General features: G+C 67.5%; 114 protein-coding genes (1 of these 114 cut by a window edge). 58 read left to right on the forward strand and 56 right to left on the reverse strand.

Annotated elements, in window-relative coordinates; genetic code table 11:
• Positions 1–59 precede the first annotated feature (59 nt).
• On the reverse strand, positions 60–623 hold the full coding sequence (locus ACODTB_RS12280) for an energy transducer TonB (RefSeq protein ID WP_291121981.1): 564 nt from the start codon (positions 621–623) through the stop codon (positions 60–62).
• A 174-nt stretch (positions 624–797) separates the two neighbouring features.
• On the opposite strand from ACODTB_RS12280, the gene xdhC reads away from it, so the two are divergent.
• The 7 genes from xdhC (at position 798) to ACODTB_RS12315 (ending at position 7,060) form a co-directional block, all read left to right on the forward strand.
• Complete coding sequence (gene xdhC, locus ACODTB_RS12285; protein WP_291121979.1) at positions 798–1,649, forward strand: xanthine dehydrogenase accessory protein XdhC; 852 nt, start codon at positions 798–800, stop codon at positions 1,647–1,649.
• 139 nt (positions 1,650–1,788) lie between these two features.
• Positions 1,789–2,985, forward strand: a complete 1,197-nt coding sequence (locus ACODTB_RS12290; protein WP_291121978.1) for a urate hydroxylase PuuD — start codon at positions 1,789–1,791, stop codon at positions 2,983–2,985.
• An 81-nt stretch (positions 2,986–3,066) separates the two neighbouring features.
• Entirely contained in the window at positions 3,067–4,173 is a 1,107-nt protein-coding gene (locus ACODTB_RS12295) for an S-(hydroxymethyl)glutathione dehydrogenase/class III alcohol dehydrogenase (protein WP_382321241.1), read from the forward strand.
• Entirely contained in the window at positions 4,173–5,015 is an 843-nt protein-coding gene (gene fghA / locus ACODTB_RS12300; protein ID WP_488929367.1) for an S-formylglutathione hydrolase, read from the forward strand. The genes ACODTB_RS12295 and fghA overlap by 1 nt, the downstream gene beginning before the upstream one ends.
• A gap of 4 nt (positions 5,016–5,019) precedes the next feature.
• Complete coding sequence (locus tag ACODTB_RS12305; RefSeq protein ID WP_291114382.1) at positions 5,020–5,679, forward strand: HAD family hydrolase; 660 nt, start codon at positions 5,020–5,022, stop codon at positions 5,677–5,679.
• A gap of 7 nt (positions 5,680–5,686) precedes the next feature.
• Entirely contained in the window at positions 5,687–6,067 is a 381-nt protein-coding gene (locus tag ACODTB_RS12310; RefSeq protein ID WP_291114379.1) for a Rieske (2Fe-2S) protein, read from the forward strand.
• Positions 6,068–6,079: 12 nt separating this feature from the next.
• Entirely contained in the window at positions 6,080–7,060 is a 981-nt protein-coding gene (locus tag ACODTB_RS12315; RefSeq protein WP_291114376.1) for a S49 family peptidase, read from the forward strand.
• A 16-nt stretch (positions 7,061–7,076) separates the two neighbouring features.
• Here the strand turns inward: ACODTB_RS12315 and galE are convergent, their stop codons facing one another.
• Both galE and ACODTB_RS12325 read right to left on the reverse strand, forming a co-directional pair.
• Positions 7,077–8,108, reverse strand: a complete 1,032-nt coding sequence (galE, locus tag ACODTB_RS12320) for a UDP-glucose 4-epimerase GalE (protein WP_291114373.1) — start codon at positions 8,106–8,108, stop codon at positions 7,077–7,079.
• A 4-nt stretch (positions 8,109–8,112) separates the two neighbouring features.
• A complete protein-coding gene (locus ACODTB_RS12325; RefSeq protein WP_291114370.1) occupies positions 8,113–9,552 on the reverse strand; it encodes a mannose-1-phosphate guanylyltransferase/mannose-6-phosphate isomerase in 1,440 nt (479 codons plus the stop codon).
• A gap of 135 nt (positions 9,553–9,687) precedes the next feature.
• Here ACODTB_RS12325 and galU point away from each other — a divergent pair, with 135 nt between their 5' ends.
• Positions 9,688–10,572, forward strand: coding sequence for a UTP--glucose-1-phosphate uridylyltransferase GalU (galU, locus tag ACODTB_RS12330; RefSeq protein ID WP_291114367.1), 885 nt, complete (start codon positions 9,688–9,690; stop codon positions 10,570–10,572).
• Positions 10,573–10,581: 9 nt separating this feature from the next.
• Here the strand turns inward: galU and ACODTB_RS12335 are convergent, their stop codons facing one another.
• Together ACODTB_RS12335 and ACODTB_RS12340 are read right to left on the reverse strand one after the other, a co-directional pair.
• Positions 10,582–11,385 carry an SAM-dependent methyltransferase gene (locus ACODTB_RS12335; protein WP_291114365.1) on the reverse strand — a complete coding sequence of 268 codons (804 nt, stop codon included), beginning with the start codon at positions 11,383–11,385 and terminating at the stop codon, positions 10,582–10,584.
• On the reverse strand, positions 11,382–11,996 hold the full coding sequence (locus ACODTB_RS12340) for a Maf family protein (protein ID WP_291114362.1): 615 nt from the start codon (positions 11,994–11,996) through the stop codon (positions 11,382–11,384). Before ACODTB_RS12340 ends, ACODTB_RS12335 begins: the two co-directional genes overlap by 4 nt.
• A gap of 36 nt (positions 11,997–12,032) precedes the next feature.
• Here ACODTB_RS12340 and ACODTB_RS12345 point away from each other — a divergent pair, with 36 nt between their 5' ends.
• The 22 genes from ACODTB_RS12345 to nagZ all read left to right on the forward strand — a co-directional run bounded on the left by ACODTB_RS12345 (position 12,033) and on the right by nagZ (position 31,805).
• The gene (locus ACODTB_RS12345) at positions 12,033–12,593 is read left to right on the forward strand and encodes a YceD family protein (protein ID WP_291114359.1); all 561 of its coding nucleotides are present in this window, start codon (positions 12,033–12,035) and stop codon (positions 12,591–12,593) included.
• 186 nt (positions 12,594–12,779) lie between these two features.
• A complete protein-coding gene (gene rpmF / locus ACODTB_RS12350; protein WP_005794249.1) occupies positions 12,780–12,962 on the forward strand; it encodes a 50S ribosomal protein L32 in 183 nt (60 codons plus the stop codon).
• 133 nt (positions 12,963–13,095) lie between these two features.
• Positions 13,096–14,157 carry a phosphate acyltransferase PlsX gene (gene plsX, locus ACODTB_RS12355; protein WP_291114260.1) on the forward strand — a complete coding sequence of 354 codons (1,062 nt, stop codon included), beginning with the start codon at positions 13,096–13,098 and terminating at the stop codon, positions 14,155–14,157.
• A gap of 19 nt (positions 14,158–14,176) precedes the next feature.
• Positions 14,177–15,154: a beta-ketoacyl-ACP synthase III gene (locus ACODTB_RS12360; RefSeq protein ID WP_291114257.1), complete on the forward strand. Its 978-nt coding sequence runs from the start codon at positions 14,177–14,179 to the stop codon at positions 15,152–15,154.
• A gap of 39 nt (positions 15,155–15,193) precedes the next feature.
• Positions 15,194–16,144 carry an ACP S-malonyltransferase gene (gene fabD / locus ACODTB_RS12365; protein WP_291114254.1) on the forward strand — a complete coding sequence of 317 codons (951 nt, stop codon included), beginning with the start codon at positions 15,194–15,196 and terminating at the stop codon, positions 16,142–16,144.
• A gap of 16 nt (positions 16,145–16,160) precedes the next feature.
• A complete protein-coding gene (fabG, locus tag ACODTB_RS12370) occupies positions 16,161–16,922 on the forward strand; it encodes a 3-oxoacyl-ACP reductase FabG (RefSeq protein ID WP_291114251.1) in 762 nt (253 codons plus the stop codon).
• Between the two features lie 116 nt (positions 16,923–17,038).
• Positions 17,039–17,278, forward strand: a complete 240-nt coding sequence (gene acpP / locus ACODTB_RS12375) for an acyl carrier protein (RefSeq protein WP_066269448.1) — start codon at positions 17,039–17,041, stop codon at positions 17,276–17,278.
• Between the two features lie 7 nt (positions 17,279–17,285).
• Positions 17,286–18,530, forward strand: coding sequence for a beta-ketoacyl-ACP synthase II (gene fabF / locus ACODTB_RS12380; RefSeq protein WP_291114245.1), 1,245 nt, complete (start codon positions 17,286–17,288; stop codon positions 18,528–18,530).
• 36 nt (positions 18,531–18,566) lie between these two features.
• Positions 18,567–19,031, forward strand: a complete 465-nt coding sequence (locus tag ACODTB_RS12385) for a hypothetical protein (protein ID WP_291114241.1) — start codon at positions 18,567–18,569, stop codon at positions 19,029–19,031.
• A 34-nt stretch (positions 19,032–19,065) separates the two neighbouring features.
• Positions 19,066–19,707, forward strand: a complete 642-nt coding sequence (gene rpoE, locus ACODTB_RS12390) for an RNA polymerase sigma factor RpoE (RefSeq protein WP_291114238.1) — start codon at positions 19,066–19,068, stop codon at positions 19,705–19,707.
• A 68-nt stretch (positions 19,708–19,775) separates the two neighbouring features.
• Positions 19,776–20,483 (forward strand): sigma-E factor negative regulatory protein, encoded by a 708-nt coding sequence (locus tag ACODTB_RS12395; protein WP_291114235.1) that lies wholly within the window; start codon positions 19,776–19,778, stop codon positions 20,481–20,483.
• 6 nt (positions 20,484–20,489) lie between these two features.
• Entirely contained in the window at positions 20,490–21,563 is a 1,074-nt protein-coding gene (locus tag ACODTB_RS12400) for a MucB/RseB C-terminal domain-containing protein (RefSeq protein ID WP_291114233.1), read from the forward strand.
• Positions 21,564–21,697: 134 nt separating this feature from the next.
• A complete protein-coding gene (locus tag ACODTB_RS12405; RefSeq protein ID WP_291114230.1) occupies positions 21,698–23,182 on the forward strand; it encodes a DegQ family serine endoprotease in 1,485 nt (494 codons plus the stop codon).
• Positions 23,183–23,690: 508 nt separating this feature from the next.
• A complete protein-coding gene (gene lepA / locus ACODTB_RS12410) occupies positions 23,691–25,499 on the forward strand; it encodes a translation elongation factor 4 (protein WP_291114227.1) in 1,809 nt (602 codons plus the stop codon).
• An 11-nt stretch (positions 25,500–25,510) separates the two neighbouring features.
• Positions 25,511–26,476: a signal peptidase I gene (gene lepB, locus ACODTB_RS12415; protein ID WP_291114224.1), complete on the forward strand. Its 966-nt coding sequence runs from the start codon at positions 25,511–25,513 to the stop codon at positions 26,474–26,476.
• A gap of 31 nt (positions 26,477–26,507) precedes the next feature.
• Positions 26,508–26,855 carry a DUF4845 domain-containing protein gene (locus ACODTB_RS12420; RefSeq protein ID WP_291114221.1) on the forward strand — a complete coding sequence of 116 codons (348 nt, stop codon included), beginning with the start codon at positions 26,508–26,510 and terminating at the stop codon, positions 26,853–26,855.
• A gap of 43 nt (positions 26,856–26,898) precedes the next feature.
• Entirely contained in the window at positions 26,899–27,636 is a 738-nt protein-coding gene (gene rnc, locus ACODTB_RS12425; RefSeq protein ID WP_291114218.1) for a ribonuclease III, read from the forward strand.
• A gap of 3 nt (positions 27,637–27,639) precedes the next feature.
• Positions 27,640–28,668, forward strand: a complete 1,029-nt coding sequence (gene era, locus ACODTB_RS12430; RefSeq protein ID WP_291114215.1) for a GTPase Era — start codon at positions 27,640–27,642, stop codon at positions 28,666–28,668.
• Between the two features lie 45 nt (positions 28,669–28,713).
• Positions 28,714–29,526 carry a DNA repair protein RecO gene (gene recO / locus ACODTB_RS12435; RefSeq protein ID WP_291114212.1) on the forward strand — a complete coding sequence of 271 codons (813 nt, stop codon included), beginning with the start codon at positions 28,714–28,716 and terminating at the stop codon, positions 29,524–29,526.
• Positions 29,523–30,296: a pyridoxine 5'-phosphate synthase gene (locus ACODTB_RS12440; protein ID WP_488929368.1), complete on the forward strand. Its 774-nt coding sequence runs from the start codon at positions 29,523–29,525 to the stop codon at positions 30,294–30,296. The genes recO and ACODTB_RS12440 overlap by 4 nt, the downstream gene beginning before the upstream one ends.
• The gene (gene acpS, locus ACODTB_RS12445; RefSeq protein WP_291114206.1) at positions 30,293–30,685 is read left to right on the forward strand and encodes a holo-ACP synthase; all 393 of its coding nucleotides are present in this window, start codon (positions 30,293–30,295) and stop codon (positions 30,683–30,685) included. Before ACODTB_RS12440 ends, acpS begins: the two co-directional genes overlap by 4 nt.
• A gap of 19 nt (positions 30,686–30,704) precedes the next feature.
• The gene (gene nagZ / locus ACODTB_RS12450; protein ID WP_291114203.1) at positions 30,705–31,805 is read left to right on the forward strand and encodes a beta-N-acetylhexosaminidase; all 1,101 of its coding nucleotides are present in this window, start codon (positions 30,705–30,707) and stop codon (positions 31,803–31,805) included.
• Here the strand turns inward: nagZ and ACODTB_RS12455 are convergent, their stop codons facing one another.
• The 20 genes from ACODTB_RS12455 to ACODTB_RS12550 form a co-directional block, all read right to left on the reverse strand.
• Complete coding sequence (locus tag ACODTB_RS12455; protein ID WP_291114200.1) at positions 31,806–32,489, reverse strand: LON peptidase substrate-binding domain-containing protein; 684 nt, start codon at positions 32,487–32,489, stop codon at positions 31,806–31,808.
• Positions 32,486–33,364 (reverse strand): acetyl-CoA carboxylase, carboxyltransferase subunit beta, encoded by an 879-nt coding sequence (gene accD / locus ACODTB_RS12460; RefSeq protein ID WP_291114198.1) that lies wholly within the window; start codon positions 33,362–33,364, stop codon positions 32,486–32,488. Before accD ends, ACODTB_RS12455 begins: the two co-directional genes overlap by 4 nt.
• A 41-nt stretch (positions 33,365–33,405) precedes the next feature.
• Complete coding sequence (gene trpA, locus ACODTB_RS12465; RefSeq protein ID WP_291114195.1) at positions 33,406–34,215, reverse strand: tryptophan synthase subunit alpha; 810 nt, start codon at positions 34,213–34,215, stop codon at positions 33,406–33,408.
• On the reverse strand, positions 34,212–35,483 hold the full coding sequence (trpB, locus tag ACODTB_RS12470) for a tryptophan synthase subunit beta (RefSeq protein ID WP_291114193.1): 1,272 nt from the start codon (positions 35,481–35,483) through the stop codon (positions 34,212–34,214). The genes trpA and trpB overlap by 4 nt, the downstream gene beginning before the upstream one ends.
• Positions 35,484–35,526: 43 nt before the next feature.
• Positions 35,527–36,207: a phosphoribosylanthranilate isomerase gene (locus tag ACODTB_RS12475; RefSeq protein WP_291114190.1), complete on the reverse strand. Its 681-nt coding sequence runs from the start codon at positions 36,205–36,207 to the stop codon at positions 35,527–35,529.
• Positions 36,204–37,022 carry a tRNA pseudouridine(38-40) synthase TruA gene (gene truA, locus ACODTB_RS12480; protein ID WP_291114188.1) on the reverse strand — a complete coding sequence of 273 codons (819 nt, stop codon included), beginning with the start codon at positions 37,020–37,022 and terminating at the stop codon, positions 36,204–36,206. The genes ACODTB_RS12475 and truA overlap by 4 nt, the downstream gene beginning before the upstream one ends.
• Before the next feature lie 20 nt (positions 37,023–37,042).
• Entirely contained in the window at positions 37,043–39,706 is a 2,664-nt protein-coding gene (locus ACODTB_RS12485; protein WP_291114184.1) for a FimV/HubP family polar landmark protein, read from the reverse strand.
• Positions 39,707–39,965: 259 nt separating this feature from the next.
• Positions 39,966–41,093, reverse strand: a complete 1,128-nt coding sequence (gene asd, locus ACODTB_RS12490) for an aspartate-semialdehyde dehydrogenase (RefSeq protein WP_291114181.1) — start codon at positions 41,091–41,093, stop codon at positions 39,966–39,968.
• A gap of 77 nt (positions 41,094–41,170) precedes the next feature.
• Entirely contained in the window at positions 41,171–42,259 is a 1,089-nt protein-coding gene (leuB, locus tag ACODTB_RS12495) for a 3-isopropylmalate dehydrogenase (RefSeq protein ID WP_291114178.1), read from the reverse strand.
• Positions 42,260–42,289: 30 nt separating this feature from the next.
• Positions 42,290–42,940, reverse strand: a complete 651-nt coding sequence (gene leuD / locus ACODTB_RS12500; RefSeq protein ID WP_291114175.1) for a 3-isopropylmalate dehydratase small subunit — start codon at positions 42,938–42,940, stop codon at positions 42,290–42,292.
• Between the two features lie 15 nt (positions 42,941–42,955).
• The gene (locus ACODTB_RS12505; RefSeq protein ID WP_291114172.1) at positions 42,956–43,117 is read right to left on the reverse strand and encodes an entericidin EcnAB; all 162 of its coding nucleotides are present in this window, start codon (positions 43,115–43,117) and stop codon (positions 42,956–42,958) included.
• Between the two features lie 38 nt (positions 43,118–43,155).
• Entirely contained in the window at positions 43,156–44,577 is a 1,422-nt protein-coding gene (leuC, locus tag ACODTB_RS12510; RefSeq protein WP_291114169.1) for a 3-isopropylmalate dehydratase large subunit, read from the reverse strand.
• 29 nt (positions 44,578–44,606) lie between these two features.
• Positions 44,607–45,533 (reverse strand): LysR family transcriptional regulator, encoded by a 927-nt coding sequence (locus tag ACODTB_RS12515; RefSeq protein ID WP_291114166.1) that lies wholly within the window; start codon positions 45,531–45,533, stop codon positions 44,607–44,609.
• A gap of 159 nt (positions 45,534–45,692) precedes the next feature.
• On the reverse strand, positions 45,693–47,003 hold the full coding sequence (locus ACODTB_RS12520; RefSeq protein ID WP_382328418.1) for a citrate synthase: 1,311 nt from the start codon (positions 47,001–47,003) through the stop codon (positions 45,693–45,695).
• Positions 47,000–47,311 carry an FAD assembly factor SdhE gene (locus ACODTB_RS12525; protein WP_291119968.1) on the reverse strand — a complete coding sequence of 104 codons (312 nt, stop codon included), beginning with the start codon at positions 47,309–47,311 and terminating at the stop codon, positions 47,000–47,002. The genes ACODTB_RS12520 and ACODTB_RS12525 overlap by 4 nt, the downstream gene beginning before the upstream one ends.
• A 19-nt stretch (positions 47,312–47,330) precedes the next feature.
• Positions 47,331–48,035, reverse strand: coding sequence for a succinate dehydrogenase iron-sulfur subunit (locus ACODTB_RS12530; protein ID WP_291119971.1), 705 nt, complete (start codon positions 48,033–48,035; stop codon positions 47,331–47,333).
• Positions 48,036–48,075: 40 nt separating this feature from the next.
• Complete coding sequence (sdhA, locus tag ACODTB_RS12535; protein ID WP_291119974.1) at positions 48,076–49,881, reverse strand: succinate dehydrogenase flavoprotein subunit; 1,806 nt, start codon at positions 49,879–49,881, stop codon at positions 48,076–48,078.
• 4 nt (positions 49,882–49,885) lie between these two features.
• Positions 49,886–50,251 carry a succinate dehydrogenase, hydrophobic membrane anchor protein gene (sdhD, locus tag ACODTB_RS12540; protein ID WP_291119976.1) on the reverse strand — a complete coding sequence of 122 codons (366 nt, stop codon included), beginning with the start codon at positions 50,249–50,251 and terminating at the stop codon, positions 49,886–49,888.
• Between the two features lie 50 nt (positions 50,252–50,301).
• Positions 50,302–50,733, reverse strand: coding sequence for a succinate dehydrogenase, cytochrome b556 subunit (sdhC, locus tag ACODTB_RS12545; RefSeq protein ID WP_291119979.1), 432 nt, complete (start codon positions 50,731–50,733; stop codon positions 50,302–50,304).
• A gap of 154 nt (positions 50,734–50,887) precedes the next feature.
• Complete coding sequence (locus tag ACODTB_RS12550) at positions 50,888–51,685, reverse strand: GntR family transcriptional regulator (RefSeq protein WP_291119981.1); 798 nt, start codon at positions 51,683–51,685, stop codon at positions 50,888–50,890.
• Between the two features lie 170 nt (positions 51,686–51,855).
• Here ACODTB_RS12550 and ACODTB_RS12555 point away from each other — a divergent pair, with 170 nt between their 5' ends.
• The 3 genes from ACODTB_RS12555 to acnB all read left to right on the forward strand — a co-directional run bounded on the left by ACODTB_RS12555 (position 51,856) and on the right by acnB (position 56,531).
• Positions 51,856–52,842 carry a malate dehydrogenase gene (locus ACODTB_RS12555; protein WP_291119984.1) on the forward strand — a complete coding sequence of 329 codons (987 nt, stop codon included), beginning with the start codon at positions 51,856–51,858 and terminating at the stop codon, positions 52,840–52,842.
• Between the two features lie 18 nt (positions 52,843–52,860).
• On the forward strand, positions 52,861–53,865 hold the full coding sequence (locus ACODTB_RS12560; protein WP_291119986.1) for an HpcH/HpaI aldolase/citrate lyase family protein: 1,005 nt from the start codon (positions 52,861–52,863) through the stop codon (positions 53,863–53,865).
• Between the two features lie 65 nt (positions 53,866–53,930).
• Positions 53,931–56,531 carry a bifunctional aconitate hydratase 2/2-methylisocitrate dehydratase gene (acnB, locus tag ACODTB_RS12565; RefSeq protein ID WP_291119988.1) on the forward strand — a complete coding sequence of 867 codons (2,601 nt, stop codon included), beginning with the start codon at positions 53,931–53,933 and terminating at the stop codon, positions 56,529–56,531.
• A 116-nt stretch (positions 56,532–56,647) separates the two neighbouring features.
• On the opposite strand, the gene ACODTB_RS12570 is transcribed toward acnB, so the two are convergent.
• Positions 56,648–57,454: an MmyB family transcriptional regulator gene (locus tag ACODTB_RS12570; protein WP_291119990.1), complete on the reverse strand. Its 807-nt coding sequence runs from the start codon at positions 57,452–57,454 to the stop codon at positions 56,648–56,650.
• 134 nt (positions 57,455–57,588) lie between these two features.
• Here ACODTB_RS12570 and ACODTB_RS12575 point away from each other — a divergent pair, with 134 nt between their 5' ends.
• The 16 genes from ACODTB_RS12575 to ACODTB_RS12650 all read left to right on the forward strand — a co-directional run bounded on the left by ACODTB_RS12575 (position 57,589) and on the right by ACODTB_RS12650 (position 74,090).
• Positions 57,589–58,002 (forward strand): hypothetical protein, encoded by a 414-nt coding sequence (locus tag ACODTB_RS12575; protein WP_291119992.1) that lies wholly within the window; start codon positions 57,589–57,591, stop codon positions 58,000–58,002.
• Positions 58,003–58,112: 110 nt separating this feature from the next.
• Positions 58,113–58,271 (forward strand): DUF3309 family protein, encoded by a 159-nt coding sequence (locus ACODTB_RS12580; RefSeq protein WP_291119994.1) that lies wholly within the window; start codon positions 58,113–58,115, stop codon positions 58,269–58,271.
• Positions 58,272–58,431: 160 nt separating this feature from the next.
• Complete coding sequence (locus ACODTB_RS12585) at positions 58,432–61,296, forward strand: aconitate hydratase (protein WP_488929369.1); 2,865 nt, start codon at positions 58,432–58,434, stop codon at positions 61,294–61,296.
• Between the two features lie 55 nt (positions 61,297–61,351).
• Positions 61,352–62,281 carry a S1C family serine protease gene (locus ACODTB_RS12590; RefSeq protein ID WP_291120000.1) on the forward strand — a complete coding sequence of 310 codons (930 nt, stop codon included), beginning with the start codon at positions 61,352–61,354 and terminating at the stop codon, positions 62,279–62,281.
• A gap of 141 nt (positions 62,282–62,422) precedes the next feature.
• The gene (locus ACODTB_RS12595; protein WP_291120003.1) at positions 62,423–63,424 is read left to right on the forward strand and encodes an AAA family ATPase; all 1,002 of its coding nucleotides are present in this window, start codon (positions 62,423–62,425) and stop codon (positions 63,422–63,424) included.
• 125 nt (positions 63,425–63,549) lie between these two features.
• Positions 63,550–64,617 (forward strand): DUF58 domain-containing protein, encoded by a 1,068-nt coding sequence (locus tag ACODTB_RS12600; protein ID WP_291120006.1) that lies wholly within the window; start codon positions 63,550–63,552, stop codon positions 64,615–64,617.
• Positions 64,614–65,681 carry a VWA domain-containing protein gene (locus tag ACODTB_RS12605; RefSeq protein WP_291120010.1) on the forward strand — a complete coding sequence of 356 codons (1,068 nt, stop codon included), beginning with the start codon at positions 64,614–64,616 and terminating at the stop codon, positions 65,679–65,681. Before ACODTB_RS12600 ends, ACODTB_RS12605 begins: the two co-directional genes overlap by 4 nt.
• A 346-nt stretch (positions 65,682–66,027) precedes the next feature.
• On the forward strand, positions 66,028–67,239 hold the full coding sequence (locus ACODTB_RS12610; RefSeq protein ID WP_291120013.1) for an MFS transporter: 1,212 nt from the start codon (positions 66,028–66,030) through the stop codon (positions 67,237–67,239).
• On the forward strand, positions 67,236–68,135 hold the full coding sequence (locus ACODTB_RS12615) for a dihydroorotate dehydrogenase electron transfer subunit (RefSeq protein ID WP_291120016.1): 900 nt from the start codon (positions 67,236–67,238) through the stop codon (positions 68,133–68,135). Before ACODTB_RS12610 ends, ACODTB_RS12615 begins: the two co-directional genes overlap by 4 nt.
• Positions 68,128–69,078 (forward strand): dihydroorotate dehydrogenase, encoded by a 951-nt coding sequence (locus ACODTB_RS12620; protein ID WP_291120019.1) that lies wholly within the window; start codon positions 68,128–68,130, stop codon positions 69,076–69,078. The genes ACODTB_RS12615 and ACODTB_RS12620 overlap by 8 nt, the downstream gene beginning before the upstream one ends.
• Positions 69,079–69,099: 21 nt before the next feature.
• Positions 69,100–70,356 (forward strand): hydantoinase/carbamoylase family amidase, encoded by a 1,257-nt coding sequence (locus ACODTB_RS12625; protein ID WP_291120022.1) that lies wholly within the window; start codon positions 69,100–69,102, stop codon positions 70,354–70,356.
• Between the two features lie 11 nt (positions 70,357–70,367).
• Entirely contained in the window at positions 70,368–71,417 is a 1,050-nt protein-coding gene (gene pyrC, locus ACODTB_RS12630) for a dihydroorotase (protein ID WP_488929370.1), read from the forward strand.
• Between the two features lie 190 nt (positions 71,418–71,607).
• On the forward strand, positions 71,608–72,528 hold the full coding sequence (locus tag ACODTB_RS12635; RefSeq protein ID WP_291120024.1) for a helix-turn-helix domain-containing protein: 921 nt from the start codon (positions 71,608–71,610) through the stop codon (positions 72,526–72,528).
• Positions 72,525–73,208 carry an orotate phosphoribosyltransferase gene (locus tag ACODTB_RS12640; RefSeq protein ID WP_488929371.1) on the forward strand — a complete coding sequence of 228 codons (684 nt, stop codon included), beginning with the start codon at positions 72,525–72,527 and terminating at the stop codon, positions 73,206–73,208. Before ACODTB_RS12635 ends, ACODTB_RS12640 begins: the two co-directional genes overlap by 4 nt.
• A gap of 15 nt (positions 73,209–73,223) precedes the next feature.
• Positions 73,224–73,550: a hypothetical protein gene (locus ACODTB_RS12645; RefSeq protein ID WP_291120029.1), complete on the forward strand. Its 327-nt coding sequence runs from the start codon at positions 73,224–73,226 to the stop codon at positions 73,548–73,550.
• 15 nt (positions 73,551–73,565) lie between these two features.
• Complete coding sequence (locus ACODTB_RS12650) at positions 73,566–74,090, forward strand: SLOG cluster 4 domain-containing protein (protein ID WP_291120031.1); 525 nt, start codon at positions 73,566–73,568, stop codon at positions 74,088–74,090.
• A gap of 27 nt (positions 74,091–74,117) precedes the next feature.
• Here the strand turns inward: ACODTB_RS12650 and ACODTB_RS12655 are convergent, their stop codons facing one another.
• Both ACODTB_RS12655 and ACODTB_RS12660 read right to left on the reverse strand, forming a co-directional pair.
• Positions 74,118–74,825: a DUF899 family protein gene (locus ACODTB_RS12655; RefSeq protein WP_291120034.1), complete on the reverse strand. Its 708-nt coding sequence runs from the start codon at positions 74,823–74,825 to the stop codon at positions 74,118–74,120.
• A gap of 88 nt (positions 74,826–74,913) precedes the next feature.
• The gene (locus ACODTB_RS12660) at positions 74,914–75,312 is read right to left on the reverse strand and encodes a GFA family protein (protein WP_291120038.1); all 399 of its coding nucleotides are present in this window, start codon (positions 75,310–75,312) and stop codon (positions 74,914–74,916) included.
• Positions 75,313–75,390: 78 nt separating this feature from the next.
• Between ACODTB_RS12660 and ACODTB_RS12665 the strand changes: the two genes are divergently transcribed.
• The 4 genes from ACODTB_RS12665 to ACODTB_RS12680 all read left to right on the forward strand — a co-directional run bounded on the left by ACODTB_RS12665 (position 75,391) and on the right by ACODTB_RS12680 (position 79,675).
• Positions 75,391–76,593 carry an FAD-dependent monooxygenase gene (locus ACODTB_RS12665; RefSeq protein WP_291120041.1) on the forward strand — a complete coding sequence of 401 codons (1,203 nt, stop codon included), beginning with the start codon at positions 75,391–75,393 and terminating at the stop codon, positions 76,591–76,593.
• Positions 76,594–76,784: 191 nt separating this feature from the next.
• Positions 76,785–77,777, forward strand: coding sequence for a Bug family tripartite tricarboxylate transporter substrate binding protein (locus ACODTB_RS12670; RefSeq protein WP_291120043.1), 993 nt, complete (start codon positions 76,785–76,787; stop codon positions 77,775–77,777).
• 76 nt (positions 77,778–77,853) lie between these two features.
• Complete coding sequence (locus tag ACODTB_RS12675) at positions 77,854–79,029, forward strand: acyltransferase family protein (RefSeq protein ID WP_291120046.1); 1,176 nt, start codon at positions 77,854–77,856, stop codon at positions 79,027–79,029.
• A 79-nt stretch (positions 79,030–79,108) separates the two neighbouring features.
• On the forward strand, positions 79,109–79,675 hold the full coding sequence (locus ACODTB_RS12680; protein ID WP_291120048.1) for a hypothetical protein: 567 nt from the start codon (positions 79,109–79,111) through the stop codon (positions 79,673–79,675).
• Between the two features lie 10 nt (positions 79,676–79,685).
• On the opposite strand, the gene ACODTB_RS12685 is transcribed toward ACODTB_RS12680, so the two are convergent.
• From ACODTB_RS12685 to ACODTB_RS12760, 16 genes are all read right to left on the reverse strand, one after another.
• Positions 79,686–81,152: an AMP-binding protein gene (locus tag ACODTB_RS12685; RefSeq protein WP_291120051.1), complete on the reverse strand. Its 1,467-nt coding sequence runs from the start codon at positions 81,150–81,152 to the stop codon at positions 79,686–79,688.
• Between the two features lie 4 nt (positions 81,153–81,156).
• Positions 81,157–82,140, reverse strand: coding sequence for an NAD(P)H-dependent flavin oxidoreductase (locus ACODTB_RS12690; RefSeq protein ID WP_291120054.1), 984 nt, complete (start codon positions 82,138–82,140; stop codon positions 81,157–81,159).
• A gap of 6 nt (positions 82,141–82,146) precedes the next feature.
• Positions 82,147–82,938: an enoyl-CoA hydratase-related protein gene (locus tag ACODTB_RS12695; protein ID WP_291120057.1), complete on the reverse strand. Its 792-nt coding sequence runs from the start codon at positions 82,936–82,938 to the stop codon at positions 82,147–82,149.
• A gap of 112 nt (positions 82,939–83,050) precedes the next feature.
• Positions 83,051–83,854 (reverse strand): ABC transporter ATP-binding protein, encoded by an 804-nt coding sequence (locus ACODTB_RS12700; protein WP_488929372.1) that lies wholly within the window; start codon positions 83,852–83,854, stop codon positions 83,051–83,053.
• 14 nt (positions 83,855–83,868) lie between these two features.
• Positions 83,869–85,101, reverse strand: coding sequence for an ABC transporter substrate-binding protein (locus ACODTB_RS12705; protein ID WP_291120061.1), 1,233 nt, complete (start codon positions 85,099–85,101; stop codon positions 83,869–83,871).
• Positions 85,102–85,138: 37 nt separating this feature from the next.
• Positions 85,139–86,368 carry an ABC transporter substrate-binding protein gene (locus ACODTB_RS12710; protein ID WP_291120063.1) on the reverse strand — a complete coding sequence of 410 codons (1,230 nt, stop codon included), beginning with the start codon at positions 86,366–86,368 and terminating at the stop codon, positions 85,139–85,141.
• Positions 86,369–86,391: 23 nt separating this feature from the next.
• The gene (locus tag ACODTB_RS12715; RefSeq protein WP_291120065.1) at positions 86,392–87,441 is read right to left on the reverse strand and encodes a branched-chain amino acid ABC transporter permease; all 1,050 of its coding nucleotides are present in this window, start codon (positions 87,439–87,441) and stop codon (positions 86,392–86,394) included.
• A complete protein-coding gene (locus ACODTB_RS12720) occupies positions 87,441–88,325 on the reverse strand; it encodes a branched-chain amino acid ABC transporter permease (protein ID WP_291120068.1) in 885 nt (294 codons plus the stop codon). Before ACODTB_RS12720 ends, ACODTB_RS12715 begins: the two co-directional genes overlap by 1 nt.
• A gap of 3 nt (positions 88,326–88,328) precedes the next feature.
• A complete protein-coding gene (locus ACODTB_RS12725; protein WP_291120071.1) occupies positions 88,329–90,353 on the reverse strand; it encodes an AMP-dependent synthetase/ligase in 2,025 nt (674 codons plus the stop codon).
• Complete coding sequence (locus ACODTB_RS12730; RefSeq protein WP_291120074.1) at positions 90,350–91,138, reverse strand: ABC transporter ATP-binding protein; 789 nt, start codon at positions 91,136–91,138, stop codon at positions 90,350–90,352. The genes ACODTB_RS12725 and ACODTB_RS12730 overlap by 4 nt, the downstream gene beginning before the upstream one ends.
• Complete coding sequence (locus ACODTB_RS12735; protein WP_291120076.1) at positions 91,131–92,183, reverse strand: CaiB/BaiF CoA transferase family protein; 1,053 nt, start codon at positions 92,181–92,183, stop codon at positions 91,131–91,133. Before ACODTB_RS12735 ends, ACODTB_RS12730 begins: the two co-directional genes overlap by 8 nt.
• Positions 92,183–93,334 carry an acyl-CoA dehydrogenase family protein gene (locus ACODTB_RS12740; protein WP_488929373.1) on the reverse strand — a complete coding sequence of 384 codons (1,152 nt, stop codon included), beginning with the start codon at positions 93,332–93,334 and terminating at the stop codon, positions 92,183–92,185. The genes ACODTB_RS12735 and ACODTB_RS12740 overlap by 1 nt, the downstream gene beginning before the upstream one ends.
• Positions 93,335–93,338: 4 nt before the next feature.
• On the reverse strand, positions 93,339–94,169 hold the full coding sequence (locus tag ACODTB_RS12745) for an SDR family NAD(P)-dependent oxidoreductase (protein ID WP_488929374.1): 831 nt from the start codon (positions 94,167–94,169) through the stop codon (positions 93,339–93,341).
• A gap of 31 nt (positions 94,170–94,200) precedes the next feature.
• Complete coding sequence (locus ACODTB_RS12750; protein WP_291120917.1) at positions 94,201–94,608, reverse strand: MaoC family dehydratase; 408 nt, start codon at positions 94,606–94,608, stop codon at positions 94,201–94,203.
• 15 nt (positions 94,609–94,623) lie between these two features.
• Positions 94,624–95,064: a MaoC family dehydratase N-terminal domain-containing protein gene (locus tag ACODTB_RS12755; protein ID WP_291120919.1), complete on the reverse strand. Its 441-nt coding sequence runs from the start codon at positions 95,062–95,064 to the stop codon at positions 94,624–94,626.
• A gap of 3 nt (positions 95,065–95,067) precedes the next feature.
• Positions 95,068–96,252 carry a lipid-transfer protein gene (locus tag ACODTB_RS12760; protein ID WP_291120921.1) on the reverse strand — a complete coding sequence of 395 codons (1,185 nt, stop codon included), beginning with the start codon at positions 96,250–96,252 and terminating at the stop codon, positions 95,068–95,070.
• A 108-nt stretch (positions 96,253–96,360) separates the two neighbouring features.
• Between ACODTB_RS12760 and ACODTB_RS12765 the strand changes: the two genes are divergently transcribed.
• Positions 96,361–97,395 (forward strand): AraC family transcriptional regulator, encoded by a 1,035-nt coding sequence (locus ACODTB_RS12765; RefSeq protein WP_488929375.1) that lies wholly within the window; start codon positions 96,361–96,363, stop codon positions 97,393–97,395.
• Between the two features lie 42 nt (positions 97,396–97,437).
• On the opposite strand, the gene ACODTB_RS12770 is transcribed toward ACODTB_RS12765, so the two are convergent.
• The 4 genes from ACODTB_RS12770 to ACODTB_RS12785 all read right to left on the reverse strand — a co-directional run bounded on the left by ACODTB_RS12770 (position 97,438) and on the right by ACODTB_RS12785 (position 100,478).
• On the reverse strand, positions 97,438–98,085 hold the full coding sequence (locus ACODTB_RS12770) for a helix-turn-helix domain-containing protein (RefSeq protein ID WP_291120925.1): 648 nt from the start codon (positions 98,083–98,085) through the stop codon (positions 97,438–97,440).
• A 138-nt stretch (positions 98,086–98,223) separates the two neighbouring features.
• Positions 98,224–98,559, reverse strand: a complete 336-nt coding sequence (locus ACODTB_RS12775) for a 4Fe-4S binding protein (RefSeq protein WP_291120927.1) — start codon at positions 98,557–98,559, stop codon at positions 98,224–98,226.
• 6 nt (positions 98,560–98,565) lie between these two features.
• Positions 98,566–98,967 carry a cupin domain-containing protein gene (locus tag ACODTB_RS12780; protein WP_291120929.1) on the reverse strand — a complete coding sequence of 134 codons (402 nt, stop codon included), beginning with the start codon at positions 98,965–98,967 and terminating at the stop codon, positions 98,566–98,568.
• Positions 98,968–99,155: 188 nt separating this feature from the next.
• Entirely contained in the window at positions 99,156–100,478 is a 1,323-nt protein-coding gene (locus ACODTB_RS12785; protein WP_291120930.1) for an MFS transporter, read from the reverse strand.
• A 392-nt stretch (positions 100,479–100,870) separates the two neighbouring features.
• On the opposite strand from ACODTB_RS12785, the gene ACODTB_RS12790 reads away from it, so the two are divergent.
• Positions 100,871–101,482, forward strand: a complete 612-nt coding sequence (locus ACODTB_RS12790; protein ID WP_291120931.1) for a DJ-1/PfpI family protein — start codon at positions 100,871–100,873, stop codon at positions 101,480–101,482.
• A 4-nt stretch (positions 101,483–101,486) separates the two neighbouring features.
• On the opposite strand, the gene kynA is transcribed toward ACODTB_RS12790, so the two are convergent.
• From kynA to ACODTB_RS12825, 7 genes are all read right to left on the reverse strand, one after another.
• Complete coding sequence (gene kynA / locus ACODTB_RS12795) at positions 101,487–102,356, reverse strand: tryptophan 2,3-dioxygenase (protein ID WP_291120933.1); 870 nt, start codon at positions 102,354–102,356, stop codon at positions 101,487–101,489.
• 2 nt (positions 102,357–102,358) lie between these two features.
• Positions 102,359–103,642 (reverse strand): kynureninase, encoded by a 1,284-nt coding sequence (kynU, locus tag ACODTB_RS12800; RefSeq protein ID WP_291120935.1) that lies wholly within the window; start codon positions 103,640–103,642, stop codon positions 102,359–102,361.
• Positions 103,639–104,268, reverse strand: a complete 630-nt coding sequence (gene kynB, locus ACODTB_RS12805; protein ID WP_291120938.1) for an arylformamidase — start codon at positions 104,266–104,268, stop codon at positions 103,639–103,641. The genes kynU and kynB overlap by 4 nt, the downstream gene beginning before the upstream one ends.
• A gap of 80 nt (positions 104,269–104,348) precedes the next feature.
• Positions 104,349–104,654 (reverse strand): YkgJ family cysteine cluster protein, encoded by a 306-nt coding sequence (locus tag ACODTB_RS12810; RefSeq protein WP_291120939.1) that lies wholly within the window; start codon positions 104,652–104,654, stop codon positions 104,349–104,351.
• Positions 104,651–105,580, reverse strand: coding sequence for a class I SAM-dependent methyltransferase (locus ACODTB_RS12815; protein WP_291120941.1), 930 nt, complete (start codon positions 105,578–105,580; stop codon positions 104,651–104,653). Before ACODTB_RS12815 ends, ACODTB_RS12810 begins: the two co-directional genes overlap by 4 nt.
• Positions 105,580–106,521 carry an ornithine carbamoyltransferase gene (gene argF / locus ACODTB_RS12820; RefSeq protein ID WP_291120943.1) on the reverse strand — a complete coding sequence of 314 codons (942 nt, stop codon included), beginning with the start codon at positions 106,519–106,521 and terminating at the stop codon, positions 105,580–105,582. Before argF ends, ACODTB_RS12815 begins: the two co-directional genes overlap by 1 nt.
• Entirely contained in the window at positions 106,518–107,717 is a 1,200-nt protein-coding gene (locus tag ACODTB_RS12825; RefSeq protein WP_291120945.1) for an aspartate aminotransferase family protein, read from the reverse strand. The genes argF and ACODTB_RS12825 overlap by 4 nt, the downstream gene beginning before the upstream one ends.
• Positions 107,718–107,985: 268 nt before the next feature.
• Between ACODTB_RS12825 and ACODTB_RS12830 the strand changes: the two genes are divergently transcribed.
• Complete coding sequence (locus ACODTB_RS12830; RefSeq protein ID WP_291120946.1) at positions 107,986–108,306, forward strand: DUF3579 domain-containing protein; 321 nt, start codon at positions 107,986–107,988, stop codon at positions 108,304–108,306.
• A gap of 137 nt (positions 108,307–108,443) precedes the next feature.
• On the opposite strand, the gene rpsT is transcribed toward ACODTB_RS12830, so the two are convergent.
• A complete protein-coding gene (rpsT, locus tag ACODTB_RS12835) occupies positions 108,444–108,743 on the reverse strand; it encodes a 30S ribosomal protein S20 (protein WP_291120948.1) in 300 nt (99 codons plus the stop codon).
• A gap of 127 nt (positions 108,744–108,870) precedes the next feature.
• Here rpsT and murJ point away from each other — a divergent pair, with 127 nt between their 5' ends.
• Both murJ and ACODTB_RS12845 read left to right on the forward strand, forming a co-directional pair.
• Positions 108,871–110,430, forward strand: coding sequence for a murein biosynthesis integral membrane protein MurJ (gene murJ, locus ACODTB_RS12840; protein ID WP_291120950.1), 1,560 nt, complete (start codon positions 108,871–108,873; stop codon positions 110,428–110,430).
• A 31-nt stretch (positions 110,431–110,461) separates the two neighbouring features.
• Positions 110,462–110,758: the beginning of a SirB1 family protein gene (locus tag ACODTB_RS12845; protein ID WP_291120952.1), read on the forward strand. It continues 561 nt past the right edge of the window; only the first 297 of its 858 coding nucleotides appear in the window; it begins with the start codon at positions 110,462–110,464; the stop codon falls past the right edge of the window.

Below are 110,758 nucleotides of genomic sequence, written 5' to 3' on the forward strand. Positions count from 1 at the left end.
GCCGGATCAGCCCCCTTGGGGGGCAGCGACCCGCGCAGCGGCGGAGCGTGGGGGCGTCGTCACTTGTCGCGCTGGCCTTCGGTCAGCGTGTCGAGCTGGAATTTGCCGCTCTTGTCCCACAGCCAGACCTCGGTGTAGGTCACGCTGCCCATGCGCACGGGGGCGGGGAAGGGGGCGGCGGCGCGCACGGTGCGCTCGATCTCGCGCATCACGTCGGGCACATGGCTGGGCGCGCGCATCCAGTTGATGTTCTGCACATTGCCGCGGCCGTCGACCTGCACCTGCAACACGCCCACGGCGTGCATCAGCGGCGGCAGCTGGCCCTTGTAAATTCGGTGGGCATTGCGTTCGTAGATGTGGCGCGCGCCGTCCTTGCGGTAGTCGTGCGGCGAGGCGGCCTGTGAAATGAAGGCGGGTGCGGGCAGGGTGCTCACGGGCGGCGGTGGTGCGGGCACGGGCGCCGGCGGTGGGGGCGGAGGCGGCGGCGGCGGTGGGGGCAGCGGCGCGGCACACGCGGCCAGCAAGGCGGCGGTGCACAGGCCGAGCCAGCCCCAGGACGAGCGGGGCTGGTCGGCGGCGTCCGCGCGCGTGGCCGGACGGGGAGCGGGGGTGATGTCTCTCATGGTGGCTGACCTGCAAAGGGATCGGGGGTCGGGCGGGGTCTTCGGCTGGACCATATGGCGGGGCGGATGAAGTGTATGGGCGTTTCGACAGGACGTGGGTACAGTAGAGGCGGATACTGGGTGACCTCGATCGCGATCGCGTGTCCATCCTCTTTTCTGACGTCGGCGCCACAGATGCTCTCAGACCTCGATGCCTTTTTATTGCGCCTGGCGACGGAGCGCGCCGTGCTGGTGACGGTCGGCGCGACGCGCGGATCCGTGCCGCGCGAAACCGGTGCGTGGATGGCGGTGTTCGCGGGCGCGGCGGGTGGCGCGGTCGGCACCATCGGTGGCGGGCACCTGGAGTGGGATGCGATGCGGTATGCGCGCGAGGCGCTGGGGCGCGGGGCCAGCGAGCGGCCTGCCGCCTGGTCGCAGGCGGTCACCCTGGGCCCCAGCCTGGGCCAGTGCTGCGGCGGGGCCCTGGTGCTGCAATTCGAACTGGTGGAGGCCTCCAGCCGCGAGGCGCTGCGCCAGCGCCTGACCCTTGGCCATGCGCCGCTGGCGCTGTTTGGCGGAGGTCACGTGGGCCGCGCCCTGGTGCAGGCGCTGGCGCCGCTGCCGTTCGATGTGACGTGGATCGACAGCCGGGACGAGGTGTTTCCGCACGACCTGCCGATCGGGGTGCGCACCGAGTACTCCGAACCGGTGCAGCTCGCGGTGCGCGACCTGGCGCCGCGCTCCAGCGTGCTGATCATGAGCTTCTCGCACGCCGAAGACCTCGACATCGTGGCGGCTTGTCTGCAACGGCAACGGCAGCACGAGGATCTGGGCTTCGTGGGGCTGATCGGCAGCAAGACCAAGTGGGCGACCTTCCAGCGCCGCCTGCGCCAGCGCGGTTTCAGCGAGGCGGAGCTGGCGAGCATCACCTGCCCCATCGGCCTGCCGGGCATCCAGGGCAAGGCGCCGGCCGTGATCGCCGCCTCTGTGGTGGCGCAGTTGTTGCTTGTCTGCGAAACCACGGCCGATGCGCGCATGACCTCTTGAATGTTCTCAAAAAGTGTATACACTTTGGCCGACCGGTCGCAGCGGAGCGGGTGTTCCCACAACACTCAAACGCGGCCCTCAGACGACTCAGAGCGCCCGCGGTGGTGAGTCGCAAGCCCTGACCTTGCCTTGAGGTGCCATGGAAACTTACCTGCTCGACTGGGCCAATCTGCTGCTTCGCTGGCTGCACGTCATCGTGGCCATTGCCTGGATTGGCTCATCTTTCTATTTCGTCTTTCTTGACAGCAGCCTCACCCCGCCAGAGGACGAGCAGCTCAAGAAGGACGGTGTCAGTGGCGAACTCTGGGCCCTGCACGGCGGCGGCTTCTACCACCCGGTGAAGTTCGCGGTCTCCCCGCCCAAGCTGCCCGACCACCTGCACTGGTTCTACTGGGAGAGCTATTCCACCTGGCTCTCGGGCTTCGCGCTGTTCCTCATCTCGTATCTCTGGAGCCCGAGCGTCTACCTGATCGACCCGAAGGTGTTCGAGTGGTCGCCGGCCGCGGCGATCGCCACCGCACTGGGTTTCCTGGTGGTGTTCTGGCTGCTGTACGACGCGATCTGCCGCACGCTGGGCCAGAAGGAGAACGGCGACGCCAAGGTGGGCGCGCTGGTGCTGGTGCTGGTGTGCGTGGCGGCCTGGCTGGCCACGCAGCTGTTCGCCGGGCGCGCGGCCTTCCTGCTGGTGGGCGCGATGATTGCCACCGCCATGAGCGCCAACGTGTTCTTCTGGATCATCCCGGGCCAGCGCACGGTGGTGGCCGATCTCAAGGCCGGCCGGCCGGTCGATCCCATCCACGGCAAGCGCGGCAAGCAGCGCAGCGTGCACAACACCTACTTCACGCTGCCGGTGGTGTTCGCGATGCTGAGCAACCACTACAGCTTCACCTACACGCACCCGCAGAACTGGCTGATCCTCATCGGCATGATGTTCGCCGGCGCGGCGATCCGCCAGTTCTTCGTCATGCGCCACGGTTACAAGCTGGGCCGCAACAAGCACCCCTGGCCCTATGCGGTGGCTGGCGTGGTGGCGCTGATTGCGCTGATCGTCTGGCTCAAGCCGGCGCCCGTGCAGGCGGTGGCGGTGCCCGCCACCGTGAGCTATGCACAGGTCAAGCCGGTGATCGACCAGCGTTGCGTGATGTGCCATGGCGAGGCGCTGCAGTCCAAGAACGTGCGGCTGGACACGCCCGATGCGCTCAAGCAGCACGCGCAGGCGGTGTATCAGCAGGCGGTGGTCACGCGGCTGATGCCAATGAACAACGCCACCGGCCTGACCGAAGAGGAGCGTGCCCTCATCGGCCAATGGTTCAAGGGCGGGGCCAAGACGGAGTGAAGGATGGGCGCTGTGCGCCGGAGGGCATGTGATCTGCGGTAACCTCGTGACCGATTTCACAACCTCCGAGCAGAGCACACCATGAAGACGCAAGCCGCCGTGGCCTGGAAAGCAGGCCAGCCCCTGACCATTGAAACCGTGGACCTGGAAGGTCCGAAATTCGGCGAAGTGCTGGTCGAGATCAAGGCCACGGGCATCTGCCACACCGACTATTACACGCTCTCGGGCGCGGACCCCGAAGGCATCTTTCCGGCCATCCTCGGCCACGAAGGGGCGGGCATCGTGGTCGACGTGGGCCCTGGCGTGACCACGCTGAAGAAGGGCGACCACGTTATCCCGCTGTACACGCCCGAGTGCCGCCAGTGCAAGTTCTGCCTGAGCCGCAAGACCAACCTGTGCCAGCTGATCCGCGGCACGCAGGGCAAGGGCCTGATGCCCGATGCCACCAGCCGCTTCAGCCTGGACGGCAAGCCCATCTTCCACTACATGGGCACCAGCACCTTCAGCAACTACACCGTGGCGCCCGAGATCTCGCTGGCCAAGATCCGTGAGGACGCCCCCTTCGACAAGGTCTGCTACATCGGCTGCGGCGTGACCACCGGCATCGGCGCGGTGATCTTCACCGCCAAGGTGGAGGCGGGCGCCAACGTGGTGGTGTTCGGCCTGGGTGGCATTGGCCTGAACGTGATCCAGGGCGCGAAGATGGTGGGCGCGGACAAGATCATCGGCGTGGACCTCAACCCCGCCCGCCAGGAGATGGCGCGCAAGTTCGGCATGACGCACTTCATCAATCCGAAGGAGGTGGAGAACGTGGTCGATGCCATCGTGCAGCTCACCGACGGCGGGGCCGACTACAGCTTCGAGTGCATCGGCAACACGCAGGTGATGCGGCAGGCGCTGGAGTGCACGCACAAGGGCTGGGGCCGCAGCATCATCATCGGCGTGGCCGAGGCCGGTGCCGAGATCAGCACGCGCCCGTTCCAGCTGGTCACCGGCCGCAAATGGGAAGGCTCGGCCTTTGGTGGCGCAAGGGGCCGCACCGATGTGCCCAAGATTGTGGACTGGTACATGGACGGCAAGATCAACATCGACGACCTGATCACCCACAAGCTCAAGCTGGCCGACATCAACGAGGGCTTCGCGCTGATGAAGCGCGGCGAGTCCATCCGCGCCGTCGTGGAGTTCTGATGGCGCTGGAGACCTTGAGCGAGCACCGCTGCTTCGGTGGCGTGCAGGGCTTTTACCGCCATGCCTCGGCCGGGATCGGCCTGCCCATGAAGTTCGGCGTGTTCGTGCCGCCGCAGGCGGCACAGGGCCCGGTGCCGGTGCTGTTCTACCTGGCGGGGCTGACCTGCACCGAGGAGACTTTCGCCATCAAGGCCGGCGCGCAGCGCGTGGCGGCCGAGCTGGGCCTGATGCTGGTCTCGCCCGACACCAGCCCGCGCGACACCGGCATCGAAGGCGCGAGCGCGGCCTGGGACTTCGGCCACGGCGCAGGCTTCTACCTCGATGCCACGCAAGCGCCCTGGGCGACGCACTTCCGGATGGAAAGCTGGGTCACGAAGGAGCTGCGCGAGCTCGTGCTGTCGCAATTTCCCGCGCGGGACGACCGCGTCGGCCTCTTTGGTCACTCCATGGGTGGCCACGGAGCGCTCACGCTGGCCCTGCGCCACCCCGGGCTGTACCAGAGCGTGTCGGCGTTTGCGCCGATCGCCGCGCCCACGCAATGCCCGTGGGGCGAGAAGGCGTTCGGTGGCTACCTGGGTCACGACCGCGCCACCTGGGCCCCGCACGACGCCACCGAACTCGTGAAGGCCGGGCGCAAGGCGCCGCCCTTGCTGATCGACCAGGGGCTGGCGGACAATTTCCTGGCCGCCCAGCTGCACCCCCACCTGTTCGAGGCGGCCTGCGCGCAGGCCGGCCAGCCGCTCACGCTGCGCCGGCACGAGGGGTATGACCACGGTTATTACTTCATCGCCAGCTTCATCGAAGACCACTTGCGCCACCATGCGCAAACCCTCTGTGCCTGACCCCATGCGCCCGCGCCAATTCGATCTCATCGCCTTCGACTGGGACGGCACCCTGTTCGATTCCACCGCGCTCATCACCCGCTGCATCCAGTCGGCGGTGGTGGATGTCGGAGGCGCGCCGCCCACCCGCGAGGCGGCCAGCTACGTGATCGGCATGGGCCTCATGCAGGCCCTGGCCCACGCCGCGCCCGATGTGCCGCCCGACCGCTACCCCCAGCTCGGCCAGCGCTACCGCCATCACTACATGGCCGCGCAACACGAGCTCAGCCTGTTCGAAGGGGTGTTGCCGCTGCTGGCTGAACTCAAAGGCCGCCACCACTGGTTGACGGTGGCTACCGGCAAGAGCCGCGCAGGTCTCAACGAGGTGCTGCACACGGTGGAGCTGCAGGGCGTGTTCGATGGCTCGCGCACCGCCGACGAGACCGCGGGCAAGCCCAACCCCCGCATGTTGCACGAACTGATGCGCGAGTTCGGCGTGGCGCCCGAGCGCACCCTGATGATCGGCGACACCACGCACGACCTGCAGATGGCGGTCAACGCCGGCTGCGCGAGCGTGGGCGTGAGCTACGGCGCGCACGAGCCGACCAGCTTCGCGGTGCTCAACCCCTTGCACGTGGCGCACTCGGTGCGCGAACTGCACGACTGGCTGAACGCCCACGCTTGAGCCGGTCATGAGCATCCCCTCCGACGATCCGGTCTACGCGCTGTGCAACAGCCGGGATCTGGTCGATGGGGGGCGTGCCGTGTCGTTCGACGTGGTGTACGCAGGCCAGACCTGCCGCGCGTTCGCGATCCGCTACCGCGGCCAGCCGCACGCCTACCTGAACCGCTGCACCCACGTGGCGATGGAAATGGACTGGCAGCCCGATCGGTTTTTCGACGACAGCGGCCGCTGGTTGCTGTGCGCCACACACGGCGCGGTGTACGAGCCCGACACCGGCGCCTGCCAGGGTGGGCCATGCCGGGGCGGGCTGGTCAAGATCGAGCTGGTGGAGCACGACGGGGTGGTCCACTGGCGGTCACAATACCACCTCAAACCCCTTGAATTCTGAGAACCTTCGACCATGAACGACGATTTCCCCGGCCCGTCCGCCAACGCCTCCAGCGACCGCACGCCGGGCGTGGCCTGGGAGCGCGCCACCCTGGAAAAACTGGTTTTCGCGACCATCCGCGAGCAGCAGTCCGCGCGCCGCTGGAAGATGTTCGGCCGGCTGCTCTGGCTGGCGGTGTTCGGCGCCATTGCCTGGTTCGCCTACACCAGCAACACCACCACCACGGTGAGCACCCCGCACACGGCGGTGGTGGACATCAAGGGTGAGATCGCCAGCGGGGCCGAAGCCAGCGCCGAATACGTGGTGGCCTCGCTGCGCTCCGCGTTCGAGGACGAGGGCGCGCAGGCAGTGGTGCTGCTGATCAACTCACCCGGCGGCAGCCCGGTGCAGGCTGGCATCATCAACGACGAGATCACCCGCCTCAAAGGCCTGCACGGCAAGAAGGTCTACGCGGTGGTGGAAGAGACCTGTGCCTCGGCCGCCTACTACATCGCCGCGGCAGCGGACGACATCTACGTGGACAAGGCCAGCCTGGTCGGCAGCATCGGCGTGCTGATGGACGGCTTCGGTTTCACCGGCCTGATGGACAAGCTCGGCATCGAGCGCCGCCTCATGACCGCTGGGGCCAACAAGGCCATGCTGGACCCGTTCAGCCCGCAGGACGAGGCGCAGAAGGCCTATATCCAGACCATGCTGGGCCAGATCCACGCCCAGTTCATCGAGGTGGTGAAAAAGGGCCGCGGCGATCGCCTGAAGGAGAACGGCGACACCTTCAGCGGCCTGGTGTGGAATGGCCAGCAGGCGGTGGCCCTCGGCCTGGCCGATGGCCTGGGCAACCTCGACTACGTGGCGCGCGAGATCGTCAAGGCCGAAGAGATCGTGGACTACACGCGCCGTGAGAACGTGGGCCTGCGCCTGGCCAAGCGCTTTGGCGCCAGCATGGGCGAAGGGATGTTCCTGGCGGCCCGTGCGGCCGGCGTGCAGCTGAAGTGAGGGCCCCGGGGCGGGTTCAGCCCTTGTAACCGTTGGGGTTGCCGCTCTGCCAGCGCCAGGCATCGGCGCACATCTGATCCAGCGTGTGCTTCGCCTGCCAGCCCAGCAGGCGCAGGGCCAGTGCCGGGTCGGCCCAGCACTGGGCCACGTCGCCCGCGCGGCGTGGGGCAATCTGGTAGGGCACCGGGCGACCGCTGGCCTGTTCGAAGGCGCGCACCACGTCCAGCACGCTGTGGCCGCTGCCCGTGCCCAGGTTCACTGTGAAGCTCTCGCCCCGGCTCAGCAGGGCCTTGATGGCAGCGACGTGGCCGGCGGCCAGGTCCTGCACGTGGATGTAGTCGCGCACACCCGTGCCATCCGGCGTGGGGTAGTCGTTGCCATACACGTTGAGGTGTTCGCGCTGGCCCACGGCCACCTGCGCCACGTAGGGCATCAGGTTGTTGGGAATGCCCGCCGGGTCTTCGCCGATCAGGCCACTGGGGTGGGCACCGACCGGGTTGAAATAGCGCAGCGTGCCCACGCGCCAGGCCGGACGGGCCGCGCACAGGGCGGTGAGCATGTCTTCGATGACCAGTTTGCTGTGGCCATAGGGGTTGGTGTGGCTGCGCGGGAAGTCTTCGGTGATGGGCACGGTGGCCGGATCGCCGTACACCGTCGCGCTGCTGGAAAACACCAGCGTGGGCGCGATCGAAGGGTCTTCCGCGTGCACGGTCTCCATGGCGCGCAGCAGGCTGACCGCGCCGCCGATGTTGTTGTGGAAATACTTCAGGGGCAGCGCCACGCTTTCGCCCACCGCCTTGTCGCCGGCGAAATGGATCACACCCACAGGGCGGTGGCGGCGCAACACGTCTTCCACCCAGGGCGTGTCCAGCACATCGCCTTCTTCGAACGGCATCGTCTGGCCTGTGATGCGCGCGAGGCGGTCCAGCACCACGGGGTGGCTGTTGGCGAAGTTGTCCAGCAACACCGGTTCAAAGCCGGCCTCGATGAGGGCCACGGCGGTGTGGCTTCCGATGTAGCCGGCGCCGCCGGTGAGCAGAACTTTCATTTTTTTACTTCTTGTTTGCGGGGTCGGGCTGGCGGCCGTAGATGTCCTCCAGCCGCACGATGTCGTCTTCACCGAGGTAGCTGCCCGACTGGACCTCGATCATTTCCAGCACCATCTTGCCGGGGTTGTGCAGCCGGTGCACTTCGCCAATGGGGATGTAGGTCGACTGGTTCTCCGACAGCAGGTACACCTCCTGCCCACGCGTGACTTCGGCCGTGCCCTTGACGATGATCCAGTGTTCGGCGCGATGGTGGTGTTTCTGCAGGCTGAGCGAGGCCCCCGGCTTCACACCGATGCGCTTGACCTGGAAGCGCTCGCCCATGTCGACGCTGTCGTACCAGCCCCAGGGGCGCGCCACGCGGCGGTGCATCGCGGCCTGCGGCACCTTGCGCTGCGAGAGGTGGGCCACCACGTCCTTCACTTGCTCGGCGTGGTCCCGCTGGGCCACCAGCAAGGCGTCGGGGGTATCGACGATCAGCAGGTCCTGTGTGCCCAGCGCCACCACGGTGCGGCCCGGCGCGTGGATGAAGGTGTTGCGCGCGTTCAATGCGTGGCCCTGCCCGGTGATGCGGTTGCCTTCGCCGTCGGCGTCGCTCAGTTCGGCCACCGCGTTCCAGCTGCCGACATCGCTCCACTGGCCCTGGAAGGGCACGACAGCCACATCGTCGTGCGGCTCCATCACCGCGTAGTCGATGCTCTGCGAGCGGCAGGCGAGGAAGGATTCGGCGTCGGGGCGAACGAACTGGATCTGGCCCACCCGGTCCTGCCGCGTCTGGCCCATGGCCTTTTCGCAGGCCTGCAGGATGTCGGCGGCGTGCTGGGCGAGCGCGGCCAGCAGCGTGCTGGCGCGCGCGAGAAAGATGCCCGCGTTCCACAGCACGTTGCCCTGCAGCAGCAAGGCCTGGGCGGCAGCCGGGGCGGGTTTTTCGATGAAACGGGCCACCCTGCGGCTGCCATCGGCGCGCTCATCGCCCTGCTGGATGTAGCCATAGGCGCTGCTCGGGAAGCTGGGCATCACGCCGAAGGTGACGATGGCACCTGCCTCGGCGGCCGGGACACCCTGGCGGATGGTCTGGGCGAAGGCCGAAGCATCGGGAATGTGGTGGTCGGAGGGGCAGAACAACAGCAGGGGATCGGCGTTGTCCTTCGAGCGGGCGAGCAGGGCGGCCAGCGCCATGGCCGCGGCGGTGTTGCGCGCCGCCGGTTCGAGCAGCACCTGCCCGGGCACGCTTTCCGCTTCGATCGCGTCGGCCACCAGGAAACGGTGGTCTTCGGCGGCCACGCAGATCACCGGGTTGTCGCACCAGGCCAGACGGTCCAGGGTCAGCTGCAGCAGGCTCTTGTCGCCCACCAGAGGCACGAACTGCTTGGGAAAACTCTGGCGGCTCAGAGGCCACAGACGGGTGCCGGAGCCTCCGCAAAGGATGACGGGGGTGATGCTCATGCCGGATGGGAGTGGGTTGAACCAGTGGGGGGGACCCCGCTTTCAATCCGCTGCAGTGTAGCCTTTCGATGGACGTCGGCGTGTGCGCCGTTAACATGGTGAGCCTTTCTTCACGAACATGCGAGCCAAACCAAGATGACGATCCGCAAAGCCGTATTTCCCGTGGGTGGCCTGGGCACCCGTTTCCTTCCGGCCACCAAGGCGATCCCCAAGGAGATGCTGCCGGTGGTGGACAAGCCGCTGATGCAGTACGCCGTGGAGGAGGCCTACGCCGCCGGCATCCGCGAAATGATCTTCGTGACCGGGCGCCACAAGCGCGCCATCGAGGATCACTTCGACACCGCCTACGAACTGGAGATGGAGCTGGAGGCCGCGGGCAAGTCCGCCCTGCTGGAATTGGTGCACTCCATCAAACCCGACGACATGGACTGCGTCTATGTGCGCCAGCCCCGGGCGCTGGGCCTGGGCCATGCGGTGCTCTGCGCCGAGCGCCTGGTGGGCAACGAGCCGTTCGCGGTGCTGCTGGCCGATGACCTGATGATGGGCCAGGACCAGGCGCAAGGCGGTGCCACCGTGCTGCAGCAGATGGTGCAGGCCTACGAGTCCAGCCCGGGCACGGTGCTCGCGGTGCAGGACGTGCCGCGCGCCGAGACGCGCCGCTACGGCGTCGTCGACGTGCACGGCGCCAACCAGGCGCTCGCCGAGGTGTTCGCGATGGTGGAGAAGCCGGCGCCGGACGTCGCCCCCTCGACCCTGGCCGTGGCCGGTCGCTACATCCTCACGCCGGCGGTGTTCGAGAGCATCCGCCAGCAACCTCGTGGCGCGGGGGGCGAAATCCAGCTCACCGACGGCATCGCGGCCCTGATCGGCAAGGAAAAGGTGCAGGCCTTCCGCTACGCCGGCAAGCGCTACGACTGTGGCAGCAAGGAAGGCTTTCTGGAGGCCACGATCGATCTGGCCTTGGCCAACACCGAACTCAGCGCTTCGGTGCGCGCGCACCTGAAGCGTCTGGGCGTCTGAGCCCGGACTTCAGCGGCCCAGCAGGAAGACGCAGGGCGCGTCCAGCGGCAACTCGCCGGACAGGGGCTGGGGGTTGCGCTTCCACTCCTGCACCAGCGCGCTGCGGCAGACCTGCTGCGGCAAGGTGAGTGCCCCGCACACGGCCAGGCGTGTGTGCGGATGCAGCGTTTGCAGCAGCGACTGCAAGAGGGCGGTGTTGCGGTAGGGCGTTTCGATGAGGATCTGCGTCTGCCCGGTCTTCAGGGCCAGGGCTTCCAGTTCCCGCAACCGTTTGGCGCGCTCGGTGGCGTCCTGGGGCACGTAGCCGACGAACGCGAAGCTCTGTCCATTCAGCCCGCTGGCGGCCAGCGCCAGCATGAGCGAGATGGGGCCGGTGAGCGGCACCACGCGCAGGCCCATCGCGTGCGCGGCGCGCACGATGGAGCTTCCGGGATCCGCGATGGCGGGCATGCCGGCTTCGCTGACGAGACCGATGTCGTGCCCGAGCAGGGCGGGGGCCAGCAGTTCACGGGCCTGTGCGTCGCCTTCGGCCTGCGGGGCATGGTCCCCCTTCTTGTGGGCCGCTCTGGGCAGCTCGGTGATCTGCTGCGCCTGCAGGGGTGCGGCCAGGCTGGCGAGGGCGTCCACCCGCTTGAGGAAGGCGCGCGTGCTCTTGGCGTTTTCGGTGATCCAGTGCGTCAGGCGCCGGGCGGTGCCCAGCGTTTCGGCGGGGAGCCACTCGGAGGGCGCCACGGGCGTGGCCTGCGCCACGCCGAAATCCAGGGGAGTGGGCACGAGATAGAGCGTGCCGCGTGATTCAGAGTGGGCGCTCACAACAACTTCACCCCCGCCGCGCGAATCAGCCGGCAGGTGCGGATCAGCGGAAGACCCACCAGGGCCGTCGGGTCGTCGTTGTCGATGCGCTCCAGCAGCGCGATGCCCAGGCCCTCGCTCTTGGCGCTGCCGGCGCAGTCGTAGGGTTGCTCCGCGCGCAGGTAGCGCTCGATTTCGCCGTCGCTCAGGTCGCGGAACACCACCCGCACCGCAGCGATGTCGCTGTGCTCGAAGCCCGAGGCCTGGCATACCACCGCCAGCGCGGTCTGGAACACCACGGTCTGGCCGCGCATGCGCCTCAGCTGGGCCACGGCCCGCTCGTGGGTGCCAGGCTTGCCAAGCGGTTCGCCAGCCAGGTCGGCGACCTGGTCGCTGCCGATCACCACGGCTTGGGGGTGTCGTTGCGCGACATTCCGGGCTTTTTCAATGGCCAGGCGAAGCGCCAGATCCGCCGGCTTTTCCCCGGCCCGGGGTGTTTCGTCCACGTTGGGGGCGATCGCTTCGAAGGGCACGCCCAGCCGGGACAGCAGTTCATGGCGGTACCGCGATGTGGAACCCAGAATGAGGGTGCGGGACGGGGTGTCGGATGACGGATCGGAAGCGGTGGTCATCCCGGTATTCTCCCCGCATTCTTTTACACTGCCCGGATGAAAGACACCCCCAAGACGGCCTGGAACCCTCGGCGCCTGGACGTGCGTGCCTTCGCCCAGGCGGCCGCCAGCCTGCAGGACGACGAGCCGCTTTCGGCATTCCCCCGCGTCCAGGCCGAAGCGGCCCTGGACGATGGCGCCACGCTCACGCCCGTGCGGTGGCGGGCACAGGGCGAAATGCGGCCGGCGGCCAGCGGCGGCACGCCCGATGTCTGGCTGCATTTGCAGGCCGATGCCCGGGTGCCGCTGACCTGCCAGCGCTGCCTCGCGCCCGTGGACACGCCCTTGACCGTGGACCGCTGGTTCCGTTTCGTGGCCGATGAGGCCACGGCCGAAGCCCAGGATGACGACTGCGAAGAGGACTTGCTGGCCCTGGAGCCCAGGCCCGATCTGCACGACGTGCTGGAGGATGAGCTGTTGATGGAACTGCCCCTGGTGCCCATGCACGACACCTGCCCTGAGCCGGTGTCCATGCGCACGGCGGGGGGCGGTGACGCTCCCGAGGCGGCGGCGCCCCGCAAGAACCCCTTTGCCGCACTGGCCAAGCTCAAAAAGTGAGCCTCTGGAGCGCCATGGCCTCAGGGCTGGCGGCATTGCCGCCTTCGGGCTATAATGCTTGGCTTTGCGCTGGTATCCATTCGCACGTTGACGTGCTCGGGTCAGGCGCGCAACCGGTTGAACGGAGCGATTTCAGGTCTCCGTTTGTGCCACTCCGTTTGACCCTACCGATTTCAGGAGCCCACCATGGCTGTTCAGCAAAACAAAAAGTCCCCCTCCAAGCGCGGCATGCACCGTTCGCACAATGCACTGAACGTTCCCGGCATCGCCGTGGAACCCACCACCGGCGAAACCCACCTGCGCCACCACATCAGCCCCAACGGCTTCTACCGTGGTCGCCAAGTGCTGAAAAACAAGTCCGAAGCCTGATGGCGGGCCGACACGGGCCTCGCCGCGGTGTCGCGAACGGGGTCCGGTTGGCCAGTGAGGCACAGGCCCGCATGCTGCATGCGGGCTTTTTTTGTTCTTGGGGTGCACAAAGCGCTCGATCCGGGGTGTTGTCATGATCACCATCGCTGTGGATTGCATGGGCGGGGATGTCGGGCCGGCCGTCACCATGCCTGCCTGCACGGCCTTTCTGGCTGCTCATCCCCAGGCGCAGCTTCTGCTCGTGGGCAAGCCCGAGGTGTTTCGTGCCTGGCCCCAACTGCTCAACAACGTGCGCTGCAAGGTGGTGCCGGCCAGTGAGGTCGTGACCATGGAGGATCCGGTGGAGGTGGCGCTTCGCCGCAAGAAGGACTCTTCGATGCGGGTGGCCATCAATCAGGTCAAGGACGGGGCTGCACAGGCTGCCGTCTCGGCCGGCAACACCGGGGCGCTCATGGCCATCGCCCGCTATGTGTTGAAGACCATGGATGGCATCGATCGCCCGGCCATCGCCACCCAGATGCCCAACGCCCGGGGTGGTGCGACCACGGTGCTCGACTTGGGCGCCAATGTCGATTGTTCGGCCGAGCACTTGCTGCAATTCGCCGTGATGGGCTCCGCTCTGGTGGCGGCGGTCACGGGTCGGCAGGAGCCGACGGTAGGCCTGCTCAACGTCGGTGAAGAAGTCATCAAAGGCAGCGAAGTCATCAAGCAAGCGGGCGTCCTGCTGCGAAATGCATCCAACACCGGCGATCTGAATTTCTTCGGAAACATCGAGGGCGACGACGTTTTCAAAGGCACGACGGACATCGTGGTCTGTGATGGTTTCGTCGGCAACGTGGCGCTCAAGGCCAGCGAGGGCCTGGCTTCGATGATCAGTGGCTTCATCCGGGAAGAGTTCTCGAAGAACATCTTTCGGAAAATGGCGGCCATCGTTGCCTATCCGGTTCTAAAGTCATTTAAAAATCGCGTTGATCACCGTAGGTACAACGGTGCGGCACTGCTTGGCCTGAAAGGGCTGGTGTTCAAGAGCCACGGATCGGCGGATGCCTTTGCCTTCGAACATGCGCTGAGCCGGGCTTATGATGCGGCCCACAACAAATTGCTGGACAACGTGCGGGAGCGCATCGCCCACGCCAAGCCGCTGATTGCTCCGGAGTCCGTGCCCAGCGAGCTCAAGAGCATTCCGACCCTTTGAAATTTCGCCTCTCACCCGCATGACACGCTACGCCCGCATCACCGGCACTGGCAGCAGCCTGCCGCCCCAGCGCCTGACCAATGCCGACATGGTCGAGTTGCTGGCACCGCGCGGCGTGGAAACGAGCGACGACTGGATCGTCGAACGCACCGGCATCCGGGCGCGTCACTTCGTGGCCGACGGGGTCTATGCCAGTGATCTGGCCGTCGAGGCCTGCCAACAAGCCTTGTCCGCGGCCCAGGTGGCGCCGGACGACATCGACCTGATCATCGTGGCGACGTCCACGCCGGACATGGTCTTTCCTTCGACCGCGACCATCGTGCAGCGCAAGCTGGGCATCGCCGGGTGCCCGGCCTTCGACGTGCAGGCCGTGTGCACGGGTTTCATCTACGCCCTGACCGTCGCGGATTCGTTGATCCGCTCGGGCACCTCGCGCAAGGCCCTGGTGGTCGGTACCGAGATATTCAGCCGCCTGCTCGATTTCAACGACCGCACCACCTGCGTGCTGTTTGGCGATGGTGCCGGTGCCGTGGTGCTGGAAGCCTCGGATACGCCGGGCATTCTCGCCACCGACATCCATGCAGACGGCAAGCACACGGGCATTCTGTGCGTGCCGGGCCACGTCTCCGGCGGGCAGATCCTCGGCGACCCGCTGCTCAAGATGGATGGCCAGGCGGTCTTCAAGCTGGCGGTGGGGGTGCTGGAAGACACCGCGCGGGCCACGTTGACCAAGGCCGGCAAGACCACGGAAGACATCGATTGGCTCATCCCGCACCAGGCGAACATCCGCATCATGCACAGCACGGCGCGCAAGCTCAAACTGCCGCTGGACAAGGTGGTTGTCACCGTTGACCAGCACGGAAACACCTCGGCGGCTTCCATTCCGTTGGCGCTGGACCACGCGGTGCGACAGGGACAAGTCAAAAAAGGCGACACGCTGATGCTCGAAGGCGTTGGTGGCGGATTCACCTGGGGCTCGGTGCTGCTCGATTTCTGAGCACCGCCTTCTCTGCTTTCGTCTGAACTGAATATCTCCATGAAGAATTTTGCGTTTGTGTTTCCGGGCCAGGGCTCTCAGGCCGTAGGCATGCTCGATGCGTGGGGTGATCACCCCGCCGTTCAGGAGACGCTGAAGGAAGCTTCGGATGCCATGGGTGAAGACCTGGGCAAGCTGATCCACGAAGGCCCGGCCGATGTGCTGGCCATGACCGTGAACACCCAGCCGGTGATGCTGGTGGCGGGCGTGGCGGCCTGGCGCGTCTGGCGCGCCGAAGGTGGCGCTTTGCCCATGGCGGTCGCCGGGCATTCGCTGGGCGAGTACTCCGCGTTGGTGGCTGCGGGGTCCTTGACCCTCGCACAGGCCGCTCCGCTGGTGCGCTTTCGTGCGCAGGCCATGCAGGATGCCGTGCCACCGGGCACGGGGGCGATGGCGGCCGTGCTGGGCCTGAGTGCCGCGGTTGTGGTCGCTGGCTGCCTGGAGGCACAGGCCAGTTTTGGCGCCGGCAGCGCCGAAGTGGTGGAAGCCGTGAACTACAACGATCCGGTGCAGACCGTCATCGCAGGCAGCAAGGCCGCCGTCGACAAGGCCTGCGAGGTGCTCAAGGCACAGGGTGCCAAGCGCACGCTGCCCTTGCCGGTGTCCGCGCCTTTCCACTCGAGCCTGATGAAGCCGGCCGCCGAGAAACTGAAGGAAAAGCTCGCCTCGACGCCGTTTGCAGTGCCGCAGATTCCCGTGGTCAACAACATCGATGTCGCGGTGGAGTCCGACCCCGATCGCATCCGCGAAGCCCTGTACCGGCAAGCTTTCGGGCCGGTGCGCTGGGTCGAGTGCGTGGGTGCGATCAAGGCCCGCGGCATCGACACCCTGGTCGAATGCGGGCCGCGCAAGGTGCTGGCCGCGATGGTCAAGCGCGTGGATCCGTCCTTGACCGGTGCGGCCCTGTTCGACCCCGCCACGCTGGCCGAGGTCAAGGCCTTGCTGGCCTGAAGTCTGGAGAACCCCCATGTCTGAAATCAAATTTGCGGGCCAGGTGGCCCTGGTCACGGGCGCTTCGCGGGGCATTGGCGCGGCCATCGCGCTGGAGCTGGCGGCGCGCGGCCTGATCGTGATCGGTACCGCGACCAGCGATGAAGGCGCGGCGCGCATCGGTGCGGCACTGTCGGCCGCGCCTGGCGCAGCCACCGGTTGCCGGGGCGCGAAGCTGGATGTGAATGACGCGGCTGCGGCCGAGGCTTTGATCGACGAGATCGTCAAGGCCCATGGCGGTCTGCAGGTGCTGGTGAACAACGCCGGCATCACGCGCGACATGTTGGCCATGCGCCTCAAGGACGATGACTGGGACGCGGTGCTGGACACCAACCTCAAGGCCGTCTTCCGTATGAGCCGGGCCGTCATCCGCCCGATGATGAAGCAGCGCTATGGCCGCATCGTCAGCATCACCAGCGTGGTGGGTGCGTCGGGCAACGCTGGCCAAGCCAACTACGCCGCTGCCAAGGCCGGCGTGGCGGGCATGACGCGCGCCCTCGCGCGCGAACTGGGCAGCCGCAACATCACGGTCAACTGTGTGGCACCGGGTTTCATCGAGACCGACATGACCGCGGCCTTGCCCGAAGAACAGCAAAAGGCCTTGTTGGGCCAGATCCCTCTGGGGCATCTGGGCAAGCCCTCCGACATCGCGCACGCCGTGGCTTACCTGAGCAGCCCTCAGGCGGCCTATGTCACGGGACAGGAACTGCACGTCAACGGCGGCATGTTCATGTCCTGATCCGGGGCATTCACTCTTTTTCCTCGCCGCGTCAGCCGCCCGGCGGGCCACCCGGGGTCACTTTCCCGGCACGGCTAAAATGGCGGACTGTATTTCAACCACCCTCAGAGGGACCTATGAGCGATATCGAAGCACGTGTTAAGAAAATCATTGCCGAACAACTCGGTGTGGAAGAGGGGCAGGTCACCAACGAAAAGGCCTTCGTGGCCGACCTGGGCGCCGATTCTCTGGACACGGTTGAACTGGTGATGGCGCTGGAAGACGAGTTCGGTATCGAAATTCCCGACGAAGAAGCCGAAAAGATCACCACGGTTCAGAAAGCCATCGACTACGCGTTGGCCAACCAGAAGGCCTGAAGCACAGATGAGCCGTCGCCGCGTCGTCGTGACCGGTCTGGGTTGCATCAGCCCCGTGGGCAACACGGTGGCCGATTCCTGGGCCAACCTCCTGGCCGGACAATCCGGCATTGATTTCATCACGAAGTTCGACGCGTCGAACTTCGCCTGCAAATTTGCAGGAGAGGTCAAGGGGTTCAACCTGGATGAGTACATCACCGCCAAGGAAGCGCGGACGATGGACACCTTCATCCATTACGGCGTGGCTGCGTCCATGCAGGCGGTGGCGGATTCGGGCCTCCTGACGGGCGACCAGCTTGGTGAGGAGCAGGCCACGCGCATCGGTTGCGTGATTGGCTCGGGCATCGGCGGTTTGCCGCTGATCGAGGACACGCACACCGAGCTGACCAACCGTGGTCCACGGCGCATCACGCCTTTTTTCGTGCCGGCCTCGATCATCAACATGATCTCGGGACACGTGTCGATGAAGTTCGGCTTCAAGGGGCCGAACATCGCCATCGTCACGGCCTGCACCACGGGCCTGCATTGCATCGGTGAGGCCGGCCGCATGATCGAGTACGGCGACGCCGACGTGATGATCGCCGGTGGTTCCGAAGCCACCGTGTCGCCGCTGGGCATTGGCGGTTTTGCCGCCATGCGCGCGCTGTCGACCCGCAACGACGATCCCAAGACCGCATCCCGTCCCTGGGACAAGGACCGCGATGGCTTTGTGCTGGGCGAGGGCGCGGGCGTGATGGTGCTCGAAGAGTACGAGCACGCCAAGGCACGCGGCGCGAAGATCTACGCCGAGTTGGCCGGTTTCGGCATGAGCGCCGATGCGGGTCACATGACGGCGCCCAACATGGACGGCCCACGCCGTGCGATGCTGGGGGCCTTGCGCAACGCGGGGGTCAACCCCGATCAGGTGGACTACCTGAATGCCCACGGCACCTCCACGCCGCTGGGTGACATCAACGAGACGAACGCCATCAAGGCGGCCCTGGGTGACCATGCCAGGAACATGGTGGTCAGCTCGACCAAGTCCATGACCGGCCACCTGCTGGGGGGCGCCGGTGGCATCGAGTCGGTGTTCACCGTGCTGTCGCTGCACCACCAGAAGGTGCCACCGACCATCAACATCTTCAACCAGGACCCGGAATGTGACCTGGACTACTGCGCCAACACGGCGCGGGACGTGAAGATCGACGTGGCCGTGAAAAACAACTTCGGTTTCGGCGGCACCAACGGAACGCTGGTTTTCCGGCGCGCCTGAACGCTCTGATCGCGCCTATCTTCACGAAGAAGCCGCATGCACAACGCCCCATCGGTGATGTTTCCGGTGGGGCGTTGTGGTTTGTATGGCGTCCTGCTCGCGCTTCTGGCCGTGCTGGGTGCCGCTGTCCTGGGCCTGTGGTATGGGCTCGATGCGACCCGCGGTGCAGCCTGGTCGGGGGTGTTGGGAGGCACGCTGTGGTCCATATGGGTGATGGGTGCCCTGTGGGTCTGGCGACGGTCTCCTGTGGGGCATCTGAAATGGAATGCGCTGGAAAGGCGCGATCCCGAAGCGCCTGCAGGTGTCTGGCACTGGTACAGCGAATCGTGCGCCGAGAGCGTGCCGTTGCAACGCGTGGAGCGGGTGATGGACTGGCAGGGCATTGTGCTGTTGCGCCTGCATTCCGCAGACGCGCCCGCGCGCTGGATCTGGGCGGAGCGTGGCCGCAATCCAGCGCTCTGGAACGACCTGCGCCGAGCGCTCATATCGGCCCGCGCATGAGCCGGCGAATGGCCTGGGTTATATTTCCGCGCGCATGACTCTCGAAGACCACACCGCTCCACCACCACCCGACAGCGACGTCATGCTGGTGCAGCGCACGCTCGCGGGGGAGCAGCGTGCCTTCGAGATGCTGGTCATCAAGTACCAGCGCCGTGTGGAGCGACTGATCGGGCGCATGGTCCGCGACACCGACCTGGTCCAGGACATTGCCCAGGAGACCTTCATCCGGGCGTACCGCGCGCTCGCTCAGTTCCGGGGTGATGCGCAGTTCTACACCTGGCTGTACCGCATTGCGGTCAATACGGCCAAAAAGCAGCTCATGGAACTCAAGCGCGATCCGCTGGTCTTCCAGTCTCAGATGAAATCCGGGGAAGACGATGAAACTTCCGCTCCGGAACGCGAACTAAATTCGGGAGTGGCCGACACCGAAACGCCCGAAGCGGTGCTGGCCAGCAAGGAAATCGCCGAGGCGGTCAACGCCGCCATGGAAGCGCTGCCCGAAGAGTTGCGCATGGCGATCACCCTGCGGGAAATCGAGGGCATGAGCTATGAAGAGATTGCCGCGGCGCTGGAATGCCCCATCGGCACAGTGCGATCCCGGATTTTCCGGGCGCGCGAGGCCATTTCAGGGCGCATCAAGCCGATGCTGGAGCGCCAGACGGGCAAACGCTGGTAGAAGAGGCGGGGCAGGCCGTTGAATGCTTGCCCATCGCCCCGCGAGTAGGGAAATTCAGGAAATTCATCATGAATGCCGCACAAGTCAATTTGAACCTTCGGCCTCAGAAAGAGATCGATCCCGTTGCCCCGGAGCAGGTTTTGTCCGCGCTGGTGGATGGTGAGCTCGATGCCGCGTTGCTCGACGGGCTGCTCGCAGCCGATGAAGGCCGCGCGGAGGTGTTCGCGAGTTGGCACAGCTACCAGGTGATCGGCGATGTCTTGCGTGGCAACCGTGTGGTGGCCACCGCCCAGGCGCCCAGCGACTTTCTGGCCGGTGTGCGTGAACGGCTGCGATCCGAGGCGGCGCCCGTGGCCCAGCCCGTGGGCGAGGGGCGGTTGCTCGTGCAAAACCCGCCCGCGGCGCTGGTGCAGGTGCCTGCGGCCAATGACGCGGTTTTCCGCTGGAAGATGGTGGCCGGGCTGGCCTCGCTGGCGGCCGTCATGGCCGTGAGCTGGACGGTGTTGAGCGGTGCGCCCTCGGGCTCGGGCGGTGCAGCGGGCCCTCAGCTGGCCTCGGCCCCGGTGCCAACGCAACAAGCTGCGGCACCCGTGGAGGTCAGCGCAGCGGTGGCTCCGTCCAACGCGGTGGTGGTGAACACCGGGCAAGGCCCCTTGATCCGCGACGCGCGTCTGGAAGAGTTGTTGGCCGAGCACCGCCAGAATGGTGGCATGTCGGCGCTTCAGATGCCCACCGGCTTCATCCGCAATGCCACCTACGACGCCGCAGGACGCTGAGGCACCATGGCGCTAGTCCTGACCCTGCCTTTTCGTGGTGATGTGAGCGTGCTGCGGTTTCAACATGGAAGGCCCGTCATCCGGCGCTGGGGTGCGGCCGCGCTTGTCGCCCTGGTTTCGGGTTTCATGGCGCCGGTGAACGCGCAGACTGCGCCTACCTCGGGCCATGTGCGAAGCGTCAACGAATGGCTGACGCGCATGCACGAAGCCTCGAACCAGCGCTCCTACATCGGTACCCTGGTGGTGTCCGCAGGGAGCTCCATGTCGGCCTCGAAGATCTGGCATGTATGCGATGGCTCGCAGCAGATGGAGCGGGTCGATACCCTGACTGGCGCGCCGCGAACGACCATTCGCCGCAACAAGGAGGTCATCACTTTCGTGCCGGAGGCGAAAACCGCGTTCGTCGAGAAACGCGATTCGCTGGGCATGTTCCCAGAGCTGCTGCGCACGCCGAGCAACCTGATCCCGCAGTTCTACAGCGCGCGGGAAGTGGGTGTGCAGCGGGTGGCCGGGCATCTGGCCGACATGGTGGAAATCCTGCCGCGCGACGACCTTCGCTTCGGCTACCGCATCTGGTCCGAGCGCCAGACGGGGCTGGTGGTGAAGTTGCAGACCCTGGGCGAGCAGGGTGCGGTGCTGGAGCAGGTGGCCTTCTCCGAGTTGCAGCTTGATGCCCCGGTGAGCATGGACAAGCTCTCGAAGCTCATGAAAGACACCCGAGGCTATGAAGTCCACAAGCCCACATTGAAAAAAACCACCGCCGAGGCGGAGGGCTGGCGTCTGAAAGAGCCGGTGCCTGGTTTCACCGCCATGAGCTGTCACACGCGCGAGACGCCCGGAGCCGCGGCGCAAGGTCCTGGTCAGGCCTCCATGCAGTGGGTGTTCTCGGATGGTCTGGCGTCGGTGTCCCTGTTTGTCGAGCCGTTCGATGCGCAGCGCCACACGCAGGAGACCTCCGCCACGGTGGGCGCCACGAATTCGGTCAATCGCCGGGTGGGCGACCATTGGTTGACCGTGATGGGTGAAGCGCCCGCGGCCACCTTGCGCCGATTCGCCATCGCCTTGGAGCGAACCCGGTAGATGTGTCGCCTGGCCGTCCGGAGATGGCCTGCTTCGCGTCGGTGGCCGGCCTTGTTGCCGGCGGCCTTTTGTTTTTCGGCATATCCTCTTTTTTTGCGTACCCGTAAAGGATTTCCATGACGCGCTCCCACACCATGCGAATCCCGCTCCTGAGCATGCTGACCACGGCCGCGTTGGTGGTGGGCGGCGCTGCAGGCTTGGCGGCCCCGTCCACCGCGGCAGCCCAGGTTCCCACCGTGCCACCGGCGGCCAGCGTGCGTGGGCTGCCTGATTTCACCGACCTCGTGGACCTTGTGGGGCCGTCGGTGGTCAACATCCGCACCCTGGAGCGCGCCAGCAAGGAAGGCCCAGGCGGCTCGGCGCCGGACGAGCAGATGCTGGAGTTTTTCCGCCGCTTCGGCATTCCCATTCCCCCCGGCATGACGCCGCGCGGCCCCCGCCAGGAGCGGCCACCGTCCGAAGAGGCACAACCCCGGGGCGTGGGCTCGGGTTTCATCCTGAGCGCGGATGGTCTCATCATGACGAACGCGCACGTGGTCGATGGCGCCGACGAACTCATCGTCACCCTGCCCGACAAGCGCGAGTTCAAGGCCAAGCTCGTGGGGGCGGACAAACGCACCGACGTGGCCGTGGTGAAGATCGAGGCATCGGGGTTGACGGCCGTCAAGATCGGCGACATCAATCGCCTGCGCGTCGGCGAATGGGTCATGGCCATCGGCTCCCCCTTCGGCCTGGAAAACACGGTCACCGCGGGCATCGTGAGTGCCAAGCAGCGCGACACGGGGGATTTCCTGCCGTTCATCCAGACCGACGTGGCCATCAACCCGGGCAACTCGGGCGGCCCGCTGATCAACATGCGCGGCGAGGTGGTGGGCATCAACAGCCAGATCTACTCCCGCTCGGGTGGTTTCCAGGGCATCTCGTTCGCGATCCCCATCGATGAGGCGGTGCGCGTCTCCGATCAGCTCCGGGCCACCGGGCGCGTGACGCGTGGCCGCATCGGCGTGCAGATCGATCAGGTGAGCAAGGACGTGGCCGAGTCCATCGGCCTGGGCCAGCCCAAGGGGGCGCTGGTGCGCGGGGTGGAGCCGAACTCGCCAGCGGCCAAGGCCGGCGTGGAGCCGGGCGACATCATCGTCAAGTTCGACGGCAAGGAGATCGACAAGTCCGTGGACTTGCCGCGCCTCGTGGGCAACACCAAGCCGGGCAACAAGAGCAGCATGACGGTGTTTCGCCGGGGCAGCCAGCGCGAGCTCTCGATCATCGTGGCCGAGCTCGAACCGGAGCGCCCGGAGGCCAAGGCCGCGGCACCAGAGCCGACCAAGCCACAGTCCAGCAATGCCCTGCAGGCGCTGGGCCTGAGCCTGGCCGAACTCACTGCGGCCGAGAAGAAGGAACTCAATGTCAAGGGCGGTGTGCGTGTGGCCTCGGCCGAGGGGCCCGCTGCGCGTGCGGGGCTGCGCGAAGGCGACGTGATCGTGGCGATCGCCAACACCGAGACCGCCAACGTGAAGGAAGTCGAAGCTGCTCTGGGCAAAATCGAGAAGAGCAAGCCGGTCAACGTGCTGTTCCGCCGCGGGGAGTGGGCCCAGTACGCGGTGATCCGCGCAGCACGCTGAGCCGCGTCCTCCGGCCAATAACCCCCTGTCCCGATTGGGATTGGGGGTTATTTTTTTCGGTGGCCGATTCGCCACACGGGGTTTTCCACAGTACGCGGCACCCAAAATTTTCTTTTTGTTAGTGAACGCTTACAATCCTTGTCGTTCTCATGACTGAATTCGCTAAAATAGCCCCTGTTCTGAACAGATTCCTGTGCCCATGCGCCACGTCGATCCACGATGTGGAAGTGCCGCAGGATGTTCCCAAGTCATCCACAGCTGCCTCACACGTTGTCCCGTTTTCCTGTGAATGAGCTGTGCATAACTTTGACGTTGCTGCGCTGCAACAGGGTAACGGTGGTGGTTCGGAGGTGTGCATTCCAGGCTTTTTGCCTACAATGAAACCCCAACTATCGCAGTTGCCATTGATTGTTGGTTACGGGCGCGTCAGCAGCTGACGCGCCCTTTTTTATGGCCGCCCGTTCCTGTGTGAACCCGCGGTTTTTCTCGTGCCTGAGCCGCTTTCCTGATGAATCACATCCGCAATTTTTCGATCATCGCGCACATCGACCATGGCAAGTCCACGCTCGCTGACCGCATCATTTCCCTGTGCGGGGGGCTGTCCGATCGTGAGATGAGCGAGCAGGTGCTCGACTCGATGGACATCGAGAAGGAGCGCGGCATCACCATCAAGGCGCAGACCGCCGCGCTGAGGTACAAGGCCCGCAACGGTCAGGTCTACAACCTCAATTTGATCGACACCCCGGGGCACGTGGACTTCTCTTACGAGGTGTCTCGTTCGCTCTCGGCTTGCGAAGGCGCGTTGCTGGTGGTCGATGCCAGCCAGGGGGTCGAGGCTCAGACCGTGGCCAACTGCTACACCGCGCTCGACCTGGGTGTGGAAGTGGTGCCGGTGCTCAACAAGATGGACCTGCCCAACGCCGACCCGGAGAACGCCAAGAGCGAGATCGAGGACGTGATCGGCATCGATGCCACCGATGCGATTCCCTGCTCGGCCAAGACCGGCATGGGCGTGGAGGACATCTTGGAAGCGGTGGTCGCGCGCATTCCGGCGCCCAAGGGGCGGCCCGATGCGCCGCTGCGCGCGATGATCGTGGACAGCTGGTACGACGCCTACGTGGGCGTGGTCATGCTGGTGCGCGTGGTCGACGGTCGCCTGCAGAAGGGCGAGCGCTTCAAGATGATGGCGACCAACACCGTCTACAACGCTGACAACCTCGGTGTGTTCACGCCAGCCAACGAGCCGCGCGAGGCCCTGGAAGCGGGGGAGGTGGGGTACATCATCGCCGGCATCAAGGAGCTGCAGGCGGCGAAGGTGGGCGACACCATCACTCTGGAGAAGAAGCTGCCCAACAACGCCGGCCCGGCCACCGAAGCCTTGCCGGGCTTCAAGGAAGTGCAGCCCCAGGTGTTCGCCGGTCTGTACCCGACCGAGGCCAACCAGTACGACGCCTTGCGCGATGCGTTGGAGAAGCTCAAGCTCAACGACGCGTCGCTGCACTACGAGCCGGAAGTGTCGCAGGCGCTGGGCTTCGGCTTCCGCTGCGGTTTCCTGGGCCTGCTGCACATGGAGATCGTGCAGGAGCGCCTGGAGCGCGAGTTCGACCAGGACCTCATCACCACCGCGCCCAGCGTGGTCTACCAGGTGGTCAAGCCCGATGGCGAAGTCCTGATGGTGGAGAACCCGTCCAAGATGCCCGACCAGGGCCGCATCGAGGAAATCCGCGAGCCCATCGTCACGGTGCATCTTTATATGCCCCAGGAGTACGTGGGCGCGGTCATGACGCTGGCCAACCAGAAGCGCGGTTTGCAGATCAACATGGCCTACCACGGCAAGCAGGTCATGCTGACCTACGACATGCCCTTGGGCGAGATCGTGCTGGACTTCTTCGACAAACTGAAATCGGTGAGCCGGGGCTATGCCTCCATGGACTACGAGTTCAAGGAGTACCGCGCCTCCGATGTGGTGAAGGTCGACATCCTGCTCAACGGCGAGAAGGTCGATGCCCTGTCCATCATCGTGCACCGCACCCAGGCCCAGTACCGGGGCCGGGCGGTGGCCGCGAAGATGCGTGAGATCATCAGCCGCCAGATGTTCGACGTGGCCATCCAGGCAGCCATCGGGGGCAATGTGATCGCCCGCGAAACCATCAAGGCGCTGCGCAAGAACGTGCTGGCAAAATGCTACGGCGGTGACATCACCCGCAAACGCAAACTTCTCGAAAAACAGAAAGCAGGCAAGAAGCGCATGAAACAGATCGGCTCGGTCGAAGTGCCCCAAGAGGCCTTTCTCGCCATTTTGCAGGTGCAGGACTGATGCCGGCGGCCATGGCATCGATCACCGCGGTGATCCTGGCGGCGTTTGCCGCTTACGCGGTCGCCTGGTACACCGGAGTGGTGGAAGGCAATTTCGCCGTGCTGCTGATGCTGGCAACGGCGGTGACAGGGGTCTACTGGATCGCCGAAAAGCTGATTTTCCTGCCCCGCCGCCGCCGTGCGGCGCAGCAATTGCTGCTCGAGCACAACACGCGCAAGGAAGCGCTGCTCAAGCAAGGCTTCACGCACATCGAAGGTGACGTGGACAACGCGCGGCAGAAGCTGCTGGCCCAGCCCTGGTGGCTGGACTGGACGGCTGGCCTGTTCCCCGTGATCCTGGCGGTCTTCGTCCTGCGCTCCTTTCTGTTCGAGCCCTTCAAGATACCGTCTGGCTCCATGATCCCCACCTTGCGCGTGGGCGATCTCATACTGGTGAACAAATTCCACTACGGAGTGCGCTTGCCGGTCTTCAACACCAAGATCATGGAGAATCACACCCCCCAACGGGGCGATGTGATGGTGTTCCGTTATCCGCCGCAACCCAGCCTGGACTACATCAAGCGGGTAATAGGGGTGCCGGGAGACGAAGTGGCCTACCTGAACAAGCAGCTCACGGTGAATGGCAAGCCGGTGCCGCGCGTGGCACAGCCCGAGTTCTTCGACAGCGAGACCATGCGCTATGCGCGCCAGTTCCGCGAGACCCTGGACGCGCGCAGCTACAACACCCTCAACGACGACGACCGTCCCGCCTTCATCCAGGGCACCACGGAGTTTCCCTTCAGCAACGCCTGCAAGTACACCGTCGAGGGCGTTACCTGCAAGGTGCCCCAGGGCCACTATTTCATGATGGGTGACAATCGCGACAACTCCCTGGACTCGCGGTACTGGGGCTTCGTGCCGGACGCGAACATCGTGGGCAAGGCCTTTTTTGTCTGGATGAACTTCGGGGACCTCGGCCGCATCGGGTCGTTCGAGTGAGCCTGCTGGTTGGTTTCAAGGGGATGAACACATGAAGCTGAAGCGACAACAACGGGGTTTGACCTTTTTCGGCCTGCTCATCGTCGGTGTCTTGCTGGCGTACACGGGTGTCATCCTCGCGCAGGTGGCTCCCACCTACATCGAGTACCTCGCCGTGAAGAAGGCCGTGGACAAGGCCGCCGCTGGCAGCACGGTGGCCGAGGTGCGCAGCATCTTCGACAAGGCGGCGCAGATCGACGACATCCGCGCCGTGGCTGGCAAGGACCTCACGGTGGGCAAGGAGGGCGATCGCGTCGTGGTCTCCTTCGCTTACGCGCGCGAAATCCCCCTGGTGGGGCCGGCGCACCTGGTGATGAAATACGAAGGTCGCTCGAAGTGAAGAACACGACGGACCGGCAGCGTCCCGGCGGGCGCTGGTCCCATTGAGCCCCGAACTGCTGGCGCTGCAGAAGCGCCTTCAACACCCGTTTGCCAACCCGCGCCTGCTCGAGCGCGCGCTGACCCACCGCAGCTTCACCGCCGATCACAACGAACGCCTGGAGTTTCTGGGGGACTCGGTGCTGAGCCTGGCGATTTCCGGCCTGCTGTTCGAGAAGCTCAACCAGCTGCCCGAAGGCGACCTGTCCCGGGTGCGCGCCAACCTGGTCAAACAGGACACCCTGTTCCAGATCGCTTCCAGTCTGGGGCTTTCGGCCTGCCTGCGCCTGGGCGATGGCGAAAAGCGCTCGGGTGGGCACAAGCGACCCTCGATCCTGGCCGATGCCCTGGAGGCCGTGATCGGTGCCGTCTACCTCGACGCCGGCTTCGAAGTCGCCGCGGCGCTGGTGCACCGGCTCTACAGCGGGGTTGAACTCAGCGCCCAGATGAGTGCGATGGGCAAGGATCCCAAAACCGAATTGCAGGAGTGGCTGCAGGCGCGCAAAATGAAACTCCCGGTCTACCGCGTCGTGGCCACGCTCGGCGAAGCGCACAAGCAGACCTTTGATGTGGAGTGCACCGTGACGGAAACTGGCCGCAGCGAGCGCGGCATTGGCGCCTCCCGCCGTGCGGGCGAGCAGGCCGCCGCCGCGGCCATGTTGCAGCACCTGACCGCCAGCCCGGGCGCCGCCGCTGCGCCCACCGAGTCCCCCGTGGTGAGCCGCACCACCCAGCCTTCCTGATCCATGTCCGCCCCTGCCACCCCCCCTTCCTCCAACCCCGATCTGGACGCCATGCTGGCCAGGGTCCTGGGCAAAGACACGGCCGACGCCGCCGCTCCAACCCGTGATCCGGTGGCGGATGAACCACCAGCGGCGGAACCCGTGGACCCGGCGGAGCAACGCTGTGGTTATGTCGCCATCGTCGGCAAGCCCAATGTGGGCAAGTCCACCTTGCTCAATGCGCTGGTCGGCCAGAAGGTGAGCATCACCTCGCGCAAGGCGCAGACCACGCGCCACCGCATCACCGGCATGCGCACCGTCGGCCCCACGCAGTTCGTGTTCGTGGACACGCCGGGTTTCCAGACCCGCCACGGCAACGCGCTCAACCGCGCTTTGAACAAGACCGTGCTGGGCGCGGTGAACGATGTCGACCTGATTCTCTTTGTCGTCGAAGCCGGGCATTTCAACCTGGCCGATGCCAAGGTGCTCTCGCTGTTGCCCGCCAACGTGCCGGTGATGCTGGTGGCGAACAAGTTTGACCTTGTGCACCGCCGCGGTGATCTGGCGCCCTGGCTGCGCTCCATGCAGGAGCGCCATCCGTTCGCCGAGTTCGTGCCCATGTCGGCCAAGGCGCCCAAGGACATCCAGCGCCTGTTCTCGATCTGCGAGAAATACCTGCCGCAGCAACCCTGGATGCACGATCCGGACGACTTGACGGACCGCAGCGAGCGCTTCATGGCGAGCGAGATGGTGCGCGAAAAACTGTTCCGCCTGACCGGCGACGAGTTGCCCTACACCTCCACGGTCATCATCGACAAGTTCGAGGAGGAGGGCACGCTCAAGCGCATCGCCGCCACCATCGTGGTCGAGCGTGAGGGGCACAAGGGCATGGTGATCGGCGAGAAGGGCGAGAAGCTCAAGCGCATCGGCACCGAGGCCCGGCAGGAACTGGAGAAGCTCTGGGATTGCAAGGTGTTCCTGGAGCTCTGGGTGAAGGTGCGCTCGGGTTGGGCGGACGACGACGCTCGCGTGCGCTCGTTCGGCTACGAGTAAGCCAGCGGCTGCTGGACATCCGACCGGCACACGAGGCCACACGGCATGGCCCTGAAACGCTTCTCCGACGAACCCGCTTTCGTGCTGCACCGCTACGACTGGAGTGAGACCAGCCTGGTGCTCGAGGTCTTCACGCGCCACCATGGCCGCATCGCCCTGGTGGCCAAGGGCGTGAAGCGGCCCACCTCCCAGTTCCGCCCCGTGCTGCTGCCGTTGCAGCCCCTGCAGGTGTCCTGGAGCGGCGACGCCGAGGTGCGCACGCTCAAGGCAGCGCACTGGCAGGGCGGGCACGTCATGCCCACAGGCGAGGCGCTGATTTCGGGCAGCTATATGAACGAGCTGCTCATGCGCCTGCTCGCGCGCGACGACCCCCACGAGCGCTTGTTCGACCACTTCACCACGGCGGTGCAACTGCTGGCGGAGAAAAGCGATGCGCAACCGCTCATCCTGCGGGCATTCGAGCTGCTGCTGTTGCGCGATGTGGGCCTGCTGCCCGATCTGGCCCAGGAGAGCAGCACGCTGACCGACCTGGACCCCTTGCGCCGCTATGTGCTGGTGCCCGAGAGTGGGTTGGTGTCCGCGCAGGACGATGATGGCCAGGCCCTCGCCGGCGAGCAGTGGCTCGACCTGCAGGCTGCCATGGACGAGCCCGCACCGTTCGTTCCCACGTTGCGCGCCTGCGCGGCCTGCCTGCAGGCCGTGCGCGTGCCCCTGCGCAACCTGCTGCACTACCATTGCGGTGTGCGCGTGTTCAAGACCCGCCAGCTGATGCTCGACGTGCAAGCCATGACCCGGCCGCGAACGCCGTCGGATTCGGGCGCCTCCCCAGAGAACTTCCCCACCGCGACCTCACCATGACCGTGGCCTCCCGATCCCCGCACCCGACCACCGCCTTGTCGGTGAACCTCAACAAGGTGGCCCTGGTGCGCAACACCCGCCACCTGGGCATTCCCTCGGTCACGCGCGCGGCCACGCTGTGCCTGCAGGCCGGCGCGCACGGCATCACCGTGCACCCGCGGCCCGACGAGCGCCACATCCGCACGCACGACGTGCACGAGCTCGCCGAGCTGCTCAAGGCCTGGCCCGACCGCGAGTTCAACATCGAAGGCAACCCGTTCCACAACCTCATGGGTTTCGTGCGCGAGCTGCGGCCGCGGCAGGTCACCTTCGTGCCCGACAGCGAAGGCCAGTTCACCAGCGACCATGGCTGGAGCTTCCCGACCGACGCCGAGCGCCTGCGCCCGCTGATCGACGAGGCCCGGGCACTCGGCGTGCGCGTGAGCCTGTTCATGGACGCCGAGCCCGACCAGATGGCTGGTGCGAAGGCGGTGGGGGCCGACCGTGTGGAGCTCTACACGGAGCCCTATGCGGCCGCCTGGCACACGCCGCAGCGCGAGGCGCAATTGCAGCGCTTCCAGGCGGCCGCGCAGGCCGCGCTGGACGCCGGCCTGGGGGTGAACGCCGGGCACGACCTGAACCGCGACAACCTCACGGCCTTCCTGCGCACGGTGCCAGGGGTGAGCGAGGTGTCCATCGGTCATGCCCTCATCGCGGACGCGCTGGAACTGGGCTACAGCGCCACCATCGCCGACTACAACCGCTGCATCGCCGACGCCTTCGCGCCATGATCTACGGCATCGGCACCGACATCTGCGACATCCGGCGCATCGAAGCCGTGCTGCAGCGCCAGGGCGAGCGCTTCGTGCGCAAGGTGCTGACCGACGCCGAGTTCGTCGTCTGGCAAAAACGCAGCGCGCGTTGGCCGCAACGCGGCCTGCGCTACCTGGCCACCCGCTTCTCCGCCAAGGAGGCGTTTTCCAAGGCAGTGGGCATGGGCATGCGCCTGCCCATGACCTGGCGGTGCTGCGAGATCAACAACCTGCCCAGCGGCCAGCCCGTGATCGTCCTGCACGGGGATCTGAAGACCTGGTTCGAGGCGCAGGGCCTGAGGGCGCATGTGACCGTGACCGACGAGACCGACTACGCCGCCAGCTTCGTGGTGGTGGAGCGAGACTGACTTTCCCGAAACTGTTTCCATGAACCCTCGCCCTCACGCTCCCCTCATCATCGACGTGGCCGGCCACAGCCTGACCACGGCGGACCGCCAGCGCCTGGCCCATCCCCTGGTCGGCGGCGTCATTCTGTTCGGCCGCAACTGGCAGAACCGGGCCCAGCTCACCGCGCTGTGCCGCCAGATCAAGGCCGTGCGGCACGACCTGCTGATCGCCGTGGACCACGAGGGTGGCCGCGTGCAGCGCTTCCGCACCGACGGTTTCACCCACCTGCCCGCCATGGCCACCTTGGGCCAGATGTGGCTGCGCGGCCCCAAGGCCGGCGAACCTGCTGGCGCGGCGGCCCTGCAGGCGAGCAATGCCGCGACCGCGGCCGGCTTCGTGCTGGGTGCCGAACTGCGTGCCTGCGGCGTGGACCTCACTTTTGCGCCGGTGCTCGATCTGGATTACGGTGAGAGCTCGGTGATCGGCGACCGCGCCTTCGGTCGTGATCCGCGCCTGGTCACGGTGCTGGCGCAAGGCCTGATGCACGGCCTGCTGCAGAGCGGCATGGGCCATTGCGGCAAACACTTCCCCGGCCATGGTTTCGTCAAGGCCGACTCGCACCTCGCGATCCCGGTGGACCGGCGCAGCCTCAAGGCCATCTTGGCCGAGGACGCCGCCCCCTACGGCTGGCTCTCGGCCAGCCTGCAGGCCGTGATGCCCGCGCACGTGATCTACCCCAAGGTCGACAACCGCCCCGCCGGCTTCTCGCCGCGCTGGCTGCAGGACGTCCTGCGGCGCCGCCTCGGCTTCACCGGCGCCATTTTCAGCGACGACCTCAGCATGGCTGCGGCGCGGCAGATCGGTGGCCGTGAAGTGAGCTTCACCGAAGCCGCGCTGGCCGCGCTCACGGCCGGGGGGGACATGGTGCTGCTCTGCAACCAGTCGGTGGTGGACGGTGGCGCCCCGATCGACGAGGCGATCGACGCGCTCTCTCAGGCGGTGATAGAAGGTCGCTGGCAGCCCAGCGCGGCGAGCGAAGAACGTCGGCTCGCGTTGCTGCCCCGCGTGGCCGCCCCCGATTGGGACACGCTGATGGTCAGCGAGCGCTACATGCAGGCACTGTCGCTGCTGCCGGGCTGATCAGCGGTTCAGGCCCAGCTTGTCCAGCAGGTCCGACACCAGTTCCAGGCGCAACAATGGATTGTCCAGCGCCATCAGGCGCTGTTTGAGCTCTGCCGGCGCGGGCAGCAACTCGGCCCAGCGGTTGGCCACCCAGCCGCTGTCATCCCACTGGTAGGGCGGCTGCAGCGGCAACTGCTCCAGGCTGTCCGGGTCGCGCTCCTGCAGGTTCTGCAGCAAGTGCTGCAGGCCGTCGCGGGTGTGGGCCAGGTGTTCCGGCACGGGCACTGCAGCCTCCAGCTCGTCGAGTCGCACATCGGCCACCCACAGGCCATGGGGCAGCTGGCTGCGGCGCTGCACGTGGAACCGCCGCAGGCCACGGCAGCGGATCATCATCAGGCCGGGTTGTGGCCGTTCCAGGCTTTCAATCTGCGCCAGCGTGCCCACGGGGTGGAACACCTCTTTCGCAAAACCATCGCCGCCGGGCGGCGCCTCGGGGTCAAGGCGCCGCACCTCGCTCCCTTCGCTCAGGCAGACCACGCCAAAGGGCGCGCCGGCCTTGTGGCAGCGGCCGATCATGTCGAGGTAACGCACCTCGAAGATGCGCAGAGGAAGCCAGCCGCCGGGGTACAGAACCGTCTGCAACGGGAACAGCGGGAGCTGCGACAGCGTGAGCGCCTCGGCAGCCCCGGAGGTGGAACTCAATCGTCGACCACCGCGTCGGCGCTCTGGCGCTGCAGCATGGCCAGGGTGTTGGCGATGGTGGCGCGCAGTTCGCGCCGGTCGCAGATGAAGTCCACCGCGCCCTTGGTCTGCAGGAACTCGGCGCGCTGGAAACCTTCGGGCAGCTTCACGCGCACGGTGTTCTCGATCACGCGCGGGCCGGCAAAGCCGATCAGCGCCCGGGGCTCGGCGATCACCACATCGCCCACGAAGGCAAAGCCCGCGCTCACCCCGCCCATGGTCGGGTCGGTCAGCACGCTGATGTAGGGCAGGCCCTTCTTGGCCAGGCGCGTCAGCGCCGCGTTGGTCTTGGCCATCTGCATGAGCGAAAGCAGGCCTTCCTGCATGCGCGCGCCGCCCGTGGCGGTGAAGCAGATGAAAGGCACCTTCTGCGCGATGGCTTCTTCGACGCCGCGCACGAAGCGCTCGCCGACCACCGAGCCCATGGAGCCGCCCATGAAATCGAATTCGAAACACGCGACCACCAGGCTGACACCGTGCACCGCGCCGCCCATGACCACCAGTGCGTCGGTCTCGCCGGTGGTTTCCAGCGCGTCTTTCAGGCGCTCCGGGTACTTTCGGCTGTCCTTGAATTTGAGCGCGTCCACTGGCAGCACTTCCTGGGCGATTTCATATCGGCCTTCGGCGTCCAGGAACGCATTGAGGCGCGCGCGCGCACCGATGCGGTGGTGGTGGCTGCAATGCGGGCAGACGTTCTGGTTCTTTTCCAGATCGTTCTTGTAGAGCACGGCTTCGCAGCTCGGGCACTTGATCCAAAGGCCCTCGGGCACGCTGCGGCGCTCGGTCGGGTCGGTGGGGGTGATCTTGGGGGGAAGCAGTTTTTCGAGCCAGGACATGGTGTTTCTCCGTGCGGGGCGCCAGCGGGCGCCATGGCGGATTATGCGTCGAGCGCTTTCCGGATGGTGCGAAGGAACTGGATGGCCACCGCCACCACCTTTTCGTGCGGCTCGTTCTCCAGCAACTGGATGATCTTGCTGCCGATGACCACCGCATCGGCGGTCTGGCCGATGGCCCGCGCCGTCTCCGCATCGCGGATGCCGAAGCCCACACCCACCGGCACGCTCACGTGCGCGCGGATGCGGGGCAGCATGGCCTCGACCTGACTCACGTCCAGCGTGCCAGCCCCGGTGACGCCCTTGAGCGACACGTAGTACACATAGCCGCTGGCCACGCGCGCCACCTGCGCCATGCGCTCGTCGGTGGAGGTGGGGGCCAGCAGGAAGATCAGGTCCATGCCGTGCTCGCGCAGCGAGGCGGCGAATTCCTCGCATTCCTCGGGCGGGTAGTCGACGATCAGCACGCCGTCCACGCCCGCCTGGCTGGCATCGCGCACGAAAGCGCCCGCGCCATGCTTCTGGTCGTAGCGCTCCACGGGGTTGGCGTAGCCCATGAGCACCACCGGCGTGGTGTCGTTGCGCTCGCGGAAGCTGCGCACCATGGCCAGCACCTGGGTCAGGCCGATGCCCAGCGCCAGCGCGCGGTCGCCGGCTTTCTGGATCACGGGCCCGTCGGCCGACGGATCGGAGAAGGGAACGCCCAGCTCGATGATGTCGGCCCCGGCGTCGGCCATGCCGTGCATCAGGTCGGGCGTGATGTCGGCGAACGGGAAGCCGGCCGTGACGTAAGGAATCAAGGCCTTGCGGCCCTGGGCCTTGAGCTGGGAGAGGGTGTTTTCGATGCGGCTCATTTGGCGTTGCCCCCCTTCACGGTGAGCCCGCGCATGGAAGGTCTGTCGTAAAAATCGACGCCCGAGAGGTCGGCCACGGTGCCGATGTCCTTGTCGCCCCGGCCCGAGAGGTTGACCAGGATGGACTGGTCGGGCTTCATGGTCTTGGCCAGCTTGAGGGCGTAGGCCACGGCATGGCTGGACTCCAGCGCGGGAATGATGCCCTCGGTGCGGCACAGGTGGTGGAAGGCTTCCAGCGCTTCGGTGTCGGTGATGCCCACGTACTCGGCGCGGCCGATGTCCTTCAGGAAAGCGTGCTCCGGCCCCACGCCGGGGTAGTCCAGGCCCGCGCTGATGCTGTGGGTCTCGGTCACCTGGCCGTTGTCGTCCTGCAGCACGTAGGTGCGGTTGCCGTGCAGCACGCCCGGGCTGCCCATTTGCAACGAGGCCGAATGCTTGCCGCTCTCCAGGCCTTCGCCGGCGGCCTCCACGCCGATGAGGCGGGTGCCTTCATAGGGGATGTAGGGATGGAAGATGCCCATGGCGTTGCTGCCGCCCCCCACGCACGCGATCACCGCGTCGGGCTGTTCGCCGCGGCAGCCGGCGGCGGCCATCATCTCGGGCACCTGCACCAGACACTCCTTGCCGATCACGCTCTGGAAGTCGCGCACCATCATCGGGTAGGGGTGCGGGCCAGCCACGGTGCCGATGATGTAGAAGGTGTTGTCGACGTTGGCCACCCAGTCGCGCATGGCCTCGTTCAGGGCGTCCTTGAGCGTCTTGCTGCCCGACTCCACCGGCACCACGGTGGCGCCCAGCAGTTTCATGCGGTAGACGTTGGGGCTCTGGCGCTTCACGTCCTCGCTGCCCATGTAGACCACGCACTCCAGGCCATAGCGCGCGCAGATGGTCGCGGTGGCCACGCCGTGCTGGCCGGCGCCGGTTTCGGCGATGACGCGCGGCTTGCCCATGCGGCGCGCCAGCATGGCCTGGCCGATGGTGTTGTTCACCTTGTGTGCGCCGGTGTGGTTGAGGTCTTCGCGTTTCAGGAAGATCTGCGCGCCGCCGGCCTCTCGGCTCATGCGCGCGGCGTGGTAGACCGGGCTGGGGCGGCCCACGAAATGGGCCAGCTCGCTCTCGAATTCGGCCAGGAACTCAGGGTCGAGCTGGTACTTCGCGTACGCGGCCTTGAGTTCGTTGATCGCGTGGGTGAGCGTCTCGCTCACGAAGCTGCCGCCGTAGATGCCGAAATGGCCGCGGGCGTCGGGTTGTTGGTAGGTCGTCTGCATGGGGTGTCTCGGTGGGACTGCCAGCCTGACCCCATGAAAGGAGTCAGGTCGGGCAGGGGGTCTGCGCGTCGGCCGCCCGCACGGCGGCCACGAAGGCGAGCATCTTGTCGGGGTCCTTGATGCCTTTGGCGGCTTCGACCCCGGAGCTCACGTCAACGGCCCAGGGCCGCACGCGCGTGATGCCATCGATCACGTTTGCAGGCGTGAGTCCACCAGACAAAACGAGGCGAGAGCTGGCGTTTAGAAGTGGATGTGACCAAGGGAAGGCTGTCCAGTCGAAGGATTGACCACCGCCGCCATAGCCCTCGACGAGCGCGTCGAGCAGGATGGCCTGGGCGGCCGAGTGGTCCGAAGCGTATTTTAGAAGATCGAAGCCGGCCCCGGCGGGGCCAGTGGGAATGCGGGCCGCGCGCAGGTAGGGCCGGCCGGCGGCCTGGCACTTGGCCGGTGTCTCATCGCCGTGGAACTGCAGCAGGGCCTGGGGTACCGCGTCGCAGCCCTGGCGGATGTGTTCGGGGGTCGCGTTGACGAACAGCAGCACCGGCGTCACGAAGGGGGGCAGGCGGCGAGCGAGTTCGCCGGCGCGCTGCGCCGTCACATGGCGCGGGCTTTGGGCGTACAGCACGAAGCCAATGGCGTCGGCGCCAGCGCGCACGGCCGTGTCGACGTCCGCCTCGCGGGTGAGGCCGCAGATCTTGATGCGCGTGCGGTGGTGGGGGGTCATGGCAGCCAGTCGAAAGCAGGTGTGCGCTCGGGCAGACCCAGTCCGGCATCGTAGACCGGTCCGAGAAAGTACAGGCCGTCAGGGGAAAAGGTCGGGGCGGCGGCGTCGCGGCTGCGGGCCTGCAATACCTCTGCCATCCAGGAGGGAGGGCGATTGCCGCTGCCGATGGCGATCAGGCAGCCCATGATGTTGCGGATCATGTGGTGCAGGAAAGCCGAGGCCTCGAACTCGAAGCGCCAATAGGCTCCCCGGCGCGCAATGTCCACCCGCATGAGATGTTTGACCGGCGAGTGGGCCTGGCACTGCGCCGCACGGAACGAGGTGAAATCGTGCTCGCCCAGCAGCGCTTGCGCCGCGCGCACCATGGGATCCAGCGCAAGCGGGCGAAACACCCAGCCGACCTGGCCGGCGTCCACGCTCGGGCGCACCGGCGATTCGAGCAGCACATAGGCATAGCGGCGCGAGCGGGCGCTGGCCCGGGCGTGGAAGCTCTGGGGCACGTGTCGCGCCCACTGCACGGCGATGTTGTCGGGCAGAAAGCTGTTGGTGCCACGGACCCAGGCGTTCTCGGGGCGGTCGAGCGGCGTATCGAAATGCACCACCTGCATCAGGCCATGCACCCCCGCATCGGTGCGGCCCGCGCAGAGCGTTTTCACCGTGTCGTCCTGGGCGCTGAAGCGTGTCAGCGCCTGTTCGAGATGGTCTTGCACGGTGCGTCCGCCCGGCTGGCTTTGCCAGCCGTCGTAGGCGCGGCCGTTGTAGCTCACGCCCAGTGCGACGCGGGTGCGGCTGGGTTCCTGGGGCGTTGGGGGCAAAAGCGAAAACCGGGGGCGCGTCAGGCCAGATCGGCCAGGAAAGTCCCTGCCTTGGCCTTGAGCGAACCCGAGGCTTCGGCCAGCACTTCCTCAGCCAGCGAACGCGCACCTTCGAAGTCGCCAATGGCGCGGAATTCCTCCGCCAGCGACAGCTTGGTCTCCAGCGGATTTTCTTCCGTCAGGCGACCGGCCGAGGTGGCGTCGTCTTCCACGGGCGGCGCACTCAGGTCGAGGTTGAGGTGATTCAGGTCGAACGACAGCATGTCGGCCGCCGCCGGGGGCGGGGTCTGCGGACGGGCGTCAGCCGCATGCGAGGTGTCCAGATCGAGGATCGGGCCGTCGTCGAACGACAGCGAGTCGATGCTGGGTGCCGGGGTGCGGTCCATGGCTTGCACTGGCTCGGGCGCATGCTCCTGCAGCGGGGCGGGGCCGGACGGGAAGTCCAGGTCGAAATCCATCGACATGGACGAGGGCGGGCCATCCTTCGCATCCGCTGGGGTCGCGCTGGTCAGTGCCTCGGTCATCTTGAGGTCGTCCATGCTGGACATGCCCGCTTCCGGAGCGGCCAGCGGTGCGGCGTCCGAGGGTTCATCGAGCGAAAAGTCCAGATCCAGGTCGAGATCGCCCAGGCCGGACGGTGGGGCTTGCTTGCCGGGCTCGTTCAGCGTGCTGGCGCCAAAGGGCATGGTGTTCAGGCCGGCACCCGCGATGCCCGCCGTGGCCGCGACCTTCACGGCCGGGCTGCCACCGGGTTGGTACAGGGGGTTGGAGGGGTCCAGTTCCTTGCCGAGTTCGCAGGCGTGCTCCCATTCCGGGCCTTGGCCTTGCGTGAGGTTGTAGGCCTCTGTGGCCACCACCTCGAACGCGCGCGCATCGCGGCGCTTGGCGTAGATTTCCAGCAGCTTGTTGTGGATGGCCACGCGCGTGGGCGTGCTGCGCATCGCTTCCTTGAGGATTTCCTCGGCCTGCAGGTCGCGACCGTAGGCGAGATACACGTCGGCTTCGGCGACCGGATCCACATCACCTGCCGCATCCAGCTGGCTGGGCGAGTACACCATGGACGAGCCGGAGGCCACGGACTCCGCGGTGTCGATGCGCTGGCCACCGCTGGATCCGAAGAACGAATCGGGTTGCAGGCGGCTTTCGAGGAAGGAGCTGTCGACGCTCGAGCCGTGCCTGCGCTGGCGGATGCGGTAGAGGCCCAGGCCGGCCAGCAAGGCCAGCAGGCCGCCCGCCAGAGGCAGGGCCAGCGGGTTGTCGCGCAACTGGTCGAAGAACGAAGGTTCGTCTGGCAGCGGCGTGGGCACCGGCAGCGGGGGCTTCACCGGAGCAGGGGTGGTGGAAGGCGCTGCGGCCGCCGGGGCCTCGGCCGGCGGTGCGGCCGGCGCCGGGGCTTGCGCCGCTGGCGCTGCGGGCGCGGGAGCTGCCTCGGTCGGAGCGGGTGCGGTGGGCACGGTCACCGTGGGGGCCGGTGCCGGTGCCGGTGCGGGCGCAGGGGCCGCCGCAGCAGGCGCTGCCGGGGCAGGCGCGGCAGCGGGAGCCGCCGGTGCCGGCGCAGGGGCGCTGCCGCCGCCCAACTTGGACAATTCCTCGATGTTGCGCGAGAGCTCGGCCACGCGCGAGGACGCTTCCTTGGCCTGGCGTTCCTTGGCGATCTTGTCTTCGCTGGCGGCCTGGCCTGGTGCGGCCTCCTTGGACAGCGTCAGCTTGTCGGCGGCCGGTGCGGCGGGCTTGGCTTCCTTGACTTCGGTCTGCACTTGGCCGGCGGCCTGCCGATCGGCGGCGGCGACACCCGCTTCGGGCGCGCTGCCGGCGAGGCGGCGGCGGAATTCATTGAAATCGCGGCTCTGGGCCGTGATGGTCTGGCGTGCCTCACTCGGCGCGATGGCGCCGGCTTCCGCTGCGCTGGGCAGGTCAAGCACAACGCCGGCCTTCATGCGGTTGACGTTGCCCGAGATGAAGGCGTTGGGGTTCTGCCGCAGCATGGCCACGAGCATCTGGTCCAAGGACACGTCCGCTGGCTTGTTGGCGGCCGCGATGCCGCCGGCGGTGTCACCGGCCTTGACGCGGACCTGGCCTCCACCCGCGCTGCTGGGGGCGGCCGGCGCAGGCGTGGGGCGCGCCACCGGTGCGGGTGCCGCAGCGGCCGGCGCCGGGGCCGCGGCTCGGGGTGGCTGCACCGGAGGCTGGACGACGCTGGGCGTGGGTGCCGCAGCGCGTGGCGCTGAGGCGGCCGGGGCGGCAGACACGCCCGGCGCCACGGGCACCGGCTGAGGCGCGGCCGCGCGCAGGTTCGGTGGGTCGAAGAGCAGGGTGTAGTCGCGAACCATGCGACCGGACGACCAGTTGGCCTCGACGATGAGGTCCACAAAGGGTTCGGTGACGGGGCGCGAACTGGTCAGGCGCAGGTAGGCACGGCCATCGGCGCGCCGTTGCAGGCTGATCTGCAGGGTCGCCAGCGCGGCGTTGACGTCCACGCCCGCCGCCCGGAAGGTATCGCCGGAAGCCAGGCCCACCCGCAGGCTGGCGGCTTCTTCCGCATTGATGTCCGGCACGTCGATCTCGGCCCGCAGCGGTTCGCCCAGGGCCGACTGCACCACCACGCGACCGAGCGCCAAGGCCTCGGCATCGCTGTGGTGCACGAGGCCCGCACACAGCACCGCCGCCGCAGCGACCGCATGCAACCGCGCGAGACCTCGTAAACCCGTGCCGGGGGGCACTGGGCGGGTCTGTTGGGATGGGGTGTGGCGGGAGATGGATGGCACTTTGACCTCGACGTAAAAAACCGAGAATTGACCTTAACATCAACGGATTACAGTGACAAGCTGAGAATCCGCTTGAGTTTCTTCGCCGACCCTCTGTCGTCGCGGGGCGGGTTGTTGCGTTGCAGTGGCGCAACGTGAACAACCACACCCTTCATCCATCGATGCCAGCCCCGGAGGGTCAGGCCTCGAGCAGGATGCGCAGCATGCGGCGCAGAGGTTCTGCCGCGCCCCAGAGCAGTTGATCGCCGATGGTGAAGGCGCCCACGTACTCCGGGCCCATGGCCAGCTTGCGAATGCGGCCCACCGGGATCGTCATGGTGCCTGTCACGGCCACCGGAGTCAGGTCCTGGATCGTCGCTTCGCGCGTGTTCGGCACCACTTTCACCCAGGCGTTGTCGGCCGCGATCATGGCTTCGATATCGGCCACGGGCACATCCTTCTTGAGCTTGAAGGTGAGGGCCTGGCTGTGGCAGCGCATGGCGCCCACGCGCACGCAGAAGCCGTCCACCGGAATGGCCGGGACATTGAAGCCTTCACCCATGCCGAGGATCTTGTTGGTTTCGGCCATGCCCTTCCACTCTTCCTTGGACATGCCATTGCCCAGGTCCTTGTCGATCCAGGGGATGAGCGAGCCGCCCAGTGGCACACCGAAGTTGGCGGTCTCGGCGCCCGAGAGCGAACGCTGCTTGGCGATCACCTTGCGATCGATCTCCAGGATGGCGCTCTTGGGGTCGTCCAACAGGGCCTTGACCTCGGCGTTGAGCGTGCCGTACTGCGTGAGCAGCTCGCGCATGTGCTGGGCACCACCGCCGGAAGCCGCCTGGTAGGTTTGCGTGCTCATCCACTCGACCAGGCCGGCCTTGTAGAGCGCGCCCACACCCATGAGCATGCAGCTCACGGTGCAGTTGCCGCCGATCCAGTCCTTGCCGCCCTGGGCCAGGGCGTTCTGGATGACGGGCAGGTTGACCGGGTCCAGGACGATGACGGCGTTCTTGTCCATGCGCAGCGTGGACGCGGCGTCGATCCAGTGGCCGTTCCAGCCGGCGGCGCGCAGCTTGGGGTAGACCTCGCTGGTGTAGTCGCCGCCCTGGGCGGTGATGACGATGTCGCAGCGCTTGAGGGCCGCGATGTCGTGCGCGTCCTGCAGCTGGGTTTCGTTTTTCGCCATCGCAGGGGCCTTGCCGCCCGCGTTGGAGGTGGAGAAAAACAGCGGTTCGATCAGGTCAAAGTCGCTCTCCGCGACCATGCGGTCCATCAGCACGGAACCGACCATGCCGCGCCAGCCAACGAGTCCTACGAGTTTCATGTCAACGCCCTTCAGTTAAAAAACCGTTTTGCCCCGGCTCGTCTGGCCGGGGAGGGGCGTGACGAACCGGAGCTGTATCAGCCCTTGGTAATGGTTTTGGTGATGGCGGCCACAACGGCATCGCCCATGCCGCGGGTGCTCACCTTGGTCGTGCCCTCCGACCAGATGTCCGTGGTGCGCAGGCCGGACGCGAGCACGCTGCTGACCGCAGTTTCAATGCGGTCGGCGGCTTCGGTCTGGTTGAACGTGAATCTGAGCATCATGGCAGCGGACAGTATTGTAGCCAGAGGATTGGCCAGGTTCTTGCCGGCGATGTCCGGCGCGCTGCCATGGCTGGGTTCGTACAGGCCCTGGTTCTTCGTGTTGAGCGAGGCCGAGGGCAGCATGCCGATGGAGCCGGTGAGCATGGACGCTTCGTCGGACAGGATGTCACCGAACATGTTGCCGGTGACGACCACGTCGAACTTCTTGGGCGCGCGCACCAATTGCATGGCGGCGTTGTCCACGTACATGTGCTCCAGCTCCACGTCGGGGTACTGGGCGTGCACCTCGGTCACCACGTCCTTCCAGAACTGGAAGGTTTCGAGCACGTTGGCCTTGTCGACGCTGGTCACCTTCTTGCTGCGCTTGCGCGCGGCCTGAAAGGCCACGTGGGCGATGCGCTCGATCTCGGGCTTGCTGTAGCGCATGGTGTCGAAAGCTTCTTCCGCGCCGGGGAAGTGCCCGTCGATGGCAGTGCGCCGGCCACGGGGCTGGCCGAAGTAGATGTCGCCGGTGAGCTCGCGGATGATGAGGATGTCCAGGCCCGAGATGAGCTCAGGCTTGAGGCTGGAGGCGCCCACCAGCTCGGGATAGCAGATGGCCGGGCGGAAGTTGGCGAACAGGCCCAGGTGCTTGCGCAGGCCCAGGATGGCTTGTTCCGGGCGCAGCGGGCGGTCCAGTTTGTCGTACTTCCAGTCGCCCACGGCACCGAAGAGCACCGCGTCGGCCTCCATTGCCAGTTTCAGGGTGGATTCGGGCAGCGGGTGGCCATGCGCTTCATAGGCCGCACCGCCCACCAGGGCGGACTCCATTTCGATCGGCAGCTCGAGTGCCTGAAGGACCCTGACCGCTTCGGCCACGATTTCGGTGCCGATGCCGTCACCCGGAAGAACTGCGATTTTCATGTGATGTGAGGTTGGAGTCGAGAGAAATGCTCAGGCCGCCATCGTATGGGCGAGCCAGGGCTTGGTCGCCAGGCGTTCCGCTTCGAAGGCCGCGATCTTGTCCTTGTAGCGCAGCGTGAGGCCGATGTCGTCCAGCCCGTTGAGCAGGCAGTACTTGCGAAACGCCTGCACCTCGAAAGGGATTTCCTCGCCCTGCGGCTTGACGATCACTTGGCGCTCGAGGTCGATGGTGAGCTGGTAGCCGGGAAAGGCCGCCACTTCGTCGAACAGCTGGGCCACCTGTGCCTCAGGCAACTGAATCGGCAGCAGGCCGTTCTTGAAGCAGTTGTTGAAGAAGATGTCGGCATAGCTGGGCGCGATGATGGCGCGAAAGCCGTACTGGTCGATGGCCCAGGGCGCGTGCTCGCGGCTCGAGCCGCAGCCGAAGTTTTTGCGCGCCAGCAGCACGGACGCACCGGCGTAGCGCGGCTGGTTGAGCACGAAGTCGGGGTTGGGCTTGCGGCTGGCCGGGTCCTGGCCGGGCTCGCCCTTGTCGAGGTAGCGCCACTCGTCGAACAGGTTCTGCCCGAAGCCGGTCTTGCGGATCGACTTCAGGAACTGCTTGGGAATGATGGCGTCGGTGTCGACGTTCTCGCGGTCCATCGGGGCCACGAGGCCCTTGTGGAGGGTGAATTTCTGCATGGTGATGGGTGTCTCTTATTTGGCGATGTCCTGGACCTTCTCGCCGGCTTTTTCAATGCCCTTGCCCGCGGCCTGTCCAGCCTGCTTGGCGTCCTGCTTCACACCGGTCCAGGTGTTGCACGCGGCCAGTGTCAGCGAGAGGGCGAAGGCGGCTGCGATCCATGCAATGCGTTTCATGTGAATCTCCTGAGGGTGGTTGCGGGGGGAAAGGATGGTCAGGCGAAGGTGCGCACGTCCACGAAGTGGCCGTGCACCGCGGCCGCCGCGGCCATGGCGGGGGAAACCAGGTGGGTGCGGCCGCCAGCGCCCTGGCGGCCTTCGAAGTTGCGGTTGCTGGTGGAGGCGCAGCGTTCGCCCGGCTCCAGCCGGTCGGCGTTCATGGCCAGGCACATCGAGCAGCCGGGCTCGCGCCACTCGAAGCCCGCCGCCTTGAAGATCTCGTGCAGGCCTTCGCGCTCGGCCTGGGCCTTCACCAGGCCGGAGCCCGGCACGACCAGCGCCAGCTTGACATTCTTGGCCACCTTCTGGCCGAGCTTTTTCACCACGGCGGCGGCTTCGCGCATGTCTTCGATGCGGCTGTTGGTGCAGGAGCCGATGAAGACCTTGTCGACGAAGATGTCGTTGAGCGGTTTGCCGGGCGAGAGGTCCATGTAGGTCAGCGCGCGCTCGATGGCGCCGCGCTTGTTCGCGTCCTTTTCGCGGTCGGGGTCGGGCACCGAGCCGTCGATGCCGAGCACCATCTCGGGCGAGGTGCCCCAGGTGACCTGCGGCACGATCTGCGATGCGTCGAGTTCGACCACGGCGTCGAACTTTGCATCGGCGTCGGACTGCAGGGTCTTCCAGTAGGCCACGGCCTGGTCCCACTCGACCCCGGTGGGGGAGAGGGGGCGGCCCTTGACGTACTCGATGGTCTTCTCGTCCACCGCCACCAGGCCGGCGCGCGCGCCGCCTTCGATGGCCATGTTGCACACCGTCATGCGGCCTTCCATGCTGAGCGCGCGGATCGCCGCGCCGCCGAACTCGATGGTGTAGCCCGTGCCGCCGGCGGTGCCGATCTTGCCGATGATGGCCAGCACGATGTCCTTGGCGGTGCAGCCCTTGGCGAGCTGGCCGTCCACACGCACGAGCATGTTCCTGGCCTTCTTGGCCAGCAGGGTCTGCGTGGCCAGCACGTGCTCGACCTCGCTGGTGCCGATGCCGTGGGCCAGGGCGCCGAACGCCCCGTGGGTGGAGGTGTGGCTGTCGCCGCAGACCACGGTCATGCCCGGCAGGGTGGCGCCGTTTTCCGGCCCGATCACGTGCACGATGCCCTGGCGCTTGGACATGAAGGGGAAGAACGCGGCCGCACCGAATTCGGCGATGTTGCTGTCCAGCGTGGTGATCTGTTCCTTGCTGATCGGATCGGTGATGCCGTCGTAGCCGAGTTCCCAGCCGTTGGTGGGCGTGTTGTGGTCGGCGGTGGCCACCACCGAGCTCACGCGCCAGACCTTGCGGCCAGCCTGGCGCAGGCCTTCATAGGCCTGGGGGCTGGTGACTTCGTGCACCAGGTGCCGGTCGATGTAGAGCACGGACGTGCCGTCCTCTTCGGTGTGGACAACGTGTTCGTCCCAGATCTTGTCGTAGAGCGTGCGTGGCATGGCGTGGGTCTTGTCGTGGAGGAAGGATTTTAGGCCGCCTGACGGACATCGACGGCACTGAGGTGATCCACCAGCAGGCGTGCGCTGGCGGGCAGGCTGGAGAAATCGCGGGCCACCAGCACCAGCTGGCGCTGGGCCCAGGGATCGGTCAGGGGCACGGCCTGCAGCGCATCGCCGGTGCTCAGCAACTGGAAGGCGCGCTCGGGCATCACACCCACGCCCAGGCCGTTGGCGATCATGCGGCACATCGCGTCCAGCCCGGTCACGCGGATGCGCACGCGCACGGTGGTGCCGGCCTGGATGGCGGCCTGGTGCGTGGCCAGGTGGATGGAGCTGTTGGCGTGCAGGCCCACATGGTCGAAGGGCAGGGTGGCTTCGAAGGGCACGGGTCCGCGGCTGGCCAGCGGGTGCCCGCGCGGCACCACCAGCGCCAGGCTGTCGCGCCGGTAGGGCAGGCTTTGCAGGCCGACGGTGCCCATGGCGCCGTTGCACAGGCCGAGGTCGGTGGCGCCTTCCTTCACCGCGCGCAACACCTCGGGGCTGAGGTGCTCCTCCAGATCGATCTTGATCTGGGGGTGTTGGCGCGCGAAGGCGCCCAGGTCTTCGGGCAGGAACTGCACGATGGCCGAGATGCTGGCGTGCACGCGCACATGCCCGCGCACGCCATCGGCGTACTCGGCCAGTTCGATCTGCATCTTCTCCAGGCCGAACAGCACGGTGCGCGCGTGGTGCAGCAGGCCTTCGCCCGCGGGCGTGAGCCGCACGCCCCGCGCATGGCGGTGCAGCAGCGTGGTGCCCAGCGCGTTCTCCAGGTCCGACAGGCGCTTGCTGATTGCCGAAGCGGCGATGAACTCTCGCTCCGCTGCGCGGCCGATGCTGCCCAGCTCGCACACGGCCACGAAGAGCTGCAGCGAGGTGAGGTCCATCTGGCGGGCGAAATTGCGTTCGGAGAGCATGGGGCGTTGGCTTCTCGTTTGGAGAGGCCGAAAAAGAATTTTCCCTCAGATGGGGAGCCCATGACATCGTCAAGGACGATGGCTGACTTGCTGCTCTGCGCGGGCCGGAGGCAAAAAAAAGCCCGCCGAGGTGGCGGGCTTTCAGGGGGCGGACGCCGATCAGCGGTTGGCCAGCGGCTTGACGTCGCGGCGCACCGAGCCGGTGAACAGCTGGCGCGGGCGGCCGATCTTGTACTCGGGGTCGCTGATCATCTCGTTGAGCTGGGCGATCCAGCCGACGGTGCGGGCCAGCGCGAAGATGCCGGTGAACAGGTTGACCGGGATGCCGATGGCGCGCTGCACGATGCCGGAGTAGAAGTCCACGTTCGGGTAGAGCTTGCGCGAGACGAAGTACTCGTCCTCCAGCGCGATCTTCTCGAGCTCCTTGGCCAGCTTGAACAGGGGGTCGTTTTCCAGGCCCAGTTCCTGCAGCACTTCGTTGCAGGTTTCCTGCATCAGCTTGGCGCGCGGGTCGTAGTTCTTGTACACGCGGTGACCGAAGCCCATGAGCTTGACGCCGGAGTTCTTGTCCTTGACCTTCTCCATGAACTCGCCGACCTTGGAGACGCCGCCGTTGCGCTGGATGTCTTCCAGCATGTTCAGGCAGGCCTCGTTGGCACCGCCGTGGGCCGGGCCCCACAGGCAGGCCACGCCGGCCGCGATGGCGGCGAAAGGGTTGGTGCCCGACGAGCCGCACAGGCGCACGGTGGAGGTGGAGGCGTTCTGCTCGTGGTCGGCGTGCAGGATGAAGATGCGGTCCAGCGCGCGCTCGAGCACCGGGTTGACCTGGTACTCCTCGCAGGGCGTGCCGAACATCATGCGCAGAAAGTTGCCCGAGTAGCTCAGGTCGTTCTTCGGATACATGTAGGGCTGGCCGATGCCGTACTTGTAGGCCATGGCCACCAGCGTGGGCATCTTGGCGATCAGGCGGATCGCGGCGATCTCACGGTGCTTCGGGTTGTTGATGTCCGTGCTGTCGTGATAGAAGGCCGACAGACCGCCGACCAGGCCGGTGAGCACGGCCATGGGGTGGGCGTCACGGCGGAAGCCGCGCAGGAAGAACTGCATCTGCTCGTTGACCATGGTGTGGTTGGTCACAAGCTTGTGGAAGTCGCCCCGCTGCGATTCGTTCGGCAACTCGCCGTTGAGCAGCAGGTAGCAGGTGTCGAGGTAGTCGCACTGCGTGGCCAGCTGTTCGATGGGGTAGCCGCGGTACAGCAGCTCGCCCTTGTCGCCATCGATGTAGGTGATGGCCGACTGGCACGAGGCTGTGGACAGGAAGCCCGGGTCGTAGGTGAACATGCCGGTCTGCGCGTAGAGCTTTCGGATGTCGATCACGTCCGGACCGATGTTGCCGGCGTAGACCGGCAGGTCGACGCTGGGGCTGCCATTGGAGAACGACAGGGTGGCTTTGTTGTCTACGAGTTTCATGCAGGTTCCTCGGATGATGAGAGAGGTCGCAGGCCGCGCAGCAGTGCAAGCACTTGCGTCACGTCCGCGCGTTCGAGATCGCCTTGGAGGGGCTTTCGACCGAGCAGCAGATCCAGCAGGTCGTTGTCGGACAAGTCCATCAAGAGCCCGAGTGCATCGGCTTGGCGCACGGTTAAGCCAGATTCGTGCCTGGCGAAGAATCGCTCGATGAACAGATCGTTCTCGAGCAGGCCACGACGACACCGCCAGCGCAGCTTGCTCAGCGCGCGCTCGTCCAGCAAGGCATCCTGCAGGGGGGTGTCGGTCATGGGGTTCGGGGGTGGGCACTCAGACCGAGCGCAGCACCATCATTTCCTTGATCTTGCCGATGGCCTTCGTGGGGTTCAGGCCCTTGGGGCAGACGTCCACGCAGTTCATGATGGTGTGGCAGCGGAACAGGCGGTACGGGTCTTCCAGGTTGTCCAGGCGCTCGCTGGTGGCCTGGTCGCGGCTGTCGGCGATGAAGCGGTAGGCCTGCAGCAGGCCCGCGGGGCCGACGAACTTGTCCGGGTTCCACCAGAAGCTCGGGCAGCTGGTGGAGCAGCTGGCGCACAGGATGCACTCGTACAGGCCGTTGAGCTCTTCGCGCTCTTCGGGGCTCTGCAGGCGCTCCTTCTCGGGCGCCACGGTTTCGTTGATCAGGTAGGGCTTGATGCTGTTGTACTGCTTGAAGAACAGCGTCATGTCCACGATCAGGTCGCGCACCACCGGCAGGCCGGGCAGCGGCTTGAGCACGATGTCGCCCTTGAGCGTGTTCATGTTGGTCAGGCAGGCCAGACCGTTCTTGCCGTTGATGTTCATGGCGTCCGAGCCGCACACGCCTTCGCGGCACGAGCGGCGGAACGAGATGGAGGGGTCCACCGCCTTGAGCTTCATCAGGGCGTCAAGCAGCATGCGCTCGTGGCCATCGAGTTCGACCTCGATGCTCTGCATGTAGGGCTTGGCGTCCTTGTCCGGGTCGTAGCGGTAGATCTTGAAGGTGCGTTTTGCCATGGTTTGTTCTCCGTGCGTCGTGGGTGCTGGGTGAAGGGGCTCAGAAGGTGCGGACCTTCGGGGGCACCGACTCCACGGTCAGGGGCTTGAGGTTGACAGGCTTGTAAGTCAGGCTGTTGTCGGCGCTGTGCCACAGCGTGTGCTTCATCCACTCCGCGTCGTTGCGGCCCAGGGGGAACTGCGCGTCGTCGGCCGGGCGCTCATAGTCGTTCACCGTGTGGGCACCTCGGCACTCGCGGCGCGCGGCGGCCGAGGTCATGGTGGCCTGGGCGCATTCGATCAGGTTCTCCACTTCCAGCGCTTCGATGCGCGCGGTGTTGAACACCTTGGACTTGTCCTTGAGCGTGATGGCGGCGACGCGAGCGCGCATCGCGTTGATCTTGACCACGCCCTCGTCCATGCTGGCCTGGGTGCGGAACACGCCAGCGTGCTGCTGCATGGCCGTGCGCAGGTCGTTGGCCACGTCCTGCGAATACTCGCCATCGGTGGCGTTGTCCAGGCGGGCCAGGCGGGCGAGCGTCCTGTCCGCCGCGTCGGCGGGCAGGGGCTTGTGGATCTTGTTCTTGTTGTTGTACTGGACGATGTGGTCACCAGCCGCCTTGCCGAACACGAGCAGGTCGAGCAGCGAGTTGGTGCCCAGGCGGTTGGCGCCGTGCACGCTCACGCAGGAGCATTCGCCCACGGCGTACAGGCCGTTGACCACCTTCTGGTTGCCCTGGCCGTCCGGCGTCACCACCTGACCGTGGATGTTGGTCGGGATGCCTCCCATCTGGTAGTGGATGGTGGGCACCACGGGGATGGGGTCCTTGGTGATGTCGACGTTGGCGAAGTTGTGCCCGATCTCGTAGACCGAGGGCAGGCGCTTCATGATGTCGTTGACGCCGATGTGCGTCATGTCGAGGTGGATGTAGTCCTTGTTCGGACCGCAGCCGCGTCCTTCCTTGATTTCCTGGTCCATGCAGCGCGAGACGAAGTCGCGCGGTGCCAGGTCCTTCAGCGTGGGCGCGTAACGCTCCATGAAACGATCGCCGTTGACGTTGCGCAGGATGGCGCCTTCGCCGCGGCAGCCTTCGGTCAGCAGCACGCCTGCGCCGGCCACGCCGGTGGGGTGGAACTGCCAGAACTCCATGTCCTGCAGCGGGATGCCGGCGCGCGCCGCCATGCCCAGGCCGTCACCGGTGTTGATGAAGGCGTTGGTGGAGGCCGCGAAGATGCGGCCGGCGCCGCCGGTGGCCAGCAGCGTGGTCTTGGCTTCGAGGATGTAGGTCTCGCCGGTTTCCATTTCCAGCGCGGTCACGCCGACCACGTCGCCGCTGGCGTCGCGGATCAGGTCCAGCGCCATCCATTCGACGAAGAAGGTGGTGCGGGCCTGCACGTTCTGCTGGTACAGGGTGTGCAGCATGGCGTGACCGGTGCGGTCGGCCGCGGCGCAAGCGCGCTGCACCGGCTTTTCACCGTAGTTGGCGGTGTGGCCGCCGAATGGGCGCTGGTAGATCGTGCCGTCGGGGTTGCGGTCGAACGGCATGCCGAAGTGTTCGAGCTCGTAGACGACCTTGGGCGCTTCACGGCACATGAACTCGATGGCGTCCTGGTCGCCCAGCCAGTCGGAGCCCTTGATGGTGTCGTAGAAGTGGTAGTGCCAGTTGTCCTCGTTCATGTTGCCGAGCGAGGCGCCGATGCCGCCCTGGGCCGCCACGGTGTGCGAGCGGGTGGGGAACACCTTGGAGAGCACGGCCACCTTGAGGCCGGCGCGCGCGAGTTGCAGCGAGGCGCGCATGCCGGAGCCGCCGGCGCCGACGATGACCACGTCGAACTGACGCTTGGGAAGGGATGCGGATGCGGTCATGGCTTCAGAGCCTCCAGAGAACTTGAACGGCCCAGCCCAGGCAGGACAGGAGCCAGACGATGGTGAAGACGTGCAGCACGAGGCGGATGCCGGCGGGCTTGACGTAGTCCATCCAGATGTCGCGCATGCCGACCCACACGTGGTAGGCCAGGGCCAGGAAGACGGCGAAGGTCAGGGCCTTCATCCACTGTTGGGCGAAGATGCCGGCCCAGCTTTCGTAGCCGATGGGGCCGCTGATGAACAGCACCTGCAGCAGCACGATCAGGGTGAAGATCGCCATGAGGGCGGCGGTGATGCGCTGGGCGAGCCAGTCGCGCAGGCCGTAGTGGGCGCCGGTGACGACGCGCTTGGAACCGTAGTTGACGGACATGAATATGTTTCCTAGTCAGTTGGGGTCAGAGCTGAAGATCTGACCCTCAATCAATACAGGTTGAACAGCTTGGCGCCCAGCACCAGCGTGAGGCCGATGCTCAGCACCAGCGTGACGATGGCGGAAGAGCGGCCGAATTCCTTGCTCACCGCATGGCAGGCGTCCATGTACAGGTGGCGGACGCCGGCGATCAGGTGGTGCAGGTAGGCCCAGATGATGGACAGCACCACGAGCTTGAAGAACCAGCCCGGCACGAAGCCGATGCCGGCGGAAAACGCCGAGCTGAAACGTTCGAAGGACAGCTCGGACGACACGGAGGTGTCGAACAGCCAGACGATCAGGGGGAGCAGGATGAACATCAGGCCGCCGCTGGCGCGGTGCAGGATCGACACCCAGCCGGCCGGAGGCAGGCGGTAGGTGGTGAGATCCTTGAAGGCGTTGATGTTGCGGAACTCGGGCCGCTTCTTGGTCAACTCGGTCATGGTGGGGCTTTCTTCCGGGGAGGGAGGGGTCGTCGCGGCTTGGTAACTCGTTGGTAACTAATGCCAAGGCGCGTCAAATTCTATTGCAATGCACCAAACCGCAGTCCGGCACTCGGACGCTCCCCGATATCCGGGGCTCCGGCTGGGTGCGCCATCAGCTCAGCTCGTTGCGGTAATGGCGTGCGTCGGTGCGGTAGTAGCCGCGGCGCAACTCCATGGGTTCGTCGTTGTAGGTGTAGGCCAGGCGTTCCACGCTCAGCAGCGGGTGCCCGGGCGCGACGCCCAGCAGGGTGGCGGTGTCTTCGTCGGCGCTCACCGCCTTGATCTTTTCCACCGCGCGCACCATGCGCACGCCGAACTGCGTTTCGAACAGGGCGTACATCGGGCCCTTGTCTTCCGACAGCGCCTCGATCGTCAGGCCTTTGAAGGGGCCGCCTGGCAGCCAGAGTTCTTCCACGATGGCGGGGATGCCGGCGAACGCCAGCACGCGCTTGACCTGCAGCACGGCGTCGCCCGTGCGCAGGGACAGCTGGCGCGCCACTTCGGCCGGCGCGCGCAGGCGGCGGCATTCCACGATGCGGCGCTCGGCCGGTCCCTGGTCTTCCAGCGTGCCGGTGTCGGGCAGCAGGCGCAGGAAGCGGTACTGGATGTGCTGCTCGGCGTGGGTGGCCACGAAAGTGCCCTTGCCCTGGCGGCGCACCAGCAGGTTGTCGGTGGCGAGTTCGTCGATCGCCTTGCGCACGGTGCCCTGGCTCACGCGAAAGCGCGCGGCCAGGTCGAATTCGCTCGGGATCATGTCACCCGGCTTCCACTCGCCCGCCTGCAGGCTGCGCAGGATCAGGGTCTTGATCTGCTGGTACAGCGGGCTGAAGGCTGGCGCGGTGTTCTCGAACACGGGGGCGCCGGCCTCTGCAGGTGCCGCGTCGGTGGGATTCTGGGGTGAGGTGGCCATGGTTTGCGGGCGCCATCGGGAGGGCGCTCATGACTTCAATCATATCTTATATAAGACATAAGACAAATTGACGTATCAGGGTTTGCGAGGGTACACTCACGGGCTGTCCAGGGGGTTCGTCCGCCTCGTCATTTCTCTCTTCCCCAACGTCCTTTTCCGGAGTTTTCACCATGAACAAGAAGCCCGTTCGCGTTGCCGTCACCGGCGCCGCTGGCCAGATCGGTTACGCCCTGCTGTTTCGCATCGCCTCCGGCGAGATGCTGGGCAAGGACCAGCCCGTGATCCTGCAGCTGCTGGAAATCCCGGACGAGAAGGCCCAGAAGGCGCTCAAGGGCGTGATGATGGAACTGGAAGACTGCGCGTTCCCGCTGCTGGCCGGCATGGAAGCCCACAGCGACCCCACGACCGCCTTCAAGGACACCGACTACGCCCTGCTGGTGGGTGCCCGTCCCCGCGGCCCCGGCATGGAGCGCGCCGACCTGCTGGCTGCCAACGCCCAGATCTTCACGGCCCAGGGCAAGGCGCTGGACAAGGTCGCCAGCCGCGACGTCAAGGTGCTGGTGGTCGGCAACCCCGCCAACACCAACGCCTACATCGCCATGAAGAGCGCGCCCAGCCTGCCGCGCGAGAACTTCACCGCCATGCTTCGCCTGGACCACAACCGCGCCGCCAGCCAGATCGCCGCCAAGACCGGTGGCAAGGTCGGTGAGATCGAGAAGCTCACCGTCTGGGGCAACCACTCGCCCACCATGTACGCCGACTACCGCTTCGCCACCATCGGCGGCAAGAGCGTGAAGGACGCGATCAACGACCAGGTCTGGAACGCCGACACCTTCCTGCCCACCGTGGGCAAGCGCGGCGCCGCCATCATCGAGGCGCGTGGCCTGTCGTCGGCCGCCTCGGCCGCCAATGCCGCCATCGACCACATGCGCGACTGGGCCCTGGGCTCCCACGGCAAGTGGGTCACCATGGGCGTGCCCTCCAACGGCGAATACGGCATTCCCAAGGACGTGATCTTCGGCTTCCCGGTCACCACCGAAGGCGGCAAGTACAAGATCATCGAAGGCCTGGAAATCGACGCCTTCTCGCAAGAGCGCATCAACAAGACGCTGGACGAGCTCAAGGGTGAGCAGGACGGCGTCAAGCACCTCCTGTAATCGGCTGGTAACCGCGCCTTGGCTCCGCTCCATCCTCGCCACATCCTGCTTGGTGCCCAGGCCGGTGCGTTCGCGCTGCCGGTCTGCGACCACTACAGCGGGGTGGAAGCCCGGATGCGCAAGAGCCTGGCGCTGCAGGCCGAGATGGCCGAGGAGTTCGGCACCTGCGTCTTCGACGTCACGCTCGATTGCGAGGACGGCGCGCCCGTGGGCGGGGAGGCCGAGCACGCCGCGCTGGTGACCGAACTGGCCCTGGCCGCGGCGCCCGAGGCGCGCGTGGCGGTGCGCGTTCACCCGGTGGACCACCCGGCGTTCGACGCCGACGTGGCCACCGTCGCGGCGCGCGCGGGCCATCGCCTGGCCCACCTCATGGTGCCCAAGGTCGAATCGGTGGCCGACGTGCAGCGCGCGGCGGACGCCCTCGACGCCGCCGGTGCCCGGGCCTTGCCCCTGCACGTGCTGGTCGAATCCCCCGCTGCGGTGCACCGTGCCTTCGACATCGCCGCGCATCCCCGGGTGCAGAGCATCAGCTTCGGCCTGATGGACTTCGTCTCGGCGCACGGCGGCGCCATCCCGGCCGACGGCATGAGCGCCGCCGGCCAGTTCTCGCACCCGCTGGTGCTGCGCGCCAAGCTGGAGATCGCCTCGGCCTGCCATGCGCACGGCAAGGTGCCCTCGCATTGCGTGGTGACCGAGTTCAAGCACCTGGATGCCCTCCAGCAGGCGGCCCGCAAGGCCGCCCATGAGCTCGGTTACACGCGCATGTGGAGCATCCACCCTGACCAGATCCGCCCCATCCTGGCCGCGTTCGCGCCCCAGGCGAGCGAGGTTCACACCGCCGCCGCCCTCATCGAGCGCGCCCTGGCCGCCGACTGGGCGCCGGTGCAGTTCGAAGGCCGCCTGCACGACCGGGCGAGCTACCGCTATTTCTGGCAGGTGCTGGAGCGCGCGCACCAGACCGGCCTGCCATTGCCCGACACGGTGCAAGCCCACTTCGCCGAACCCGCCGCCCTGCGGCATTGAGCTTGCTTGCCCCGTCCCCACCTGTTTTCTGCCCCACGAATTTCACTTCCCCACTGGAGAACCCCATGTCCACCTTCCTCACCGACTACCGCGCCCACGCCGCCGAACGCGCCGCGCTGGGCATTCCTCCGCTGCCGCTGGACGCCAAGCAGGTCGCCGACCTGATCGAGCTGATCAAGGCACCGCCGGCCGGTGAGGACGCCTTCCTGCTGGACCTCATCACGCACCGCGTGCCGCCCGGCGTGGACGATGCGGCCAAGGTCAAGGCCAGCTTCCTGGCCGCCGTGGCGCACGGCGACGTGAAGGTGGGCCTGATCTCCAAGTCCAAGGCCACCGAGCTGCTGGGCACCATGGTGGGTGGCTACAACGTGCATCCGCTGATCGAGCTGCTGGACGACGAGGAAGTGGCCAGCGTGGCGGCCGAGGGCCTGAAGAAGACCCTGCTGATGTTCGACTTCTTCAACGACGTGGCCGAGAAGGCCAAGGCCGGCAACCTCAAGGCCCGCCAGGTGATGCAGAGCTGGGCCGACGCCGAGTGGTTCACCAGCCGCCCCGAAGTCGACAAGACCATCACCGTGACCGTGTTCAAGGTGCCCGGCGAAACCAACACCGACGATCTCTCGCCCGCACCCGACGCCTGGAGCCGCCCGGACATCCCGCTGCACTACCTCGCCATGCTGAAGAACACGCGCGAAGGCGCGGCCTTCAAGCCCGAGGAAGACGGCAAGCGCGGCCCGATGCAGTTCATCGACGACCTGAAGAAGAAGGGTCACCTCGTGGCCTACGTGGGCGACGTGGTGGGCACCGGCTCCAGCCGCAAGTCAGCCACCAACAGCGTGATCTGGGCCACCGGCCAGGACATTCCCTTCGTGCCCAACAAGCGCTTCGGCGGCGTCACGCTGGGCGGCAAGATCGCCCCCATCTTCTTCAACACGCAGGAAGACTCGGGCGCGCTGCCGATCGAAGTGGACGTGAGCAAGCTCGAAATGGGCGACGTGATCGACATCCACCCCTACGACGGCAAGATCACCAAGGGTGGCGCCACGCTGGTCGAATTCCAGCTGCGCAGCGACGTGCTGTTCGACGAAGTGCGCGCCGGCGGCCGCATCAACCTCATCATCGGCCGCTCGCTCACCGCCAAGGCGCGTGAGTTCCTGGGCCTGCCCGCCAGCACGGTGTTCCGCCTGCCGCAGGCACCCGCCGAAACCAAGGCAGGCTTCACCCTGGCGCAGAAGATGGTGGGTCGCGCGGTCGGCCTGCCGGAAGGCTTCGGCGTGCGCCCCGGCACCTACTGCGAACCCAAGATGACCACCGTCGGCTCGCAGGACACCACCGGCCCGATGACGCGCGACGAACTGAAGGACCTGGCCTGCCTGGGCTTCAGCGCCGACATGGTGATGCAGTCCTTCTGCCACACCGCCGCCTACCCCAAGCCCGTGGACGTGAAGACCCACCGCGAGCTGCCCGCCTTCATCAGCAACCGCGGCGGCGTGGCCCTGCGCCCGGGCGACGGCGTGATCCACAGCTGGCTCAACCGCCTGCTGCTGCCCGACACCGTGGGCACCGGCGGCGACTCGCACACCCGCTTCCCGATCGGCATCAGCTTCCCCGCCGGCTCCGGCCTGGTGGCCTTCGGCGCCGCCACCGGTGTGATGCCGCTGGACATGCCCGAATCCGTGCTGGTGCGCTTCAAGGGCCAGATGCAGCCCGGCGTGACCCTGCGCGACCTGGTGCACGCGATCCCGCTGTACGCGATCAAGGCCGGTCTGCTGACCGTGGCCAAGGCCGGCAAGATCAACATCTTCTCGGGCCGCATCCTGGAAATCGAAGGCCTGCCGGATCTGAAGGTCGAACAGGCCTTCGAGCTGAGCGACGCCTCGGCCGAACGCTCGGCCGCCGGTTGCACCATCAAGCTCAACCCCGAGCCGGTGAAGGAATACCTCACCAGCAACGTGGTGCTGATGAAGAACATGATCGCCCAGGGCTATGCCGATGCCCGCAGCCTGAAGCGCCGCATCGAGAAGGTGGAAGCCTGGCTGGCCAACCCCAGCCTGCTCGAAGCCGACAAGGACGCCGAGTACGCCGCCGTGATCGAGATCGACCTGGCCGACATCAAGGAACCCATCCTCTGCTGCCCGAACGACCCCGATGACGCCAAGACCCTGTCCGAGGTGGCCGGCACCAAGATCGATGAAGCCTTCATCGGTTCGTGCATGACCAACATCGGCCACTTCCGCGCCGCAGCCAAGCTGCTGGGCGGCCAGCGCGACATTCCCGTCAAGCTGTGGGTCGCGCCGCCGACCAAGATGGACGAGAGCGAGCTGATCAAGGAAGGCCACTACTCGGCGTTCGGCACCGCCGGTGCCCGCACCGAAATGCCCGGCTGCTCGCTGTGCATGGGCAACCAGGCGCAGGTGCGCGAAGGCGCGACCGTGGTGTCCACCTCGACCCGCAACTTCCCGAACCGCCTGGGCAAGAACACCAACGTGTACCTCGCCTCGGCCGAACTCGCGGCCATTGCCTCCAAGCTGGGCCACATCCCCACCGTGGCCGAGTACCACGAGGCGATGGGCGTGGTGAACAAGGACGGCGCGGCGATCTACCAGTACATGAACTTCGACCAGATCGAGGAGTACGCCGAGGCCGCGAAAGGCGTGGCGGCGTAAAAGGGACCCCCCGCGCCGCCTTCGGCGTCACCCCTCAGGGGGCGGCGCTGGAGGGCCGGCGGAGCCGGACCCTCGGCGCCCTGGATAAAAAAGCCGCTGCGGTTGCAGCGGCTTTTTTACGCCTGCGCGGCGAGTTGCCTGAGCAACTCGGCAGACGCTTCATCGCCTGGAAAGAAGGTCTCCAGCGCCAGCTCCTGCAGGGTGATGTCCACCGGCGAGCCGAACACCGTGGTCGTGCTCACGAGGTTCAGCACGCCATGGCCGGTGTTGAACTGGAAAGGCATCAGCACGCCATGGTGCTCGCCCGGCAGCGTGCCGGCGTCGTTGCCGAACGATTCCGGGTAGCCCTTGAGTTCGGACAGCAGCGCGGCCAGCGCCTCGTCGCCGGTGGCGTGGATCTGCTGGCGCAGGCGCTCGAACAGGTGCTCGCGCCATTGCCGCAGGTTGGCGATGCGCGGCGCCAGCCCCTCGGGGTGCAGGCTCAGGCGCAGCACATTGACGGGGCCCTCCAGCAGCCGGGGCGAGGCCCCCGCCATCAGCAGCGGCACCAGCCGGTTGGCCATCACCAGGTTCCAGTGCCGGTCCATCGCCAGCGCGGGCCAGGGTTCGTGGCAGTCCAGGATGCGCTTGACCGCCGCGCGCGCCGAGGCCATGTCGGGCGCGTCCAGCGGGCGCTCGCGGTACATCGGGGCGTACCCGGCGGCTTCCAGCAGCGCGTTGCGTTCGCGCAGAGGCACCTCGAGCCGGTCGACCAGGCGCAACACCATGTCGCGGCTGGGGCTGGCGCGGCCGGTCTCCACGTAGCTCAGGTGCCGGGTGGACACATCGGCCACGTGCGCCAGGTCGAGCTGGCTCAGGCGGCGGCGCTGGCGCCAGTGGCGCAGGCGTTCGCCGAATGGAGAGGGGGTGGTCAGGGCGTTCATGGGCGGCATGGTAGGGCACCCGGGTGCCGACCGGCCATGACCTGCCACGTCATGGACGCCGCGCACCCGCCGGCCGACCATGCACCCCGGATGCCCTGACTTCCATCCGTCCTCACCTCATCAAGGAGTGCACCATGTCCCTCATCGCTTCCCTCACTTCCCCGGTCGGCCTGCGCCGCGTGCTCTGGGCCGATGCCCTGTCCGGCTCCGGCACCGCCGTGCTGCACCTGGCCCTGACCGGCTCGCTGTCCGCCCTGCTGGGCCTGCCCGGCGCGCTGCTCAGCGCCTCGGGCATCCTGTTGCTGCTCTATGTCGCCCTGGCCGGCACGTTGGCCCTGCAGGCCACGCCGTCGCGCGCGCTGCTGGGCGTGCTGGTGCTCGGCAATTTCGCCTGGGTGGCGGCCTGCCTCGCGCTGCTGTTTGGCGGCCTGGTCTCGCCCACGCCGCTGGGCCAAGCCTACCTGGTGGTCCAGGCCGTGGCGGTGCTGGTGCTGGCCGAGCTGCAGTGGATGGCGCTGCGGCGCCAGCGGCCAGCCGCCCTGGCCTGAGCCATGTGCGCCAGCGAACAGATGCGCGCGCCCTCAGCGCCTACGCTGGGTGCGCGCCATTGATGGATAGGCCGTCATTGGGCAAGGCTCTCTGAAAAAAGGAAAAAACCATGACCCTCGGTACCATCCTCCTGATCATCCTGGTGCTGATCCTGCTTGGCGTCTTTCCCACTTGGCCGCACAGCCGGGGCTGGGGTTACGGTCCCAGCGGTGTGCTGGGCGTCGTGCTGGTGATCGTGATCGTGCTGCTGCTCACCGGCAGGTTGTGACCTGAGCGTCACCCGCCCCGCGCGCCGTGCACGCGCGTCCTCCGGGTGCCTTGGCCCCGGAGGCTTTCCTGTTCGGCAAGGAATTCATCGCTGTCAGCACGGAATAGCCTGCTCCTGACAGAATGGACCGGTGTTTCACCGATTCCGTCAGGAGCCCCACATGCCCACGACCAGCCATTTCGCCCATCCCTTCGCCTCCACCGTCAAGACTTTCAAGACCGCCTCGGGCAAAAGCGGCCGTTTCTATTCCCTGCCGGCGCTGGCCAAACAGTACCCCTCGGTGAAGCGCCTGCCGGTGTCGCTGCGCATCGTGCTGGAGAGCGTGCTGCGCCATTGCGATGGCGAGCGCGTGACCCCGGAGCACGTGGCGCAGCTCGCGCAATGGCAGCCCAACACCGCGCGCACCGACGAAATTCCCTTCACCGTGGCGCGCGTGGTGCTGCAGGACTTCACCGGTGTGCCCCTGCTGGCTGACCTGGCCGCCATGCGCAGCGTGGCCCAGCGCCTGGGCCAGGACCCGAAGAAGATCGAGCCCCTGGTGCCGGTGGACCTGGTGGTGGACCACTCGGTGATGGTCGACCACTATGGCACCAAGCAGGCGCTCGACCTCAACATGAAGCTGGAGTTCCAGCGCAACAACGAGCGCTACCAGTTCATGAAGTGGGGCATGCAGGCCTTCGATACCTTCGGTGTGGTGCCCCCGGGCTTCGGCATCGTGCACCAGGTGAACCTGGAGTACCTGGCGCGCGGCGTGCACATGAAGGGCGGCATGTACTACCCCGACACCCTGGTGGGCACCGACAGCCACACCACCATGATCAACGGCATCGGCGTGGTGGCCTGGGGCGTGGGCGGCATCGAGGCCGAGGCCGCCATGCTGGGTCAGCCGGTGTATTTCCTCACGCCCGACGTGGTGGGCTTCGAGCTCACCGGCCGCCTGCGCGAAGGCGTGACCGCCACCGACCTGGTGCTGACCGTCACCGAGATCCTGCGCCAGCACAAGGTGGTGGGCAAGTTCGTCGAGTTCTTCGGCGAAGGCACGGCCTCGCTCGCGCTGCCCGACCGCGCCACCATCGCCAACATGGCGCCCGAGTACGGCGCCACCATGGGCTTCTTCCCGGTAGACGAGAAGACGCTGGCCTACTTCCGCGGCACCGGCCGCAGCGCGGCCGAGATCGAGGCCTTCGAGGCCTACTTCCGGGCCCAGGGCCTGTTCGGCATGCCGGCCAGCGGCGAGATCGATTACTCCAAGGTGGTCAAACTGGACCTCGGCCTGGTGACGCCGAGTCTGGCCGGCCCCAAGCGCCCGCAGGACCGCATCGAGCTCGGCCAGGTGGCGCGCCAGTTCTGCGATCTGTTCAGCAAGCCCAACGACCAGAACGGCTTCAACCGCCCGGCCGAGTTGCTGCACACGCGCTACCACGCCATCGACAACGAGATCGCGCCCGTGGCCGTGCCCTCGGCCAAGCCCACGCCCGAAGGCGCGCCGCGCTTCGAGGTGGAGATGGTGGCCAACCGGCCGGTGCGCGCCAGCGCGCCGGTCAAGGAACCGCGTGGCGATCTCACCATCGGCAACGGCGACGTTCTGATCGCCGCCATCACCAGCTGCACCAACACCAGCAACCCCGGCGTGCTGCTGGCCGCCGGCCTGCTGGCCAAGAAGGCGGTGGAGGCCGGCCTCAAGGTGCAGCCGCACATCAAGACCTCGCTGGCCCCCGGCTCGCGCATCGTCACCGAATACCTCACCCAGACCGGCCTGCTGCCCTACCTGGAAAAGCTCGGCTTCGCGCTCGCCGGCTACGGCTGCACCACCTGCATCGGCAACGCGGGCGACCTCGCGCCCGAGCTCAACGCCGTCATCACGCAGAACGACCTCGTGTGCGCCGCGGTGCTCTCGGGCAACCGCAACTTCGAGGCCCGCATCCACCCCAACCTCAAGGCCAACTTCCTCGCCAGCCCGCCGCTGGTGGTGGCCTACGCCATCGCCGGCAACGTCATGAAAGACCTCATGACCGAGCCGGTGGGCAAGGGCAAGGGCGGAAAGCCGGTGTTCCTGGGCGACATCTGGCCCAGCAGCGACGAGATCTACCAGCTCATGAAGTTCGCCATGAATGGCAAGGCCTACCGCGAGAACTACGCGCGCGTGGCCAGCGAGCCCGGCAAGCTGTGGGAGCACATCAAGGGCGTCTCGGGCAATGCCTACACCTGGCCCAAGAGCACCTACATCGCCGAACCGCCGTTCTTCGAAACCTTCCAGCTCGCGGCCACGGCGTCCGCCGAGCCGCCGGCGGTGCGTGGCGCGCGCGTCATGGCGCTGTTCGGCGACTCCATCACCACCGACCACATCTCGCCGGCCGGCAACATCGCCGAAAACTCGCCCGCTGGCCAGTGGCTCTTGGCGCATGGTGTGCTCAAGGCCGATTTCAACAGCTATGGCGCGCGCCGGGGCCACCACGAGGTGATGATGCGCGGCACCTTCGCCAACGTGCGCATCAAGAACCTGATGCTGGCCCCCTTGCCCGGCGGATCGCGCGAGGAGGGCGGCTGGACGATCTACCAGCTCGACGGCGTGGGGCAGGGCCAGAAGATGAGCATCTTCGACGCCGCCATGCGCTACCAGGCCGCCGGCGTGCCCACCGTGGTGTTCGCGGGCGAGGAATACGGCACCGGCTCCAGCCGTGACTGGGCCGCCAAGGGCACCCAGCTGCTGGGCATCAAGGCCGTGGTGGCGCGCAGCTTCGAGCGCATCCACCGCTCCAACCTGGTCGGCATGGGTGTGTTGCCATTGCAATTCAAGGCCGGCGACTCCTGGGAAAGCCTCGGCCTGGCCGGTGACGAGACCATCGACGTGGTCCCGCACCCCGACCTGCTGCCGCAGAGCGAGGCCCGGCTGGTCATCACCCGCGCCAACGGCGAGCGCCGCGAGGTGAACGTCATTCTGCGCATCGACACGCCGGTGGAGGTGAACTATTACCGTGACGGTGGAATCCTCCCCTACGTCCTCAGGCAATTGTTGAGCGCTTGAGCCCGATGCCGCAACGCGGCATGATGTGTTTTCGTTCTGCCCTTCGGGAGTCGCCATGCGAAAGCCTGCCTTGTACAGCCCGTCCACCCGCCCCGGGGTGCCGAAGGCGGGCGCGCAAGGCGCCGAGGCGGCCGTGGAGCAGGCCGACACCCCGGTGGCTCCCTCCCCGCGCCGCAGCCGCTGGCGGGCCGCCGCCGCCCGCTGGGCGGCCAGCCCGCGGATCATGTGGTCGGCCCTGGCCCTGCTCGCGGCCCTGCTGGCCGCCAGCGCCTGGCAGGGCAGCGCGAACGGGCCCAAGGCGCTGACGCAGAAGGACATCGACGCGGCCGTGCTGCGCACCCTCACCACCCAGAGCATCCCGTCCAAGGCCGCGCGCGCGGCGGAGAAGATCCGCCCCGCCGTGGTGCGCGTCATGTCCTACGGCAAGGACAAGAAGGGCGAGGAGCAGGAAATGGGGGTGGGCACGGGCGTGGTGATCGTCGACAAGGGCATCATCCTGACCAACCTGCACGTGGTGCAGCACGCGCAGACCATCAAGCTGGTGTTCGCCGACGGCACCGAATCCGGCGCCAGCATCACCGGCGTGCAGGCCCAGAACGACCTGGCCGTGCTGCAGGCCCACACCATCCCCGACGACCTGATCGCCGCCACCATGCGCTCCACCGGCGACCTCGTGCCCGGCGACGAGGTGGTCGCGGTGGGCTTTCCCTTCGGGATCGGCCCCTCCACCTCGTCGGGCGTCATCTCGGGTTTCGACCGCGCCTTCAAGTCGCCCGAGGGCGAGCAGGAGATTGGCAACCTGATCCAGTTCGACGCCGCGGCCAACCCCGGCAACTCGGGCGGCCCGCTGGTCACCATGGACGGCGAGGTGGTCGGCATCGTCACCGGCATCCTCAACCCGACCAGCCACCGCACCTTCCTTGGCATCGGTTTTGCAGTGCCGATCGAGAGCGCCGCCAGCGCCGCCGGTCTGCCCCCGTTTTGACATGAGCACCCCCGCCGCACTTCGCGCGACCCCCTCGGGGGGCAACACCAGCGGCCTGGCAAAGCCAGTTCCGCGGTGTTTCTGGCAGACATCCCTTTGCGCCCGCTGATGGGCGTTGTTTAACAACCTGGAGAGCGTTCCATGGACCAAAGCACCGCCCCCGACACCGCCCAGCTCATGGAGCAGATCCTGTACGAGGTCAAGCGCGTGGTGGTCGGGCAGGACCGGTTCCTCGAACGTGTCATGGTCGCCATGCTGGCCCAGGGCCACCTGCTGGTCGAAGGCGTGCCCGGCCTGGCCAAGACCCTCACGGTCAAGACGCTGGCCAACGTCGTGCAGGGCCGCTTCAAGCGCATCCAGTTCACACCCGACCTGGTGCCCGCCGACCTCGTGGGCACGCGCATCTACAACCAGAAGACCGGCGATTTCAGCACCTCGCTGGGCCCCGTGTTCGCCAACCTGCTGCTGGCCGACGAAATCAACCGCGCGCCCGCCAAGGTGCAGAGCGCGCTGCTGGAGGTGATGCAGGAGCGCCAGGTGACCATCGCTGGCGACACACACAAAGTGCCCAACCCTTTCCTCGTGATGGCCACGCAGAACCCGATCGAAACCGAAGGCACCTACCCGCTGCCCGAGGCGCAGGTCGACCGCTTCATGATGAAGGTGATGGTGGACTACCCGACGGACGAGGAAGAGTTCGTCATCGTCGAGCGCGTCACCGGTCCGGCCGTCAACGTCAACGCGGTGGCCACCACCGACCAGCTCGCCGCGCTGCAGGCGCAATGCCGGCAGGTGTACGTGGACCCCTCGCTCGTGCAGTACGCCGTCAAGCTGGTCTCGGCCACGCGCACGCCCGAGAAGCACGGTATCAAGGACATGGCGCACCTCATCACCTTCGGCGCCAGCCCGCGCGCCACCATCGGCCTGGTGGAAGGTGCGCGCGCCCTGGCCATGCTGCGCGGGCGCAACTACGCGCTGCCCGAGGACATGACCGACCTCGTGCCGGACGTGCTTCGCCACCGCGTGGTGCTCTCCTATGAAGGTTTGTCCGAAGGCCTGACCAGCGAAACCCTGATCGGCCGCATCATGAAACACATTCCTGCGCCCGCCCGGCCGCTGGAGCACGAGAAAAAGGTGGCCTGAGATGATGAGCCACCCCCTGCGCCGCCTTCGGCGTCTCCCCCCTGGAAGGGGGGCGGCACCTGAGGCCCGGCAAAGCCGGTTCCTCGGTACCACTGGATGGGGCCATCGCGCTCCGGGAGGCTGACATGCTGGGCCGGCTGTTTCGCAAACGTGATGAGACAGCTTCGGCTGCTGCCACCGCCACGCCGGTTGCGCGACGGGCCGAGGCGCTGCTGCGCCGGCTCGAATGGACCGTGCTGCGCCGGCTCGACGGCCTGCTGCAGGGCGACCACCGCACCCTCATGCGCGGCTCCGGCCTCGACCTCGCCGACCTGCGCGAGTACCAGCACCACGACGACGTGCGCCACATCGACTGGAACGTCACCGCGCGCCTGCAGACGCCGCACGTGCGCGTGTTCACCGAAGACCGCGAGATGGCCGCCTGGTTCCTGCTCGACCTCAGCCCCTCGGTGGACTTCGGCTCGGGCGAGCAGCGCAAAAGTCAGGTGCTGCTGGACTTCACCGCCGTGCTCGCGCGCCTGATCGGCCGCCACGGCAACCGCGTGGGCGCCGTGCTCTACGGCTCGCGCGGCCAGCCCGTGGTGGACGCGGTGCTGCCCGCGCGCGGCGGCCGCACCCAGGTGCTGCGGCTCATGCAGATGGTGCTGCAGCCGCCGGTGCACGCCCAGGCGAAGAACGGCGTGACCCAGCTCGCCGACCTGCTCAAGGCCGCCGTGCACACGGTGCGCCAGCGCGCCACCGTCTTCGTGGTGTCCGACTTCATCAGCGAGCCCGGCTGGGAGAAACCCCTGGGCGAACTCGCGCGCCGGCACGACGTGGTCGCCGTGCGCCTGCTCGACCCGCTGGAACTCGACCTGCCCGACCTCGGCCTGATCCCGATCCGCGATGCCGAGACCGGCGAACAGCTCCTGGTGGACACCCACGACGCCGGCTTTCGCCAGCGCTTCGCGCGCATCGCCGCGCAGCGCGAGGCGCAGCTGCGCGAAAGCCTGAGCCGCGCCGGCGTCGACACCCTGGAGCTGTCCACCGACGACGACCTGGCCGAGGCCGTGCTGCGCTTCATCGACCTGCGCAAGCGCCGCCTGCGCGAGACGCGCAACGGCACCGGCGCACGCCCTGTGCCCACCCAGTTGCCTACCCGGGACCGCCGCAGCTTCAGCGGCGTCCCACGCGAAGGAGCCCGTCCATCATGAACAGCTGGCCTGTCACCTTTCTCTGGCCGCAGTTGCTGTGGTTGCTGCTCGCGCTGCCGCTGCTGGTGCTGCTCTACGTGTGGCTGCTGCGAAGGCGCAAGCAGGCCGCGCTGCGCTACGCGAGCCTGTCCATCGTGCGCGAGGCCATGGGCAAGGGCCCGGGCTGGCGCCGCCACGTGCCCCCGGTGCTGCTGCTGCTGGCCATCGGCATCATGCTGCTGGCCTCGGCGCGGCCCATGGCCACCATCGTGCTGCCCTCGACCCAGCAGACCATCATCCTGGCGATGGACGTCTCGGGCAGCATGCGCGCCGAAGACGTCAAGCCCAACCGCCTGGTGGCCTCGCAGAACGCGGCCAAGGCTTTCCTGGCCGAACTGCCGCGCCATGTGAAGGTCGGCATCGTTGCCTTCGCAGGCTCGGCGCAGGTGGTGCAGCCCGTCACGCTCAGCCGCGAAGACCTGGTCGCCGCGATCGACAAGTTCCAGCTGCAGCGCGCCACCGCCATCGGCAGCGCCATCGTGGTCTCGCTCTCCGAGCTGTTCCCTGAGCAGCGCATCAACCTCGGCGACATGACCTACAGCCGCAACACCGATCCGTTCGCGCCCAAGGGCCGCTCGCTCGACCAGCCCAAGCCCGACGAGAAGACCTTCACGCCGGTGGCTCCGGGCTCCTACACCTCGGCCGCGATCATCCTGCTCACCGACGGCCAGCGCACCACCGGTGTGGACACCGCCGAGGCCGCGAAGATGGCGGCCGAGCGCGGGGTGCGCGTCTACACCGTGGGCGTGGGCACGGTGGACGGCGAGATCATCGGCTTCGAAGGCTGGTCCATGCGCGTGCGGCTCGACGAGGACAGCCTCAAGGAAGTGGCGCGCGCCACGCAGGCCGAGTACTACTACGCCGGCACCGCCGAGAACCTCAAGAAGGTCTACGAGACCCTGAGCTCGCGGCTGACGGTGGAGAAGAAGGAAACCGAAATCTCCGGCCTGCTGGCCCTGGCCGCCTCGCTGCTCGCGCTGCTGTCGGCGGGCCTGTCCGTGCTCTGGTTCAACCGCATCCTCTGAACGCCGAGGGCACGCGCCGGCACGGGGTGCAGCGGCCCGCGCGTCGGCGCGCCACGAAGAAGGCCTGAACGGCGAACCGTTCGGGCCACCGGCTGCGCCTGCAGTCCCGGCGCTGAGCGCCTCCCATTTCCCCTCCATCACACCGCGCCGTCGGCATGAGGCGCAGGCCTCTGCGCGCGCGTTGACGCCCCATCACCGGCCGTCGCATCGGGGAAAACACTTATCTCACGATCGAGACAAGTATCAAAAAAGATACTAGTATCAAAACATAGAAGAGATGTCGAACCTCGCCGAGACCTTGCGGCGATGTCCCGTGCAACGAAAGCCCTGCGGGGTGGAGACTCAAATGAGCAAGAAGGATGCGGTGGATGGCTACAGCTGGAAAGCCCTGGCAGGCTCGGCGGTGGGCTATGCGATGGATGGATTCGACCTGCTGATCCTGGGCTTCATGCTCAGCGCGATCTCGGCCGAGCTGCAACTGACGCCCAGCCAGGCCGGGTCGCTGGTGACCTGGACCCTGGTGGGCGCGGTCTTCGGCGGCATCGTCTTCGGGGCGCTGAGCGATCGGTACGGGCGCATCCGGGTGCTCACCTGGACCATCGTGCTGTTCGCCGTCTTCACCGGCCTGTGCGCATTCGCGCAGGGCTACTGGGACTTGCTGATCTACCGCACGATCGCGGGCATCGGCCTGGGCGGGGAGTTCGGCATCGGCATGGCGCTGGCGGCCGAGGCCTGGCCCGCCAAACACCGCGCGCGCGTGTCCTCGTACGTGGCGCTGGGCTGGCAATGTGGCGTGCTCGGCGCCGCCTTGCTGACGCCCTTGCTCCTGCCCGTCATCGGCTGGCGTGGCATGTTCCTGGTGGGGGTGCTGCCCGCCTTGGTGGCCTGGGTGATCCGCAACAAGCTGCATGAGCCCGAGGTGTTCGTGCGCAGTGCCGCCAAGACGGCGTCGAAGGGGCAGGCTTTCAGGTTGCTGGTGAAGGACAAGGCGACCGCGAAGATCAGCGCGGGCATCGTGGTGCTGTGCTCGGTGCAGAACTTCGGCTACTACGGCATCATGATCTGGATGCCCAGCTTTCTGGCCAGGCAGCTCGGGTTCAACCTCACCAAGTCGGCCCTGTGGACCTCGGTGACCATCCTCGGGATGATGGCCGGCATCTTCATCTTCGGCCAGCTGGCCGATCGCATCGGCCGCAAGCCCAGCTTCCTGCTGTTCCAGGCAGGCGCCGTGGTCATGGTGCTGTTCTATTCGCAACTGACCGATCCCATCCAGATGTTGTGGGCGGGTGCCGTGCTGGGCATGTTCGTGAACGGCATGCTGGGCGGCTACGGTGCGCTGATGTCGGAGGCCTACCCGACGGAGGCCCGTGCCACGGCGCAGAACGTGCTGTTCAACATCGGCCGCGGCGTGGGTGGGTTCGGGCCCGTGGTCGTGGGGGCACTGGTGAGCGCCTATTCGTTCCAGATCGCCATCGCCTTGCTGGCGGCCATCTACCTGCTGGACATGGTGGCCACGGTGTTCCTCATTCCCGAACTCAAGGGCAAGGAACTGGAATGACCGAAGCGCTCCAGCGTCTCCCGGCCGCACCGCGAGCCTGCGCCACCCTGACCGAGCGCGCCTGCTTCCAGCGCAATGCCGAGGCGGTGGCCTCGCACCGCTGCGAAGTGGTGGAGCACCGTTGGGTCAACGACCGCTACAAGTACCTCCGGCTCACCGCCGAGGTGGATCTCGCGGCCATCACCCGGCCCGGGCAGTTCTACCAGCTCAAGTGCCCGTCGACCGACGACATGAAGCCTTTCCTGCTGCGGCCGATGAGCGTCTATGGCGTCGGCCCCGCTCCCGGCACCGTCGAATTCCTCTACAACGTGACCGGCCTGGGTACGAAGGCCCTGGCGACCCTGGCCGTGGGTGGACAGATGGACATCGTCGGCCCCCTGGGCAACACCTTCGTGCTGGACGCCAGCGTCCGGCGCATCCTGGTGGTGGCGCGGGGTGTCGGCCTGGCCACCATGGCGCCCTTGCTGCAACTGGCGGCGCGCTCGGGCATCGCCATCACGGCGGTGATGTCGGCACGCGCACCCAAGGACCTGATGCGCGACGAATTCCTGCGCGGCGCGCAGGCCGATGTGCACGTGGTCCATGACAGCGATGGCAGCTCGTCGGTCGAGGCGGTCGAGGCCCTGGTGCGTCGGCTGATGGACGCGCAGCACCACGATGTGGTCTACACCTGTGGATCGCACCGCCTGCTCATGTTGCTGCAGCAGGTGCTGAAGGACTATCCGCAGACGCGCGGTGAAGTCGCCATGGAACAGCGAATGGCCTGTGGCATGGGGGTCTGCCTCTCCTGTGTGCGGCTGTTCGACCACGGCGGCGACAAGCGGTTCCTGCGCGTCTGCCGCGAAGGCCCGGTGTTCTCGATCGATCAGGTGGTGGGGGAGGTGGAGTTTGGCTGATCTCCATGTCAAAGTGGGCGACGTCGTGCTGCGCAACCCTGTCATGCCCGCCTCCGGCTGCTTCGCGATCGAGTACGCCGAAGCGCTGGACTTCAACCGCCTGGGCGCGCTGGTGATCAAGAGCGTCTCGCCGAAACCGCGCGCGGGCAACCCCACGCCGCGGGTGACCGAAACCCACGGCGGCATGATGAACTCGATTGGCATCCCGAGCAAAGGCCTGGAACACTACCGGCGCGAAGTGCTGCCGCCCTACACGCGGTTCGACACACCGGTCGTCGTGTCCATCTCGGCCGACACGGTGGACGAGTTCGCGCAGGCCATCGAGGAGATGTCGCTGCCGGAGGTCGCCGTGATCGAGGCGAACATCTCGTGCCCCAACCTGGAGGCCGACGGCATGGCTTTCGCGATGACGCCCGAAACCACCTACAAGGTGGTGAGCGCCATCCGGCGGCGAACCCCGCATCCGTTCTGGGTCAAGCTCACCCCCAACGCATCGCACATTGCCGCCGTGGCGAAAGCCGCCGAGGAGGCCGGGGCGGATGCCCTGGTGATGGGCAACACGGTGCTGGGCATGTCCATCGACGTCCGCACCCGAAAGCCTAAGCTGGGCAATGTCATGGGGGGCTTGTCCGGACCCGCCATCAAGCCGATTGCCTTGCGCATGGTGCACCAGTGCTACCGCAGCGTGCGCATCCCGGTCATCGGCTGCGGCGGCATCTCGACCGCCGAGGACGCGGTCGAGTTCATGCTGGCCGGTGCCAGTGCCGTCCAGGTCGGCACGGCATCGTTCATCGATCCCGGTGCGATGCAGAAGATCATCGACGGTCTTCACGCCTTCTGCGACGAGACCGGCGTGACCCACATCCGCGAGTTGACCGGCCAGGTCCGGCTGGATCGGCAGCTGTCCGACCGCTGGTTGCGCTTTGCCCAGCAATCGGGTTGATGCCCACCGCCGGCGACTTCCATGAACCTTGCTGAACTTCGGCCCCTGGCCGAAAAACTCTTTGCCGACATCCGTGAACTCTCGTTCGACGGGGTGGGCGTGACGCGGGAAAGCTACGGACCGGGCGAAACCGCCACGGCCAACTACCTGCGGGACTTCGCGCACTCGGAGGGGCTGGTGGCCACCTCGGACCGGGCCGCCAACGTGGTGTTCTCGCTGCCGGACGCACCGGTGGATCGGCCTTCGGTCTGGATCGGTTCGCACATCGACTCGGTGCCGCAAGGCGGCAACTTCGACGGTCTGGCCGGGGTCGTGGCGGGCCTGCTGTGCCAGGTGGCCCTGCGGCGCCAGGGCGTCAGTCCCGCGGTGCCCATCCAGACCATTGCCTTGCGGGGCGAGGAAAGCGCCTGGTTCGGCAAGGCCTATATGGGCTCCGGCGCCCTGTTCGGCCAACTGGGCGCCGAGGACCTGGTGCTGCGCCAGCGCAGCACCGGCGAGTGCCTGGCCGATTGCATGAAGCACAGCGGTGCCGACATCGAGGCGGTCCGCGCGCAGGAGGTGCTCATCGACAAGGCGGCGGTCAAGGCCTATATCGAACTCCACATCGAGCAGGGGCCGGTGATGGTGGCGCGCCAGCTGCCGCTGGCCGTGGTGTCGGGCATCCGTGGCAACGTCCGGCACAACCGCATCGAGTGCCTGGGCGATGCCCAGCACTCCGGCGTGGTGCCGCGCTGGCTCCGCCACGACGCCGTCTTCGCCGTCTCCGACCTCGTCATGCGGCTGGACGCCCATTGGCGGGCCCTGCTGGAACGCGGCACCGATCTGGTGGTGACGGTGGGCATTCTGCAGACGGACACGGCGGAACACGCCATTTCGCGCATTCCCGGGCAGGTGGGCTTCAGCCTGGAGGCGCGCAGCAAGAGCACGGACACGCTCGAAGCCTTCTACCAGCTGGTCCAGGCCGAGGTGAGTGCGATCACCCGCGAGCGAGGCGTGACCTTCCGCTTCGACCGCCGCCTGGTGAGCGAGCCCGCCACCATGGACGAGCGCCTGTGCGCCCTGTTGTCGCAGGCTTGCGCGGACCAGGGCGCGGCCTGCGAAGTCCTGCCCAGCGGCGCCGGGCACGACGCCGCGCTGTTCGCCAACGCGGGCATTCCCAGCGCGATGCTGTTCATCCGCAACCAGAATGGCTCGCACAACCCGCACGAGTCCATGGACCTCGACGATTTCATGCTGGGCGTGCAGGCGCTCTCCGTCGCGGCCAGCCGCATCGCCTGAAGAGGCCGACCATGACCGACCTGATCACGATCCGGCGCCCCGACGACTGGCACCTGCATCTTCGCGATGGCGACGTGCTGGCCACCGTGCTGCCCTACACCTCAGGGTGGTTCGGGCGGGCGATGGTCATGCCCAACCTCCAGCCGCCGGTGACCACGGTGGAGGCGGCCCGCGCCTACCGGGCGCGCATCCTGGCCGCGGTGCCCGCAGGCGATCGCTTCACGCCCCTGATGGCCGCCTACCTCTGCGACCACACGCCGCCCGACGAATTGCGCCGTGGCCACGAAGAGGGCGTGTTCAGCGCCGTCAAGCTGTACCCGTCGGGCGCCACCACGCATTCGGAATTTGGCGTGACGGACATGGCCAAGGTGGCCCGGGCGCTGGAGTGCATGCAGGCCATCGGCATGCCGCTGCTGCTGCACGGTGAGAGCACGGACCCGGCGGTGGACGTGTTCGATCGCGAGGCGGTGTTTCTCGAGCGCACGCTGCAGCCGCTGCTGCGCGACTTCCCCGCGCTGAAGGTGGTGCTGGAGCACATCACCACCGAAGAGGCGGCGCAAGTGGTGCGGTCCAATCACAGCGGGCGCCTGGGCGCGACCATCACGCCGCAGCATCTTCTGTTCAACCGCAACGCCATCTTCACCCAGGGCATCCGGCCGCACTTCTACTGCCTGCCGATCCTGAAGCGGGAGCGCCACCGGCTGGCCCTGATCCAGGTGGCGACCTCGGGCGACGCCCGTTTTTTCCTGGGCACCGACTCGGCGCCCCACGCGCGCGCGCTGAAGGAATCCGCCTGCGGCTGCGCTGGGATCTTCAACGCGCCCACCGCCCTGGCGGCCTACGCCACGGTCTTCGATCAGGCCGGCGCGCTGGATCGCCTGGAGGCCTTTGCGAGCCTCAACGGGCCCCGGTTCTACGGCCTCTCGCCCAACGAGGACACCCTCACCCTGCTGCGCGCGCCGCAAACGGTGCCCGACAACGTGGCGCTGCCCGGCGGCGCGGCGATCCACCCTTTCCTGGGCGGGAGCACCGTGCCCTGGCAGGTGCGCCCGGCGCCATGAACACGATCCCTTTCCCCATCGCTCACCCACGGCCCGGAGCCTGCCCATGAAATCGTCCGTTCGTCCCCATCGCACGCGGGTGCGCCGCAGGAGGGTGCGCAACCGGGGGAGGGCGCCCGTTCGACGCGGGTATGTCTTTTCCAGCGGGTGCCCTATATTCTCTTTTTTGATTCGACCGAGTGAAAAAGAGATGAGCACACCCGTCTTGCCACCAGCTTCCTCGATTGACTACGCGGACCTGGGCAACCGGCTCAAGGCCTACCGCATCGGCGCGTCGCTGCAGGCTGAGGATGTGGCCGAGCAGCTCGGCGTGTCGCGCGCGGTGGTGTACCGCATGGAGAAGGGCGAGATCGTCAAGATCGAGACCCTGGAGAGGCTGGCCCAGCTGCTGAACACGTCGCTGGCCTCCTTGCTGGGGGTGGAAGTCGAGTACTACTCGAACGCCCTGGGCCTGTTCGAACGCATGCGCCAGCTCGAGCAGACATCCGACCGCATCCTGGCCCACTTCGAACCCATTTCCTTGCTGCTGACCTCCGACGAGTACCTGACGCACCTGCGGGAAATGCTGCTCGAGGCCTCGCCAAAACCCCAGGGCAAAGCGCGCCAGGGCGAAGTGGAGGACATGCTGACCATCCTGGCCGAGCGTCGGCGGTTCTTCGAGCAGCGCCGCATGAGCATCGTGAGCCTGATCGGCATGCGCGAGCTGGAGCGCTTCGTGCTGACGGGGCTGGTCGGGCGGGTCGATCTCCCGCACGAGGTCCGGATGCAGCGCGTGCGGGCCGCGCGCAACGAAGTGGTGCGCATTGCCGATCTGATGGAGAGCGAGCCGCTGAATGTGCAGATCGGCCTGATCGACGACGCCATGCCCTCGTCGACCTTCCAGCTGTTTTCCGGGAACCAGCGCACCGTGCTGGCGGTGAGCCCCTTCAGGCTGGGCGAGTTGCCCAACGTGCGCAACGGCATTGCCACCGTGACCGCCTCACCCGAGGCCGTGCGCCTGTACGAGGACATGATCGGCCGCCTCTGGAAGAGCGCCTACAAGGGCCGCACGGGCGCGCAGCGCTTGCGGCGCCTGCTGGAGCGGGTGGATGCATTGACGGAGTTGCCATGATGCCCAACCCATCCTCCGCCCATGCGGTGGCCGAGCTGCTGATCGAGGCGGGCTGCGTCAGCTGCCGGACCGATGAGCCTTTCCGCTTGCCATCGGGCTGGGCCAGCCCGGTGTACATGGATTGCCGTCGACTGATTTCGTTTCCACGGACGCGGCAGGTGCTGCTTGAGCAGGCCCTGGCCCGGCTTCGCGCCGCCGGCGCCCTGGAGGGCCTGGCCGCCGTGGCGGGCGGGGAGTCCAGCGGCATCGCCTTCGCGGCCTGGATGGCGGATGCCTTGAACCTGCCCCTGCAATACGTTCGCAAGCGCGCCGTGGGCCAGGCCCAGGTGGAAGGCGTGGTGGCGCCCGGCTCGGCGGTGCTGCTCGTGGACGACCTGATGGCCGCGGGCCTGTCCAAGCTCACGTTCTGCCAGGCCCTGCGCGCGCGGGGTGCCGTGGTCCGCGACGTCTTCGTGGTGTTCGACTACGGCACCTTCGATGCCACGGCGATGCTGCACGCGCACCAGATGCGTGTGCATGCCCTGTGCACCTGGCAGGACGTGCTCGATGCCGCGCGCGGGCGCGATGGGTTCGACCCATCGGCCGTCGCGGAATGGGCCGCATTTCTTCGAAACCCGGGGGCGTGGTCCGAGGCCCATGGTGGCATCGCATCCTCCCCCGTGTCCCCTGTCCCCGCCTAAAGGAGAACCTCCGGCATGACTTTTCAACACATCGCGCAGACGTTTGCGCAGGGCCTGGCGGGAACCGACCAGTTCAAGGCGTTCTACAAAGGCGCGTTCGCCCTCATGAAGACGGATCCGGCCAACGCCGCGCTGTATTTCGTGGTGGGCGTCGCGGCCCATTCCTATGTGCAGAAGTTCGAGGACCAGGCGGTGGACCCCGCGCAGGCGGACCAGGCCAAGGCGACGCTCGACGCGTTCAATGCGCGCTTGCTGGCGTCGCTGTCCCAGTCGCCCGAGGAGCGCCTGGCCGCGGTGAGCGCCGTGGCGCTCGACTACGAGTGGAACGTCCAGGCGTTCTGAACGTCCCTGGGTGCCATGGCCGTCATCGGCGTCATGGGTTCGGGCTCCCGACCCTGGAACCGGCTCGCCAAACCACTGGGCGCGTGGATCGCCGAGGCCGGCCACCACCTGCTCACAGGCGGTGGCCAGGGCGTGATGGCGAGCGTGGGCAAGGCGTTTCACGAACACCCCGGCCGACGCGGTTGCGCCATCGGGGTGCTGCCTACCCTGGCCGACCCCGAGCGCGGTTTCCGGCCGCTGGAGGGCTACCCCAACGCGCATGTCGACATCCGGATCGTCACGCCGCTCCCGCGCCGTGCCGCATCCGATCCACCCGAGCTGCACACGCGCAACCACGTGAACGTGCTGAGCAGCGACGTCGTCGTGGCCTTGCCGGGTGCGCACGGCACCCACGATGAGGTGCGCCTGTGCCTGGCGTTCCACAAACCCGTCATCGGCTTCGGGCCGCAGGCGCAGTTTGCGGACATGCCGGGCGAGCTGTTGGTCGTGCAGCGCCTCGAGCGCGTCGTCGCGTTCATCGAAGACCAGCTGAAAGCCTGATCCCTTCGTCCCTCGGCGCGCGCGCGTTCAGGCGCCGTTGCCGTAGTCCAGCCTGGGGTACCAGTCGGTGCCGCGCCCGCCCGGCGTGAGGTCCAGGATGTTCCACAGCGGCGTGGGGTCGGGTGCGCCGCGAGGGTCCTGGCCCGGGTCGGCCGTGCCGCCGAGCTCGGAGCCCCAGAAGTGCCGCACCTGGCCGTCGCGCCGCACCCAGACATCGAGCGCGGGCCACTCCTCGCCATTCGGTGCCAGGCCCCGGTAGTCGCGCGCGAAGCGGTCGCCCACCGTCGCGTAGAACTTCAGGTTCTTCCAGCCCCGCTCGCGCGCGAAGGCCAGCTGCCGCTCCACCGGCGAACGGCCGATCACCGCCAGCGCCACGTGCTGCGAGAGGTCGCGCGCGGGAATGTCGAGCGAGCCGATGAACGCGGTGCACATCGGGCAGGGCCGCTCGCGTTGAGGCCCGTACATCCAGAAGTAGGTCACCAGCGTTTCGTGCGCGTCGAACAGCGCCTTCCAGCCCACCGTCTTGCCGTTCTCGTCGCGGAACTCATAGTCGGCCGCCACGCCGCCCGGCGGCAGCGCGCGCCGCTGCGCGGCCACGCGCTCGATGTGGCGCCGCAGTTCGATCTCTTCGGCCAGCAGCGCCGTGCGCGCCGTGCGGTATTCGCTGCTGTCGTTGGGGTAGGGCTGGCTGGCCGCCCGGGCCAGGGCGGTGGCGGGCTGGAGGGAGGCGGTCATCGGAGGTCCTTTCCGGGTGCTCGGGGCACCAGCCTAAGGCTTTCCCGAGCGCCTGTTGGTGCGGTACCTCACGCAGCGCCCGCCAGGCTCAGAGGTGCGCGAAGAACGCCGGCGCGGACGGCCGGTCGTGCAGGCCGTCGATGTAGGTGATCGGCACCTTCGACAGCTCTTCGTCCGTCACATCGTTCAGGCAGCCCAGGTTCACGCCGATCATCTGGCCCATCGGCGTGTCGTTGCCGATGCCGAAGCTGCGCACACCACAGTGCCTGCAGAAGAGGTGGTGGTTCTTCATCGTGTTGAAGCGGTAGAGCGTGAGGTCCGCCTCGCCGCTCAGCAGGCGGAAGTGCTCGGGCGTTGCCACCGCCGGCCAGAAGCGGTTGCGCCGGCAGATGGAGCAGTTGCAGCGGTAGCTGCTTTGCGCGAGGTCCAGGTCGGCCTCGAAGGTGACGGCGCCGCAATGGCAACTGCCGTGGTAGGTCTTGAGCATGGCGACTCCTCGGGCGTGGCGGGAGGGCGTGGTGTCGGCCAATATAGCCGGCCCTGCCCAGGCGGCACAATCGCGCGCATGAACCAACAGGTGATCGTGGCGGGCGGTGGCATTGGTGGACTGGCTTGCGCCCTGGCGCTGGCCCGCGCGGGCATGCGCTCGGTGGTGCTGGAACAGGCCGAGGCCTTTGGCGAGGTGGGGGCGGGCCTGCAGCTCGGGCCGAACGCGGTGCGCGTGCTGGCCGAGTGGGGCCTGATGGACGCCCTGCAGTCCTGCGCCGCGTTCCCGGAGGCGCTGCGCGTGCGCGACGCCCACCGCGCGAATCAGCTCGGCCACCTGCGCCTGGGCGCCCTGGCGCTGGCGCGCCACGGGCAGCACTACGCCACCCTGCACCGCGCCGACCTGCACGGCCTGCTGCTGGCCGCGGTGCAGCGCCGACCCGAAGTGCAGCTGCGGTTGGGCGCGCGGCTGGCGAGCTGGACGGAAGACGGCGAGGGTGTGCAGGTGGCGCTGGACGGCGGCGAGACGCTGTCGGGCGAGGCGCTGATCGGCTGCGATGGCCTGTGGAGCCGGGTGCGCGCCGGCCTGCTCGGCGGGCCGGCCGTGCGCGCCACCGGCCACCTGGCCTACCGGGGCATGGTGCGCTCGGTGGACCTGCCCACGCCCCTGCGCGCCAACCTCGTCACGGCCTGGCTGGCGCCGCGCCTGCACGTGGTGCACTACCCGGTGAAGCAGGGCGACTGGTTCAACCTCGTGGCGGTCGTGCACGGCAGCCTGCCGCCCGGCGACGACCCCCAGGCGTGGACGCACGAGGCCCACGCCAGCGACCTGCGGCGCGCCCTGGGCCCCGCCTGCGGCGAGCTGATGGCCATGGTCGCGGCCGTTCCCGACTGGACGCTGTGGCCGCTGAACGACCGGCCCGCCTTGCGCGGCCCGCACGAACAGGCGCGCGGCCGCGTGGCCCTGCTGGGCGACGCCGCCCACCCCATGCGGCCCTATTTCGCGCAGGGCGCGGCCATGGCCATCGAGGACGCCTGGACGCTCGGGCGCCTGGCGCAGGACCGCGAGGCCGGCAGCGACTGGGCGCTGCGGCTGTCGCGCTACGCCCAGACCCGCTGGCAGCGCAACGCGCGCGTGCAGAAGCTCTCGCAGCGCAACGGCGTGGTCTTCCACGCGCAGGGCCTGCTGCGCTGGGCGCGGGACTCCGCCATGGGCATGCTGGGCGAACGATTGCTGGACAATACGTGGCTCTACGACGGACCGCCCGAGCCGATGAGATGAGACATCCCCCTGCGCCGCTGCGCGGCTTCCCCCCTCCGTGGCGCGCCTTCGGCGCTTCGAGGGGGGACGGCACCTTGGGCCGGCGCAGCCGGACCCTCGGTGCCTCTGGTGGGCGTTGTTTCGCGCGCGGCGGTCGTGCCCCCGGGCGCAGTGAGAGTCCTTTTGAATCCATCCCGAAACCTGAGGCAGACATGAACTTCCAGAACACCCCCGTCACCCGCCGCCATGCCCTGGCCACCGCCGCCGCCGTGGCCGCTTCCACCGTGCTGCCCGCCGCGCATGCGCAAGCCGCCTGGCCCAGCCGGCCGCTGAAGATCATCGTGGGCTTCCCCGGCGGTTCCTCGCCCGACCTCACCGCGCGCCTCCTGGCCGAGCCGCTGCAGCAGGCCCTGGGCCAGCCGGTGGTGATCGAGAACCGGCCGGGTGCCGGCGGCAACATCGCCGCCGCAGCCGTGGCCCGCGCCACCGACGACCACACCATCGGCCTGATGATCAACGGCAACATGACGATCGCCAAGATCCTCAACCCCGACACCACCTACGACCCGATCACCGAGCTGGCCCCCGTCTCGCTGATCGCCGTCGCGCCCCTGGTGCTCAGCGTGCCCGCCAGCGTGGCCGAGAGCGGCGCGGCCTACATCGCCGCCGCGCGCGCCTCCGGCGACAAGTGGAACTACGGCACGCCCGGTGTGGGCACCGTGGCCCACCTGGGCATGGAGCTGCTCAAGAGCCGCGCCGGCATCGCACCGGTGCATGTGCCGTACCCGGGCAACCCGCAGGTCATCACCGCCATGCTGGGGGGCCAGGTGCAGATGTCGCTGCTGCCCCCGGGCCTGGCCATGCCGCAGGTGACGGCGGGCAAGCTCAAGGCCATCGGCGTCACGTCGGCCGGCCGCAGCAGCCTGGTGCCCGGCGTGCCCAGCCTGAGCGAGGCCGGCGTGCGCGACTTCCAGCTCGAGATCTGGAACGCCGTGGCCGCGCCCAACAGCCTGCCCAAGGCGCACGTGAACCGCCTGGCCACCTTGCTGACCGAGATCGTGCGCCGCGAAGACATCCGCCAGAAGATCTTCGGCCAGGGCTGGCAGGTGGCCGGCACCGGTCCGGAAGGACTGGCGCGCCGCATCAAGAGCGACACGGCCGCCATGGCCGAGGTCATCAAGCGCAACAACATCCGTCCGGGCTGATCGGCCGCCCCCGCCAGCCGGCGGGGTCCCGCGGGTGGTGGCGCGAACGCCCGCGAACTGCTAATGTGGCGCTCTCATGAGTGAACACGCTCCGCCCGCGCCCGCTGGTGTCCGGCTCCACGCGCTGGACAACCTGCGTGCCATCCTCATGTGGCTGGGCATCGTGCTGCATGTGTCGGCCGTCTACGCCACGCACCCGATGCCCAACGTCTGGCTGGACGAGCAGCGCACCGTGGTGGCCGATGCCCTCATCACCGTCATCCACGTGTTCCGCATGCCCGCCTTCTTCATCCTGTCGGGCTTTTTTGCGGCCTTGCTGGCGAAGTCGCGTGGCCCGGCGGGCCTGCTGCGGCACCGGCTCGCGCGCCTGGCCCTGCCGTTCGCGATCTTCTGGCCCATCCTGTGGCTGCTCACCAGCCTCGCGGTGCTGCTCTTCCTCAATCGGCTGGCCCTCAACCAATGGGGGTTCGACCTGGCCGTGGCCGCGAACGTGCCCGACAAAGGCATCAGCACCATGCACATGTGGTTCCTGTGGCTGCTGCTGTGGTTCTGCGTCATCGCCTCCGTGCTGATGCGGCTGCCCCGGCACTGGTTCACCCCCGTGGCTTCGATGCTCGCGTGGGTTGCGCGGCAGCCCTGGGGCTTCGCGCTGCTCGCGCTGCCGCTGCTGTTCGCCACCGCCGGCTACCCGCGCGGCTTCATCGTGAACTCGGGCTCCTTCCTGCCGCCCTGGAACGAGTGGGTGCACTACGGCGTGTACTTCGCCTTCGGGCTGGTGCTGTACGGCCAGCAGGCGGTGCTGTTCGCGCAGTTCCAGCGCCGCTGGCTCCTTTGCGCCCTGGTGGGCCTGGTGTTCTTCGTGCTCTCCGAAGGGGTGACGCGCCGCCATGGCCCCATGCTGCTGGGCGCCTACAGCTTTCACTGCGCGGCCTGGCTCTGGAGCTTCGCCTCGATCGGCCTGGCCCTGCGCTTCCTGCAGTCGCGCCACAAGGTGCTGGGGTATCTCGCGGACAGCGCTTACTGGGTCTACCTGGTGCACTTCCCGCTCACCATCCTTTTCGGCGCCTTGCTCTACCAGCTGCCGCTGCCGGCCCTGGTGAAGATCGCCATCAACATCTCGGCCACCACGCTGGTCTGCCTGGGCAGCTACCGCCTGTTCGTGCGCCACACCTGGATCGGTGCGTTGCTCAATGGCACGCGCCACCCGCAACCCTCACACGATCTGCCCATCACGGCCGACGGCAGGGTCTGAGCGGACGGCCCGTCTGAATCTTCTTCCGCCGTGTCGCACTGAAGGACACCAGGCATCTGCCTGGGGATTCACTTTTCGTATGACACCCACTTCCATTTCCCGACTCGGCATTGCATGTCAACAGCGCTTTTCCCTTCTGCACCCTTCCAGGCAAGCCATCGTCGCCGAGCTGCTGCGCGCGTGGACAGATGACGCGACGGGGGCGATCGCGCAAGCCGAGACCACCCTTTCCAGGCACCATCCCGCGCTGTTCGCGGAGTACCGCTCCTTCATGGATGCCAACCGGCTGGCACCCATGCGGTCCAAGGCTGAGATGTGGTGCCGGCAGGAGCTCGACGAACCGATGGTCTTGTCGACCCCTGTTCTGCCCTCTGAGCCCAAGCATGTGCCCGAGCCGACCTGCCTGTTGTTGAACAAGCGGCACCGACCCTCCGTCCACGACGGTGGTTTCAAACAGCCGAAGCCGGTGCGCCGCACGGACTTGACCATGGTGCGTGTTCAGCGGCCCATCCTCCAGCCTCCGAGTGACCTGCAGGACGTCATGCAGCTCCACGCCCTGCTGGCTGTGCAAATGAAGCAGATTCAGGTCAAGGCCTTGTCCATGGCGCTGGCGAAATGCCGGGCATTCATGGACAGGTTCCGGTAGGGCTGGCGTTTCACGTGGCCCGTGTCAGCGGTGCTGGCAGGATTCGCACTTGCTGTGGCCGCTTGAAGCGCGCCAGTCGCTGCGCCACGAAGCCGATCAGATCGGCTTCGGTGGCTATCGCGCCGGGCTTGAGGGCGCAGGCCGCGTGCACCGCCTCGCCCCATTTCTCATCCGCCTGGCCGAACACGAAGGCCTCGGCCACGGCCGGGTGTTCGAGCAGCACCTGTTCCACCTCGGCCGGGTAGACGTTTTCGCCCCCGCTCTTGATGAGCTGCTTGTGTGCCGTGCGGCCGGTGAACCACAGCCAGCCGTCCGCGTCGAGCCGCCCCAGGTCGCCGGTGCGGTGCCAGGGGTCGGCCGGTTTGAAAGGGCGCCGCGTTTCCACGTCCCAGTAGCCCAGGAACACGGTCGGACCGCGCACCGCGATCTCGCCCTCCGCCCCGTCGGCCACCGGCTGCCCGGTCGCGTCCTGGATGCGGATCTGTGAAGGCGGCACGGCGCGGCCGGCGGAGCCCGGGCGCTCGCTCTGTAGCCCCAGGCACACCATGCTCGACACCTCGGCCTGCCCGTAGGCGGACCAGAAACCGACCCCAGGGCACAGCGCGGTCAACCGCGCCTGCGTGGCCGGTGGCTCCAGACCCATGCAGATGCGCAGGCTGGCCAGAGAGGCGCCGCTGGTCTGTGCGGCATCGAGCATGGCGCCGAGCATGGGCGCGAAGGTGGCGCTCACCGTGACCTGGTGCTGTTCCACCGCCGCCACGGCGGCGGCGGGGTCGAAGCGCGGCAGCAGCACGCAGGTGCCGCCTGCGGCCAGCAGCGCGAGCGAGAGGCCGATGCCGGCCGCGTGGAACAGCGGCAGCACGCCGAGCCAGCGGTCGTTCACGCCGAGCGACCACACGGCACCGATCTGCCGGGCCGAGGCGGTGAGCTGCGACTGCGCCAGCACCGCGCCGCGCGCGTGGCCTTCCACGGCGGCGGTGAACAGCATGAGCACGCCGAGTTCCGGGGCGTCCTGCCGCGCCACCGGCGGCGCGGTGCCGGGACCGGCATAGGCGGGCGAGGGCCCGTTCGCCGCGCCGAGCCGCACGGTCGGCACCCCGGGCATGCCCTCGGGCCAGGCCGCCTGCCACAAGGGCGCGCAGGCGGCGTCCACCACGGCCATCGCCGGCGTGGCGTCGCGCGACTGCTGGGCCATTTCGGCCGGCGAGAGCCGCAGGTTCAGCGGCACCAGCATCGCGCCCAGCCAGGCCACCGCGCCCAGCATCACCAGCACCTCGGCGCGGTTGCCGGCGACCAGCACCACGCGGTCGCCCTGGCCGACTCCCAGGGCCGACAGGGCGGCGGCCTGCCGCTGCACGGCCACGTAGAGCAGGGAGTGGGACTGCGGCGCGCCGTCGTCGATCACGGCGGGGCGGTCGGCGTGGGCGACGGCGTTGTGCGCGAGCAGGTCGATCAGCGTGGGCAGGGTGGAGGTCATAGGGTCATCCTGGGAAACGGGAGGGGCCGGCGGGTGCGAAGCCCAGGCTGCGCTGGCGCGCGGCATCGTATTGGCCGGCGAGTTCGTCCACCAGCGCGGCGACGGGCAACACGCCGTGCACGCCGGCCGCCGAATGGCCGGCGCTGAAGAGTTCGGTCCAGCGCCGGGGGCGTTGCTGGGTTTCGCGGGTGCCGTACAGCTCGGCGGCGTCGGCTTCCAACGCGCTGGCATCGAGCGCATCGGGGTCGAGGCCCGCATCGACGAGGGAGGCGCGCAGCCAGTTCACCGGCAGCCCGGTGAACGCGCTGGACGGCACGATGTCGTCCCAGCCCGCGTCCACCAGCATGCGCCGGTGGGCCTCGCTGGCCAGGCTCTCGGGCGTGGCGATGAAGCGCGTGCCCATGTAGCCGAGGTCGGCGCCCAGGGCCTGCGCGGCCCACAGCGCATGGCCGTCGCTCAGGCCGCCGGCGACAACCAGCGGGCCGTCGAACAGCGCGCGCAGCGAGCGCACGCCCGCGAAGGGGCTCACCCAGCCGGTCTGCCCGCCCGCGCCCGCGCACAGCAGCACCAGGCCGTCCACGCCGGCGGCCAGCGCCTTCTCGGCATGCGCCAGCGTGGCCACGTCGGCGAACACGCGGCAGCCCGCACCGTGCAGCGGACCCACCAGCGCGGCCGGCGAGCCCACGCTGGTGATCACGAGCTCCACCTTCTCGCGCAGCACGCAGGCCAGGTCGTCGGCGAGCGTGGCGCTGCGCACGATGAGGTTGACGGCGAAGGGCGCGGCCTTCGCGGTGTCGCCGATGGCCTCGCGGATGCTCGCGATCCACGCCGCCAGTTCGCCGTGCCGGCGGCAGTTGGCGGCCGGGAAGGCGCCAATCACCCCCGCGCGGCAGGCGGCCGCCACCAGCGCCGGCCCGGACACGTGCAGCATGGGTGCCGCGATCAGCGGCAGCCTCAGGCGCGTGCGCCACTCGGCGGGCAAGGCCATGGCGACTCAACGGCCGGTGAACGTGGGCGTGCGCTTGGCCACGAAGGCCGAGGTGCCTTCGCGTGCGTCGGCGGTGCGGGCGCAGGCCTTGAGCAGCTGCTGCTCCAGCGAAAGGTAGGCCTGCAGCGAAAGGGCCGGCCCTTCGAGCGAGAGCCGCTTCATGGCCGAGAGCGAGGCCGGCGCCGAGGCGCACAGCCGCTGCACCAGGGCCTGCGCCGCGGCGTCCAGCCCGGCGGCGGGAAACACCTGGTCCACCGCGCCGGCGGCCAGGCATTGCGCGGCGTCGACGGCGTCGCTGAGCATCAGCCACTGCTGCGCGCGCACCGGGCCCACGCGGCGCGCCAGGAAGTAGGAGGCGCCCACGTCGGGCGAGAGGCCGATGGCCGCGTACCCGGTGCGCAGCTTCATGGTGTCGCTGGCGAGCACGAAGTCGCCGCACAGCGCCAGGCCCACACCCGCGCCACCCACCGGGCCACCCACCACCGTCACGATGGGGCAGGTGGCCTGCGCGAGCTGGAGGTAACCCGGCAGCAGCTCGTCGAGGATTTCATCCACCAGTTCATCGAGCCGGTCGCCGGCCTTCACGAATTCGCGGATGTCGCCGCCCGCGCAGAAGATCGGCCCGCGCGCCTCGATCACCACCACGCGCGGCTGGCCCGCCAGCACCTCGGTGATGGCCTTCACCAGCGCAGGCGCGTTCGATGGGCCCAGCGCGTTGTTGTGTTCCGGCCGGTTGAGCACGATGCGCCCCACGCCCTGGCCGTCCACGTTCCATTCGATGCCGTTCATGTTGTTCATGATTTTTCTCGGTTGCCTGAAGTGCCCCAGCCAAGGATGCCGCCGATCTGGCTTTGCCAGTCGGCAGGCATCGCCCCGGGGGGTGACGCCGAAGGCGGCGCGGGGGTGGGCGTCAGCCCAGCCATCTCTTTCGCCGGCGATAGTGTTTGACTTCGCGGTAGTTGCGCCGCTCGCCGCTGGCCTGATGGCCCAGGTAGAACTCCTGGATGTCCTCGTTGGCGCGCAGCTCGGCGGCCGTGCCTTCGAGCACCACGCGGCCGTTCTCCAGGATGTAGCCATGGTCGGCCAGTTCCAGCGCGGCCTGCGCGTGCTGCTCCACGATCAGCAGCGACACGCCTTCGGCGCGCAGCTTGCCGAGCAGGTCGAAGATCTCCTTCACCATCAGCGGCGCCAGGCCCAGCGAAGGCTCGTCGATCATCAGCAGGCGGGGCCGGGCCATCATGGCGCGGCCGATCAGCAGCAGCTGCTGCTCGCCGCCCGAGAGGTAGCCGGCGGTGCGCGTGCGCAGCTCGGCCAGGCGCGGGATCAGGCCGTAGACCCGCTCCAGCCCTTGCTTCACATCGGCCATGCGCGTGAGCCGGTGCCCGCCCACCACCAAGTTCTGCTCGGTGCTCATGTGGCGCAGCACCTTGCGGCCTTCGACCACGTGCACCACGCCATCGGCCACCATCCGCTCGGCGGACGCGCCGGTGATGTCCTGGCCCAGCATGCGCACGTGGCCCGAGGCGACGCGGCCTTCCTCCACGTCCAGCATGCCCGAGATGGTCTTGAGGGTGGTGCTCTTGCCGGCCCCGTTGGGGCCGAGCAGCACGGTGCAGCTCCCGGCGGCCACCTCCAGCGTGATGCCTTTGAGCGAAAGGATCACGTCGGCGTAGAGCACCTCGACGTTGTTCAGAGCGATCAGCGGTTCCGACACGGCACTGCTCTCACTCACCACTTCGCCAGCTTGGGCACCGGCACGCCCTTGGCCACCGTGGTCAGCTTGCCGCCCACCACCTGGCCGATGTTGACGCGCGGGTCCTTGATCGGGAACGGTGCCTCGACCGAGAAGTCGATGTCGCCACCGCCGGTGAAGCCGTAGAAGTCCTTGGCGGGGAAGTGGGTCTCGATCAGCGTGTTGTAGAGCATCTCGCCGGTGAGCTTGTCACCGCCGTTCTTCTTCGCCGCCGCCTCCACCGCGCGCACCAGCACCAGGGTCTGGTTGATGCCGATGGTGGTGATCGAGTGCCAGGGCGCCTTCACGCCGTACTTGGCCACCAGCATGTCGTAGAACTTCTTGGCCTCGGTGTCTTCGTCGGTGGCGATCACGCCGGCGTGCACCTCGTAGTCGCCGTCCATGGCCGACAGGCTGCCCAGCAGCTTCTGCAGCATGGCGGGCGAGTTCTGCAGGCTGTAGACGATGGGCACGTTCTTGCCCAGGGTCTGCATGGCGCGCTTCACCGCCACCGCCTGCTGGATGTTGGACGGCACCAGCACCACCTCGGCGCCCGCGTTGAGCACGCGGCGCAGCTGCAGGGTCACGTCGGCCGGCTGGGGCTCCACGTAGACCATCTCGACCAGGCTCACCACGTTGGGGTTGGCCTTGGCGTAGGCGATGACGCCCTTGCCCATGTCGGCGAAGGTGGGCGAGGCCTCGGTGGTGAACATCGCCACCTTGGTCGGGCGGCCCGGCGTCTTGGTCTTCTGGAACCAGTCGATGAAGCCGGTGACCTCGTGCACGAAGGTCGGCCGCGTGGCCAGCACCCACTGGTTGGGGCGCCAGCCGAAGCCGTTGGCGGCCGAGCCCAGGATCATGGGCACCTTGTCGGTGGGCAGGCGCTGCTGCAGGGCCGAGGTGTCGGGGCCACCGAGCGAGAGACCGATCACCGGCTTGGTGGCCAGCACGCCGGGCCACAGGCTGGCGGTCTGTGCGGTGTCGTAGCGCGTGTCGTAGGTCTTGAGCTCGAGCTTCACGCCCAGCTTGCTGCCCACTTCCGCGTTCCACCAGTTCACCACGCCCTCGCGGCCCGGGCCCACCATGGGCATGATGGCCGCGAAGGGGCCCGAGTAGTCGGACAGGGCCGGGATCTGGTACACGGTCTGCGCGCCGGCGGGCGTGACGGCCGAGGCGGCGATCCCCGCCAGCAAGGCGGCCTGGGCGGCCCAGTGTTTCAGTGCTTTCATCGTGTTGTCTCCTGGTTGGAATGAAGAGAAAAGAGGCTCACCACTTGCCCAGTTTGGGCACCGGCACACCCTTGGCCACGGTGGTCAACTTGCCCCCCACCACCTGGCCGATGTTGATGCGCGGGTCCCTGGTGGGGAAAGGTGCTTCGACCGAGAAGTCGAGGTCGCCGCCGGTGAGGCCGAAGAAGTCCTTGGCGGGGAAGGTGGTCTCGATCAGCGCGCTGTAGATCAGCTCGCCGCTGAGCTTGTCGGGGCCGTGTTTCTTCGCGGCCACCTCGATGGCCCGCACCGCCAGCAGCGTCTGCGTCATGCCGAGCGAGGTGATGGCGTGCCAGGGCACCTTCATGCCATGCCTGGCCACCAGCAGGTCGTAGAAGCGCTTGGCCTCGGTGTCTTCCTCGGTGGTGATCACGCCACCGTGCATCTCGTAGTCGCCTTCCATCGCGGCCATGCCGCCCACCAGCTTCTGCAGCATGCCGGGCGAGTTCTGCAGGCCGTGCACGATGGGCACGTTCTTGCCGAGGGCCTGCATGGCGCGCTTCACGGCCACCGCCTGCTGGATGTTGGTCGGCACCAGGATCACCTCGGCGCCCGCGTTGAGCACGCGGCGCAGCTGCAGCGTCACGTCGGTGGGCTGCACGTCCACGAAGACCATCTCCACCAGGTTCACCACGTTGGGGCTGGCCTTGGCGTAGGCCGACACGCCCTTGGCCATGTCGGCGAAGCTGGGCGAGGCCTCGGTGGTGAACATCGCCACCTTCACCGGGCGGCCCGGGGTCCGGGTCTTCTGGTACCACTCGATGAAGCCGGTGATCTCGTGCACGAAGGTGGGCCGGGGCGTGAGCACCCACTGGTTGGGTCGCCAGCCCGAGCCGTTGGCCGCCGAGCCCGAGATCATCACCACCTTGTCGGTGGGCAGGCGCTGCTGCAGCGCGGCCGTGTCGGGCCCGCCGGCCGAGAGGCCCACCAGCGGCCTGGTGGCCAGCACGCCGGGCCACAGGCTGGCGGTCTGCGCGGCGTCGTAGCGCGTGTCGTAGCTCTTCACCTCGATCTTCACGCCCATCTTCGCGCCCACCTCGGCGTTCCACCAGGTCGCCACCGCCTCGCGGCCGCCGGCCATCATCGGCATGATGGACGAGAACGGCCCCGAGAAATCGGACATCGCGGGCACCTGGTACACGGTCTGCGCCGTGGCCGGCAGGGCCGCCGACAGACACAGCCCGGCCGCGGTGGCGGTTCGGGTCACCCAACGCTTCAGTGTTTGCATGTTGTCTCCTGTTGTCGTGATGGTCAGTACGGGAACGGCCAGAGCCGGTACGCCTGCTTGGTGATCTGCACGCGGTGCATCACGCCCTTGGGCTCGAAGAGCAGGAACAGAATGATCACGGTGCCCAGCAGCACGTTCATGGCGGCGAAGACGAAGTCCTGCCCCACGGCGGGCACCCACTGGATGACGCTCGGGCCCAGGCTGGTCACGCCCTCGCGCGCCAGCTGGATCAGCACGGTGCCGATCAGCGCCCCCACGATGGAGCCCAGGCCGCCGACGATCATCATGGCGATCATCCAGATCGCGTTGAACAGCGTGAACTGCTCCACCGACACGTGGCGCAGCGCCACCACCCACAGGCCGCCGGCCACGCCGGCATAGAACGCACTCACCAGGAAGGCGCGCGCCTTGGTGGCGGCCACGGGAATGCCCATCATCCCGGCGGCCACGTCGTCGTCGCGCACCGCCTCGAAGCTGCGGCCGTGGCGCGAGCGCACGATGCCGAAGGCCCCGATGGTCATGACCACCAGCACGATGAACGAGAAGCCGTAGATCGCGCGGTCGTTGTTCAGCGAGATGCCCAGGGCCGTGGCCGACTCCACGTGCAGGCCACCCGCACCGCCCAGCCAGGCCTGCGGCAGGTTGAGCACCAGAAAGTGGAACAGCGCCTGCGCCGCGATGGTGGTGAGCGCGAGGTAGAAGCCCTTGATGCGCGCCGCCGTCAGGCCGAACATCACGCCGAAGAGGGCCGCGCCCGCGCCGCCGATGAGCAGGGCCGCCAGCGCGTCCCACCCGGCCGACATGGCCAGCGCCGCGCCGTAGGCGCCCACGCCCATGAAGGCCGACTGCCCCAGGTTGATCTGCCCCGCGTAGCCGGTGCAGATCTGCAGGCCGATCACAGCCACGGCGGTGATGAAGGTGGTGTAGCCGATGCTGACCCAGCGGTCCGAGGCCCACCAGGGCAGCGTTGCCAGCACCAGCAGCAGGGCAACCAGGCAGACCCACTGCGCGCGCGTGCGGATCAGGGAGCGGTCGCCCGCGTGGCTGGTGAAGAAAATGCCGGACGGGTCCATCACACACGCTCCACATGGCGCCAGCCGAACAGGCCGGTGGGACGCACCAGCAGGATCAGCAGCATGAAAACAAAGGGCACGATGGACGAGGCCGAGCCGCCGATCGCAGGGTCTACATAGGCCGCCACCAGGGCCTGCACGATGCCGACGATGGCACCCGCCAGGATCAGCCCACCGATGGACTCCAGCCCGGCCAGCAGCGCCACCGGCAGCGCGGCCAGGGCCACGTCGGCCGTGCCCACCGTGAGCGAGCGGCCGCTGAGCAGCACGATGGCACCGGCCGTGGCGATCACCGAGCCCATCATCCAGGCCAGGGTGACCGCGCGCTTGACCGAGATGCCGAGCGAGATCGCCGTGGTGGGTTCTTCGGCCACCGCCGTCAGCGTGAGGCCGGCGCGGGTGCGGTTGAAGAACCACGACATGCCCACCGTCACCACCAGCGTGAGAATGGCGCCGATCACCAGCGACGACGGGAAGATCATGTCGCCGACGATGAAGGGCGTGGGCGGCAGCAGCACGGGGAACTGGCGGTCCGCCGCGCCCCACACCACCAGCACGATGCCGCGGATCAGGATCACCAGGCCGATGGTCACCATCACCATGGAGAACACCGACTCGCCGACCAGCCGCTCGAAGAACAGCCGCTCGATCAGCCAGCCGTAGACCAGCGCGCAGACGAAGGCCAGTGGAATGGCCAGCCAGGGCGGGAGGTCGGCGCCCAGCGTGAGCGTCCACACCGCGTAGGCGCCGAGCATCATCAGCTCGCCCTGCGCGAAGTTGAACACCTTGCTGGCGCGGTAGATCACCATGAAGCCCAGCGCCAGCAGGGCATAGATCTGGCCTTGCAGGAAACCGTTGAAGAGGTAGTTGAAGAAATCGGTCATGGGTCAGGTCTCCTGGGCGATCGAAGCCGGCACGTGGCCGGTGGTCACGTCCGCGCGCAGCACGCCGGCGCGGCCGTCCTGGTAGCGCACCGGGATCTCGATCCCTGTGGCGGGCCGGTTGTCGTACATCGCCTCGATCAACGCGCCATAGCGCTGCTCGATGAAGTCGCGCTTGAGCTTGCGGGTGCGCGTCAACTCACCCTCGTCGGCGTCCAGCTCCTTGGGCAGGTTCACGAAGTGCTTCAGGCGCGCCGCCTCGGGCAGCGTGCGGTTCACGACCGCGATCTCCTTGGCGACCTGGGCCAGCACCTCGGGGCGCTGTGACAGGTCGGTGAAGGTGGTGAAGGACACGCCGTTGCGCTCGGCCCAGCGGCCGAACACCTCGCCGTCGATGTTCACCAGCGCGGTCACGTGCGAACGCGTCGGGTCGCCCACCACCATCACCTCGCGGATGTAGGGCGAGAAGCGCAGCCGCACCTCGATGAACTGCTTGGAGAACAGGTGGCCACCCTGCAGCCGGTTCATGTGCTCCACGCGGTCGTAGTAGATGAGCTCGTTGCCGCTGGGGCCCTGGCCCACCGCGTCGCCGGTCTGGAACCAGCCCTCGTTCATCTTCTCGGCGCTCTTCTCGGGCTTGCCCCAGTAGCCCGAGAAGCCCGCGCCGCCGCGCACTTCGAGCCCGCCGCCGTCGGTCACGCGCCACTCCATCGGCACGCCCCAGGCGCTGGCCATGGCCACGGTCTCGCCGATGGTCTCGGCGTTGACGCGCTCGCCCTGGTGCACCGTGATCAGCCCGAACTCGCTGCAGCCGTAGACGTTGCGCAGCATCACGCCCATGGCCGCGAACAGCCGGAAGATGTCGGGCGCCACCGCCGCGCCGCCGGTGAAGGCGATGCGCGCGCGTTTCAGGCCCAGCTGCTCGCGCAGCGGGCGCAGCACCAGCGCGTCGGCCAGCGGCAGCTGGGCGCGCACCCACCAGGAGCGCGCGCGGGTGTCCATCTGGTCCGCGCGCGCCAGCTTGCCGATGCGCAGGCCCCAGTCCACCACCTTCTGGCGCCAGGGCGCGGCGTCGAGCATGCGGGCATGCACGCGCGCGGCCAGGCTTTCCCACTGGCGCGGGCCGAAGAACACCATCTCGCAGGCCAGCTCGCGGATCGCTTCCTGGATCTGGTCCGGCCGCTCGGCGAAGTTCACGCGCAACGGGCGCATCAGTCCCATGGTCACGCCCACCCACTGTTCGGTGGCCCAGGAGAGCGGGATGTACGACAGGTACTCGCCGCCCTCGGGCACCTGCATGGTCTGGCCGATCAGCTCGGCGTTGTGCATCAGCGAGGCGTGCGTGGTGATCACGCCCTTGGGCGCGCCGGTGGTGCCCGAGGTGTAGGACAGCACGGCGATGTCGCTCGCCTGGCCCTGCATCACCGACTGCTCGAACCAGGCCGCGTCATCGGCCAGCGCGCGCAACGCGTCCCAGCCCAGCAGGCCTTCGTGCCGGTACGACCACAGGCCGCCCGACTCCCACCACACCACGGTGTGCAGGCCGCCGTGGCGCGCCATCACGGGCAGCACCTTGTCCACCTGCTCCTGGTCTTCGGCGAACACGCAGACCGCCTGCGCGTCTGCCACCACGTAGTCCACTTCCGATTCGGCGGCGTCGGGGTAGAGCGCCACCACCTTGGCGCCGACCGCCATCGCGGCCCATTCGGCCCAGTACAGCTCGGGCCGGTTCTCGCTCAGCAGCACCACGGTCTGGCCGCGCTGCACGCCGCGTGAGCGCAGGCCCAGGGCCAGGGCGCGCACTTCGTCGCGCACGTCGGTCCAGGTGAATTCGTGCCACACGCCGTCGCGCTTGTGGCGTTGCGCCACCTCACCGCCGCGCGTGGCGGCGTTGTGCAGCAGCCATTGCGGCAGGGTCTGCGGGGTCTTGTTGGGTGTCGCGCTCATGCGATCCGGCGCCGGGCCGCCCCAAGCCGGATCAGCCCCCTTGGGGGGCAGCGACTCGCGCAGCGATGGAGCGTGGGGGCTCATGCGTGTACTCCCAGGTAGGCCGAGATGACCTTCTCGTCTTTTTGCACCGCGGCGGGCGAGGCGTCGGCGATCTTGCGACCGAAGTTCAGCACGATCACGCGGTCGGCGATGTCCATCACCACGCCCATGTCGTGCTCCACCAGCACCACCGGGATCTGCCGCGATTCGCGGATGTCCAGGATGAAGCGCGCCAGGTCTTCCTTCTCCTCGGTGTTCATGCCGGCCATGGGCTCGTCCAGCAGCAGCATGCGCGGCTCCATGGCCAGCGCGCGGCCCAGGTCCACGCGCTTGCGCATGCCGTAGCCCAGCGTACCCACCGTGTGGTGGCGCAGGTGCTCGAGTTCGAGAAAGCCCAGGATCTCCTCGGCCACGGCGCGGTGCGCCACCTCTTCGCGGTGCGCGAACGGGTAGTAGAAGAAGGCCGTGGTCAGCGTGCTCTTCATGTGCATGTAGCGGCCGACCAGGATGTTGTCGAGCACGCTCATGTGCGGCAGCAGGTGTGTGCCCTGGAAGGTGCGCGCCAGGCCGGCCTGGGCCACGCGGTGCACCGGCCAGCGGCCGATGTCCTGGCCTTCGAAACGCACCGTGCCGGTGCTCGGGCGGTAGAAGCCCGAGAGCACGTTGAGCAGCGAGCTCTTGCCCGCGCCGTTGGGGCCGATGAGGGCCACCAGCTCCTGGTGGCCGATGTCCACCGAAATCTCGGACAGGGCCGTGACGCCGCCGAACTTCAGCGTGAGGTCGCGCGCCTCCAGCATGGCGGCGTTGGAACGCCGGGCTTCATTCATGGGTGTGGGCCTTTGGCAGGGGGGTGAAGCGGGGCGCGGCACCGGTGCGGCGTTCGCCCGACGGCGTCTGCGCATACAGGCCGCGCACCACGTTGTGCGGGTGGCTGGCGGCTTCGTCCAGCGTGAGCACCGGGGCGAAGCAGGCGTCCGTGCCTTCGAGCAGATCGCACCAGTGCTGGCGCGGCTGGGTGAGGAAGAGAGCGCGCACGCGTTCTTTCAGGGCCGGCCAGGCGTCGGTGTCGAACTGGGCGGCCGGGTCCACGTCGGTGAGCCCGAGCTTCTGCACCAGCAGCGCGTAGAACGGCGGCTCGATCGCGCCCAGCGTGACGAAGCCGCCGTCCGCGCAGCGGTACACGTCGTAGAACGGCGAGTCGTGGAACACACTGGGTCGGTCGTTGCCTTGGCCACCCAGGCCGCCGGTGCTGGCGATCCATTGCGCCAAGCCGCCCAGCATGGCGACCACGTCCACGATGGCGGCATCCACCACGCAGCCCTGGCCGCTCTGGCGCGCCTGCAGCACGCCGCTGACAATGCCCAGCGCCAGGCCGAGTGCGCCACCGGCATCGCCCAGCACCGTGGGCGGCGAGACCGGCACCTGGCCGTGCACGGCCGAGAGCGAGAGCATGCCGCTGAGCGCGACGTAGTTGATGTCGTGTCCGGCGGCCTGCGCCAGCGGGCCCTGCTGGCCCCAGCCCGTCATGCGGCCGTAGACCAGCTGCGGGTTCACCGCCGCACAGGCGGCAGGGCCCAGGCCCAGGCGCTCCATCACGCCCGGGCGGTTGCCTTCGATCAGCGCGTCCGCGCTGGCCACCAGGGCCAGGGCCCGGGCCACGTCGTCGGGCTGCTTGAGGTTGAGTTCGACGACGGTCTTGCCTTCGCGCAACGGTGGCTGCCCGCCGCCCGAGAGCTTGTCGACCACCGCCGAGGTGCCCGGCCGCGCGATCACGGTGACGCGCGCGCCCAGGTCCGCCAGCACACGGCCGCACAGCGGGCCGGGGCCGATGCCCTCGAACTCGATCACATGGAGGTGGTTCAGCGGTTGCATCAACCCACCACCTTGCGCGCGATCAGGTCTTTCATGATCTCGTTGGCGCCGCCGTAGATGCGCTGCACGCGAGAGTCGGCGTAGAGCCGCGCGATCGGGTACTCGGCCATGTAGCCGTAGCCGCCGAAGAGCTGCAGGCACTCGTCCGTCACCTTGCACTGCTGCTCGGAGCACCACCACTTCGCCATGTAGGCGGCCTCGTTGTCCAGCGTGCCGTCGAGCTGGCGCTGGATGCAGTCGTTCACGAAGCTGCGCACCACGTGCGCGAGCGTGGCGCACTCGGCCAGCTTGAAGCGCGTGTTCTGGAAGTCCGCCAGTGCCTGTCCGAAGGCCTTGCGCTCCTTGGTGTATTCCACCGTGAGTTCCACCGCGCGCTCGATCACCGCCGCAGCGGGCACCGCGAGCAGCAGGCGCTCGTAGGTGAGTTGGCTCATCAGCTGCACGAAACCCTGGCCGTCCACGCCACCCAGCAGCTGCGAAGCCGGCACGCGCACGCCTTCGAATGAGAGTTCGGCCGTGTCCGAGGCGTGCTGACCCAGCTTCTCCAGCCGCCGGCCCACGCGAAAGCCCGGCAGGTTCTCGGTCTCCATCACCAGCAGCGACACACCCTTGGCACCAGCGTCGCCCGTGCGCACCACCACCACCAGCAGGTTGGCCGTGAAGCCGTTGGTGATGAAGGTCTTCGCGCCGTCCACCACGTAGTGGTCGCCGTCAAGCCGGGCCCGGGTGCGGATCGCCTTGAGGTCCGAGCCCGCGCCCGGCTCGGTCATGGCAATGCCGGCCAGCAGCTCGCCGCTGGCCAGCCGGGGCAGCCAGCGCTGCTTCTGGGCTTCGGTGCCGTAGTCCAGGATGTAGTGCGAAGCGATGGAGTGCACCGCGGTGTTGGCCGGCACCTCGGCCCTGGCCAGTTCGTCCTGCACCACCAGCTGGTAGGCGATGGTCGCACCCGGGCCGCCATAGGCCTCGGGCAGTTCGGGCAGCAGGCAACCCAGCTCGCCAAAGGCGCGCCAGGTCTCGCGGGGGATGAAGCCCTGGCGGCGCCAGGCGTCGAGGTTCGGCGACAGCCGGTCCGCCACGCAGCGGCGGACCTGATCGCGGAAGCTCTCGATCTCGGCATCCATCCAGGGGTGCTGGAGCAGTCGCGGCAGCATGGGGTCACATGCCCGTGAGGCCGCCGGAGCAGATCAGCGTCTGGCCGCTGACGTAGTCCGATTCGGGGATGCAGAACAGATACACCGAGCCGGCCGCCTCTTCGGGCGTGCCGCCGCGGCCGAGCGGAATGGTCTGTTCCATCAGCGACAGCAGGCCGGGGTTCACGCCCACCTTGATGTCGCGCCCGTCGATGTTCGTCGTCGCGCCGTCGGCTGCGCTGCCGGTCAGGCGCGTCTTGATCAGGCCGAAGGCCACGCAGTTCACCGTGACGTTCATGCGGCCCCATTCCTTGGCGAGGGCCTGCGTCAGGCCCATGATGCCGGCCTTGGCCGCGGAGTAGTTCGACTGCCCCACGTTGCCGAACACGCCGGCCATGGACGAGATGTTCACCACCTTGCGCATGTGGCGCACGCCGCTGTCCAGCTCGGCCTTGGAGAGCGCGCGGATCACCGGTTGCGCCGCGCGCAGGATGCGGAAGGGCGCGGTGAGGTGGCAGTCCATGATGGCGTACCACTGCTCGTCGGTCATCTTCTGGATCACGTTGTCCCAGGTGTAGCCGGCGTTGTTGACGATGATGTCGATGCCCTTGTAGTTCTCCACCGCCGCGCCGATGAAGCGCTCGGAGAAATCGGGCGCGGTCACGCTGCCCACGCAGGCCACGGCCTCGCCGCCCATGGCCTTGATGGCCTCCACGGTTTCCTGGGCCGGATCGGCGTCGAGGTCGTTGATCACCAGGCGCGCGCCGTCGGCCGCCAGCTTCATGGCGATGCTGCGGCCGATGCCGCGTCCCGAGCCCGTGATCAGGGCGACCTTGCCGTCGAGTTTCTTGGTCATTTGTTGGTGTGTTCTTGAGGGTTGTGGGGTGTCATGCCAGGGCCACGATGGCCTCGCCGACGATCTTGTTCTGGCCGTATTGATTCGACGAGCTCACGGCCACGCGCGCGCAGGCCTCGCCGTCGCGGTCCAGCAGTTCCACCACCTCGCCGCTGCAGGTGATGGCGTTGCCCAGGTGGGTGATGCCAGCGAAGCGCGCGTCGTACTGGCGCAGGCGCGCCTGCGGTGCCCATTGCGTGATGAGCCGGCCCACCCAGGCCATGCCCAACATGCCTTGCGCGAACACGTCGGGCATGCCCGAGCGGCGCGCGAAATCCAGGTCGATGTGGATGGGGTTGTGGTCGCCCGAGGCGCCGCCGAAGAGCGCGAGCGTGGCGCGGTCCACCGGCGGAAGTTGCAGGGCGGGCAGGCGGTCGCCGACCTTGATCGATGCGGTCATGGTGTTCTTTCCCTTTCAGTGGCGAACCACAAGGACGGTGCGCAGCTCGGCGACCAGTTCGTCGCGCTGGTTCGTCACCTGCGAATCCTTGACGGCGAATTCGAGCTTGCCGCCCTTCTTGTCGTAGATGTCGGTGATGGTCGACCGCACCGTCACCGTGTCGCCCGCGCACACCGGCTGGAGGTAACGGAACGACTGCTCGCCGTGCAGCAGCTTGGCCAGCGGAATGTCCAGGTCGGCGAGCAACTGGTCGTTCGCGCCGCTGTCGAGCTCGGCGGCGAACAGGAAGGTCGGGGGTGCCGGCACATCCGCATAACCGGCGGCCTTCGCGGCGGCCGGGTCCACGTAGACCGGGTCCTTCTCGCCGATGGCCTTGGCGAAGAACTGCAGGCGGGTGCGGTCCACCGTGAGCACCGAAGGCTTCAACTGGTGGCCGATGAATTTCCTGTCGATCATGGGTCAGGCCTTTTCGTACATCGTGATCACGCAAGCGCCGCCCAGGCCCAGGTTGTGCTGCAGCGCGATGCGCGCGCCTTCGACCTGGCGCTTATCGGCCTGGCCACGCAGCTGCTGCACGAGCTCGGTGCATTGCGCCAGACCGGTCGCGCCCAGCGGGTGGCCCTTGGAGAGCAGGCCACCCGAAGGGTTGGTGACGATCTGACCACCGTAGGTGTTGTCGCCGTCTTCCACGAACTTCTGCGCGCCGCCGCGTTCGCACAGGCCCAGGGCCTCGTAGCTCAGCAGCTCGTTGTGCGCGAAGCAGTCGTGCAGCTCGACCACCTGCACGTCGCGCGGGCCGAGGCCGGCCTCGGCATACACCTGCTCGGCGCAGGCCTTGGCCATGCTGAAGCCCACCACCTCGCGCATGTCCTTGGCCTCGAAGGTGGCCGGGCTGTCGGTCGTCATGGCCTGCGCGCGGATGCGCACGGCCGTGTTCAGGCCATGCTGCTTTGCGAAGGCTTCCGAGCACACGATGGCCGCCGCCGAACCGCAGGTGGGCGGGCAGGCCATCAGGCGCGTCATCACGCCCGGCCACATCACCGGCGCGTTCATCACCTCTTCTTCGGTCACCACGGTGCGGAACAGCGCCAGCGGGTTGTTCGACGCGTGGCGGCTCGCCTTGGCGCGGATCTTGGCGAAGGTGTTCAGCGGCGTGCCGAACTCCTGCATGTGCGCCAGGCCCGCGCCGCCGAAGTAGCGCAGCGCCAGCGGAATCTCGCCATGACCCACCAGTTCTTCCGTGGCGTCGTCGAAACGCTCGAAGGCGCTCGCGCGGTCCTTGAACACCGAGCCGAGGGCGCCCGGGTTCATCTGCTCGAAGCCCAGCGCCAGCACGCAGTCGGCCGCGCCGCTCATCACCGCCTGGCGCGCGAGAAAGAGGGCGGTGGAACCGGTGGAGCAGTTGTTGTTCACGTTCACGACGGGGATGCCCGTCATGCCCACCTCGTACAGCGCGCGCTGGCCGGCGGTGGAGTCGCCGTACACATAGCCCACGTAGGCCTGCTGCACCTTGGCGTAGTCCAGGCCCGCGTCGCGCAGCGCCGCGTTCACCGCCTTGGCGGCCATCTGCGGATAGGGCTCGCTCGCCCCGGGTTTGGTGAACGGCACCATGCCGACCCCCACGACATACACGTCTTGCTTCATGAACGGTCCTTTGTGCGATGGGGCGGCGGCCCCGAAAAATTGGTCAGAAGACGGGGCGGATGCTAGGCTCCGCCCCATTTCCTAGCGATAGCCGAACACCCTGAAACCATGGCAAAAGACCTCAAACGCCGAAAACCTCGGGAAAACCCGGGGGCCTTCATTGCCCCTGTTTTCGTGTTCGGCATGCTCTCCGGGCCGGAAAGCCGGGGCATGAACATGGATGGCTATCTACGTCAAGTCGGGGTAGACCCGCATGCCCTGCGGCAACCCGGTTACCAGGGGGTGACGCCGATGCAATACGTGGCGCTTTTCTATGCCTTGCTCAACGACATGAAGGACGAGTGCATGGGCCTGTTCTCGCGCCCGTTCAAGCCCGGCAGCTTCGCGCTGACGGCGCGCGAAGGCCTGTCCGCGCACGACCTGCGTCGCGCGCTCAAGCGCATGAGCGCGGCGCTCAACCTGCTGCAGGACGACATCTTTTTCTCGTTGCAGGTCAACGGCGACGAAGCCGGCCTGCACATGCAGACCATCGCCCCCGACCACCCCACGCCCGTGTTCGCGCAGGAGACCATGGTGCGTGTGCTCTGGCGCCTGGCCGCCTGGCTGCTGAACGCGCCGCTGCCCATCACGCACTTCGACTTCAGCTACCCCGAGCCCGACGGCCAGGAGGGCTACAACCTCGTGTTCCCCGCGCCCCGGCGCTATGGGCAGGCGGCCTTCGGTTTCTGGTTCAAGGCCAAGGAGCTGGACACCCCGGTGAGCCGCGACGAGCCGGCCCTGCGCGTGTTCCTGACCGATGCGTACACGCAAGTCATCTCGCCGCCGCGCGACTTCGGCGCCGTGGCTCAGCGGGTGCGCAACCACCTCATGCGCAGCTACCCGCAGTGGCCCTCGCTGGAAGAAGTGGCCGAACACCTGCACACCTCGCCGTCGAGCCTGCAGCGGCACCTGTCGGCCGAACACACCTCGCTGCAATGGTTGAAAGACGACCTGCGGCGCGACCTCGCGATCTCGCGCCTCTCGTCATCGCGCGTGTCGCTGGTGCAGCTGGCGAGCGAACTCGGCTTCAGCGACAGCCCGACTTTTCAGCGGGCGTTCAAGAAATGGACGGGAAAACATTGCGGGGCGTATCGGCGGCGCTGAAAGCCTCGCTTGCGAAGAGGGTCCTGGACGCGTCTGTCTGGCTCAGGCCAGGTTGGCCTTGGACCCCGCTGGCGAGAACATCACCACCAGGGCGGTGGCCGGCCCCGACAGGCAATGCCCGCGGTGGGGGATCCGGGAATCGAAGTGGATGGTGTCGCCCGGCTCCAGCACGAACTTGTCCATGCCCACCTGCCATTCCACGCGCCCGGTGAGCACGTGCATCATTTCTTCGCCTTCGTGTTCGAAGAAGACGAACTTGTCGACCTTGTCCGGGAACGAGAAGAGGAAGGGTTGCAGCGCGCGCCCGGTGGTCGCGTCGGTCAGCGCAAAGTAGTCGTAGCCGAACTGGCTGCCGCCCATGACGGTGGGGCGCTTGTCGGTCTTCTTGACCACGCTGACCCCACGCCACGCGGGGTGCGGGTTTTCGGTGAGCAGGCTGGCCGCCTCGATGCCGAGCACGTCGGTGATGCGCGAGAGGGTGCCGATGGGTGGCACCTTCTTGCCGTTTTCAATGCGCGAGAGGTAGGCCTTGCCAAACCCGGAGCGGTCTGCCAGTTCGGCCAGTGTGAGCTTGGCCTCCAGGCGGCGCTGCTTCAAGCGGGCGCCGAGGGCAATGTGGACTTCCACCTCCTTGGGGGTGTCCACCGGTGTGGCGGTCTTGGTGGTCTTTTTGGGGCGTGCTGCAACCATGTTGCCTGAGTTTCCCTGAGTGTTGACGGGTTTCCCAGCATATCGCATGCGGGAGACAGCCACACGAGGGAATGTCCGGGCCCATGAAAGACAGCCCTGCGGGCCGTGCCTGCAGGGCTGTCGTGATGCGCCGCCACGTCAGCCGGCGCTGTGGTCGAGCCGCAGGCGGTCCCGCTTCGCGGTCTCGAGCGCGTGCGCGTCGGCGTCGGGCAGCGGCGCGGTTTCCCGAACCACGGGCCAGACGGCGGAGAGTTGCGCGTTCAAGGCCCGGTAGTCCTGCTGCGCCGCCGGCAGATCGGCCGCCGCGAAGATGGCACTCACCGGGCAGACCATTTCGCACAGGCCGCAGTTCGCGCAAGTGACAGGGTTGATGACGACGAAGTTGGGCCCACCGTGGAACGCGCCCTGAGGGCACACCGAGACGCATTCCCCGTAGCGGCACGCAATGCAGGCTTCCGTGACGACGTAGGCCATGGGCGCTTACTTGTCGGCTTCGAAGCCTGCGGCGTTGAAGAAGATGTTGGGCTTGCGGTACACCGCGAGAATGGTGCAACCGGTGTCCGACCGCGTCTCGTGCATGGAGCCCGGGTGGCGGTAGACGTATTGCCCTGCGTGGCAGGTGCCGTCGTGGTCGGAGAACGAGCCTTCCAGCACGTAGCTCTGCTCGATTTCCGGGTGCTTGTGGAAGGGCAGCACCGCGCCCGGCTCCCACTTGAGGAGGACGGTCATCTCGCCCACCTCATCGTTGCGGTAGAGCACCTTCATCTGGATTTTCGGAAACTGCGAGGGCTTCCATTCCATGGTGTTGGGGTCCACATAGACGGAGCCACCAATGGTGGGCTGAAGTTTCCCGACGAGACGTTCCTTGAACACGGTAGACATGCGTTTCTCCTGGTTGGATGAACCCGCTGCCGGGCGGGTGGTACACCGATTTGCCCCATGGGCAACGCGGTGAACTTGGCTGAATGCGCCTGGGTTCGACCCGCTGGCCTTGGTGCGGGTCGACGGTCCGCAGGGGACCGCCCGGGTTGCCAGCCCGGGCACGCGAGGGTGTGGATGACGGGGTGCGGCTACAGATCTCGCACCGAGCTGTCGCGCGTTTCGCGAGCGAAGCAGGCCGCGATGAAGGTGATGAACGCGAGCGAGATCAGCAGGATGGAGACGCCTTCGGAACCGCCGAACTTGTTGACCAGGACGGTGGCCAGAATGGGCGTGAGACCCCCGCCGATGGCCGCAGACACCTGGAAGCCGAACGACGCACCGGTGTACCGGACGCGCGCGCCGAACAGCTCTGGGAAGTAGGTGGCTTGCGGGCCGAACATGAGGCCGTGCCCGAAGCTCAGCGCAACGGCGATCGCGACGATGACGATGTACGGGTCGCGGGTGTCCATGAGCCAGAACAGCGGGAAGGCGAAGAGCACCGTGAAGATCGTGCCGGCGAAGTAGAACGGGCGGCGGCCAACGCGGTCGGAGAGATAACCGAAGAGCGGGATGGTGACGATCTCGACCGCCGCCGCGATCATGATGGCGTTGAGCATGAGGCCCTTGGCCAGACCGAGGTTCTTGGTGGCGTAGACGACCATGAACACGGTCAGCATGTAGACCCAGGACACCTCGCAGATCTTGAGACCCACGGCGATCAGGAAGTTCTTCGGGTGCTTGAACACGGCGTCCACGAAGGGGTTGCGGGCGATTTCCTTCTTGGCCTTCATCTCCAGGAAGACCGGCGACTCGGAGACCTTGAAGCGGATGAACGTTCCCAGGGCCACGAGCACGATGCTGGAGAGGAACGGAATGCGCCAGCCCCAGGACAGGAAGTCTTCCTCCGGCAGCTGAGACACCGCGGCGAACACGGCCGCCGAAAGAATGAGGCCGATGGGAAAGCCGACCTGCACCAGGCTGCCGCAGAACCCGCGCCGGTGCTTGGGCGCGTGTTCGAGCACCATCAGGGCGGCGCCGCCCCATTCGCCGCCCAGGCCGATGCCCTGGATGATGCGCAGCGTGACCAGGAGGATGGGCGCCCAGATGCCGATCTGGTGGTAGGTCGGCAACAGGCCGATGGCGAACGTGCCCAGGCCCATGATGACCAGGGTGACGAGGAGCATGGACTTGCGGCCCAGCCTGTCGCCCAGGAAACCGAAGAACGCGCCGCCGAAGGGCCTGGCGAAGAAGCCCACGGCCGCGCTGCCGAGGGCGGCGAGCGTGCCAAGGAAGGGGTCGTCGGCGGGGAAGAACAGCTTGTTGAAGACCAGTGCGGCAGCGGTGCCGTAGATCAGGAAGTCATACCATTCGATGATGGTGCCGATCGAGCTGGCAAAGACCACTCGATTCACCTCGGATGTGTTGGTGCTGGCCGGCTCGGATTCGTGCGCGACCGTTGCGGAGTAGCTCATATCAGGTTCCTCTGGGATGGCCTCGCGGTGTTCGCGGGGCCGTGGCTTGACGTGGAGTGCGTGGATAAAACGATTGGCAAGGCTGCGCCCTGCCGCGCGGCGCGGCTCTTCTCGACCAGGGTGCGGCGTGCGGTCGCTGTGGTGGGCCGGATCTTCGAGACCATCTGACCGGCGCCTGGATAAGGCGCCGGTGCGTGCAGCCTTCTCAGGGCGGCGGGAGCGTGAACGGTGCTTGCATTGGCGGGCGCCTTTCAGAGATGTTGGACCGGCGCGGTTGTCGAGCCAGTGCGTGGATGGTAGAGAAGTTTCCCAATAGGCAACTTATCGAAAACCCTATGGTAAGTTTCCTATTTGGAAACTATGGTCGGTGCTTTTCTGGAGCCCCTATGCACATGACTTTTGTTCTCTACGAGGGTGTCGAGCCCGTGGATCTGGCCGCGATCGGCGTGATGTCGATGGCCCGGCGGATCATTCCCGAGCTGTCTTACGAGACGGTCGCGGCCACGCGCGACCCGGTGGCGTTTTCCAACGGCCTCATGGTGTTGCCCACGAAGACCTTCGACGAGGTGGAGGCGGTCGATGTGCTGCTGGTGCCGGGTGGGCCCGGCTGGCGCAAGGCTTCGATGGACCCGGTGCTTCAGGCCTTTGCGCAGCGTGTCGCCCCAGGGGCGACGGTGTGTTCGGTGTGCACGGGGGCCATGATCCTGGCGCAGGCGGGCCTGCTCGATGGCAAGCCGGCCACGACGAAGGTGGAGGTCGTGTTGCCCGAGGTGTCGCCCTTGCTGGAGTTGCGCGAACGCTTTCCCGGCGTGCAGGCGGAGCACGCGCTGCTGGTGGACGCTGGTCAGGTGGTGACCGGGGGCGGCGTGACGCTGTGCATCGACGCGGTGCTGTATCTGCTGGAGAAGCGGTTCGGCGAGGAGGCGGCCAGCGAGGTGGCGCGAATCATGGAGTACTCGGCGGCGCGCAGCGCCAACCGCGCCAGGTTGGCGCGGATCGGCTGAGGCTTTACAGGTCGGTGCGCAGGCGCCAGATCTCCGGGAACAGCACCACGTCCAGCATCTTGCGCAGGTAGCTCACCCCACCGGTGCCGCCGGTGCCGCGCTTGAAGCCGATCACGCGCTCCACCGTGGTCACGTGCCGGAAGCGCCAGAGGCGGAAGGCGTCTTCCAGGTCGGTGAGCTTTTCGCCGAGCTGGTACAGGTCCCAGTGGTCCTTGGGGTTGCGGTAGACCTGCAGCCAGGCCTGTTCGACCGCGTCGCTGGCTGCGTAGGGCTGGGTCCAGTCGCGTTGCGTGTGGCTTTCGGGCACAGCCAGGCCGCGCCGCGCGAGCAGGCGCAGGGCTTCGTCGTAGAGCGACGGGGCTTCGTAGGCGGCCTGCACGGCGGCCATGCGCTCGGGGCTGTGGGCGTGCGGCTTGAGCATGGCCGCGTTCTTGTTGCCCATGGCGAATTCGATGCAGCGGTACTGGTGGCTCTGGAAGCCGCTGGACTGCGCGAGGTAGGGCCGCAGCGCGCTGTATTCGGGCGGGGTCATGGTGGCGAGCACGTCCCAGGCGTGCACGAGCTGCTCCATGATCTTCGAGGTGCGCGCGAGCATCTTGAAGGCGGGTTGCAGTTCGTCGTTCGCGATGCTGTGAATGGCGGCGCGCAGCTCGTGCAGCATGAGCTTCATCCAGAGTTCGCTGGTCTGGTGCTGCACGATGAAGAGCATTTCGTCGTGCGCGGGCGAGAGCGGCTTCTGCGCGCTGAGGATGGCGTCGAGCTGCAGGTAGTCGCCATAGCTCATGTCGCGGCTGAAGTCGAGCTGGGCGCCTTCCTCGCGCACGATGTCTTCGGGCCTGGCGCTGTCGGCAGAGGGGTGTTGGTGCGGGCACATGGTCAGGTCACCGCGTGTTGGGTGTTGAATTCGGCGCGCCGCCACTCGCCGGTTTCCAGCACCTGGCGCAGCTGCTCGGCGGCGTTCCACACGTCCTCGAAGCCGATGTAGAGCGGCGTGAAGCCGAAGCGCAGGATGTCTTTGTGGCGACCCCCATCACCCGCGCGGAAGTCGCCCACCACGCCGCGCGCGATGAGGGCCTGCACGATGGCGTAGGCGCCTTCGTCCTTGGTCAAACAGACTTGCGAGCCGCGCTCGGCCGGGTCCAGCGGCGTGGCCAGGCTAATGCCGTGGCCCTGGCAGCGTTCGTCCACGAGTTCGATGAAAAGGTCGGTGAGCGCGAGCGACTTGCTGCGCAGCGCGGCCATGCCGCCATGGGCTTCGGCGGCGAGCAGGGTGTCCACGCCGCATTCGAGCGCGGCCAGGCTGATCATGGGCTGGGTGCCGCACTGGTAGCGCGTGATGCCGGGCGCGGGCCGGTAGTCGGGGGTGAATTCAAAGGGCGTGGCGTGGCCCCACCAGCCGGCCAGGGGCTGCCAGAAGCGGTCGGCGTGGCGCGGGTTGACCCACACGAAGGCTGGCGCGCCCGGGCCGCCGTTGAGGTACTTGTAGCCACAGCCCACGGCGTAGTCGGCGCCCGCGCCAGTGAGGTCCACCGGCACGGCGCCCGCGCTGTGCGCGAGGTCCCACAGCATGAGCGCGCCGGTGGCGTGGGCGGCGGCGGTCATGGCTGGCATGTCGTGCATGGCACCGGTGCGGTAGTTCACGTGGGTGAGCATGAGCACGGCGACCTCGGGCGTGAGGGCGGCGGGGATTTCTTCGGGCTCGACCAGCATCAGTTCGAAGCCGTGCTGCTGGCACAGGGCTTCGGCGATGTAGAGGTCGGTCGGGAAGTTGCTGCGCTCGCTCACGATGCGCCGGCGCTTGGGGTGGTCGACGCTGGCGAGGTCCATCGCGGCCGAGAGCACCTTGAAGAGGTTGACCGAGGTGCTGTCGGTGGCGACCACGGTGCCGGGCTCGGCGCCGATGAGGCGCGCGATCTTGTCGCCGACCTTCTTGGGCTGGGCGAACCAGCCGTGCTTGTTCCAGCTCTGGATGAGGTCGGTGCCCCATTCCTGCGTCACCACCTCGGCCACGCGCGCGGGGGCGCTGCGCGGCATCGCGCCGAGCGAGTTGCCGTCGAGGTAGATGGTGCCCTCGGGGAGGAAGAAGAGGTCGCGCAGGGCGCGCAGCGGGTCTTGCGCGTCGAGCGCGCGGCAGTCGGCGAGGGTGGGGGCGTTGTTCATGGCAGTTGGCGCAGCACGGCGCGCACGGGGCTGGCGTCGGCGGTGGTGAGTTTGAGGGGCAGGGCGATGAGTTCGTAGTCGCCTTCGGGCACATCGTCGAGCAGCAGGTTTTCCAGCACGCGCAGGCCGCGCCGGCGGATGGTCTGATGGCTGTCGAGCGTCTTGCTGCTGGCCGGGTCGATGCTGGCGCTGTCGATGCCGATGAGCAGCACGCCGAGGTCGGCGAGTTGTTCCACGGTGTCGGGCGCGAAGGCGGGCAGGGCGTCGTCGAAGCGGTCCTGCGGCTGGCGCGCGTACACGCGCACCAGCACGCGCTGGGGAAGGTCGGTGAGCGCGTGCGCGATGTGCGCGGGCGTGACGAGCGGGCCGCAGCCAATGGCGTGGATCACGCGGCAGGGGCCGAGGAAGGCGTCGAGCGAGACGTTGCCGATGGCGTCGCCGTCGGGGTCGTAGTGCAGCGGCGCGTCGGCGTGCGCGCCCACATGGGGCGACAGCGTGATGGCGCTGACGTTGACCGGGCAGCCCGGGCCGATGGTGGCGGCCCACTGCTGGGTGTAGGCGGTGTCACCCGGAAAAACCGGGGCGCCGGCGTGCACCGGCGGAGAGATGTCCCAGAGCTGTTTCATGGTGCATGGAAGGTAGCACCCTGAAAAAATCCGTGGTGTCGGTTATTGCCAACAGACCTGGAAAATAGTTGAGGCCTGAATCAATTGAGCGACGGGAGCCCGTGCCGCTGGCGGGCGCGGGCGCAGGCGTCGCTGCCTTCCTCGAACTCGCGGCAGGGCGAGGGGCGCCATTCGTAGATGCCGCAGATGGCTTTCTGGCCGACCTTGCCGCTGAGGGCGGCGCAGCGCGGGGGCGAGTGGTCGGTGCCGCGCATGCGGGCGGTGTGGTCGGTGACCTCGACCGCCAGCCCGGCGGGCACGGTGCCGCCCATGTCGTCCACCTCGTGCACCGAGAAGTCGACCCGGAAGCAGGCGCAGCAGGCGCCGCAACTGGTGCAGGCGCTCATGCGGTCCGGGGCGCGAGGTCGGGCGCGCGGTAGATCAGGACCTTGAGCGCGCGCTCGGGCGAGGCATCGGCAAAGGCGTCGGGGTTGGGCAGGCGCTGCTCGAACATCAGTTCGGGCGCGGCGTCCTGCATCTGCTGCTGCAGAAAGGCGGTGTCGAGTTCGGGCGCGTTGAGGCAGAGCAGCACTTGGCCGCCGGGCAGCAGCAGGTCGGGCAGGCGGCGCATCAGGCGCTGGTAGTCCTTGGTGGCGACGAAGCTGCCTTTCTGGAAGCTCGGCGGGTCGACGATGACCAGGCCGTAGGGGCCGCTTCGGGTGATCTTGCCCCAGGTCTTGAAGATGTCGTGCGCGAGGAAGCTGGCGCCGCCGGCGAGGCCGTTGAGTGGGTGGTTCTGCTGGCCGATGGCCATGGCGCCGCCGCTCATGTCCACGTTGACCACCTGTTTCGCGCCGCCCTGCAGCGCCACCACCGAGAAGGCGCAGGTGTAGGCAAACAGGTTCAGCACCTTCAGCTTGCCGGCATGCTCGCGCACCCACTGGCGGCCTTCGGCCATGTCCAGGAAGAGGCCGTGGTTCTGGCCCTTGAGCACGTGCACCAGAAAGCGCGCGCCGCGCTCGCTGACCACGTGGGGTTCAGGCACGGCGCCGGCCATCAGGCGGGTTTCGGTCTGGCTGTCGTGCCGGCACTGGAACACCCAGTTCAGCGGTTCGCCGGGCGCCACCTGGGCCCAGCGCTCGGCCAGCGCGGTGTGCAGCACGGCCAGGGTGGCCTCGTCCACCGGCTGGAAGCTGGTCAGCACCCAGACCGGGGGGAAGGCGTCCAGCGCCCAGGGCTCGCAGCCCGGGTGCAGGCCGCCGCGGCCATGGAAGACCCGCCGCGCTTCGGCGGTGGGTTCGAGGCGCGCGATGGCGTCGAGCAGGGCTTGCATCAGGCCAGGCGGCCGAGCAGCAGGTACTCCATCAAGGCCTTCTGGACGTGCATGCGGTTCTCGGCCTCGTCCCAGACGACGGACTGCGGCCCGTCGATCACCTCGGCGCTGACCTCTTCGCCGCGGTGCGCGGGCAGGCAGTGCATGAAGAGCGCATCGGGCTGGGCGGTGCGCATCATGTCCTCGTCCACGCACCAGCGCTTGAAGGCGGCGCGCCGCACCTCGTTCTCGGCCTCGAAGCCCATGCTGGTCCACACGTCGGTGGTGACGAGGTGGGCGCCCGCGCAGGCTTCGAGCGGGTCCTTGAAGACCTTGTAGCAGGCCGGGTTGCGGATGCCGGCGAGCACCGGGTCCACCTCGTAGCCGCTGGGGGTGCTCACGTGCACCGTGAAGCCCAGCAGCTCGGCGGCCTGCAGCCAGGTGTTGGCCATGTTGTTGCCGTCGCCGACCCAGGCCACGACCTTGCCTTCAATGGAGCCACGCCGCTCGATGAAAGTGAAGATGTCGGCCAGGATCTGGCAGGGGTGGAACTCGTTGGTCAGGCCGTTGATGACCGGCACGCGCGAGTGCGCCGCGAAGGCTTCGATCTTGCTTTGCTCGAAGGTGCGGATCATCACGAGGTCGACCATGCGGCTGATCACGCGCGCGCTGTCTTCGATGGGCTCGGCGCGGCCGAGCTGGCTGTCGCCGGTGGTCAGGTGCACCACCGAGCCGCCCATCTGGTACATGCCGGCCTCGAAGCTCACGCGGGTGCGCGTGCTGGCCTTCTCGAAGATCATGGCCAGGGTGCGATCGGGGTCGGCGAAAGGCTGGTACTTCTCGACCGCCTTGAACTTGCGCTTGATGAAGGCCGCGCGCTCGAACAGGTAGGCGTAGGTGGCGGCGTCGAGGTCCTTGAACTGCAGGTAGTGCGGGATCGTCATGGCGGGGGCGGCGCTCATTCGGCCAGGAAGGCGTGGATCAGCGGCAGCAGGATGGCGGCCACCTCGTCGGCCTCGGCCGTGGTCATGATCAGCGGGGGCACCATGCGGATGACGCTGTCGGCCGTGACCGAGAGCAGCAGGCCGGCGTCGGCGGCGCGCTGGGTGATCACGCCGCAGGGCTTGGTGAGCTCGATGCCGATCATCAGGCCCTGGCCGCGGATCTCCTTCACGCCGGCCTTGCCGATCAGGTCCTTTTCGAGCAGCGTGCGCAGGTGCTGGCCCACGCGGGCGGCGTTCTCCAGCAGACCTTCCTCTTCCATGATGCGGATGGTCTCGACCCCGGCGCGCATGGCCAGCGGGTTGCCGCCGAAGGTGGTGCCGTGGTTGCCGGGCTGGAAGATGTTGGCGGCCTTGGGGCCGGCCACGACCGCGCCGATCGGCACGCCCGAGCCCAGGCCCTTGGCCAGCGGCATCACATCGGGCACGATGCCGGCCCACTGGTGGGCGAACCACTTGCCAGTGCGGCCCATGCCGCACTGCACTTCGTCGATCATCAGCAGCCAGTCGTTGGCGTCGCACATGGCGCGCACGTCCTTCAGGTACTGCGAGCGCATCGGGTTCACGCCACCTTCGCCCTGGATGGTCTCGAAGAACACGGCGACCACGTTGGGGTTGCCGGCGGTGGCCTTCTTCAGCGACTCGATGTCGTTGAGCGGCACGCGGATGAAGCCTTCGACCAGCGGGCCGAAGCCGGCCTGTACCTTGGGGTTGCCGGTGGCCGAGAGGGTGGCGATGGAACGGCCGTGGAAGGCTTTTTCGTAGACCACGATCTCGGGGCGCTCGATGCCCTTGTCGTGGCCGTACTTGCGAGCCAGCTTGAGCGCGGCCTCGTTGGCTTCCAGGCCGGTGCTGCAGAAGAACACATTGGTCATGCCCGAGCGCTCCACCAGCATCTGGGCCAGGCGCTCCTGGTCGGGCACGTGGTAGTAGTTGCTGGAGTGGATCAGCTTGGCGACCTGGTCCTGCAGGGCGGGCACCAGCTTGGGGTGGCCGTGGCCCAGGGTGTTGACGGCGATGCCGCCCAGCGCGTCCAGGTATTCCTTGCCGTTGGTGTCCCACAGACGCACGCCTCGGCCGTGTGACATCGCGATCGGCAGGCGGCCGTAGGTGTTCATCACGTGGGGCGAGGCGACGGGCTTGAGGGCGGCGTTCATGCAGGGACTCCGGTGGGAAGGGCCAAAAAGAAAGCGGCTCAACGAAGGTTGAGCCGTTGAAGCGCGATTTTAGAGGCAGCGGGCAGGCATCATCATTGCTTGTTGGGCATCGCTGAAATGCGCCCGGTGTACGCTCAGGGGTCCGGGTTATCCCTCGCTCCAGGTCTTATATAAGATAGAATACCTGCCTACTTCCCCGGTGAGCGATCCTCGTTCCGGCGGTGGTTTTTTTCCAGTCGAGCCCTCCATCCGAAGGCCTCTCCCCCCGATGGTTTCACCGACAGCCAAACAAGTTTTCATCCAGGGTGTCACGAAGGACGGCCGCACGTTCCGTCCCAGTGACTGGGCCGAGCGCCTGGCCGGGGTGATGAGCTCGTTCCGCCCCGGCGGCGCCACGCCTGGCAGCCACCTGAGCTATTCCCCCTGGTGCGTGCCCAACAACATCAACGGCATCAAGTGCGTGGTGGTGCATACCGACCTGCGCGAGGCCGAGCCCATGGCCTGGGACTTCTGCATGAACTTCGCGCGCGACAATGGCCTGCAGGTGGTCGAAGCCTGCCTTCTTCCCGATCCCCCGACCAAGACCTGATCCGCCCGCTTTGGGCGCGGGCAACAAAAAAGCCGTCTTGCGACGGCTTTTTTGCTTTTGCTGGCAGCGCACCCGTTTCAAACGGCAGGCCTTTGGGGCCCGGGCTGGTGGTCTGGCGGGGCCAGACCGGGGTGGGTTCAGGCAGCGGCGGCTGCGAGACCCTTGACTTTGGCCGACAGGCGGCTCTTGTCGCGTGCGGCCTTGTTCTTGTGGAAGATGCCCTTGTCGGCGACGATGTCGACGACTTTCTGCATCTTGGCGAACAGTTCGGTCGCCTTGGCCTTGTCGCCCGTCAGAACGGCTTTTTCAACGTTCTTGACGGCGGTGCGGTACTTGGAGCGCAGCGAGGTGTTGGCTGCATTGATCTTGACGTCCTGGCGCACGCGCTTGCGGCCAGACGCCAGACGGGGGTTCTTTTTCTTCGGCTTGGTTGCCATGGTGAGTTCCTTCGGTGTTTGGGGATGATGCCAGCAAAGCCCGCGATTTTAGCACGACCTGCCGGGCTGGCAAGGGTGGCCGGACGGGCAGGGGGAGGGGGGTGATCCCGGTCGTTACACTCGCCGCGTGACCCTTTTCAAGTCCGCCTCCCTCGTTTCGCTGCTCACGCTGGCGTCCCGCATCACCGGCCTGGTGCGCGAACTGCTGATGGCAGCGATGTTCGGCGCCAGCGCGCTGACCGACGCCTTCAACGTCGCTTTCCGCATCCCCAACCTGCTGCGCCGGCTGTTCGCCGAGGGCGCGTTCAGCCAGGCGTTCGTGCCGGTGCTGGCCGGCGTGCGGGAAAAAGAGGGCGATGACGCCACCCGGGTGCTGGTGAACCAGATCGCCACCGTGCTGGCCTGGGCGCTCACGGTCACCTGCGTGCTGGGCGTGGTGGGCGCGCCGGTGCTGGTCTGGGCCATGGCCAGCGGCCTGGACGACCCCGGCTTCGACGCCGCCGTGTTCATGACGCGCTGGATGTTTCCCTACATCGCCTTCATGTCCTTCGTGGCGCTGTCGGCCGGCATTCTGAACACCTGGAAGCGCTTTGCCGTGCCGGCGGCCACGCCGGTGCTGCTCAACGTGGCGATGATCGCCGCCGCCGGCTGGGGCGCGCCCTGGTTCGCCTCGCTGGGCATCGAGCCCATCTACGCCATGGCCGGGGGCGTGCTGCTGGGCGGTGCCCTGCAGCTGGGCGTGCAGATCCCGGCGCTGCGCAAATTGGGCCTGCTGCCGCGCGTGGGCCTGCGCTGGTCGGCCCTGAAGGCGGCCTGGCACCACCCGGGCACCCAGCGGGTGACCACCCTCATGCTGCCCGCGCTGCTGGGCGTGAGCGTGGCCCAGATTTCCCTGCTGATCAACACGCAGATCGCCTCACACCTCGGCGCCGGCAGCGTGAGCTGGCTGACCTACGCCGACCGCCTGATGGAATTCCCCACCGCCATGCTGGGCGTGGCGCTGGGCGTGGTGCTGCTGCCGCAGCTGGCGGCGGCCAAGGCGTCCGACGACACGGACCGTTACAGCGGCCTGCTGGACTGGGGCCTGCGCCTGGTGGTGCTGCTGGCCGTGCCCTGCGCGGTGGCGCTGCTCACCTTCGCGCAGCCGCTGGTGGCCGTGCTGTACCACTATGGGGCCTTCACCGCCGCCGACGTGCAGCGCACCGCCACCGCCCTGATGGGCTACGGCGCGGGCCTGATCGGCCTGGTCGCGATCAAGGTGCTGGCGCCGGGGTTCTACGCGCGGCAGGACATCCGCACGCCGGTGAAGATCGCCATTGGCGTGCTGGTGCTCACCCAGGTGCTCAACTTCCTGCTGGTGCCCCACCTCGCCCATGCGGGGCTGGCACTGGCGATCGGCATCGGCGCCATGGTCAATGCCCTGTTCCTGCTGGTGGGGCTGATCCGCCGAGGCGCTTACAAACCGTCACCGGGCTGGGCCCGCTTCGGCATGCAGGTGCTGGCAGCCAGCGCCTTGCTGGCGCTGTTCCTGATGTGGGTGGCGGCGCGCTTCAACTGGCTGGGCTTCGAGGGCCAGGCCCTGCAGCGCGTGGGCCTGCTTACGCTGTGCGTGCTGGGCGGGATGGTGGTCTATTTCCTCACGCTGCTGCTGGCGGGGTTGAACCTGAGGCAGTTCGTCAGAAAATGACGTAATCTGCGGAATCCGGATACCCCCCACCATGCCGACCGCGTACGAATACCCCGCGCCGACCCCCCTGGGCTACTTTGCCGCCCTGGTGGGCGACGACGAGGCTTTGCCGCTGTTCGAGGCGGCCACGGCGGTCGCCCAGGACGAGTACCCCGACCTCGACGTGCAGCAGGTGCTGGGCGACGTGGACCAGATGCTGGCCCGCGTGCGTCGGCGCTGTGCCGCCGACGCCGGCCCGCTGCAGCGGCTGCGCACGCTCAACCAGTTCTTCTTCCGCGACATGGGGTTCGGCGGCAACGTCAACAACTACTACGACCCCGACAACAGC

The sequence above is a fragment of the Hydrogenophaga sp. FG152 genome, from assembly GCF_057809615.1.

Bases quoted from the DNA above. Each gene is read 5' to 3' on its own strand.
- ACODTB_RS12830 (WP_291120946.1), top strand. From the start codon at position 107,986: ATGGTTTCACCGACAGCCAAACAAGTTTTCATCCAGGGTGTCACGAAG.
- rpmF (WP_005794249.1), top strand. From the start codon at position 12,780: ATGGCTGTTCAGCAAAACAAAAAGTCCCCCTCCAAGCGCGGCATGCAC.
- galU (WP_291114367.1), top strand. From the start codon at position 9,688: ATGACGATCCGCAAAGCCGTATTTCCCGTGGGTGGCCTGGGCACCCGT.
- ACODTB_RS12295 (WP_382321241.1), top strand. From the start codon at position 3,067: ATGAAGACGCAAGCCGCCGTGGCCTGGAAAGCAGGCCAGCCCCTGACC.
- rpsT (WP_291120948.1), bottom strand. From the start codon at position 108,743: ATGGCAACCAAGCCGAAGAAAAAGAACCCCCGTCTGGCGTCTGGCCGC.
- sdhD (WP_291119976.1), bottom strand. From the start codon at position 50,251: ATGTCCGTCAACTACGGTTCCAAGCGCGTCGTCACCGGCGCCCACTAC.
- ACODTB_RS12475 (WP_291114190.1), bottom strand. From the start codon at position 36,207: ATGACCCCCCACCACCGCACGCGCATCAAGATCTGCGGCCTCACCCGC.
- ACODTB_RS12360 (WP_291114257.1), top strand. From the start codon at position 14,177: ATGACACGCTACGCCCGCATCACCGGCACTGGCAGCAGCCTGCCGCCC.
- fghA (WP_488929367.1), top strand. From the start codon at position 4,173: ATGGCGCTGGAGACCTTGAGCGAGCACCGCTGCTTCGGTGGCGTGCAG.
- ACODTB_RS12745 (WP_488929374.1), bottom strand. From the start codon at position 94,169: ATGACCAAGAAACTCGACGGCAAGGTCGCCCTGATCACGGGCTCGGGA.
- ACODTB_RS12790 (WP_291120931.1), top strand. From the start codon at position 100,871: ATGACTTTTGTTCTCTACGAGGGTGTCGAGCCCGTGGATCTGGCCGCG.
- ACODTB_RS12730 (WP_291120074.1), bottom strand. From the start codon at position 91,138: ATGAATGAAGCCCGGCGTTCCAACGCCGCCATGCTGGAGGCGCGCGAC.
- ACODTB_RS12385 (WP_291114241.1), top strand. From the start codon at position 18,567: ATGCACAACGCCCCATCGGTGATGTTTCCGGTGGGGCGTTGTGGTTTG.
- ACODTB_RS12765 (WP_488929375.1), top strand. From the start codon at position 96,361: ATGGCAAAAGACCTCAAACGCCGAAAACCTCGGGAAAACCCGGGGGCC.
- acnB (WP_291119988.1), top strand. From the start codon at position 53,931: ATGTCCACCTTCCTCACCGACTACCGCGCCCACGCCGCCGAACGCGCC.
- ACODTB_RS12420 (WP_291114221.1), top strand. From the start codon at position 26,508: ATGAAGCTGAAGCGACAACAACGGGGTTTGACCTTTTTCGGCCTGCTC.
- ACODTB_RS12400 (WP_291114233.1), top strand. From the start codon at position 20,490: ATGGCGCTAGTCCTGACCCTGCCTTTTCGTGGTGATGTGAGCGTGCTG.
- ACODTB_RS12720 (WP_291120068.1), bottom strand. From the start codon at position 88,325: ATGACCGATTTCTTCAACTACCTCTTCAACGGTTTCCTGCAAGGCCAG.
- ACODTB_RS12345 (WP_291114359.1), top strand. From the start codon at position 12,033: ATGAAAGACACCCCCAAGACGGCCTGGAACCCTCGGCGCCTGGACGTG.
- ACODTB_RS12645 (WP_291120029.1), top strand. From the start codon at position 73,224: ATGACTTTTCAACACATCGCGCAGACGTTTGCGCAGGGCCTGGCGGGA.
- ACODTB_RS12395 (WP_291114235.1), top strand. From the start codon at position 19,776: ATGAATGCCGCACAAGTCAATTTGAACCTTCGGCCTCAGAAAGAGATC.
- fabD (WP_291114254.1), top strand. From the start codon at position 15,194: ATGAAGAATTTTGCGTTTGTGTTTCCGGGCCAGGGCTCTCAGGCCGTA.
- era (WP_291114215.1), top strand. From the start codon at position 27,640: ATGTCCGCCCCTGCCACCCCCCCTTCCTCCAACCCCGATCTGGACGCC.
- ACODTB_RS12715 (WP_291120065.1), bottom strand. From the start codon at position 87,441: ATGGACCCGTCCGGCATTTTCTTCACCAGCCACGCGGGCGACCGCTCC.
- ACODTB_RS12340 (WP_291114362.1), bottom strand. From the start codon at position 11,996: ATGACCACCGCTTCCGATCCGTCATCCGACACCCCGTCCCGCACCCTC.
- ACODTB_RS12290 (WP_291121978.1), top strand. From the start codon at position 1,789: ATGGAAACTTACCTGCTCGACTGGGCCAATCTGCTGCTTCGCTGGCTG.
- trpB (WP_291114193.1), bottom strand. From the start codon at position 35,483: ATGCAGACGACCTACCAACAACCCGACGCCCGCGGCCATTTCGGCATC.
- ACODTB_RS12810 (WP_291120939.1), bottom strand. From the start codon at position 104,654: ATGAGCGCCTGCACCAGTTGCGGCGCCTGCTGCGCCTGCTTCCGGGTC.
- ACODTB_RS12750 (WP_291120917.1), bottom strand. From the start codon at position 94,608: ATGACCGCATCGATCAAGGTCGGCGACCGCCTGCCCGCCCTGCAACTT.
- ACODTB_RS12405 (WP_291114230.1), top strand. From the start codon at position 21,698: ATGCGAATCCCGCTCCTGAGCATGCTGACCACGGCCGCGTTGGTGGTG.
- ACODTB_RS12660 (WP_291120038.1), bottom strand. From the start codon at position 75,312: ATGCTCAAGACCTACCACGGCAGTTGCCATTGCGGCGCCGTCACCTTC.
- ACODTB_RS12760 (WP_291120921.1), bottom strand. From the start codon at position 96,252: ATGAAGCAAGACGTGTATGTCGTGGGGGTCGGCATGGTGCCGTTCACC.
- xdhC (WP_291121979.1), top strand. From the start codon at position 798: ATGCTCTCAGACCTCGATGCCTTTTTATTGCGCCTGGCGACGGAGCGC.
- leuD (WP_291114175.1), bottom strand. From the start codon at position 42,940: ATGCAGAAATTCACCCTCCACAAGGGCCTCGTGGCCCCGATGGACCGC.
- ACODTB_RS12605 (WP_291120010.1), top strand. From the start codon at position 64,614: ATGAACAGCTGGCCTGTCACCTTTCTCTGGCCGCAGTTGCTGTGGTTG.
- ACODTB_RS12685 (WP_291120051.1), bottom strand. From the start codon at position 81,152: ATGACCTCCACCCTGCCCACGCTGATCGACCTGCTCGCGCACAACGCC.
- ACODTB_RS12680 (WP_291120048.1), top strand. From the start codon at position 79,109: ATGACACCCACTTCCATTTCCCGACTCGGCATTGCATGTCAACAGCGC.
- ACODTB_RS12505 (WP_291114172.1), bottom strand. From the start codon at position 43,117: ATGAAACGCATTGCATGGATCGCAGCCGCCTTCGCCCTCTCGCTGACA.
- ACODTB_RS12570 (WP_291119990.1), bottom strand. From the start codon at position 57,454: ATGAACGCCCTGACCACCCCCTCTCCATTCGGCGAACGCCTGCGCCAC.
- ACODTB_RS12735 (WP_291120076.1), bottom strand. From the start codon at position 92,183: ATGCAACCGCTGAACCACCTCCATGTGATCGAGTTCGAGGGCATCGGC.
- ACODTB_RS12325 (WP_291114370.1), bottom strand. From the start codon at position 9,552: ATGAGCATCACCCCCGTCATCCTTTGCGGAGGCTCCGGCACCCGTCTG.
- ACODTB_RS12280 (WP_291121981.1), bottom strand. From the start codon at position 623: ATGAGAGACATCACCCCCGCTCCCCGTCCGGCCACGCGCGCGGACGCC.
- ACODTB_RS12575 (WP_291119992.1), top strand. From the start codon at position 57,589: ATGTCCCTCATCGCTTCCCTCACTTCCCCGGTCGGCCTGCGCCGCGTG.
- ACODTB_RS12315 (WP_291114376.1), top strand. From the start codon at position 6,080: ATGAACGACGATTTCCCCGGCCCGTCCGCCAACGCCTCCAGCGACCGC.
- acpP (WP_066269448.1), top strand. From the start codon at position 17,039: ATGAGCGATATCGAAGCACGTGTTAAGAAAATCATTGCCGAACAACTC.
- ACODTB_RS12675 (WP_291120046.1), top strand. From the start codon at position 77,854: ATGAGTGAACACGCTCCGCCCGCGCCCGCTGGTGTCCGGCTCCACGCG.
- kynB (WP_291120938.1), bottom strand. From the start codon at position 104,268: ATGAAACAGCTCTGGGACATCTCTCCGCCGGTGCACGCCGGCGCCCCG.
- ACODTB_RS12530 (WP_291119971.1), bottom strand. From the start codon at position 48,035: ATGGCAAAACGCACCTTCAAGATCTACCGCTACGACCCGGACAAGGAC.
- lepA (WP_291114227.1), top strand. From the start codon at position 23,691: ATGAATCACATCCGCAATTTTTCGATCATCGCGCACATCGACCATGGC.
- ACODTB_RS12710 (WP_291120063.1), bottom strand. From the start codon at position 86,368: ATGCAAACACTGAAGCGTTGGGTGACCCGAACCGCCACCGCGGCCGGG.
- ACODTB_RS12780 (WP_291120929.1), bottom strand. From the start codon at position 98,967: ATGTCTACCGTGTTCAAGGAACGTCTCGTCGGGAAACTTCAGCCCACC.
- ACODTB_RS12695 (WP_291120057.1), bottom strand. From the start codon at position 82,938: ATGAACAACATGAACGGCATCGAATGGAACGTGGACGGCCAGGGCGTG.
- leuC (WP_291114169.1), bottom strand. From the start codon at position 44,577: ATGCCACGCACGCTCTACGACAAGATCTGGGACGAACACGTTGTCCAC.
- ACODTB_RS12590 (WP_291120000.1), top strand. From the start codon at position 61,352: ATGCGAAAGCCTGCCTTGTACAGCCCGTCCACCCGCCCCGGGGTGCCG.
- ACODTB_RS12725 (WP_291120071.1), bottom strand. From the start codon at position 90,353: ATGAGCCCCCACGCTCCATCGCTGCGCGAGTCGCTGCCCCCCAAGGGG.
- ACODTB_RS12755 (WP_291120919.1), bottom strand. From the start codon at position 95,064: ATGATCGACAGGAAATTCATCGGCCACCAGTTGAAGCCTTCGGTGCTC.
- fabF (WP_291114245.1), top strand. From the start codon at position 17,286: ATGAGCCGTCGCCGCGTCGTCGTGACCGGTCTGGGTTGCATCAGCCCC.
- plsX (WP_291114260.1), top strand. From the start codon at position 13,096: ATGATCACCATCGCTGTGGATTGCATGGGCGGGGATGTCGGGCCGGCC.
- rpoE (WP_291114238.1), top strand. From the start codon at position 19,066: ATGACTCTCGAAGACCACACCGCTCCACCACCACCCGACAGCGACGTC.
- argF (WP_291120943.1), bottom strand. From the start codon at position 106,521: ATGAGCGCCGCCCCCGCCATGACGATCCCGCACTACCTGCAGTTCAAG.
- ACODTB_RS12585 (WP_488929369.1), top strand. From the start codon at position 58,432: ATGCCCACGACCAGCCATTTCGCCCATCCCTTCGCCTCCACCGTCAAG.
- nagZ (WP_291114203.1), top strand. From the start codon at position 30,705: ATGAACCCTCGCCCTCACGCTCCCCTCATCATCGACGTGGCCGGCCAC.
- pyrC (WP_488929370.1), top strand. From the start codon at position 70,368: ATGACCGACCTGATCACGATCCGGCGCCCCGACGACTGGCACCTGCAT.
- ACODTB_RS12550 (WP_291119981.1), bottom strand. From the start codon at position 51,685: ATGGCCACCTCACCCCAGAATCCCACCGACGCGGCACCTGCAGAGGCC.
- kynA (WP_291120933.1), bottom strand. From the start codon at position 102,356: ATGTGCCCGCACCAACACCCCTCTGCCGACAGCGCCAGGCCCGAAGAC.
- sdhA (WP_291119974.1), bottom strand. From the start codon at position 49,881: ATGACCGCATCCGCATCCCTTCCCAAGCGTCAGTTCGACGTGGTCATC.
- ACODTB_RS12625 (WP_291120022.1), top strand. From the start codon at position 69,100: ATGAACCTTGCTGAACTTCGGCCCCTGGCCGAAAAACTCTTTGCCGAC.
- lepB (WP_291114224.1), top strand. From the start codon at position 25,511: ATGGCATCGATCACCGCGGTGATCCTGGCGGCGTTTGCCGCTTACGCG.
- asd (WP_291114181.1), bottom strand. From the start codon at position 41,093: ATGAAACTCGTAGGACTCGTTGGCTGGCGCGGCATGGTCGGTTCCGTG.
- ACODTB_RS12635 (WP_291120024.1), top strand. From the start codon at position 71,608: ATGAGCACACCCGTCTTGCCACCAGCTTCCTCGATTGACTACGCGGAC.
- ACODTB_RS12310 (WP_291114379.1), top strand. From the start codon at position 5,687: ATGAGCATCCCCTCCGACGATCCGGTCTACGCGCTGTGCAACAGCCGG.
- ACODTB_RS12600 (WP_291120006.1), top strand. From the start codon at position 63,550: ATGCTGGGCCGGCTGTTTCGCAAACGTGATGAGACAGCTTCGGCTGCT.
- ACODTB_RS12690 (WP_291120054.1), bottom strand. From the start codon at position 82,140: ATGGCCTTGCCCGCCGAGTGGCGCACGCGCCTGAGGCTGCCGCTGATC.
- leuB (WP_291114178.1), bottom strand. From the start codon at position 42,259: ATGAAAATCGCAGTTCTTCCGGGTGACGGCATCGGCACCGAAATCGTG.
- ACODTB_RS12705 (WP_291120061.1), bottom strand. From the start codon at position 85,101: ATGAAAGCACTGAAACACTGGGCCGCCCAGGCCGCCTTGCTGGCGGGG.
- ACODTB_RS12610 (WP_291120013.1), top strand. From the start codon at position 66,028: ATGAGCAAGAAGGATGCGGTGGATGGCTACAGCTGGAAAGCCCTGGCA.
- accD (WP_291114198.1), bottom strand. From the start codon at position 33,364: ATGTCCTGGCTCGAAAAACTGCTTCCCCCCAAGATCACCCCCACCGAC.
- ACODTB_RS12665 (WP_291120041.1), top strand. From the start codon at position 75,391: ATGAACCAACAGGTGATCGTGGCGGGCGGTGGCATTGGTGGACTGGCT.
- ACODTB_RS12825 (WP_291120945.1), bottom strand. From the start codon at position 107,717: ATGAACGCCGCCCTCAAGCCCGTCGCCTCGCCCCACGTGATGAACACC.
- recO (WP_291114212.1), top strand. From the start codon at position 28,714: ATGGCCCTGAAACGCTTCTCCGACGAACCCGCTTTCGTGCTGCACCGC.
- ACODTB_RS12305 (WP_291114382.1), top strand. From the start codon at position 5,020: ATGCGCCCGCGCCAATTCGATCTCATCGCCTTCGACTGGGACGGCACC.
- ACODTB_RS12520 (WP_382328418.1), bottom strand. From the start codon at position 47,003: ATGAAACTCGTAGACAACAAAGCCACCCTGTCGTTCTCCAATGGCAGC.
- ACODTB_RS12770 (WP_291120925.1), bottom strand. From the start codon at position 98,085: ATGGTTGCAGCACGCCCCAAAAAGACCACCAAGACCGCCACACCGGTG.
- ACODTB_RS12440 (WP_488929368.1), top strand. From the start codon at position 29,523: ATGACCGTGGCCTCCCGATCCCCGCACCCGACCACCGCCTTGTCGGTG.
- ACODTB_RS12580 (WP_291119994.1), top strand. From the start codon at position 58,113: ATGACCCTCGGTACCATCCTCCTGATCATCCTGGTGCTGATCCTGCTT.
- ACODTB_RS12515 (WP_291114166.1), bottom strand. From the start codon at position 45,533: ATGCTCTCCGAACGCAATTTCGCCCGCCAGATGGACCTCACCTCGCTG.
- fabG (WP_291114251.1), top strand. From the start codon at position 16,161: ATGTCTGAAATCAAATTTGCGGGCCAGGTGGCCCTGGTCACGGGCGCT.
- ACODTB_RS12775 (WP_291120927.1), bottom strand. From the start codon at position 98,559: ATGGCCTACGTCGTCACGGAAGCCTGCATTGCGTGCCGCTACGGGGAA.
- trpA (WP_291114195.1), bottom strand. From the start codon at position 34,215: ATGAGCCGCATCGAAAACACCCTCTCCCAGCTCAAGGCCCAGGGCCGC.
- ACODTB_RS12650 (WP_291120031.1), top strand. From the start codon at position 73,566: ATGGCCGTCATCGGCGTCATGGGTTCGGGCTCCCGACCCTGGAACCGG.
- kynU (WP_291120935.1), bottom strand. From the start codon at position 103,642: ATGAACAACGCCCCCACCCTCGCCGACTGCCGCGCGCTCGACGCGCAA.
- ACODTB_RS12785 (WP_291120930.1), bottom strand. From the start codon at position 100,478: ATGAGCTACTCCGCAACGGTCGCGCACGAATCCGAGCCGGCCAGCACC.
- ACODTB_RS12815 (WP_291120941.1), bottom strand. From the start codon at position 105,580: ATGCAAGCCCTGCTCGACGCCATCGCGCGCCTCGAACCCACCGCCGAA.
- ACODTB_RS12670 (WP_291120043.1), top strand. From the start codon at position 76,785: ATGAACTTCCAGAACACCCCCGTCACCCGCCGCCATGCCCTGGCCACC.
- galE (WP_291114373.1), bottom strand. From the start codon at position 8,108: ATGAAAGTTCTGCTCACCGGCGGCGCCGGCTACATCGGAAGCCACACC.
- ACODTB_RS12640 (WP_488929371.1), top strand. From the start codon at position 72,525: ATGATGCCCAACCCATCCTCCGCCCATGCGGTGGCCGAGCTGCTGATC.
- ACODTB_RS12555 (WP_291119984.1), top strand. From the start codon at position 51,856: ATGAACAAGAAGCCCGTTCGCGTTGCCGTCACCGGCGCCGCTGGCCAG.
- ACODTB_RS12615 (WP_291120016.1), top strand. From the start codon at position 67,236: ATGACCGAAGCGCTCCAGCGTCTCCCGGCCGCACCGCGAGCCTGCGCC.
- ACODTB_RS12740 (WP_488929373.1), bottom strand. From the start codon at position 93,334: ATGCTGCCGCGACTGCTCCAGCACCCCTGGATGGATGCCGAGATCGAG.
- sdhC (WP_291119979.1), bottom strand. From the start codon at position 50,733: ATGACCGAGTTGACCAAGAAGCGGCCCGAGTTCCGCAACATCAACGCC.
- acpS (WP_291114206.1), top strand. From the start codon at position 30,293: ATGATCTACGGCATCGGCACCGACATCTGCGACATCCGGCGCATCGAA.
- ACODTB_RS12655 (WP_291120034.1), bottom strand. From the start codon at position 74,825: ATGACCGCCTCCCTCCAGCCCGCCACCGCCCTGGCCCGGGCGGCCAGC.
- ACODTB_RS12595 (WP_291120003.1), top strand. From the start codon at position 62,423: ATGGACCAAAGCACCGCCCCCGACACCGCCCAGCTCATGGAGCAGATC.
- ACODTB_RS12525 (WP_291119968.1), bottom strand. From the start codon at position 47,311: ATGACCGACACCCCCCTGCAGGATGCCTTGCTGGACGAGCGCGCGCTG.